The 109607-nt window shown below is 68.0% G+C and carries 115 protein-coding genes and 1 tRNA gene (2 of these 116 only partly in view); 59 read left to right on the plus strand and 57 right to left on the minus strand.

The window, feature by feature from the left end:
* The 5 genes in view from NJQ98_RS03440 to NJQ98_RS03460 are tightly spaced (at most 34 nt apart) and all read right to left on the minus strand, a layout consistent with a single transcriptional unit that may run on beyond the window.
* On the minus strand, positions 1–161 hold the 5' portion of the coding sequence (locus tag NJQ98_RS03440; protein WP_262175697.1) for a DUF7283 family protein. The gene continues 301 nt to the left of window position 1, outside the view; the window shows 161 of its 462 coding nt (coding positions 1–161); its start codon is at positions 159–161; its stop codon lies off the left edge, out of view.
* Positions 162–195: 34 nt separating this feature from the next.
* Positions 196–1899 carry a type II secretion system F family protein gene (locus NJQ98_RS03445; protein WP_262175698.1) on the minus strand — a complete coding sequence of 568 codons (1704 nt, stop codon included), beginning with the start codon at positions 1897–1899 and terminating at the stop codon, positions 196–198.
* Positions 1896–3728, minus strand: a complete 1833-nt coding sequence (locus NJQ98_RS03450) for an ATPase, T2SS/T4P/T4SS family (RefSeq protein ID WP_262175701.1) — start codon at positions 3726–3728, stop codon at positions 1896–1898. The genes NJQ98_RS03445 and NJQ98_RS03450 overlap by 4 nt, the downstream gene beginning before the upstream one ends.
* On the minus strand, positions 3721–4185 hold the full coding sequence (locus tag NJQ98_RS03455; RefSeq protein WP_262175704.1) for a DUF7311 family protein: 465 nt from the start codon (positions 4183–4185) through the stop codon (positions 3721–3723). The genes NJQ98_RS03450 and NJQ98_RS03455 overlap by 8 nt, the downstream gene beginning before the upstream one ends.
* Positions 4182–4700, minus strand: a complete 519-nt coding sequence (locus NJQ98_RS03460; protein ID WP_262175705.1) for a DUF7310 family coiled-coil domain-containing protein — start codon at positions 4698–4700, stop codon at positions 4182–4184. The genes NJQ98_RS03455 and NJQ98_RS03460 overlap by 4 nt, the downstream gene beginning before the upstream one ends.
* A 75-nt stretch (positions 4701–4775) precedes the next feature.
* Between NJQ98_RS03460 and NJQ98_RS03465 the strand changes: the two genes are divergently transcribed.
* From NJQ98_RS03465 to rad50, 3 genes are all read left to right on the plus strand, one after another.
* Positions 4776–5102: a DUF7966 family protein gene (locus NJQ98_RS03465; RefSeq protein ID WP_262175708.1), complete on the plus strand. Its 327-nt coding sequence runs from the start codon at positions 4776–4778 to the stop codon at positions 5100–5102.
* A 61-nt stretch (positions 5103–5163) separates the two neighbouring features.
* A complete protein-coding gene (gene mre11 / locus NJQ98_RS03470) occupies positions 5164–6444 on the plus strand; it encodes a DNA double-strand break repair protein Mre11 (protein ID WP_262175710.1) in 1281 nt (426 codons plus the stop codon).
* Between the two features lie 10 nt (positions 6445–6454).
* Positions 6455–9136, plus strand: a complete 2682-nt coding sequence (rad50, locus tag NJQ98_RS03475) for a DNA double-strand break repair ATPase Rad50 (RefSeq protein ID WP_262175713.1) — start codon at positions 6455–6457, stop codon at positions 9134–9136.
* A 320-nt stretch (positions 9137–9456) separates the two neighbouring features.
* Here the strand turns inward: rad50 and NJQ98_RS03480 are convergent, their stop codons facing one another.
* The 4 genes from NJQ98_RS03480 to NJQ98_RS03495 all read right to left on the minus strand — a co-directional run bounded on the left by NJQ98_RS03480 (position 9457) and on the right by NJQ98_RS03495 (position 11320).
* Entirely contained in the window at positions 9457–10047 is a 591-nt protein-coding gene (locus NJQ98_RS03480) for a DUF8121 family protein (RefSeq protein WP_262175715.1), read from the minus strand.
* Between the two features lie 236 nt (positions 10048–10283).
* The gene (locus tag NJQ98_RS03485; RefSeq protein WP_262175718.1) at positions 10284–10706 is read right to left on the minus strand and encodes a DUF7346 family protein; all 423 of its coding nucleotides are present in this window, start codon (positions 10704–10706) and stop codon (positions 10284–10286) included.
* A 24-nt stretch (positions 10707–10730) separates the two neighbouring features.
* A complete protein-coding gene (locus NJQ98_RS03490) occupies positions 10731–11096 on the minus strand; it encodes a DUF7322 domain-containing protein (RefSeq protein WP_262175720.1) in 366 nt (121 codons plus the stop codon).
* Positions 11097–11128: 32 nt separating this feature from the next.
* A complete protein-coding gene (locus NJQ98_RS03495) occupies positions 11129–11320 on the minus strand; it encodes a DUF7331 family protein (protein ID WP_262175722.1) in 192 nt (63 codons plus the stop codon).
* A gap of 123 nt (positions 11321–11443) precedes the next feature.
* Between NJQ98_RS03495 and NJQ98_RS03500 the strand changes: the two genes are divergently transcribed.
* The 10 genes from NJQ98_RS03500 to NJQ98_RS03545 all read left to right on the plus strand — a co-directional run bounded on the left by NJQ98_RS03500 (position 11444) and on the right by NJQ98_RS03545 (position 21743).
* On the plus strand, positions 11444–14248 hold the full coding sequence (locus NJQ98_RS03500; RefSeq protein WP_262175724.1) for a DNA-directed DNA polymerase: 2805 nt from the start codon (positions 11444–11446) through the stop codon (positions 14246–14248).
* 123 nt (positions 14249–14371) lie between these two features.
* Complete coding sequence (locus NJQ98_RS03505; RefSeq protein WP_262175728.1) at positions 14372–15298, plus strand: ABC transporter ATP-binding protein; 927 nt, start codon at positions 14372–14374, stop codon at positions 15296–15298.
* Positions 15299–15333: 35 nt separating this feature from the next.
* Complete coding sequence (gene sufB / locus NJQ98_RS03510) at positions 15334–16764, plus strand: Fe-S cluster assembly protein SufB (RefSeq protein WP_262175731.1); 1431 nt, start codon at positions 15334–15336, stop codon at positions 16762–16764.
* Between the two features lie 2 nt (positions 16765–16766).
* Positions 16767–17978, plus strand: a complete 1212-nt coding sequence (sufD, locus tag NJQ98_RS03515; RefSeq protein WP_262175735.1) for a Fe-S cluster assembly protein SufD — start codon at positions 16767–16769, stop codon at positions 17976–17978.
* Positions 17979–18316: 338 nt separating this feature from the next.
* Positions 18317–19126: a DUF7847 domain-containing protein gene (locus NJQ98_RS03520; protein WP_262175738.1), complete on the plus strand. Its 810-nt coding sequence runs from the start codon at positions 18317–18319 to the stop codon at positions 19124–19126.
* Positions 19127–19195: 69 nt separating this feature from the next.
* The gene (locus NJQ98_RS03525; RefSeq protein WP_262175743.1) at positions 19196–19648 is read left to right on the plus strand and encodes an ArsR/SmtB family transcription factor; all 453 of its coding nucleotides are present in this window, start codon (positions 19196–19198) and stop codon (positions 19646–19648) included.
* Positions 19645–20535, plus strand: a complete 891-nt coding sequence (locus NJQ98_RS03530; protein WP_262175747.1) for a hypothetical protein — start codon at positions 19645–19647, stop codon at positions 20533–20535. Before NJQ98_RS03525 ends, NJQ98_RS03530 begins: the two co-directional genes overlap by 4 nt.
* 171 nt (positions 20536–20706) lie before the next feature.
* Positions 20707–21189, plus strand: coding sequence for a ferritin-like domain-containing protein (locus NJQ98_RS03535; protein ID WP_262175751.1), 483 nt, complete (start codon positions 20707–20709; stop codon positions 21187–21189).
* Positions 21186–21620, plus strand: coding sequence for a metal-dependent transcriptional regulator (locus tag NJQ98_RS03540; RefSeq protein WP_262175755.1), 435 nt, complete (start codon positions 21186–21188; stop codon positions 21618–21620). Before NJQ98_RS03535 ends, NJQ98_RS03540 begins: the two co-directional genes overlap by 4 nt.
* Positions 21621–21670: 50 nt before the next feature.
* Positions 21671–21743 (plus strand) — tRNA-Gln (locus NJQ98_RS03545).
* A gap of 126 nt (positions 21744–21869) precedes the next feature.
* Here the strand turns inward: NJQ98_RS03545 and NJQ98_RS03550 are convergent.
* Positions 21870–22598, minus strand: a complete 729-nt coding sequence (locus tag NJQ98_RS03550) for a GNAT family N-acetyltransferase (protein WP_262175758.1) — start codon at positions 22596–22598, stop codon at positions 21870–21872.
* 431 nt (positions 22599–23029) lie between these two features.
* On the opposite strand from NJQ98_RS03550, the gene NJQ98_RS03555 reads away from it, so the two are divergent.
* Positions 23030–23746, plus strand: coding sequence for an HD domain-containing protein (locus tag NJQ98_RS03555; RefSeq protein ID WP_262175762.1), 717 nt, complete (start codon positions 23030–23032; stop codon positions 23744–23746).
* Here NJQ98_RS03555 and NJQ98_RS03560 read toward each other — a convergent pair.
* The 3 genes from NJQ98_RS03560 to NJQ98_RS03570 all read right to left on the minus strand — a co-directional run bounded on the left by NJQ98_RS03560 (position 23743) and on the right by NJQ98_RS03570 (position 27444).
* Positions 23743–24459 carry a LysE family translocator gene (locus tag NJQ98_RS03560; RefSeq protein WP_262175763.1) on the minus strand — a complete coding sequence of 239 codons (717 nt, stop codon included), beginning with the start codon at positions 24457–24459 and terminating at the stop codon, positions 23743–23745. The two genes, NJQ98_RS03555 and NJQ98_RS03560, sit on opposite strands and share 4 nt — an antisense overlap.
* A gap of 39 nt (positions 24460–24498) precedes the next feature.
* The gene (locus tag NJQ98_RS03565) at positions 24499–25389 is read right to left on the minus strand and encodes a coiled-coil protein (protein WP_262175765.1); all 891 of its coding nucleotides are present in this window, start codon (positions 25387–25389) and stop codon (positions 24499–24501) included.
* Between the two features lie 246 nt (positions 25390–25635).
* Positions 25636–27444 carry a glycoside hydrolase family 2 protein gene (locus tag NJQ98_RS03570; protein WP_262175766.1) on the minus strand — a complete coding sequence of 603 codons (1809 nt, stop codon included), beginning with the start codon at positions 27442–27444 and terminating at the stop codon, positions 25636–25638.
* Positions 27445–27587: 143 nt separating this feature from the next.
* Here NJQ98_RS03570 and NJQ98_RS03575 point away from each other — a divergent pair, with 143 nt between their 5' ends.
* From NJQ98_RS03575 to NJQ98_RS03585, 3 genes are read left to right on the plus strand one after another with little or no spacing between them, the layout of a single operon-like run.
* Complete coding sequence (locus NJQ98_RS03575; protein ID WP_262175768.1) at positions 27588–27755, plus strand: hypothetical protein; 168 nt, start codon at positions 27588–27590, stop codon at positions 27753–27755.
* Positions 27756–27780: 25 nt separating this feature from the next.
* Positions 27781–28203 carry a DUF371 domain-containing protein gene (locus NJQ98_RS03580; protein ID WP_262175769.1) on the plus strand — a complete coding sequence of 141 codons (423 nt, stop codon included), beginning with the start codon at positions 27781–27783 and terminating at the stop codon, positions 28201–28203.
* Positions 28204–28237: 34 nt separating this feature from the next.
* The gene (locus NJQ98_RS03585; protein ID WP_262175772.1) at positions 28238–29044 is read left to right on the plus strand and encodes an endonuclease III domain-containing protein; all 807 of its coding nucleotides are present in this window, start codon (positions 28238–28240) and stop codon (positions 29042–29044) included.
* A gap of 1 nt (position 29045) precedes the next feature.
* On the opposite strand, the gene NJQ98_RS03590 is transcribed toward NJQ98_RS03585, so the two are convergent.
* The 3 genes from NJQ98_RS03590 to NJQ98_RS03600 form a co-directional block, all read right to left on the minus strand.
* Positions 29046–30077, minus strand: coding sequence for an aldo/keto reductase (locus NJQ98_RS03590; RefSeq protein WP_262175774.1), 1032 nt, complete (start codon positions 30075–30077; stop codon positions 29046–29048).
* A gap of 166 nt (positions 30078–30243) precedes the next feature.
* A complete protein-coding gene (locus NJQ98_RS03595; RefSeq protein ID WP_262175776.1) occupies positions 30244–30660 on the minus strand; it encodes a disulfide bond formation protein B in 417 nt (138 codons plus the stop codon).
* Between the two features lie 234 nt (positions 30661–30894).
* Entirely contained in the window at positions 30895–32799 is a 1905-nt protein-coding gene (locus NJQ98_RS03600; RefSeq protein ID WP_262175777.1) for a beta-CASP ribonuclease aCPSF1, read from the minus strand.
* A 197-nt stretch (positions 32800–32996) separates the two neighbouring features.
* Between NJQ98_RS03600 and NJQ98_RS03605 the strand changes: the two genes are divergently transcribed.
* Positions 32997–33476, plus strand: coding sequence for a DUF7984 family protein (locus tag NJQ98_RS03605; RefSeq protein ID WP_262175780.1), 480 nt, complete (start codon positions 32997–32999; stop codon positions 33474–33476).
* Here NJQ98_RS03605 and NJQ98_RS03610 read toward each other — a convergent pair.
* Positions 33473–34519 carry a twin-arginine translocation signal domain-containing protein gene (locus NJQ98_RS03610; protein WP_262175782.1) on the minus strand — a complete coding sequence of 349 codons (1047 nt, stop codon included), beginning with the start codon at positions 34517–34519 and terminating at the stop codon, positions 33473–33475. The two genes, NJQ98_RS03605 and NJQ98_RS03610, sit on opposite strands and share 4 nt — an antisense overlap.
* Positions 34520–34730: 211 nt before the next feature.
* On the opposite strand from NJQ98_RS03610, the gene NJQ98_RS03615 reads away from it, so the two are divergent.
* Complete coding sequence (locus NJQ98_RS03615) at positions 34731–34988, plus strand: HalOD1 output domain-containing protein (RefSeq protein ID WP_262175785.1); 258 nt, start codon at positions 34731–34733, stop codon at positions 34986–34988.
* A gap of 152 nt (positions 34989–35140) precedes the next feature.
* Here NJQ98_RS03615 and NJQ98_RS03620 read toward each other — a convergent pair whose 3' ends face one another.
* The 3 genes from NJQ98_RS03620 to NJQ98_RS03630 all read right to left on the minus strand — a co-directional run bounded on the left by NJQ98_RS03620 (position 35141) and on the right by NJQ98_RS03630 (position 37394).
* On the minus strand, positions 35141–36409 hold the full coding sequence (locus tag NJQ98_RS03620) for a DUF7405 family protein (protein WP_262175787.1): 1269 nt from the start codon (positions 36407–36409) through the stop codon (positions 35141–35143).
* Positions 36410–36549: 140 nt separating this feature from the next.
* Positions 36550–37062, minus strand: a complete 513-nt coding sequence (locus NJQ98_RS03625) for a winged helix-turn-helix transcriptional regulator (RefSeq protein ID WP_262175788.1) — start codon at positions 37060–37062, stop codon at positions 36550–36552.
* Positions 37059–37394 carry a DUF7471 family protein gene (locus NJQ98_RS03630; RefSeq protein WP_262175790.1) on the minus strand — a complete coding sequence of 112 codons (336 nt, stop codon included), beginning with the start codon at positions 37392–37394 and terminating at the stop codon, positions 37059–37061. Before NJQ98_RS03630 ends, NJQ98_RS03625 begins: the two co-directional genes overlap by 4 nt.
* A gap of 78 nt (positions 37395–37472) precedes the next feature.
* On the opposite strand from NJQ98_RS03630, the gene NJQ98_RS03635 reads away from it, so the two are divergent.
* Together NJQ98_RS03635 and proS are read left to right on the plus strand one after the other, a co-directional pair.
* The gene (locus NJQ98_RS03635; protein ID WP_262175791.1) at positions 37473–38198 is read left to right on the plus strand and encodes an ATP-grasp domain-containing protein; all 726 of its coding nucleotides are present in this window, start codon (positions 37473–37475) and stop codon (positions 38196–38198) included.
* Positions 38199–38246: 48 nt separating this feature from the next.
* Positions 38247–39701: a proline--tRNA ligase gene (proS, locus tag NJQ98_RS03640; protein ID WP_262175792.1), complete on the plus strand. Its 1455-nt coding sequence runs from the start codon at positions 38247–38249 to the stop codon at positions 39699–39701.
* A 52-nt stretch (positions 39702–39753) separates the two neighbouring features.
* Here the strand turns inward: proS and NJQ98_RS03645 are convergent, their stop codons facing one another.
* Positions 39754–39927: a hypothetical protein gene (locus NJQ98_RS03645; RefSeq protein ID WP_262175793.1), complete on the minus strand. Its 174-nt coding sequence runs from the start codon at positions 39925–39927 to the stop codon at positions 39754–39756.
* A gap of 314 nt (positions 39928–40241) precedes the next feature.
* Between NJQ98_RS03645 and NJQ98_RS03650 the strand changes: the two genes are divergently transcribed.
* Together NJQ98_RS03650 and gltB are read left to right on the plus strand one after the other, a co-directional pair.
* Positions 40242–40658 carry a CBS domain-containing protein gene (locus tag NJQ98_RS03650; protein ID WP_262175794.1) on the plus strand — a complete coding sequence of 139 codons (417 nt, stop codon included), beginning with the start codon at positions 40242–40244 and terminating at the stop codon, positions 40656–40658.
* A 184-nt stretch (positions 40659–40842) separates the two neighbouring features.
* The gene (gltB, locus tag NJQ98_RS03655; RefSeq protein WP_262175796.1) at positions 40843–45396 is read left to right on the plus strand and encodes a glutamate synthase large subunit; all 4554 of its coding nucleotides are present in this window, start codon (positions 40843–40845) and stop codon (positions 45394–45396) included.
* Positions 45397–45446: 50 nt separating this feature from the next.
* Here the strand turns inward: gltB and NJQ98_RS03660 are convergent, their stop codons facing one another.
* Positions 45447–46535 carry a DUF7973 family transport facilitator gene (locus NJQ98_RS03660; protein WP_262175798.1) on the minus strand — a complete coding sequence of 363 codons (1089 nt, stop codon included), beginning with the start codon at positions 46533–46535 and terminating at the stop codon, positions 45447–45449.
* 353 nt (positions 46536–46888) lie between these two features.
* Here NJQ98_RS03660 and NJQ98_RS03665 point away from each other — a divergent pair, with 353 nt between their 5' ends.
* The gene (locus tag NJQ98_RS03665; protein ID WP_262175800.1) at positions 46889–47947 is read left to right on the plus strand and encodes an NAD(P)-dependent glycerol-1-phosphate dehydrogenase; all 1059 of its coding nucleotides are present in this window, start codon (positions 46889–46891) and stop codon (positions 47945–47947) included.
* A 124-nt stretch (positions 47948–48071) separates the two neighbouring features.
* Here the strand turns inward: NJQ98_RS03665 and NJQ98_RS03670 are convergent, their stop codons facing one another.
* Both NJQ98_RS03670 and NJQ98_RS03675 read right to left on the minus strand, forming a co-directional pair.
* A complete protein-coding gene (locus NJQ98_RS03670) occupies positions 48072–48557 on the minus strand; it encodes an NUDIX hydrolase (RefSeq protein ID WP_262175801.1) in 486 nt (161 codons plus the stop codon).
* Positions 48558–48639: 82 nt separating this feature from the next.
* Complete coding sequence (locus NJQ98_RS03675) at positions 48640–50385, minus strand: S9 family peptidase (protein WP_262178726.1); 1746 nt, start codon at positions 50383–50385, stop codon at positions 48640–48642.
* Between the two features lie 229 nt (positions 50386–50614).
* On the opposite strand from NJQ98_RS03675, the gene NJQ98_RS03680 reads away from it, so the two are divergent.
* Entirely contained in the window at positions 50615–51664 is a 1050-nt protein-coding gene (locus NJQ98_RS03680; RefSeq protein ID WP_262175804.1) for a glycosyltransferase, read from the plus strand.
* Positions 51665–51803: 139 nt separating this feature from the next.
* Here the strand turns inward: NJQ98_RS03680 and NJQ98_RS03685 are convergent, their stop codons facing one another.
* A complete protein-coding gene (locus NJQ98_RS03685) occupies positions 51804–52013 on the minus strand; it encodes a hypothetical protein (RefSeq protein ID WP_277540443.1) in 210 nt (69 codons plus the stop codon).
* Positions 52014–52124: 111 nt separating this feature from the next.
* Positions 52125–52301 carry a hypothetical protein gene (locus NJQ98_RS03690; RefSeq protein WP_262175809.1) on the minus strand — a complete coding sequence of 59 codons (177 nt, stop codon included), beginning with the start codon at positions 52299–52301 and terminating at the stop codon, positions 52125–52127.
* Positions 52302–52402: 101 nt separating this feature from the next.
* On the opposite strand from NJQ98_RS03690, the gene NJQ98_RS03695 reads away from it, so the two are divergent.
* Together NJQ98_RS03695 and NJQ98_RS03700 are read left to right on the plus strand one after the other, a co-directional pair.
* Positions 52403–54241: a DEAD/DEAH box helicase gene (locus NJQ98_RS03695; RefSeq protein ID WP_262175810.1), complete on the plus strand. Its 1839-nt coding sequence runs from the start codon at positions 52403–52405 to the stop codon at positions 54239–54241.
* Between the two features lie 94 nt (positions 54242–54335).
* Positions 54336–54509, plus strand: coding sequence for a hypothetical protein (locus tag NJQ98_RS03700; RefSeq protein ID WP_262175811.1), 174 nt, complete (start codon positions 54336–54338; stop codon positions 54507–54509).
* Here the strand turns inward: NJQ98_RS03700 and folP are convergent.
* The 8 genes from folP to purH all read right to left on the minus strand — a co-directional run bounded on the left by folP (position 54502) and on the right by purH (position 62722).
* Positions 54502–56958, minus strand: coding sequence for a dihydropteroate synthase (folP, locus tag NJQ98_RS03705; protein WP_262175812.1), 2457 nt, complete (start codon positions 56956–56958; stop codon positions 54502–54504). The two genes, NJQ98_RS03700 and folP, sit on opposite strands and share 8 nt — an antisense overlap.
* A 93-nt stretch (positions 56959–57051) precedes the next feature.
* Positions 57052–57288, minus strand: coding sequence for a hypothetical protein (locus tag NJQ98_RS03710; protein WP_262175814.1), 237 nt, complete (start codon positions 57286–57288; stop codon positions 57052–57054).
* Between the two features lie 42 nt (positions 57289–57330).
* Positions 57331–58041: a hypothetical protein gene (locus NJQ98_RS03715; protein ID WP_262175816.1), complete on the minus strand. Its 711-nt coding sequence runs from the start codon at positions 58039–58041 to the stop codon at positions 57331–57333.
* A gap of 46 nt (positions 58042–58087) precedes the next feature.
* The gene (locus NJQ98_RS03720; protein WP_262175818.1) at positions 58088–58609 is read right to left on the minus strand and encodes a YmfQ family protein; all 522 of its coding nucleotides are present in this window, start codon (positions 58607–58609) and stop codon (positions 58088–58090) included.
* Positions 58610–58648: 39 nt separating this feature from the next.
* Positions 58649–58786 (minus strand): hypothetical protein, encoded by a 138-nt coding sequence (locus NJQ98_RS03725; protein ID WP_262175819.1) that lies wholly within the window; start codon positions 58784–58786, stop codon positions 58649–58651.
* 79 nt (positions 58787–58865) lie between these two features.
* Entirely contained in the window at positions 58866–60134 is a 1269-nt protein-coding gene (locus NJQ98_RS03730; RefSeq protein WP_262175821.1) for a metallophosphoesterase, read from the minus strand.
* Positions 60135–60352: 218 nt separating this feature from the next.
* On the minus strand, positions 60353–60928 hold the full coding sequence (locus NJQ98_RS03735) for an HdeD family acid-resistance protein (protein ID WP_262175822.1): 576 nt from the start codon (positions 60926–60928) through the stop codon (positions 60353–60355).
* Positions 60929–61141: 213 nt separating this feature from the next.
* Positions 61142–62722 carry a bifunctional phosphoribosylaminoimidazolecarboxamide formyltransferase/IMP cyclohydrolase gene (gene purH / locus NJQ98_RS03740; protein WP_262175824.1) on the minus strand — a complete coding sequence of 527 codons (1581 nt, stop codon included), beginning with the start codon at positions 62720–62722 and terminating at the stop codon, positions 61142–61144.
* Positions 62723–62878: 156 nt separating this feature from the next.
* Here purH and NJQ98_RS03745 point away from each other — a divergent pair, with 156 nt between their 5' ends.
* Entirely contained in the window at positions 62879–63238 is a 360-nt protein-coding gene (locus tag NJQ98_RS03745) for a DsrE family protein (protein WP_262175825.1), read from the plus strand.
* Positions 63239–63280: 42 nt separating this feature from the next.
* Complete coding sequence (purB, locus tag NJQ98_RS03750; protein ID WP_262175827.1) at positions 63281–64672, plus strand: adenylosuccinate lyase; 1392 nt, start codon at positions 63281–63283, stop codon at positions 64670–64672.
* Between the two features lie 13 nt (positions 64673–64685).
* Here the strand turns inward: purB and NJQ98_RS03755 are convergent, their stop codons facing one another.
* Entirely contained in the window at positions 64686–64910 is a 225-nt protein-coding gene (locus NJQ98_RS03755) for a HalOD1 output domain-containing protein (RefSeq protein ID WP_262175829.1), read from the minus strand.
* 136 nt (positions 64911–65046) lie between these two features.
* On the opposite strand from NJQ98_RS03755, the gene NJQ98_RS03760 reads away from it, so the two are divergent.
* Positions 65047–65667 carry a phosphoribosyltransferase gene (locus NJQ98_RS03760; protein WP_262175830.1) on the plus strand — a complete coding sequence of 207 codons (621 nt, stop codon included), beginning with the start codon at positions 65047–65049 and terminating at the stop codon, positions 65665–65667.
* On the opposite strand, the gene NJQ98_RS03765 is transcribed toward NJQ98_RS03760, so the two are convergent.
* Together NJQ98_RS03765 and lysA are read right to left on the minus strand one after the other, a co-directional pair.
* Positions 65659–66813 (minus strand): M20 family metallopeptidase, encoded by a 1155-nt coding sequence (locus tag NJQ98_RS03765; RefSeq protein WP_262175831.1) that lies wholly within the window; start codon positions 66811–66813, stop codon positions 65659–65661. The two genes, NJQ98_RS03760 and NJQ98_RS03765, sit on opposite strands and share 9 nt — an antisense overlap.
* A complete protein-coding gene (gene lysA, locus NJQ98_RS03770) occupies positions 66810–68045 on the minus strand; it encodes a diaminopimelate decarboxylase (RefSeq protein ID WP_262175833.1) in 1236 nt (411 codons plus the stop codon). Before lysA ends, NJQ98_RS03765 begins: the two co-directional genes overlap by 4 nt.
* 135 nt (positions 68046–68180) lie before the next feature.
* Between lysA and NJQ98_RS03775 the strand changes: the two genes are divergently transcribed.
* Entirely contained in the window at positions 68181–69530 is a 1350-nt protein-coding gene (locus NJQ98_RS03775; RefSeq protein WP_262175834.1) for a protein kinase family protein, read from the plus strand.
* A 78-nt stretch (positions 69531–69608) separates the two neighbouring features.
* Here the strand turns inward: NJQ98_RS03775 and NJQ98_RS03780 are convergent, their stop codons facing one another.
* The 3 genes from NJQ98_RS03780 to dapA all read right to left on the minus strand — a co-directional run bounded on the left by NJQ98_RS03780 (position 69609) and on the right by dapA (position 72436).
* Positions 69609–70448, minus strand: a complete 840-nt coding sequence (locus tag NJQ98_RS03780) for a 2,3,4,5-tetrahydropyridine-2,6-dicarboxylate N-succinyltransferase (RefSeq protein ID WP_262175835.1) — start codon at positions 70446–70448, stop codon at positions 69609–69611.
* A 312-nt stretch (positions 70449–70760) separates the two neighbouring features.
* On the minus strand, positions 70761–71513 hold the full coding sequence (gene dapB, locus NJQ98_RS03785; RefSeq protein ID WP_262175836.1) for a 4-hydroxy-tetrahydrodipicolinate reductase: 753 nt from the start codon (positions 71511–71513) through the stop codon (positions 70761–70763).
* On the minus strand, positions 71510–72436 hold the full coding sequence (dapA, locus tag NJQ98_RS03790) for a 4-hydroxy-tetrahydrodipicolinate synthase (RefSeq protein WP_262175837.1): 927 nt from the start codon (positions 72434–72436) through the stop codon (positions 71510–71512). Before dapA ends, dapB begins: the two co-directional genes overlap by 4 nt.
* A 264-nt stretch (positions 72437–72700) precedes the next feature.
* Between dapA and NJQ98_RS03795 the strand changes: the two genes are divergently transcribed.
* Positions 72701–73198, plus strand: coding sequence for a LabA-like NYN domain-containing protein (locus NJQ98_RS03795; RefSeq protein WP_262175839.1), 498 nt, complete (start codon positions 72701–72703; stop codon positions 73196–73198).
* Between the two features lie 20 nt (positions 73199–73218).
* On the opposite strand, the gene NJQ98_RS03800 is transcribed toward NJQ98_RS03795, so the two are convergent.
* Entirely contained in the window at positions 73219–73413 is a 195-nt protein-coding gene (locus NJQ98_RS03800; protein ID WP_262175841.1) for a hypothetical protein, read from the minus strand.
* Between the two features lie 147 nt (positions 73414–73560).
* On the opposite strand from NJQ98_RS03800, the gene NJQ98_RS03805 reads away from it, so the two are divergent.
* Positions 73561–74028, plus strand: a complete 468-nt coding sequence (locus NJQ98_RS03805) for a PUA domain-containing protein (protein WP_262175843.1) — start codon at positions 73561–73563, stop codon at positions 74026–74028.
* A gap of 73 nt (positions 74029–74101) precedes the next feature.
* Here NJQ98_RS03805 and NJQ98_RS03810 read toward each other — a convergent pair whose 3' ends face one another.
* Positions 74102–74494, minus strand: a complete 393-nt coding sequence (locus NJQ98_RS03810) for an ArsR/SmtB family transcription factor (RefSeq protein ID WP_262175845.1) — start codon at positions 74492–74494, stop codon at positions 74102–74104.
* A gap of 98 nt (positions 74495–74592) precedes the next feature.
* On the opposite strand from NJQ98_RS03810, the gene NJQ98_RS03815 reads away from it, so the two are divergent.
* The 5 genes from NJQ98_RS03815 (at position 74593) to NJQ98_RS03835 (ending at position 77136) form a co-directional block, all read left to right on the plus strand.
* Positions 74593–75186 carry a DUF7509 family protein gene (locus tag NJQ98_RS03815; protein ID WP_262175846.1) on the plus strand — a complete coding sequence of 198 codons (594 nt, stop codon included), beginning with the start codon at positions 74593–74595 and terminating at the stop codon, positions 75184–75186.
* A 47-nt stretch (positions 75187–75233) separates the two neighbouring features.
* Entirely contained in the window at positions 75234–75623 is a 390-nt protein-coding gene (locus NJQ98_RS03820; RefSeq protein WP_262175847.1) for a nascent polypeptide-associated complex protein, read from the plus strand.
* Position 75624: 1 nt separating this feature from the next.
* Positions 75625–76344: a methyltransferase domain-containing protein gene (locus NJQ98_RS03825; protein ID WP_262175850.1), complete on the plus strand. Its 720-nt coding sequence runs from the start codon at positions 75625–75627 to the stop codon at positions 76342–76344.
* A 187-nt stretch (positions 76345–76531) separates the two neighbouring features.
* Complete coding sequence (locus tag NJQ98_RS03830; protein WP_220586734.1) at positions 76532–76735, plus strand: hypothetical protein; 204 nt, start codon at positions 76532–76534, stop codon at positions 76733–76735.
* Positions 76732–77136, plus strand: coding sequence for a hypothetical protein (locus NJQ98_RS03835; protein ID WP_262175853.1), 405 nt, complete (start codon positions 76732–76734; stop codon positions 77134–77136). Before NJQ98_RS03830 ends, NJQ98_RS03835 begins: the two co-directional genes overlap by 4 nt.
* On the opposite strand, the gene NJQ98_RS03840 is transcribed toward NJQ98_RS03835, so the two are convergent.
* From NJQ98_RS03840 to NJQ98_RS03850, 3 genes are all read right to left on the minus strand, one after another.
* On the minus strand, positions 77117–77728 hold the full coding sequence (locus tag NJQ98_RS03840; protein WP_262175855.1) for a DUF6517 family protein: 612 nt from the start codon (positions 77726–77728) through the stop codon (positions 77117–77119). The two genes, NJQ98_RS03835 and NJQ98_RS03840, sit on opposite strands and share 20 nt — an antisense overlap.
* Before the next feature lie 4 nt (positions 77729–77732).
* Positions 77733–78056 carry a transcription factor S gene (locus NJQ98_RS03845; RefSeq protein ID WP_262175857.1) on the minus strand — a complete coding sequence of 108 codons (324 nt, stop codon included), beginning with the start codon at positions 78054–78056 and terminating at the stop codon, positions 77733–77735.
* A gap of 107 nt (positions 78057–78163) precedes the next feature.
* The gene (locus NJQ98_RS03850; protein ID WP_262175859.1) at positions 78164–79171 is read right to left on the minus strand and encodes a cell division protein CdpA domain-containing protein; all 1008 of its coding nucleotides are present in this window, start codon (positions 79169–79171) and stop codon (positions 78164–78166) included.
* 122 nt (positions 79172–79293) lie between these two features.
* Between NJQ98_RS03850 and NJQ98_RS03855 the strand changes: the two genes are divergently transcribed.
* Positions 79294–79581: a DUF5789 family protein gene (locus NJQ98_RS03855; protein ID WP_262175860.1), complete on the plus strand. Its 288-nt coding sequence runs from the start codon at positions 79294–79296 to the stop codon at positions 79579–79581.
* Here NJQ98_RS03855 and NJQ98_RS03860 read toward each other — a convergent pair whose 3' ends face one another.
* The gene (locus NJQ98_RS03860) at positions 79582–79755 is read right to left on the minus strand and encodes a hypothetical protein (protein WP_262175861.1); all 174 of its coding nucleotides are present in this window, start codon (positions 79753–79755) and stop codon (positions 79582–79584) included.
* A gap of 124 nt (positions 79756–79879) precedes the next feature.
* Positions 79880–81175 carry a DNA repair protein NreA gene (gene nreA / locus NJQ98_RS03865; RefSeq protein WP_262175863.1) on the minus strand — a complete coding sequence of 432 codons (1296 nt, stop codon included), beginning with the start codon at positions 81173–81175 and terminating at the stop codon, positions 79880–79882.
* 497 nt (positions 81176–81672) lie between these two features.
* Here nreA and rnhA point away from each other — a divergent pair, with 497 nt between their 5' ends.
* Complete coding sequence (gene rnhA, locus NJQ98_RS03870; RefSeq protein ID WP_262175864.1) at positions 81673–82269, plus strand: ribonuclease HI; 597 nt, start codon at positions 81673–81675, stop codon at positions 82267–82269.
* Positions 82262–82804 (plus strand): DUF7108 family protein, encoded by a 543-nt coding sequence (locus tag NJQ98_RS03875; protein WP_262175866.1) that lies wholly within the window; start codon positions 82262–82264, stop codon positions 82802–82804. Before rnhA ends, NJQ98_RS03875 begins: the two co-directional genes overlap by 8 nt.
* 7 nt (positions 82805–82811) lie before the next feature.
* Here the strand turns inward: NJQ98_RS03875 and NJQ98_RS03880 are convergent, their stop codons facing one another.
* Complete coding sequence (locus NJQ98_RS03880; RefSeq protein ID WP_262175868.1) at positions 82812–83171, minus strand: PadR family transcriptional regulator; 360 nt, start codon at positions 83169–83171, stop codon at positions 82812–82814.
* 289 nt (positions 83172–83460) lie between these two features.
* On the opposite strand from NJQ98_RS03880, the gene NJQ98_RS03885 reads away from it, so the two are divergent.
* The 3 genes from NJQ98_RS03885 to NJQ98_RS03895 all read left to right on the plus strand — a co-directional run bounded on the left by NJQ98_RS03885 (position 83461) and on the right by NJQ98_RS03895 (position 85759).
* On the plus strand, positions 83461–83994 hold the full coding sequence (locus tag NJQ98_RS03885) for an inorganic diphosphatase (protein ID WP_262175870.1): 534 nt from the start codon (positions 83461–83463) through the stop codon (positions 83992–83994).
* Between the two features lie 147 nt (positions 83995–84141).
* Positions 84142–84267 carry a hypothetical protein gene (locus NJQ98_RS03890; protein ID WP_262175871.1) on the plus strand — a complete coding sequence of 42 codons (126 nt, stop codon included), beginning with the start codon at positions 84142–84144 and terminating at the stop codon, positions 84265–84267.
* A 148-nt stretch (positions 84268–84415) separates the two neighbouring features.
* Positions 84416–85759 carry an alkaline phosphatase family protein gene (locus NJQ98_RS03895; RefSeq protein ID WP_262175872.1) on the plus strand — a complete coding sequence of 448 codons (1344 nt, stop codon included), beginning with the start codon at positions 84416–84418 and terminating at the stop codon, positions 85757–85759.
* 379 nt (positions 85760–86138) lie between these two features.
* Here the strand turns inward: NJQ98_RS03895 and NJQ98_RS03900 are convergent, their stop codons facing one another.
* Both NJQ98_RS03900 and NJQ98_RS03905 read right to left on the minus strand, forming a co-directional pair.
* A complete protein-coding gene (locus tag NJQ98_RS03900; RefSeq protein WP_262175874.1) occupies positions 86139–87212 on the minus strand; it encodes a tubulin/FtsZ family protein in 1074 nt (357 codons plus the stop codon).
* A gap of 92 nt (positions 87213–87304) precedes the next feature.
* The gene (locus NJQ98_RS03905; RefSeq protein ID WP_262175877.1) at positions 87305–87574 is read right to left on the minus strand and encodes a MarR family transcriptional regulator; all 270 of its coding nucleotides are present in this window, start codon (positions 87572–87574) and stop codon (positions 87305–87307) included.
* Positions 87575–87704: 130 nt separating this feature from the next.
* Here NJQ98_RS03905 and NJQ98_RS03910 point away from each other — a divergent pair, with 130 nt between their 5' ends.
* Positions 87705–88217, plus strand: coding sequence for a type II toxin-antitoxin system RatA family toxin (locus tag NJQ98_RS03910; RefSeq protein ID WP_262175879.1), 513 nt, complete (start codon positions 87705–87707; stop codon positions 88215–88217).
* Here NJQ98_RS03910 and NJQ98_RS03915 read toward each other — a convergent pair whose 3' ends face one another.
* Positions 88218–88946, minus strand: coding sequence for a halocyanin domain-containing protein (locus tag NJQ98_RS03915; protein ID WP_262175881.1), 729 nt, complete (start codon positions 88944–88946; stop codon positions 88218–88220).
* Positions 88947–89097: 151 nt separating this feature from the next.
* Between NJQ98_RS03915 and NJQ98_RS03920 the strand changes: the two genes are divergently transcribed.
* From NJQ98_RS03920 to NJQ98_RS03930, 3 genes are all read left to right on the plus strand, one after another.
* Entirely contained in the window at positions 89098–89889 is a 792-nt protein-coding gene (locus tag NJQ98_RS03920; RefSeq protein ID WP_262178727.1) for an aldo/keto reductase, read from the plus strand.
* A 172-nt stretch (positions 89890–90061) separates the two neighbouring features.
* On the plus strand, positions 90062–90802 hold the full coding sequence (locus NJQ98_RS03925; RefSeq protein ID WP_262175883.1) for a hypothetical protein: 741 nt from the start codon (positions 90062–90064) through the stop codon (positions 90800–90802).
* A 39-nt stretch (positions 90803–90841) separates the two neighbouring features.
* Positions 90842–91027 (plus strand): DUF7333 family protein, encoded by a 186-nt coding sequence (locus NJQ98_RS03930; RefSeq protein ID WP_220586753.1) that lies wholly within the window; start codon positions 90842–90844, stop codon positions 91025–91027.
* Here NJQ98_RS03930 and NJQ98_RS03935 read toward each other — a convergent pair.
* Positions 91019–91774, minus strand: coding sequence for a hypothetical protein (locus tag NJQ98_RS03935; RefSeq protein WP_262175887.1), 756 nt, complete (start codon positions 91772–91774; stop codon positions 91019–91021). The two genes, NJQ98_RS03930 and NJQ98_RS03935, sit on opposite strands and share 9 nt — an antisense overlap.
* A gap of 39 nt (positions 91775–91813) precedes the next feature.
* A complete protein-coding gene (gene dnaJ / locus NJQ98_RS03940; RefSeq protein ID WP_262175889.1) occupies positions 91814–92962 on the minus strand; it encodes a molecular chaperone DnaJ in 1149 nt (382 codons plus the stop codon).
* 169 nt (positions 92963–93131) lie between these two features.
* Between dnaJ and NJQ98_RS03945 the strand changes: the two genes are divergently transcribed.
* Entirely contained in the window at positions 93132–93644 is a 513-nt protein-coding gene (locus NJQ98_RS03945; protein ID WP_262175890.1) for a hypothetical protein, read from the plus strand.
* A 98-nt stretch (positions 93645–93742) separates the two neighbouring features.
* Here the strand turns inward: NJQ98_RS03945 and dnaK are convergent, their stop codons facing one another.
* Together dnaK and NJQ98_RS03955 are read right to left on the minus strand one after the other, a co-directional pair.
* A complete protein-coding gene (dnaK, locus tag NJQ98_RS03950; RefSeq protein WP_262175892.1) occupies positions 93743–95656 on the minus strand; it encodes a molecular chaperone DnaK in 1914 nt (637 codons plus the stop codon).
* 169 nt (positions 95657–95825) lie between these two features.
* Entirely contained in the window at positions 95826–96488 is a 663-nt protein-coding gene (locus tag NJQ98_RS03955) for a nucleotide exchange factor GrpE (RefSeq protein WP_262175893.1), read from the minus strand.
* Positions 96489–96878: 390 nt separating this feature from the next.
* Between NJQ98_RS03955 and NJQ98_RS03960 the strand changes: the two genes are divergently transcribed.
* From NJQ98_RS03960 to NJQ98_RS03985, 6 genes are all read left to right on the plus strand, one after another.
* Positions 96879–98213 carry a DEAD/DEAH box helicase gene (locus NJQ98_RS03960; RefSeq protein ID WP_262178729.1) on the plus strand — a complete coding sequence of 445 codons (1335 nt, stop codon included), beginning with the start codon at positions 96879–96881 and terminating at the stop codon, positions 98211–98213.
* A 177-nt stretch (positions 98214–98390) separates the two neighbouring features.
* Complete coding sequence (locus NJQ98_RS03965) at positions 98391–100865, plus strand: GAF domain-containing protein (protein ID WP_262175896.1); 2475 nt, start codon at positions 98391–98393, stop codon at positions 100863–100865.
* 117 nt (positions 100866–100982) lie between these two features.
* Positions 100983–102134: a DUF7344 domain-containing protein gene (locus NJQ98_RS03970; RefSeq protein ID WP_262175898.1), complete on the plus strand. Its 1152-nt coding sequence runs from the start codon at positions 100983–100985 to the stop codon at positions 102132–102134.
* A 186-nt stretch (positions 102135–102320) separates the two neighbouring features.
* Positions 102321–102737, plus strand: a complete 417-nt coding sequence (locus NJQ98_RS03975; protein ID WP_262175900.1) for a hypothetical protein — start codon at positions 102321–102323, stop codon at positions 102735–102737.
* A gap of 69 nt (positions 102738–102806) precedes the next feature.
* Complete coding sequence (locus NJQ98_RS03980; RefSeq protein ID WP_262175903.1) at positions 102807–104351, plus strand: DUF790 family protein; 1545 nt, start codon at positions 102807–102809, stop codon at positions 104349–104351.
* 95 nt (positions 104352–104446) lie between these two features.
* The gene (locus tag NJQ98_RS03985) at positions 104447–104656 is read left to right on the plus strand and encodes a dodecin family protein (RefSeq protein ID WP_262175905.1); all 210 of its coding nucleotides are present in this window, start codon (positions 104447–104449) and stop codon (positions 104654–104656) included.
* A 10-nt stretch (positions 104657–104666) separates the two neighbouring features.
* Here the strand turns inward: NJQ98_RS03985 and NJQ98_RS03990 are convergent, their stop codons facing one another.
* Both NJQ98_RS03990 and NJQ98_RS03995 read right to left on the minus strand, forming a co-directional pair.
* On the minus strand, positions 104667–105170 hold the full coding sequence (locus NJQ98_RS03990) for a DUF7122 family protein (RefSeq protein ID WP_262175908.1): 504 nt from the start codon (positions 105168–105170) through the stop codon (positions 104667–104669).
* Positions 105167–106075 (minus strand): RsmB/NOP family class I SAM-dependent RNA methyltransferase, encoded by a 909-nt coding sequence (locus NJQ98_RS03995; RefSeq protein ID WP_262175912.1) that lies wholly within the window; start codon positions 106073–106075, stop codon positions 105167–105169. Before NJQ98_RS03995 ends, NJQ98_RS03990 begins: the two co-directional genes overlap by 4 nt.
* Positions 106076–106514: 439 nt before the next feature.
* On the opposite strand from NJQ98_RS03995, the gene NJQ98_RS04000 reads away from it, so the two are divergent.
* The 4 genes from NJQ98_RS04000 to NJQ98_RS04015 all read left to right on the plus strand — a co-directional run.
* Positions 106515–107249, plus strand: a complete 735-nt coding sequence (locus tag NJQ98_RS04000) for a proteasome assembly chaperone family protein (protein ID WP_262175914.1) — start codon at positions 106515–106517, stop codon at positions 107247–107249.
* Positions 107249–108247: a signal peptide peptidase SppA gene (sppA, locus tag NJQ98_RS04005; RefSeq protein ID WP_262175917.1), complete on the plus strand. Its 999-nt coding sequence runs from the start codon at positions 107249–107251 to the stop codon at positions 108245–108247. The genes NJQ98_RS04000 and sppA overlap by 1 nt, the downstream gene beginning before the upstream one ends.
* A 75-nt stretch (positions 108248–108322) precedes the next feature.
* Positions 108323–109447, plus strand: a complete 1125-nt coding sequence (locus tag NJQ98_RS04010; protein WP_262175919.1) for a DUF373 family protein — start codon at positions 108323–108325, stop codon at positions 109445–109447.
* A gap of 63 nt (positions 109448–109510) precedes the next feature.
* Positions 109511–109607 carry the start of a diphthine--ammonia ligase gene (locus tag NJQ98_RS04015; RefSeq protein WP_262175922.1) on the plus strand. The gene runs 617 nt beyond the window's last position, so 97 of the gene's 714 nt are visible here — the first part of the coding sequence; the start codon lies at positions 109511–109513; its stop codon lies beyond the right edge, outside the window.

Genomic DNA, 109607 nt, shown 5'->3' on the forward strand with positions numbered 1-109607 from the left:
GACCCCGGCGGACCAGTCGCGACTTCGTCTATCGTCGTCGCGGCGGCCCCACCGTCGGGCGGCGCCGACGTGGGTAGCTGCGTGACGACGCCGAGGACGGCCACGCTCACCGCCCCGACGGCCACCCAGACGTACGCCGTGTCGACGCTAGTTTCGAACATGGGCCGGGGTGGTCCCGGCTTCGGATATAAAAGCTCACACGAGGAATCCGGTCGCCACGGCCGAGACACAGTAGACCGTCGTCGCCAGACATAGCGTCAGTCCGGCCCGGTAGCCCGAAAGCGCGCGGTCGAGTCCGCGGTCGAGCCCGGTCGAGAGCGCCGTCAGCACGACCGCGAGCACGAGACAGTACCAGCCGATAACGGGTCCAAGCGACGCCGTCGACACCGACCTGATGGGGCCCCCGCTCCGCATGGCCGCCGACATAGCGACGGTCGCACCGCCGACGAGCGGGCCGAAGAACGCGGCGGTGTTCGATAGCGTCCCGGTGACCTGCGAGAGCTGCCGTCTGGTCTCCCGTTCCACCTCGGCCAGCTCGTCCAGGTGGTCGCCCATCGTTGCGATGGTCCCGCCGGCCGGCGGGCCGATGTCGGCGGCCGCACCGAGTAGGACCGCGGCGCGACGGAGCCGTGGACTCGGCAACGTCGACAGCGTTCCGTGTTCACCCCGGAAGGCCGTCTCGATGTCGACGCCCAGCCGACGCTGGCGCTCGACGGTCTCTGTCAGCACGCCGGCGAGCGGTTCCGACGTGGCCTCGACCGCGGCGTCGAACGCCGCTTCGACGGACTCGCCGCGCTCGACCCGTCGCCCGATCGCCGAGAGTGCGGCCGGCAACCCCGCTTCGACGGCCTCGATGTGGGTCCGGACCTCGGCGACTGGCCGATAGTAGACGACGAGCGCAGCCCCGGTTCCCAGCCCCAGGGCCGCGACCGGCGGTGCCCACGCCGGGAGGAGGGCGCGCCCGGCAAGCCACGCGCCGAACGCGATGGCCGTCCCGATTCCGACCGCTTCGGGGGCCCCGGTCGAGATATCCGGGTGGTCCCGCGGCACGGCCGCCGGCGGGAAGGCGATGGGGCGACCCGCGAGTAGCCAGGCGCTCGCGACGACGAGCCCGGCCGGGAGGACGATTCCGTAGGCCGCGGCGAGCAGCGGGAGCGAGACGGGTACGCCGGCCGCACCGACCGCGGGAAGCAGCGCGACCATCGCGAGGGGCAACAGCACGCCGAAGGCGTACAGCGCCGTCGCCGGCGCCCGCAGCTCGGCGGCGAACGACGCCATCTCGTCACGGGTCCCGTGGAGGATTCCGCGGCGGGCGCCGTCGAGAAGTTCCGTTCGCTCTTCGGCCGTCACGACCGCTGCCCGCTCGATTCGCGTCAGCGACCGCTCCAGCGCGGGGAACTCGCCGCCCCACTCGCGGCCGAAGCTGTCCAGGCCGCTCCGCGGAGTCCGACTCGCTCGCCGCCGGTGACTGTCGAGGCTCTCCCCGAGCAGTCCGTCGCTCGCGCTCGCGGCGAAGGCCGCCGCTCGCTCGGCGCTGGGCCACAGGTGCATCCCCAGCACGAGCGTCGCCACGACCGACGGCGCGGCGCCAAGCGCACGGATTCGACGGCCCTGTGCCGCCAGGCCGACGCCGTAGCGACCGCCCAGCGCGACGCCGATAGCGGCGACGGCGCTGCCGGTCCCGACGACGACCGCGACCGGCCCCGAACCGACAGCGAGGGCGGTGATACCAGCCAGCCAGACGACGACGGCCAGCGTGTAGCTCCCCGCGAGGACCGCCTCTGGGGGCACTGACAGCCCGAGCAGCCGACAGGCTCGCCCGTATCCCTCGGGCACTGTGACGAGTTGCCTGAGTCGCCCCCCGGCTCCAGTCCCGTCGTTCCCGTCTACCCCGCTCATGAGTTGGCGCTCTCTATCCCCAGGTCCGGCTGCCCGAACGCCTCGGTTCTGTTGCGGATGGCCTCGCGGATGCCGGCATAGGACTCGCCGGCGTGTGACAGCGACTCGACGAGGTGGCTGGCCCCGCGGTCGATGCGTCCGGTCGCCGTCGCCCGCGCCCCGTCGCGCTCGAACAGCGGTTCGAAGCCGACGCCGTCCTCGTAGCTCCGGACCTCCTCGACTGCCGCGATGCCGCGCCCGCCGTCCGCCGTCGGCGGGTCGAGCGTCACGACGAGGTCCGTCGCGGCGAACGCGCTCTCGGGCACCCCGAGGTCGGAGACGAGTCGCTCCCGAACACTCTCGCCGCCGGTACCGTGGATAGTGCCCAGCACCGCGCTGTCGCCCCCGCCGACGCGCATCGCCTCGTAGAGGACGCCGGCCTCCTGGCCCCGTACTTCTCCGACGACCAGGGCGCCGTCACCGAGGCGGAGTGCAGTCCGAAGTGCCGCCGTCGCGTCCACCGAGGGGCCGTCACCGCTTGCGGTCCGAAGCGGCTGTACGTCCCGACCGGCCGACTGCAGGGCCGAGACCGGCAGTTCGGCGGTGTCCTCGATGACGACCGTGCGGACGGTCGGTGGCAACTCCCAGAGCAGGGCCCCGAGCGTCGTCGTCTTCCCGGCGCCGCGCGGCCCGGCGACGAGACAGGCCGCCCCGCGCTCGACGGCCACGGAGAGGAGGCCGGCGACCCGCGGGGGGACACTCCCGTTCTCGACGAGGTCACCGAGCCGAAAGGTCTCCTCGTCGTGGCCCCGGAACGCGAAGCCGATACCGTCGCTAACTGGCTCGGTGACACCGGCCACCCGAACCCGGCGGCCGGCGACCGTCGTCGTCGCGTCCAGCGTCGGACTCGCCCGGGAGAACGCCCGGCCGCTCGCTCGGCGGAAGGTGGAAGCCAGGCTGCGGGCGCCCCGCTCGGTGAGCCGGACGTTCGTCCGGAGCGTCTCGCCGTCGGCGCGAACCCGAAGCCGGGTCTCCTCGACCGGAGCCGTCGCGAAGACGTCGGAGACGCGCGGGTCGGCGAAGACGTCTTCGAGGATACCGAGTCCCTCGGTGTGCTTCCGGAGCACGCCGGCCACTCGGGTCGCCGTGTGGCCGTCGTCGACGACGGCCTGGGCGGCTGTCTCCGGCGTCAGCGTCTCCTCGCCGGTCGTCGCCAGCCGCGCGGCGGCGTCGGAAAGCGCCGCCGTCGTCGCCGCGTCGAACTCGTGCTCCTGCGGGCGGACGTGGTAGCTGTCCGGCCCGTCCGCCGGCGTCTCGTACCGTCGGACGGTCGCACCGGTTTCGACGGTCCGTCGGTCTCTGAGCGTCGCCGTCGGCGGCGGGCTGGCGGCGATGCGGGCGTCGCTGACCGCCGGACCGACGTACGGGTCGAGCACTCGCTCGGCTGTGACCCCCTCCGCGGCGACCGCGAACCCGGTCCCGGCCGCCAGGTCCGCGACGTGGCCCGCCCGGCCGGTCGCCTCGGTCGCGGCGGCCAGTGGCTCCCGTCGAGCGCGCTCGGCCAGGCGCTCGTCGGTGGCCGCCACTCGCGTCGCGAACCGTCCGGCCGCGACCAGCAGCGCCGCGTCGGCGTCGAGATAGGCCCGCTCGACGCCGTTTGCTGCCGTGACGACGCTGTCGATGTCCCCTCCGCCCAGCGCCGAGACGACGGTCGCCCGGCAGTCGGGGGACTCGCCCAGCCGCCCGTCACCGGGACAGTCGTCGGCGTCGACGGTCAGTGTCCCCCGGTCGAACGCCGTCTCACAGCGGCAGTCCGGTTCGGGGTCGCTGTCGGCGAACCACTCACGCATCGTACTCACCGCCCAGCCGAGCTACCTGCAAGACCGTCTCTCCGGCACGCGACCGCAGTTCGAACACGAGCCGGTGGGTACCCGGTTCGCGGATGGTCAGTGCCCCGCCGCCGGCCGCGCGGACGGGCACACCGGCGAGGCGAGCGTGGCTCGTCGCCCCGTCGCCGACTCGCCACGAGGCCACTGCGACCCCGTCGCGGCTGCTAAACCGGAGCCGCGTGACGGCGGCGCTGGTCAGTGACCGCTCGGGCAGCCGCAGTTCGGACACGTGCCGGGCGCCAGGGCCCGTCGTCGGGTCGTCCGTCTCGACCATCGCCCCGAGTTCGTCCGCCAGCGCCCCGAGCTGGCGGTCCATGGCGCTGTCGGCCCTGTCGGCGCCGGCGTCGGCTATCGCCGGCGTGACGGCGGCAAGCAGTGCAGTGGTCAGGGCCACCGCCAGGACGACGCGGAGTATCACAGCAGGGACCGTATCTGTTCGAGCACGCCGCCGTCTCCCCCGCCGGTTCCCGGCGTCCCCGACTCTCCGCTCTTTTCGCCGCCGTCCCGCGTTTCGAGTCCGTCCAGGCGCCGTTCCCCGGTTTTGACGCCGCCGCTGTGATGGTCCTCTTGTGCGTGCTCGCTCGGGTCCCGGGTAGTACTCGACCCGACGGGTTCGCCGTCCCCCGGCCGCCACTCCTCGGTGGTCGCGTCGAGGCGGCGCTCAAGCCGTTCGGTGGCCGCAAGCGCCGCGTCGGCTCGCCCCTCGACCCGCTCGTTGACCGAACGGACGTTGCCGACGTACCCCCTGAGCGCCTGTGTGGCGGCGTCGAGTTCATCCGCGCGGTCGTTCAGTTCGTCGACCCGGTCCTCGAGGGCGTCGACGCGTTCGGTCAGCTCCGCGAGGTCGTCCACGGCCGGGAATCCGTGGTCGCCGTCGGTGACGGCCCGTTCGACCGTGCTGACCCGCTCTTCGAGTGTCTCCACGTCGGTCATATCCGGGGCTGGTCCCGCTACTGTACTTCAACCCTTGGCCGAAGGTTCTTGTGAGATGCCGGGCCCATCGCCTCTGTGACCGGAAGCGAACGGGCGAAGGCGGCGCTGGCAGCGCTGGCCGACGGTGAGACGCGCAGCGCGGCCCCAGCAGTTGGAGACGCCGAAACGGACGACGAACACCGAGCACCGGCCGACTACCGGTCGGTCATCGAGCGGGCGACGGCAGCCACCGAGGACGTCGACGCGGCCGCCGCGTTCGTCGAATCAGTGGGGCTGGAGCGGCTGGAACGGGCAGTCGAACGGGCCGAACGCGGGGTCAGCGGGCTGGCCGACGACGGCCGCGAGGCGCTCGCGGCCTTCGAGCGCTTTCGGGTCGCGGCCGCGGGACCGGTAGCGGAGTGACTCGCCACTTTCACCGCGGTGGCGACACGGCTTTAGGAGCGGCTGGCATACGCCCGCACAGATGACACGGGTGATACACACCGGCGATACCCACATCGGGTACCAGCAGTACCACGTGCCCGAGCGCCGGCAGGACTTCCTCGCGGCGTTTCGGGCCGTCGTCCGGGACGCCATCGACGACGACGTGGCCGCGGTGGTTCACGCCGGGGACCTGTTTCACGACCGTCGGCCGACGCTGTCGGACATCATGGGAACGCTCGATGTCCTGGAAGAGCTCGCTGCGGCGGACATACCGTTTCTGGCCGTCGTGGGCAACCACGAGGCCAAACGCGACGCCCAGTGGCTCGACCTCTACGCCTCGCTTGGGCTGGCGACCCGCCTTGGCGACGAGCCGACCGTCGTGGGCGATACGGCCTTCTACGGGCTCGACTTCGTTCCCCGGTCGAAGCGCGACGACCTGGACTACGACTTCGCCCCCCACGAGGCCGACCACGCGGCGCTCGTGACCCACGGCCTCTTCCAGCCCTTCGATTACGGCGACTGGGAGGCGAGCGAGGTGCTGGGCGAGTCCTCCGTCGACTTCGACGCCCTGCTGCTGGGGGACAACCACAAGCCCGGCAAGCAGGCGGTCGAAGACGCGTGGGTCACCTACTGCGGGTCCACCGAACGGGCAAGCGCCAGCGAGCGCGAGGACCGCGGCTACAACATCGTCACCTTCGACGACGACGTACAGATCACGCGCCGGGGCCTCGACACCCGCGAGTTCGTCTTCGTCGACGTGGAGCTGGGCCCCGAGGAGGGCCTCGACCGCGTCCGCAGTCAGGTCGGTCAGTACGACCTGGACGACGCCGTCGTCATCGTCGGTATCGACGGCGACGGCGAGCCCGTCACCCCGGCCAGCATCGAGGAGTTCGCCCTCGACCGGGGAGCGCTCGTCGCTCGGGTCACCGACCACCGGGAGCTCGCGGCCGACGAGCGGGAGACGAGCGTGAGTTTCGCCGACCCCGACGACGCCGTCGCTGAGCGGGTTCGGGAACTCGGGCTGAGCGGGGCCGCCCGCGACATCGACGAGACGGTGCGGGCCTCGAAAGTCGCCGACGCGAACGTCGCCGAGACGGTTGAAGACCGGGTCAGAGCGCTGGTCGAGGACGACCCCGACGCGCTGGACGGTCCCGGGTCGGACGACGGCGACGCTGCGATGGACGACGAAACGACCGCGGCCGAAGGGTCCACCGCCGAGACCGACGGCGGCGACACCAGCGACGCATCGTCAGACACCGATTCGACCGCCGAGGGCGCCGGGGCCGACGGCGAGGACCAGTCCCTGGAGGAGTTCCTGTGAGGTGTCTCTGATGCGGTTCCAGCGAATCTCGATGGAGTCGTTCAAGTGTTACGACGACGCCGACCTCCCCCTCGACCCGGGCGTCACCGTCATCCACGGGCTCAACGGCAGCGGGAAGTCCTCGCTGCTCGAAGCCTGTTTCTTCGCACTCTACGGCTCGACGGCCATCGACGGGACCCTGGAAGACGTGGTCACCATCGGCGCCGACGACTGTACGGTCGAGCTGTGGTTCGCCCACGCGGGCGGGGAGTACCACCTGACGAGGCGGGTGCGAAACACCGGGGAGCGCGCGACGACCGCCAAGTGCGTCCTCGAGACGCCGGAGGGCACCTTCGAGGGGGCGCGGGCGGTCCGACGCCGGGTCACCGAGCTGCTGCGGATGGACAGCGAGGCGTTCCTCAACTGCGCGTACGTCCGACAGGGCGAGGTGAACAAGCTCATCAACGCCTCGGCCAGCGAGCGCCAGGACATGCTGGACGACCTCCTGCAACTGGGCAAGCTAGAGGAGTACCGCGAGCGAGCGAGCGACGCCCGCGTGGGGGTCAAGCGCGTGCGCGAGGACAAGCGAAGCCGCCTCGACCAGCTCGACGACCAGATTACGGCGAAAGAGGAGAAAGACCTCCACGAGCGGCTGAACGCGCTGGAGACGACGCTCTCCGAGACGACTGCCGAAATCGAGCGCATCGAGGACCAGCGCGAGACCGCCGCCGAGACGCTGGAGCGGGCCCAGTCGACACTCGAGGAGTACGAGGAGCGCCGCGAGCAGCTCGCGGAGCTGACCGACGATATCGAGACGCTGGCGGACCAGATTACGGAGACAGAACGGGAGCGCGAGGAGCTGAAAGAACGCATCTCGGCGCTGAAGAGCGACCGGGAAGAACTGGCGACGGAACTGGAAGAGACCGTCGCCGAGACCGACCTCGACGACGCCGACCCGGGCCGGGTCGACGCCCGCCTCGGCGACCTGGAGGACCGCTCTGAGGAGCTCCGCTCGCGCATCGAGAGCCAGAAGGTCGAGGCACAGAAACACAGCAGCGAGGCCGACTCGCTCCGGTCGGAGGCCGAGGACCTCGACGCCCGCGCGGAAGCGAAGCGGGAGGAAGCGGCCGAACTCGAATCGGAGCTGGAAACCGCCAGGGAGACGGTCGCCGAGCGCCGCGAGAAGCTCGCCGAGATAGACGAGCAGGTCGAGGCGCTCGAAGCGCGGTTCGCGGGCGCCGATACCGACCGTGAGGCCGCTCCGGACCACCGCGACTCGGTCGCCGAGGACCTCGATACGGCCCGCCAGCGGGTGACGGAACTGGAGACCAAACTGGCAAGCGAGCGCGAGTCGCTTTCAGAGGCGGAGGCGCTGCTGGAAGCGGGCAAATGTCCCGAGTGCGGCCAGGACGTGGCCGAGTCGCCCCACGTCGAATCCATCGAGGACGACCGCGAACACGTCACAGAGCTGGAGAGCGACCTGGACGCGGCCCGCGAGCGAGTCGAGAGCCTGGAGAGCGACCTGGAGCGGGCCGAGTCGCTGGCCGAGGCCGCCGACCGGCTCGACTCGCTGGAATCGAACCGCGCGAACGTCGTCCAGCTCATCGAGGAGAAGGAGTCCGGTCTGGCGGCCGACGAGGCCCGAATCGAGACGCTGCGGGAGGACGCCGATGCGCTCGACGCGGAGGCCGAGACGAAACGCGAAGCCGCGAGCGAGGCCGAGGAGCTGGCGGCCCAGGCCCGCTCGACCATCGGCGAGTGCAACCAGGAGCACCAGCGGGTCAAGCAGTCCATCCAGCGGCTCGAACGGGTCGCGGAGCTGCTCGACGCTATCGACGACCGCGACAGCGACATCGAGCAGCTACGCGAGAAGCGGGCCCAGCAGGCCGAGATGAACGACCAGCGCCGCGAGCGGCTGGCGGAGAAACGCGACCGAAAGGGGGACCTCGCCGAGCAGGTCGACGAGGACCGCATCGAGGCGGCACGCGACGACAAATCACGGGCCGCCGATTACATCGAGCAGGCCGACGCGAAGCTCGACGAACTCCGCGCCGAGCGCGACGAGACGCAGTCGGCCATCGGCGGGGTGAGGACCGAAATAGAGACCTTAGAGGAGCTGCGGACACAGCGCGACCAGCTCGCCGAGACCGTCTCGAAACTCGACGCGCTGTACGAGGAGAGCGAACAGCTCCAGGAGATGTACGGGAGCCTGCGCGCCGAGCTCCGCCAGCGCAACGTCGAGACGCTCGAACGGATGTTGAACGAGACGTTCTCGCTGGTGTACCAGAACGACTCCTACTCCCACATCGAACTCGACGGGGAGTACCAGCTGACGGTGTACCAGAAGGACGGCGACCCGTTGGAGCCCGACCAGCTCTCGGGCGGTGAACGCGCACTGTTCAATCTCAGCCTCCGCTGTGCCATCTACCGGCTGCTGGCGGAGGGCATCGAGGGGGCGGCCCCGATGCCGCCGCTCATCCTCGACGAGCCGACGGTGTTCCTCGATTCGGGCCACGTCACGCAGCTGCTCGACCTCATCGCCTACATGCGCGACGAGGTGGGCGTCGCCCAGATTCTCGTCGTCAGCCACGACGAGGAGCTCGTCGGCGCGGCCGACGACCTCGTCCGGGTTGAGAAGTCGGCGACCTCGAACCGCTCGCACGTCTCGCGGGTCGAGCGCATCGAGGAGACGGTCGCCGAACTCGCGGATTGATTCGGGCCCTCGTGGAACCCTTAACGAATCGTTTTCGCGCTATCAGGGCGAATAAACTGGTCTAGGTATCTGCGAATTGACCGCCGAGCTCACCCCCAGTTTCCGATGCTGTTCGGAGCACTCTGCGAGATACAGGGCGCGGGCCTGTCACCGCTTGGCTACCCGTATCATCCGCATTCAATAAACCGCCGTCCGTCAGCAACGATTGCGTTCGGTGGGTGCGATTTCACTCGGCAGTTTCCACGTCGCAAGTGAGGGCGGTACCTGACCAACACTTCGGTCTGAAAATACGATTCCGACGAACCGGGCGTTTCAGCGGTTCATTGGCTCCCTTCGCTCTCGGTATCCAACTCGAATTCGAGCTGTCCCTCGAGGATGTGTGTTCGGTCGGGCAGCCCCGGCTGAACGAGCTCGACGGTGCTTTCGACGACGAGCCGTCGGGCCGACTCCGGCCATTGAACGACCGGAAAATCGATAAATACCGTCTCGTCGGCGAGCTCACCGAATCGGTGGACTTCGACGACTGCGGCTCTCCCGTCCCGGAGTAGTGACACGGACGGGTGGGGTTTCTCGTCTCCCATGAACGGGCCTTGGAGCGAAAGCTGTGGCGGAGTGCCGTCACCGTCCAGTGCCACGAACCGCTGTGTGAGCGATTTCAGTTCGGTGCCCTCAGCGTGTGAAATCCACGTGTGGAAATGTTCCGGTAAGGGGGCAAGCTTGGGGTCGACACCCACGACGGCGAGTTCGTTGCTGTCGTGCTGGAATTCGAGATACTTTTCGTCGTCTCGAGGGTTGTCGCTGGTATTTACAGCCGGGTCCCCGTGTTCGGTTCGCGGTTCAACGATACTACAGCCCGCAGTGACGGTGGTGGCAGCGGTCAGGGCGGACGCAAGGAGGGCGCGCCGACGCATACGTACTGGCTCCTCTGATAGTATTAATAATGTTTTGAAACTATCTCTGTCTCGGACCTGCCCCTTCTTTTTGAGGAGTGAACGACTGATTGTGCACTGAACGGGCGCCTATCTCTTGTGCGGGAGTCTTAACGGCTGTTCGACACTTCTCCGTCTCTCGTGGTACATCACTCAGCTGTACTGCTCGATTCACCCGCCGAGCAGGGGAACGCGAACGTTTCTACGACGACCTCGGCTTAGTCCGTGAGAAACTCGACGGCGTCGCCGGCCGCCGCCGTGGTGTCGTAGCCGCGCTGGCCGAACACGTCCGCTTCGTCGACGAGCCCGGCGGCACGGAACTCCCCCAGCAGGCCGTGGAGGTCGCTCTCACAGAGGTCGTAGCTGTCGAGGAGGTCGTGTACCGACAGCGGGCCCCGCCGGTCGAGTTCGACCAGCAGGCCCAGCGCCCGGTCGTCGTGGGCGGCCGTGAGGACCGTCCGAACGGCCTCTGGAACGGCGCTCGCGGCGGTTCCGAGCGGCGACTCGCCGTCGACCGGCGCCAGGTCGTCGTTGGCGACGTGTTTCTCCGCACCGGTCTCGGGGTCACGGACCAGGCTCGACTCGCTCGACTGTTTGAGAAGTACGTAGCGGGTCCCCGATTCGTCGCGAACGGTGCGCATACCCGCCGTTACCGGCGGGCGCGGTTAGCCGTTGTGGTCGGGTTCGTCGCCTTCGGCGGCCGATTCGTCGTCGTCCCGTTCGCGCACGAACTGCCTGTACCGGAAGTAGCCGTAGGCAAAGAGGATGGCGCCGGCGGCCGTCAACTGGAGCCCGAAGTCGACGTTCCCCCGGAAGTAGGCGAACATCGGCCCCAGGGCAAGCGCCAGGAGGGCGACGTTGAACACGACGACGAGCTTCCAGAACAGCGAGGTCACCTCGCTGTTGCCCGAGCCGGCGGGCGACTCCGGAACGTCGGGGCCGAGGCTCGACGGATCGAACTCGTCCGGCTCGTGGGGGCTCTTCTCCGAGAGCACACCGCCGTCGTCCCGCTCGTCTGGTCCGTCGAGCACGCATCGGACTCCGAGCGGGACAGGTATAAGTCTCAGGCCCTGTCGTCGAGCGCCACCGTGGTATCGGTCTGCATCCAGGCGAGCGGATTCTGGGCGTCGTAGAACACCGTTCCCTCCTCTGTCTCGTAGGTCTCGGTGGTCTGCACTGCGTCGGGGAGCGCGGGGTCCGACCGGAGCTCGTTCGCCCTGTCCGACTCGCCGTCGGGAGATGCACCGTGCGACATATGGGTCACCTGTGGGTATGCCAGTCTTTACCATATACTTTCCGCCCGTGACAAACATTTACCAGCGCCGCTCGGAGAGCGCCGACCGCCGACGTTTTTATGTACGCTCTCGAAGGGCGGACAATGAGTGAGGAGAGTCAGAGCGCCCTCGGCGACTTCGGTCGGGACGAGGGCGACGACGGCCGGCCGACGGCGGAGGCCGCGGCCATCGCGGGCAACGACGACGGGGACGCGAGTGTCGTCGACATCGACGAGCGCCAGTTCCCGCCGGTCGAGGAGACGGTCGAGTTCGTGGTCACGCAGATCGACTACACCGTCGAGGGCCGGGGCGACGAGGAGTTCCCCGTCGTCCACGTCTTCGGCCGGACCGAGGACAACGACCCCGTCCACGCGCGGGTGTACGAGTTCAGGCCCTACTTCTACGCGCCGACCGGTAGCGTCTCCGAGGACCGCCTCCGCCAGTACGACAGCATCACCGGCTGGGAGGACGTCGACGCCGAGGGCGAGCCCTACGAATCGATTCGGGGCGAGCGCCTGACCAAGATATTCGGCCGGACGCCCCGCGACGTCGGGCAGATGCGCGATGATTTCGACCACTACGAGGCGGACATCCTCTTTCCCAACCGCCTGCTCATCGACAAGGACATCACGTCCGGGGTACGGGTGCCGGCCCGCGAACTCGACGACGGCAGCCTGAAAGTCCACCACGAGGAGATAACCCCGGTCGAGGCCAGTGCCGACCCGCGGGTCAACACCTTCGACATCGAGGTCGACGACCGCCACGGCTTCCCGGAGGACGGCGAACAGACTATCGTCTGTCTCACCTCTCACGACTCCTACACCGACGAGTACGTCGTCTGGCTCTACGAGTCCCCCGACGGCATCGAGGGGCCGGAGGCGCTGGCCGCCTACGACCCCATCCGGGAGGACGCCGACTTCGAGGCCGACGTGCGCATCTTCGAGGAGGAGGCGGCGATGCTCGACGCCTTCATCTCCTACATCGAGGACACCGACCCCGACGTGCTGACCGGGTGGAACTTCGACGACTTCGACGCGCCCTATTTCCTGGACCGCGTCGAGGAACTCCAGAGCTACGACCACGACTACGACCTGGACATCGACCGCCTCTCCCGTGTGGACGAGGTGTGGCGCAGCGACTGGCAGGGCCCCGACATCAAGGGCCGCGTCGTCTTCGACCTGCTGTACGCCTACAAGCGCACGCAGTTCACCGAACTGGAGTCCTACCGGCTGGACGCCGTCGGCGAGCAGGAACTGGGCGTCGGCAAGGAGCGCTACACCGGCGACATCGGCGACCTCTGGGAGCAAGAGCCCGAGCGCCTGCTGGAGTACAACCTCCGGGACGTCGAACTCTGTGTCGAACTGGACCGCGAGCAGGACATCATCGACTTCTGGGACGAGGTCCGCACGTTCGTCGGGTGTAAACTGGAGGACGCCACCACGCCCGGCGACGCCGTCGACATGTACGTCCTGCACAAGCTCTACGGCGAGTACGCCCTCCCCTCGAAGGGCCAACAGGAGAGCGAGGACTACGAGGGCGGGGCCGTCTTCGACCCCATCACCGGGGTCCGAGAGAACGTCACCGTGCTGGACCTGAAGTCGCTGTACCCGATGTGCATGGTGACGACCAACGCCTCCCCGGAGACGAAGGTCGACCCCGAGCGCTACGACGGCGAGACCTACCGCGCGCCCAACGGGACCCACTTCCGGAAGGAGCCCGACGGCGTCATCCGGGCGATGGTCGACGAACTCCTGACCGAGCGCGAGGAGAAGAAGGAACTGCGCAACAGCCACGACCCGGCGGACCCGGAGTACGAGCGTTTCGACCGCCAGCAGGCGGCGGTGAAGGTCATCATGAACTCGCTGTACGGCGTGCTCGGGTGGGACCGCTTTCGCCTCTACGACAAGGAGATGGGCGCGGCCGTCACCGCCACGGGCCGGGAGGTCATCGACTACACCGACGAAGTAGTCGAAGACGAGGGATACAGCGTCGTGTACGGCGACACCGACTCCGTCATGCTCCAGCTGGGCGACATCGGGGCCGAGGACCTGGCGGGCGATATCGAGGTCACCGACGAGATGCGCGAGAAACACCCCGAGATGGGCGCGGACGAGCTCGAACTCGTCGCGGCGACCATCCAGAAGGGGTTCGAACTGGAGGACACCATCAACGCCTCCTACGACGAGTTCGCCAGCGAGCGGCTGAACGCGACCGACCACCGCTTCGAAATCGAGTTCGAGAAGCTCTACCGGCGGTTCTTCCAGGCGGGCAAGAAGAAGCGATACGCCGGCCACATCGTCTGGAAGGAGGGCAAACACGTCGACGACATCGACATCACCGGCTTCGAGTACCAGCGCTCGGACATCGCGCCCATCACCAAACGCGTCCAGAAGGAGGTCATCGACCGCATCGTCCACGGGGAGGACGCGGACTCCATCAAGACGTACGTCGGCGAGGTCATCGAGGACTACCAGGCGGGCAACGTCGACTACGACGACGTGGGCATTCCCGGCGGTATCGGCAAGAAGCTGGACAACTACGACACCGACACCGCGCAGGTGCGGGGCGCGAAGTACGCGAACCTCCTGCTTGGCACCAACTTCCAGAGCGGGTCGAAACCGAAGCGGCTCTATCTCGACCGCGTCCACGCGGACTTCTGGGACCGGGTCGAGGCCGAACACGGCCTGGACGCCTCCACCGACCCGCTGTACGGCGAGTTCCGCCGGGACCCCGACGTCATCTGCTTCGAGTACGCCGACCAGATTCCCGAGGAGTTCGAGGTCGACTGGGACAAGATGCTCGACAAGACGCTCAAGGGGCCTATCGCACGGATTCTGGAGGCGCTGGACATCTCCTGGGACGAGGTCAAATCGGGCCAGGAACAGACCGGGCTCGGCAGCTTCATGTGACGCCGCGGCGTCGCCGGGTTTTCCGCCTGAGAAATATTGTTTCCGTATACCAAAATCGAGTTCGTCCCAATGCGAAAGCTTGATGGGTGAAACGGACCTTCTTTCGGTTGACCTAAGACTACTATGGCAGTACTCGAAATCAACAATCTACAGGCGGAAGTCGCAGAAGAGGGCGGTGAGACAATCCTTCGCGGTGTGGACCTCGAAGTCGAGTCCGGCGAGATTCACGCGCTGATGGGTCCCAACGGCTCCGGCAAGTCCACGACGGCGAAGGTCATCGCCGGCCACCCGGCCTACGAGGTCACCGGTGGCGAGGTCCTCATCCACCTCGAGGACGACGAGTTCGGCGAGGACTTCGAGATTCCCGAGGACCTCCGCACGTGGAACCTGCTCGACCTTGAACCCAACGAGCGCGCCGCCCTGGGCGTGTTCCTCGGGTTCCAGTACCCCGCCGAAATCGAGGGCGTGACCATGGTCAACTTCCTCCGGACGGCGCTCAACGCCAAGCTCGAGGAGCGCGAGGAGCTGTTCGAGGACGACGAGGAAGAAGAGGCCGAGAGCGAGGACACCAACGAGGACGCCGCCGGCTACGACACCTCCCCGATGGAGGGTGATGTCGAAGAGGGCGAAGTCGGCGTCGCCGAGTTCCAGGAGATACTCCAGGAGAAGATGGAGCAACTGGACATGGACGAGAAGTTCGCCTCCCGCTATCTCAACGCCGGTTTCTCCGGCGGCGAGAAGAAGCAAAACGAGGTCCTCCAGGCCGCCATCCTCGAGCCTTCTATCGCCGTGCTCGACGAGATCGACTCCGGGCTGGACATCGACCGACTGCAGGACGTCTCCGAGGGCATCAACGCGCTGCGCGACGAGCAGGGCGCCGGTATCCTCCAGATTACCCACTACCAGCGAATCCTCGACTACGTCGAACCCGACCACGTCCACGTGATGCTCGACGGCCAGATCGCCCAGAGCGGCGGTCCGGAACTCGCAGAGAAGCTCGAAGACGAGGGGTACGACTGGGTCCGCGAGGAAGCCTACGAGGCCGCATAACACCCATACGTCCGCGCCACTAACCCATACATATCATGAGTTCAGACCAAGACCACCTACAAGAGACCGACACCGAAGCCCGCTTCGAGTTCAAGAAGGAGGAGAACTCCGCCTTCGAGACCGAAAAAGGCCTCACCGAGGAGACAGTGCGAGTCATCTCGGAAGACAAGGACGAACCCGAATGGATGCTCCAGCGCCGCCTGCGCGCGTTGGAACAGTTCCAGGAGATGCCGATGCCGACGGGCTGGCCCGCAGCGCCGGACCTCTCGGAGGTCGACATCGCCGACATCGTCCCCTACATCCGCCCCGACATCGAGACACGCGGCGGCGCGGAGAACTGGGAAGACCTCCCCGACGAGATTCAGGACACCTTCGACAAACTGGGCATCCCGGAAGCCGAGAAGAACGCCCTCTCGGGCGTGGGCGCCCAGTACGAGTCGGAGATTGTCTACCAGAACATGCAGGAGCAGTGGGAGGAGAAAGGCGTCATCTTCTGTGACATGGACAAGGCCGTCCAGGAGCACGAAGAGCTCGTCAAAGAGCACTTCATGACGAAGTGTGTCCCCCCGAGCGACAACAAGTTCGCCGCCCTCCACGGGGCCGTCTGGTCCGGTGGCTCCTTCGTCTACATCCCGGAGGACACCACGGTCAACATGCCCGTGCAGGCGTACTTCCGCATGAACAGCGAGGGGATGGGCCAGTTCGAGCACACGCTCATCATCGCCGAGGACAACTCCGAAGTCCACTACATCGAGGGCTGTTCCGCCCCGAAGTACTCCGCGTTCAACCTCCACAGCGGCGGCGTGGAAGTGTTCGTCGGCGAGAACGCCCACGTTCAGTACTCGACGGTACAGAACTGGTCGAAGAACACCTACAACCTCAACACCAAGCGCGCCATCTGCGAGGCAGAGGGGACGATGGAGTGGGTCTCGGGCTCGATGGGCTCGAAGGCCACGATGCTGTACCCGTCGACGGTCCTCAAGGGGCCGGGCGCGACGGACAACCACATCACCATCGCCATGGCCGGCGAGGGGCAGGACATCGACACCGGCGCGAAGGTCTACCACAACGCGCCCGACACGAAGTCCACCATCGAATCCAAGTCCATCAGCAAGGACGGCGGCCGCACGAACTACCGCGGGCTCGTCCACATCGCCGACGGCGCCGAGGACTCCTCGACCGCAGTCGAGTGTGACGCGCTGATGTTCGACAACGAGTCGACCTCCGACACGATGCCGTACATGGAGATTCAGGAGTCGAAAGTCGACGTTGCCCACGAGGCCACCGTCGGCAAGATCGGCGACGAGGACGTCTTCTATCTGCAGTCCCGCGGACTGGACGACGACGACGCGAAGCAGATGATCGTCGCCGGCTTCATCGAGCCGATCACGGAGGAGCTGCCCATCGAGTACGCCGTCGAACTGAACCGCCTCATCGAACTGGAGATGGAGGGGTCGCTCGGATAACCATGAGCACGCAGGTACACGCAACACTCAGCGAAGACGCAGTCGAACAGATATCCGAGGACCTCGGCGAGCCCGAGTGGCTGCTGGAGACCCGGAGGGAGGCCCTCGCGGCCCTCGACGGGCTGGAGATGCCGGACGTCATCCAGACGCCGGGCCGCAAGTGGACGAACCTCGACGCGCTCGACTACGAGTCCCTCGTCGACCCCCTGGAGTACGCCCAGGACAAGGACCGCATCGACGCCGAGGGCGTCGACGTGCTCTCCTGGAGCGACGCGCTCGACGAGCACGGCGACCTCATCGAGGACCACTTCGGCTCCGTCGTCGACCCACAGCGGGACTACCTCACCGCGCTGTCGACCGCGCTGTTCTCGGCCGGCACAGTGGTGTACGTCCCCGAGGGCGTCGACGCCGAGGACGTGAAGATTCGGACCACGATGAACAGCCGGTCGCTGTTCAACTACACGCTCGTCATCGCCGAGGACTCGGCATCCGTCACTATCCTGGAGCGCCAGACGACCGGGACGGACGTCGACGGCGACCAGTACTACTCCGGCGTCGTCGAGGCCGTCGCGGGCGAGAACGCCTACGTCCAGTACGGGACGCTCCAGAACCTCTCCGACGAGTCGTACAACTACCAGGTCAAGCGGGGCCACGCCGACACCTACGGCACCGTTGACTGGATAGAGGGCAACATGGGCTCGCGCCTGACGAAGTCGAGCGTCGAGACCCGACTGCTGGGGGACTCCTCGGAGTCGAAAATCGTCGGGGCCTTCTTCGGCCACGACGACCAGCACGTCGACATCGCGGCCCGCGTGTGGCACGAGGCCGAGCACACCGTCGCCGACCTCGTCACCCGGGGCGTGCTCGACGACGAGGCCCGCTCGGTGTACGAGGGCGTCCAGGACGTCGGCCGAGAGGCGTGGGACACCAGCTCCTACCAGCGCGAGAACACGCTGATGCTCTCGGACGACTCCGAGGCCGACGCCTCCCCGAAGCTCATCATCAACAACCACGACACCGAGGCCTCCCACTCCGCGACGGTGGGTCAGGTCGACGCCGAGGAGATGTTCTACATGACCTCCCGCGGTGTCGACCCCGAGAAGGCCAAGAACATGCTCGTCGAGGGCTTCTTCGTCCCCGTCATGGAGGAAGTCGCCGTCGACGAGCTCCGCGAGGACCTCGACCAGCTCATCTACGAGCGGCTGCGTGAATAGCCCGACGGGCTATGAACGCAAGCACGTGAGAGCGCCGCTCTCACGGCGTCTTCGGGAGTGACGTAGTCACGACCGAAGGCTCACCAGGGCTTGCTCTGCTGGCGTCTGCGCGAATGAAGTGAGCGCGGGCTCGCGGGAGCTTTGCTCCCGCGGCGTCTGCGTGCGTAACGAGGCCGCGTAGCGACCTCGATTTTCGAGCGGTGTAACCGCGAGTGTGACGGGAAGGACGGCTCGCCGGAGCTGTCTCCGACGGCTCCGTCACCGCCGCGTTTCTGATGTATCAAAACGCGTTTTGATTCTCCGGCCGCCTCAATAGGGGAGCGTTCGAAGCGTCTCGTATGGCCGTGTTCGAGTCATTTCGCGACGGTTGGACTGCGCTCAGAACGACTCCCGGGCTGTTACTCGCCGGCGGACTGCTGGTCGCGCTCTCGCTCGTGGGCGCACTGGACCTGGGGACCGCCGAACCGGGCGCGGACCTGGCGGTGGCCCTCGCCCTCCCGTTCGCACTCGGGGGCTTCCTCGCGACGGCAGTCACGGCGGTTCGGGGCGGCGAGTGCTCGCTGCGCTCGTTCCTCCGGGCCGGCGCGGCGAACTACCTCCGGCTCGTCGGTGCGGCGGTGCTGTTCGTCCTCGGCGTCGGGCTGGTGATGGCCGCCTCTACGGCGGTCGGCTTCGTCCCGGTCGTCCTGGTCGCGGTCGCTGGCTTCACCGAGGTCGCAGCGCTGAGCGCGGGGCTGGGGGCCGCGGTGAGCTTCGTGGCCACGCTGGTCGCACTCGCCGCGGCGCCCCTGTTCCTGCAGTTCTCCGCTCCCGCCATCGTCGCCGAAGACCGGGGCGTGGTGGATGCGTTCCGGCGAAGCGGCGGGCTCGTTCGCCGGAACCTCGGCAGCACCGTCGGCTTCACGCTGCTGTGGGCGCTGGCCGTCGAGTTCGTCCCCACGCTCGGGCCGCTGCTCGACTCGGGGGGCGTCGGCCTCCCAGTCGCTTTCCCGGCCACCGTCGCCGTCGTGGGCATCGTTTCGGTGGTGGGGCTGACGTACTGCTACACGGTGTACGTGGCCTACTTCCTCCGACTGACGGGCACGCTGCCGGTGCGAGACCGAGGGCCGGGACGTGTCGACCCCGACTCGCCTGTCGGCACACAGTAACGTTTTGTCGATGGGCCGACACAGCGGTGATACCGGCGACCTGCCGACGGATATCGACGCTACCTACATATGGGACGACTTCTGCCGACAGAGACGGACGCATCGGTCGAACGGAGCGAGGAGCCGTCGGTGCTGTGTATCGACGACGAGGAGACCAGCGAGGTGTTCGCGGCGCTGGGCTCGGAGACGGCGCAGGCGGTCTTTCGCCTGTTGAACGAGGAGCCGGCGACGCCCGCGACTGTCGCCGAGCGCCTGGAGATGTCGGTCCAGAACGTCCACTACCACCTCGGAAACCTGTCGGAGGCCGGCCTCATCGAGGTGGTCGACACCTGCTACTCGGAGAAGGGCCGCGAGATGGACGTGTTCGTCGTCGCCGAGGACCCGACGCTGGTCTTTCTGGGGACGAGCGACGACCGGACGGCGATGAAACGCGCCTTCGAGTCGTTCGCGTCGTTCGCCGGCCTCTCCCCGCTGCTTGCGACACTCGGGGAAGTGAGCTCGTGGGTGTTCGGCGACGAATGACCGGCGGCGACGGGCGGGGTCCGTCCGGAACTGGCGGGCTCCCGATTCGGCGGGACGCGGAGACCGACGGCTGTAGCTGTCTGGACTGCCGGAACGTCGACGCGGCGACGACCCGGCGGAGCCTGTTCGATACAGTCCGGTGGGGCTGGCGGCTCTGCCGAGCGTATCCGTCGGTTCTCGTCCTCGGCGCGGCCCTCGTCACGATGGGCACGCTCGTCGACACTGTCGGCGTCCGGGTTCTCCCGACGCCGGTCGTGTCGCTGCTCTCGCTCGTAGTCACTGTCGGGTTCTTCGTGGGGCTCAGAGCGTACGTGGCGACGCTCGCCGCGCGGGAACTCACCGGGAGCACGCTGTCACCGTGGCCGTGGTGCCGGCGGGCCATCGGCCGGGCGCTCCTGCTGGTCGCGGTGCTTCTGGGACTCGTGTTCGCGCTCTCGATGCTCTCGACGGTGGTCACCACCGTTCTGTTCGGGGTCCTGCTCCTCGCCGACGTACAGTCTGCCCTCCCGAGCCTCGGACAGCCCGCCTTCTTCGCGGTGATTGCGACGAGTGTCGTCGTGCTGGTGGCCCCCCTGCTGTTGATGGTGTTCAAGTGCTGGTTCGCGTTGGAGGCGTGCCTCATCGGACGGTACGGGCCAATCGACGCCGTCCGCGTGAGCTGGGGGATGACGACGGCCTACCGCAGGAAGCTACTCAGGCTCGTCGCCGCGGTCGTCGTCACTCTCGGGATTAGCTACGTCGACGGCGTCACACCGTCGCTCTCCGGTGACCCCGGCACGCTGCTTACGGGTCTCCAGACGGCGCTGGGAGCGCTCGGCCAACTGAGCGCGGTGCTGTGGTTCGCCGTCACCGCCCATCTCTACGTGCAGAGTATCGTCGACAGCTGAGACGGGGGCTCGTCGTACAGTGCTGGGGCCGGGAGTCGGTGCCAGCCGGACCGTCGCGATAGCGTTCCGGGCGAACCGCGGTCGACAGGCGGGCCCGGACAGGGAACCGCTTAAGTTCCGTCCTCCCCGACGATTGCCTATGATTGTATCGTGTCGCCCGGAGGTGGGCCGGTGAGTCTGACACAGCCGCTCGCTTCGGACCACCAGCTCGCCCGCCTGCTCCAGATAGGTATCGTCCTGGAGGAGGTCATCGAAGCGAGAGCCACCAAACACGTGGCAGCGACCCGCATCGACGACGACGCACAGCTTCACGCCCTGCTCGACGAGGCGTCGGCGGAGTCGGCCGAGCACCGTCGCCGCCTGGAGGCGCTCGTCGAGGAACTGGACGCGGAGACCGTCCCCTTCGAGGAGATACAGACGCTCGTCGAGGCGCAGTACGAGGCCGACGAGGACTTCGACGGCGTACTGTACGACCAGCTCTGCAACGAGGAGACGGCCTACAAGTTCTACGACGACCTCATCGGCGCCATCGAGGCGTCGGAGACCGACTTCAGTATCGACCGCGAGCAGCTACTCGACGTCCTGACGACTATCCGCGAGGAAGAGGCCGACGGCGTCGAGGACGTGACTGAACTCATGGAGGCACGACAATGAACACGCAGGCGCAGTATCTGAAGGCGATATATCTCACCCAGCAACAGGCCGACGGGCCCGCGTCGACCGGCGACGTGGCGAACCTCCTCGACGTGAGCCCCGCCAGCGCCAACGAGATGATAGGCAAACTCGAAGACCGAGGCCTGCTGGACCACGAGAAGTACAAGGGCGTCGACCTCACTGACGAGGGCATCACACAGGCCCGAGACGCCCTACAGAACTACTGTATCATCGAGCGCTTCCTCATCGAGGTCCTGGAAGTCGAGGAGTTCCGGGCCGAAGCCAAGGCGCTGGAGGGGGTCATCGACGAGACCGTCGCCGAACGGCTCGACACCATCATCGACCGCGAACCGCAGTGTCCCGACTGTTTCAACGCCGAGGACGACGTCTGCGGGCTCGTCGACGTCGAAGCCGAAGTGAGCAGCGACTGACTCTCGAAGCGTTCAAGTGCGCTCCAGCGGTTTGTAGATTCGCGGCTCGGAGTCCCGTGGTGTAGTGGCCAATCATATGGGCCTTTGGAGCCCATGACGGCGGTTCGAATCCGCCCGGGACTATTCTGCGACGAACGTACGTGAAGAGCGAATAGCCCGAGACTATTGGAAAATCACAATATCTCTATCCTGGAATTTCACCCTTCTAACCGATAATTCTCACTGCTAGCGGAGATAAGACAGCTTAATCTACATATACGCCGCGTCCCACCGAACCGGTTTCCGAACGTTCCCACACGACTCACACTCGATGCGCCCCATCGAATCCATGGCGAGAGCGAGCGTGTTGCAGTTGCTACAGAAGTACCCGTAGCGGTCGTCGCCCTCGCGTTCGCTGAAGACCACGTGGAAGGTGGCCTTGGAGCCGCGTTCGTGGTTGTCGTGGTCGACGTAGACCGTGCGGCTGTCGGGGGCCTCGATGGCTTCACGGCCCCACCGCTCGGACTCGGCGTAGATGTTCTCGACGTAGCTCTCCCCGTCGATTTCGACGGTGTCGGTGCCGACCTGGTGGAACCCCCGCTGTCCGTAGAACTCGTTCCCGCCGGTGTTCTCGGCCAGCACCCGTCCGCGGAGGTTCATCACGTCGAGTTGCTCCAGCGCCCCGCGGGTCGCCTCGAACAGGTCGGTGGCGATGCCCTCGCCGCGGCGGGTGGGGTCGACGTGGAGCCACAGCAGTGTGGCCGTGTTGGCCGTGGCGACGAGACTCTCCGAGAAGGCGACCACCTGACCCGCGTCGTCGGCGACGAGCAACACGTGGTCGGGGTCGGAAAGCATCGTCGCTAGTCGGTCCTCGTCGTACCACTCCTCGATAGCGCTGGTGATTGCCTGCGGTCCCAGCGAGTACGATGCCCCAAGCGACCGGCGCGCGACGTCCCGGATGGCGGGACCGTCGGCCGGTCTGGCGCGGCGGAACTCCATACGTCCCTGTCATCACGAACGGACATAAACCCACAGTCCAGTTGACCGGTCGGTCCGACGAAACTATCGGGCCTGAGTTATTTCGAAGAAACACTTATACTCCTGGACGCATGAGCTACAATTACACATGGAGGTTGATTATCACACACAGATGGAGAGGATAACTGTCTGAACTAGGGAGTCGTGTCTCGCCGGCCGATGCCTGCCGGCTGCCCGCCGAGATGGCCCCTTAGCGTCCCACGCGCCGCCGGACCGGTTCCGGTCCCCGCTCGCGATGGGCGCTCGCTCAACCATACCGCCACTCTCGGCACCGCTGTTTTCCGCCAGTCAGTATGTATTCGTGACCGCTGAGGGTGTCGTAACGCTAAAGAGTCGAACGGACCTTCGTATTTGTAAGATGAATACCGGAACCTATCGCCGGAGGTGTCGCTGTGGGCGTCGAGATTAGGGAGTCACCAGTCTCGGACGAGACCTTCGACGCGATGCGGGAGTTCGTCCACGACTACCTGGCTGCCAGTGTCGAGAACGAGGAGGAGGGCGGCCGGATGCGCTGGTACCCCTGGCACTCCGCGGAGTATCGGTTCAACCACATCCTCAACGTCGTCGACATCTCGACGACTATCGCCGAGCGCGAGGGGGCAAACGTCGACGTCACCCGTGTGGCGGCTCTGTTCCACGACATCGCGAAGCTAGAGGCCGAACAGGACGTCCACGCCGAAGCCGGCGCCCGCATCGCTCGGGAGTATCTCGAAGCCCACGGTGACTACCCCGAGTCGTTCGTCGACCAGGTGTGCCGGTCGGTCGAGGAACACTCCTACCAGGGGGACCTCTCGGACCTCTCCCTGGAGACGCAGTGTCTCATCGAGGCGGACATCCTCGACAAGGTCGGTGCCAACGGAACGGCGCTGATGTTGCTGCGGATGGGCTACGAATCACGGACGCACATGGACGCCGCGGAGATGGTCGACCGCGTCATCGAGCGCGGCGAGGACGCCAGCGAGCGCGTCGAGAGCGACACCGCCGAGTCGCTCGTCCACCAGCGGCTCAAACGAACCCGGTGGTTCCAGGAGTGGCTGGAGATGGAGGTCGCCGAGATGGAGGCCGAAGAGAGCCTCGACGACGTCGCGACCGGGATGGGCGACTCCTAGCCGACCACCGCTTGCCGGAGAAAGAGCAGGCCGGAGACGGCCAGGATGGCGGCGCTGGCCCACGCGACCGTCGGCGCTAACCGTTCGACGCGCCGCCGCGCCGCGACGATAGCCGCCGGAAACGCCATTATCCACACCGCGATACCGCCGAACAGCCCCGCGAGCAGGGCCGGATGGCCGGTCCGAACCACGAACAGCCCCGCCAGTTCGCTCCCGACGCCGGGGACCTGCGAGAGGACGTCGACCGTCCCGGGCCGGAGGAGGCCGACACCGACCGTGAGCCAGAACACCACCTGGTAGGGGTTGGTGAGCGCCAGCACCAGCGCCTTCCGGAAGCCGCGGCTCTCGTCGGCGTCGGTCGGCGCGTCGCCGTCAACCGACGACAGGGCGGTCGCGTCCTCGACTGCGCCGTAGGCGAACCAGCACATCAGGAGCCCGCCGGCGCCCACCATGAGCCGCTGGAGGCCGGGCGTCTCGGTGACGACCGCCGCGACGCCGAAAAGCGAGAGCGCCAGGAAACACAGGTCCGCGACCATCGCACCGAGGCCCGCAAACAGCCCCGCGCGCCACCCGCGGAGCGCGCTCTCCTCGGCGATGACGGCGTTCATCGGGCCCGGCGGCGCGGCCAGCGCGAGACCGAAGACGACGCCGCCCAGCACTGTCGGGAGGAGGTCGAGCGGTCCCGTAGACTGGAAGAGCGGAGAGGGATGCATCTATGGGGTGTGAAAAACGGAGAGAGAAAGAACCGCCGATTACAGCTTGCCGGCCTTCTGCAGCTTCATCAGGTCCTCGGTGTCGAGGGTCTCGCCTTCCTTGAACTTCTGGTAGATTTCCTCGGCCTCCTCGCGGGCGGCCTCCTGTTTCTCCTCGCGCTGGCTGCGCTCTTCCTGCTCCTCTTTCTTGTCGAGTTCGCGCAGGCGCTTCTGGACGCGGACGAAGTCCTCGTGGTGCTGGTCGGCCGCTTCCTGGGCCTCGACGAACTCCTCGTGTTTCTCGTCGGCCTCGTCACGGATCTCGTCGGCCTCCCGGTAGGCCTCGATCATCTCGTTGTGGTGTTTCTGGGCCTCGTCGGCCAGCTCCGTGACCTTCTGGTGGTGTTTGGACGCCTCGGAGCGGACCTCTTCGGCCTCCTCCTTGAGCCCTTCGAGGTCGCCGCTCTGGTCGAGCTTCTCCTTCTTGCTCTGGAGCTTCTCGCGCTTGTCCTCGATTTTCTCGATGAGCTCTTTCTCGTCCTCGGAGGAGAGCACCTCGGTCTGCTGTTTGAATTCGAGGTCCTCTATCTCCTCGGTGAGCTCGTCGACGGACTTGCCCTCGTCGAGTTCGAGGTCGTTCTTGACCTTGTCGACCTTGTCGAACAGCTCGTTGGCCTCGGCGTTGAGCTCGTTTCGCTGGTCCTTGTGCTCCTGGACCTGCTCGTTGAGCTCGTCGCGCTTCTCGCGGTGTTCCTGGGCCTCGTCGACCTTCTCGCGAGTCTTCGCGTTCAGGTCGTCGCGGGCGCTGGCCCGCTCGGAGGCCATCTGGTTGAGCTCGTTGCGCCGGTCGCGGAGCTGCCCGGCGAGTTTGATGAGCTCGCCCTTCGATTTGTTCTCTAGGTCCTCTTCTGTTACTGCAACGTTCTTTGATTCGTCTATCGAGTCTGCCATTGTTGAAACCTCTATGCCATCACCGCTCTCGGACAGGCGAGGATATCGCTATGGAGGGGCTGGCACCAATAACAAGGGTTCCCTCTCATGTTGGGCGCGGAGCGATACTGCCTGAACGCGAAAGCGTTCTGGTACCAACATCTACCGGCGGACAGGGTTTAAATATTGCGGTACAACGAATACCGTGGCGCCCCCTCACACACCCGTCTACGGGCACGTGGCGGAATAACACGGATTCGAGTTCAGTTATATATCCTCGCCGATGCGGTACTCGTTTTTCACCGCCCGGCCCTCGACGGCGGCGGCCAGCGTCAGCTCGTCGCCGGCCGCGAGTGTCACCGCCCCGACCGTGGCTCGACCAAAGCCCTCGACGGCTCGCTCCTCCTGGTGGCGCTGCCCGTTGTGGTCCCACTCGACGGTGATGGTCGCCCCCGAGGGCCGGTCGTGGCAGACGACGATGTCGCTCCGGCCCGGCGTCGGGTCCGAGAGGAACACCTGGGTGGGTTGGTAGCTGTCGGTCAGCGTCCCGTAGGCCGCCTTTTCGGTCCCGTCCTCGGCGACCACGCCCGTCCCGCCGTCCCCGGCGTCCCGGAGACTGTCCAGCACGACGACCTCGCTCCCGCGCCGTCGAAGCCCCTCGCCGACGGCCTGGACGACTTGGGCCTGGCGCGCCTGTGAGTCGGGCGCGTCGGGCCCGGGGTCGTCAGTCGAGTCACCACCTCCGGCTGTACCGGCGCCGAAGCCCGCGACCACGTCGCCGACGCCGTAGTGGTCACAGAGCCACGCCAGGTCGCCGACCGACCCGTAGCGCCAGCCGGGATACAGCGTGACCGCGTCGGGGTCGATACCCGGCGGGCCGACGACCGGGACGGCCGGCACGCCCTCGACCCGCTCGGCCACCGCCTCGGCGGGCGCCTCGTTGTAGCTGGCCCGCCAGGCCCGGTAGCGATAGCGGAGCCGGTCGAGCGTGCCCGACCCCAGCCCGTCGGCGTATGGGGCAACGGGTTCGTCGTGTACCGCGACGCAGGCCAGGCTGGGGTGGTGGCCGACGGCGGTGGTGACCGACTCGGCCAGCTCGCGGCCCCGGTCCATGTCGAAGCCGCCGGGCCCCGTGAGCGGGAGGTCCTGCCAGAGGAGCACGCCGAGTTCGTCACAGGCCTCGGCGACCGCCGGCGGGACGCCCTGCGCTCGCACGCGGACGAGGTTCGCGTTCGCCGCGACGGCCCGCTCGACGTCGTCAACGGTCGGGTCGAGCAGCGTCACGCCGCGGGCGCGGACCCGTTCGCCGTTGACGGAGAGCCCGTCGTCGTAGCCCACCGAGCGCAGTCCCGTCGTCAGCGAGCGCTCGGCGTCGCCGAGCTTCGCCCGAATCACGTACCGGGGCTGGCTCCCGCGGTCGTGGGGCCACCACAGCGACGGGTCGCGCACGTCGATAGTGTGGGGCACGACGGTCGAGCCCGGCCCGCTCTCGACGCGGGCGCGGTCCATCATCCCGCCGCCCCGGGCCTGTCCCGCGGGGCGGACGGAGAACGTGAGCCGCTCGTCGACGGGCTCGCTCGTGACCACGTCGGCGGTGACATCGACCGCCGCTCCCGCCTCGGTCCGTCGCGGTCGTGCCTCTATCGCGTGGACGTAGGGGTCCGGATACGTCTCCAGCGACGCGTCCCACCAGATGCCGGGGACACACCGCTCCGGCGGGAGCCGGTCGGTGTCGTGGAGGCCGCCAAAGCGGTCCTCCGGGGCCCGACACTCGACTATGAGCCGGTACTCCTCGGCCTCGGGCAGTCGGACCCGAAGCGGCGTGACGTAGCTGTCGGACTCGGCGAGCAGCTCGCCGTTACACCAGACCCGCGTGTGGGCGTACGCCCCCTCGAGGACGAGCACCGCGTGCTCGTCTGCCCCCGTCCGCGGGTCCGCAACGGTGGTCTCGTAGGCGACGGCGTCGGCGCCGGCGAACTGCGCCGGCCGGCCCGGGACCGCCACCGCCTCCCAGGTCTCGGGGGACGGCTTCCCGTCGTCCGGCCGCACTGCCGCGCCACGCCACGAAAGCGACATATCTTGTGGCCCGTCCCCCGGGCGCATATCCTTTACCCCCACCCGGCGCCGACACAGCGCGGGGACCGGCCCGCCGGCTGTTACTTTCACTTTCACTCCGGGGATGGCTTGGATTAAGGTGGTATCGACCCCTATCCCGTCGTATGATTCAGGACCTCCGCGGGGCGAACGCCTGCGACGCCGACGGCTGCGACCGGGCGTTGACCGAGCCACAGCTCGTGTTCGAGACCGACGCCGGCCGGCGGGAGGCCTACGAGTGTCCCTGTGGCGCGGTGACGATAACCGTCGCCCGGCCGGAGTCGTCCCGTTGAAATACGGCCGCCGGAAACCAGCGGTATGGAACGCGACGTAGTCATCACCGCAGAGGGCCACGAGAACGTCACGGCCGAACACGCCAGCACGCTGGAGGTCACCAGCGACGACTTCCTGACGCCCGCCGGCGACTGCATCCTCGGCGTCGAGGCCGACACCGTCCCCGCCGACCTCGACGACGAGTTCACCGAGGCCTGCCGGTCGGCCGACGCGACAATCACGGCGACACTCGACGCCGGCGGGCACCGGGCCGTCGTCGAGGGGTCGGGCCATCCCGACCTCTCCTTCGAGAACGAGCGGAGCCACGTCCTGCGGACCAGCGACTACGTCGACGACCGGACGGTTATGGTCGGCGCCGACGCCGCCGCCGGCGACGTCGACCGCGACCTCGTGGCGGCGCTCGCGGACGGCGCCGACCTGACGCTGACGCTTTCCGTCGAGCAGTGAGTGTATTTTTGCCCGTCGCGTCCCATCCGCCCGTATGACCGACCGGGAGCCGACGAAAAACATCAGCGGCGGCGACGCTGGCGGGGGGAACGAGGCCCGGTTCGACCCGGCCACCGCGGGGACGCGGGCCGAGGCCGTCGTCGACCGCCTCGGGGAGCTGTACTGGACCAAGACCTACGGCGGCCGGGACGCCTTCGAGTGTCTCGTCCGGACGATACTCAGCCAGAACACCTCCGACACGGCCAGTCAGCCGGCCCACGACGCGCTGGTGGACCGGTACAGCGGCGACAGCGCCGACCTCGTCGACGCCCTCGCCGAGGCCGACCAGCAGACCCTCGCCGAGACCATCCAGTCGGCGGGGCTGTACAACCAGAAGTCCGAGCGAATCATCGCTATCGCCGGGGTGGTACGCGAGGAGTTCGGCGGCGAGGCGGGGTTCGACGAGTTCGTCCGGGACGAGGACGCCGACATCGTCCGGGACCGTCTCCTGGAGATGAACGGCGTCGGCCCCAAGACGGCGGACTGTGTGCTCCTCTTTGCCGGCGGCCGCGGCGGCGTCTTCCCGGTGGACACGCACGTCCACCGCATCGCCCGCCGGATGGGGCTGGCCCCCGCCGACGCCGACCACGAGACGGTCCGGGAGTACATCGAGCGGGACGTGCCCGGCGAGAAGTGTGGCTTCGGCCACACGGCGATGATACAGTTCGGCCGCGAGTACTGCAAGGCCCGTAAGCCGGCCTGTCTGGACGACCCCGAGGCCTGCCCGCTGGCCGACCGCTGTGACCAGGTCGGCGTCTATCCAGCCAGCGGCGAGGTCGTCGACCCGTCGGCGGCGGACTGAGTCACTCCCGGTGGCCCCACCGCTCGCCGTCGTCGGCGTAGCGGGCGGAGACGATGCGGTTGAACTGGTCGTCCGACAGCGAGATGTCGGCCGCCCCGACGTTCTCGTCTAGCTGGTCGACGGTGCGGGCCCCGACGATGGGGATACAGGTGATGTCGGGCTGTTCGATGAGCCAGCGCAGGGCGACCTGCGGCGTCGTCGCGTCGAGTTCGTCGGCCACGTCGCGGAGCTCGTCCAGGACGTGCCAGCCGCGTTCGGAGAGGTAGAAGTCCTCGAAGCGGTCCGACAGGGAGCCGCGCGCGCCCTCGGGCCCCTCGAACTTCGTCGGGTCGTCGTCGTCGGTGCGCTCGTACTTGCCGGTGAGAAAGCCGCCAGCAAGCGGCGAATACGGACAGACGGCCATGTCCTGGTCGGCGGCGACGTCGAGGTAGTCCTTGATGTCGTCGCGGTAGCCGGCGTGGAACAGGGGCTGGGTCACCTCGAAGCGAGCCAGGTCCTCCACGTCGCTCTTCCAGAGGGCCTTCGTCAGCTGCCAGGCGGCCATCGTCGACGCGCCGAGATAGTGGACCTTCCCCTCGCGGACGAGGTCGTTCAGCGTCCGCAGCGTCTCGACGATGTCGCTCTCCTCGTCCCAGCGGTGGATGTAGTACAGGTCGAGATAGTCCGTGTCCAGCCGGTCGAGGGTCCCCTCTATCTGGGCGCGGATGTGCTTGCGACCGAGCCCGGAGTCGTTCGGGCCGGGCTCGCCCCAGCCGTCGAAGGGGAAGTACACCTTCGAGGCGATGACGACGTCCTCGCGGTCGCGGTCGTCGAGCCACTCGCCGATGTAGCGCTCGGACTTGCCGTTCGGCGTCCCGTAGACGTTCGCCGTGTCGAAGAAGTTGATGCCCCGCTCCCAGGCCGCGTCCAGCAGCTCGTGGGCCTGCTCACGGTCGGTCTCGACGACGCCGCCGGTCTCCCGGCCGAAGCGCCACGTCCCGTAACAGAGCTGTGACACCGTCGTCCCGGTCGAACCGAGTCGTGTGTACTCCATAGCGGCGCACAGTCGGCCGACGGTGAAAAATAGTGGTGTAGCCGCAATCGAGTCCCCCACTGTCCCCGGTGGGCGCGGCCGGCGCTTCGCGTCCCATACTGGTAGCTGTGCGTTCGCACCGATAGTCGCGGTGGCGAATTCCGTCAGTCTGTTACAGCCGCCGGTATCAGTCCCACCGCCACGCCAGCAGGACGGCCCCGCTCACGAGGAGGAAGGCGATGAGTGAGAGGTTCGGCACCGTCAGCCCCGCGATTCGGTACTGCACCCGCGCACAGCTGACGGCACCCACGCCACAGGCCACCTGCGTCGCCTGTAGCCAGGAGTGATACGCCGCAATCGCCGTACCGAGCGCTGTCAGGGGAAGCGCCGTCCACGCGACGGCCGCCCGCCGCTCGACGGCTGCGACGCCCAGCACGACCACCAGCGGGTACATCAGGATTCGCTGGTACCAGCAGAGCCGACAGGGCTCCAGCCCGAGCCCCAGCGACAGGAAGAGGCTCCCCGCCGTCGCGACGAGCGCGACCAGCGTCGCCGCGCCCAGCAGCGTCCGCGTGTCTGTTTCCCGCAGTTCCCGTCTGTCCATCGTCTGACGTGGCTTGCCCTACCGGAAAAAGCGTTCCGCCTGGCGCGATGGCCGTGCCAGCGCTCCGTCGCTGGCAGACGGGGGAGGGCAGGCATGCGCATACCGCGAGCGGAGCGAGCGGTTGCACCGGAATCGAGCGAAGCGAGGTTCCGGCCTTTTTAGCGTAGAGTTTTGCGCCGAGAGGTTCCCGCAGGCCGCTTCGGCGGCCGAGGAAACCCGAAGCGGAAAACGGTACTATATGAAACGGAACGTCTCCAGGTTCTCGGGGGTGAACGTCCGGAGGTTGTAGTCGTGATACAGCGACGAGGAGAGGTCCTGCGTGGCCGACCGGTCGCCGTCGACACAGAGGACCTTCTCCGGACGCGGGTGCATCGTCTTCACGAAGTTCTCAAGGCCCTGCCGGTCGGCGTGGCCCGAGAAGCCGTCGATGGTATCGACCCGTAGCTCCAGGGGAACCGTCTCGCCGTCGAGGGTGACCGAGTCGGTGCCGCCCTGGATGCGGTTGCCGAGCGTCCCGCGGGCCTGCTTTTCGACGAACACGAGCGCGTTGTCGGGGTCGGGAGCCAGCGCTTCGAGCCAGGTTCGGACCGGCCCGGGCGTACACGTGCCGGGCGTCGAGAGGACGACGCTGGCCTCGTCGCGCTCGGCCAGCTCGCGCCGCTTCTCGTCGTCCCCGACCGGCGTGAACTGGTCGGCCAGGAACGGGTTCTCGTCGTCGGCCTGGAGCCGGCTCGCCATGTCGTCCCGGAGGAACTCGGGGTAGCTGGTGTGGACGGCCGTGGCCTCCCATATCATCTCGTCGAGGTAGACCGGCATCTCGGGGACCTCGCCCGACGACATGAGCGCTTCGAGGACGACCAGCAGCTCCTGGGGCCGGCCGACGGCGTCGGTCGGTATCAGCACGGTCGCGTCGTTCTCCGCGGCGCTTTGCAGGCGCTCGGTGAGCTTGCGCTCGGAGTCGTCCCGGTCGGTCTGGTAGTCGTTCCGGCCGCCGTAGGTCGACTCCAGGACCAGCGTCTCGACCCGGGGGAACTCGTTCACCGCGCCGTCGAGCAGCCGGCTGCTGTCGTAGCGGATGTCGCCGGAGAAGGCGACGTTGTACAGTCCGTCGCCGATGTGGAAGTGGACGACCGAACTGCCCAGCACGTGGCCGGCGTTGTGCAGCGTCAGCTTCACGTCGGGCGCGATGTCGGTCACGTCGCCGTACTCCAGCGGGATACAGTGTTTGACCGCCTCGCGGACCATCCCGGCGCCGTAGGGCTGTCGCTGCCCCGTCCGCGTCGCCGAATCGATGTAGTCGAGCGTCAACAGCCCCAGCAGGTCCCGCGTGGGTTCGGTGCAGTAGATGGGGCCGTCGTACCCGTTCTCGTACAGCAGCGGGACCAGCGCGGCGTGGTCCAGGTGGGCGTGTGTCAGCACCACGGCGTCGAGCGAGGTCGCCCCGGACCCGATGGCCTCGGGAACGTCCAAGTACGGCCGCTCGGCCCGTTCGCCGGGTTTGTCGCCGCAGTCGACGAGGATGCGCGTGTCCGCTGTCGAGATGATGTAGGCCGCCCGTCCGACCTCCTTGCAGCCGCCCAGGGTGGTGACGCGGACCCACTCCTCGCTCGACATGGGGTCGCGGTGAATCTGGCGACCGACGCGCTCCAGGATATCGCGGCGGTCGTCCCGCTCCTGTGTCAGGAACGTGCGGACGTTGGCGACCGCCGGCGAGTCGATGGACGGCGTCCGTTCCACCTCCGGCGTCCAGCCGGTGGCTTTGGTTATCTCCCGTAGCGTCTCGCCGCGCCGGCCGATGACCTGCCCCGGCTTCTTGGCGCGGATGACGACCTCGCCGGTGTCGGCGAGAAACTGGATGTCGCTCACCGAGGCGTCCTCGGGGACGAGGTCGCGTATCTCCGCCTCCGCCGCCTCCGGCGGCGTCAGCACGTCCGGGTCAGGCCGGACGGTGATGCGCTTCCGGAGTTTGGAGGCCAGCCGCCGGACGAGGTCGCTGTCGGCGGCGAACTCCTTCGGGTCGCGGGTGTAGATGACCAGCTCCGGCCCCTCGTAGGTCACATCGGAGACCGTAATGCCTCTCGGAACCTCTTCGTCTATCGTTTCGCGGACGTCTTCGAGTTGCTTGTCTACCGTGCTCATAGTGTAGAACCGACGCCGGCCTGTGTCGGCCGCCGCCGTCGCGGGTCGGCCCGGACCGAAATGCCCCAGTGGCGAGCGCGTCGCCGACGGTACTGCCCGGAAAACCGAACGTGCCAGTAGCTTCCACTGTTGAATTATTAAAGTCTTCGCACTTTCCGCGGCGCCACACCGAAGTTCGCGCCCCGCGATGTCGGGCTATGCGCGTGACACCAGCCGTGGTGGCCGACGAGTACGAGTGGGTCCGCGGGCGGGCCGACGTGGCGGTCCCGCTGGTCAACGAGACGCGGGCCCACCTGGGCGAGCAGTTCGGCGCCGACGTGGCACGCATCGACGGGGCGGACTACCGCGAGGCCGTCGATGCCGTCTTCGCCGACGGGGATAGGGCGGTGAACGTGGCGGCCCTGGTCAGGCTCCTGCGGGACCTCGACGTCGAGGGCGATTATCCGGGCTTTGTGGTGGACGAGCTCCTGGGTCGTGAGCTGGCCGCGATGCTCGCCGGCGACCAGCCGTTGCGACTGCTCGCGGAGGCGACGTTCCACGTCGCGGACGTGCGAACGCACGGGGACCCCGGCGACGCCGCCGGCGCGGACGACCTCGACGCGGCGATAGCGGCGGGTATCCAGACCCGGCTGCCGGGGTGGCCCTGGACGGAGGGTGAGAGCCCGTTTTCCGTCTAGAACTCGATGGTCGGCGTCCCCAGGAACGCCGTCTCGTACCCCTCGTGGCGGGAGACCTGCGACGGGCCGACGGTCTCGACGGTGACGGAGGGGTCGCCGGTCGCCTCGACTACGGCGCCGTAGTGGTAGCCGATGTCGGGGTGGACCGCGGCCGAGAGGCTGTCGTCGTAGGCGGTCTCGCCGCCGATGTCGACCGCCCCGTCGATGCTCATCATCGGCAGCGGGACGCGGTTGTACGGCGTGCGGACCGAGACGGCCAGGTACGACTGCCCCGAGTCGAGGAACGGGGCCTCCGAGAGCCACGTCGCCGCGTACACCTCGTCGCTGCCCTTCCCGGTGCCCAGTAGCTCCCCGGGCAGGTCGTCGGGGGCGGGGACCTGCGAGGTAGGCATCATCTCCATCTTCATCAGGTCGAGCGCGGCGCGGCTACCCTGCTGGTCGGGGTATTCGGTAAAGGCGATGTCGTCCCGCGCCGAGCGGGAGAACTCGAAGTTGGTGGTCATCTCGCCGGCGTCCCCGAACCGGTCGGCGAACCCGCCCAGCCGGCGCTCGGTCATCCCGTCGACGCGGACGGTCATCTCGTAGACGCCCTCGCCGTCCAGCTGGTAGTTGTCGCCGTAGTGGAATCCCATGTTCTGTGAGACCATCGGCCAGGGCTGCTTGTCGGCGACCGTCTCGCCGTCCGAGCTGACCGTGATGGAGACGCCCGACTGAATCGGAAGCACCGTCATCGTGTCGGGGTCCCACACGGACGCCATCAGGTGGACGCTGTCGTCGTCCTGAATCGTGACTTGCTCTGCGGTCGTGCCGGTCACCGTCCAGAACCGGTGCGGGTAGGAGTAGGTCAGCCCGACCTTGTAGTCGCCGGCGTCGCCCACGCCTATCATCTTCATTCCCTCCTTGTGGGTGGGGTAGTACGTCGCGTCGGGCCGGTTCTCGACCAGCGGCGGCGACCGAGTCGACTGGTTCTCGACGGAGCCACAGCCGGCGAGTATCGATGCCCCTGCCACCCCAGCGCTCGCGAGGAAACGACGGCGGTTCATACCCGGCCTAGCGGTCGTTACTCAAAGACGGTTCTGGTACGGCTGGCGAACAGTCCGGTCGGCTGTGCGGACCAGTCGTTTCGGCCAGTCGGCCCTCTCTCGTCAGTGCTGTGGCCCCGATGACGGGGGACCCCGAAACAAAACAATAAGCGATTGGATATATCATCTGCAACCGATTTATTTATTGGCAATCAGGGGGGTGAGCGTAACAATGGACCACACGAGACACCCAGACACGCCGATGACTGTCGCAGTCGCTGAAGCGGTGAGTTCCTTCGAGAACTGTGACCCGACCGCCCTGCCGCCGCTACACGACACCCTAGACGCCGACGCGCTGGACACGCTTTTCGAGACCGGCGGCGACCGCAGTTGCACCGTCTTCTTTGCCTTCAGTGACTCGTACGTCACCATCGAGAACGGCGAGCGGATTGTCGTTGAAGCGGCCGAAACCAGTCAGGTGTCATCGTAACCGGTCCGGCAGCGCTCCCCTCCGCCGCTACAGTAGCGATGTACCTACAGATTGGCCCGGAAGGCGACGGGACAGCACACGGCGAGACCGGGCCGACCGACGGCGTGACCGAGACGCGGACCGCCACGCCGTCCGCGATGCAGAGGGCCGCCTCAGGCGGGTTCGGCCGGTGGCAGCGCCCGCAGGTCGCGAGGGGGTAGCAGGTAGTTCCCGCGGCGCTCGACACGCATGTACTGGAGAATGCCGTTGTTGACCCGTTGGCCGACCGAGGACCCGTCGGCCACGTCGGTACCGTTCATCATCGACTTCGTGGCGACGAAGTCGGCGATAGAGCGCTGTAGGGAGAGGAAGTGGACCCCCGCCTGACCGCCGTTGGTCGAGTCGAAGTCCCGCCGGAGGATGACCGGCGTGTCGCTGTCGTCCCGGGCCCGGGCGGCCTTCTGCGCGTGGCCGGCGACGCCCTCGGTCCGGCTGTTCTCGACCACGTCCTCGGCACACTCGCCGACGCCGCTGTCGGTACCGAGGTTCTCGCCGACGCCGTCGACTTTCCCCTCGTCGGCGTGGGCGGGACAGAACATCTTCGAGACGCGCTGGTCCCGGGAGTCCTGCTCGTACCACTGCTGGAGCTGTAGCCGGATGTGCGAGAGGTGCTGGGTCGACCCGCCGGCGAAGGGGCCCGACTCGATTGTGACGCTGTCCTCGCTGGCCTGGTTCTCCTTGAACCCGGACTTGAAGCCCATGAACAGCGGGGCGTCCTCGGGCACCGGCTCCGAATCGGGGATGCCGTCGGCGTCCTGGTTCTCGGCGGGGAGACCGGCCCCCACGAAGCCGGTGCGCCGGTCGGCCTGGGTGAAGACGCCGTCGAAGGAGGCCGCCATCTCGGTGTCGTTGACTGTGGACTGTTCGCCCTTCAGCGCCTCTTCGGCCGCGAGGACGACCTGTTCGTAGTCGCTGGCCAGATGCAACAGAGCGTCGGGCGTGTCGAACTCGGGGTCCTCGAAGGGGGCCAGCGCCGCCGGCTCGGGGAGGTCGACGCCGGCCGGGCCGCTCCCGAACCGTTCGAAGTACGCCGGGCTGTAGCCGAGCGTGAACTGGAGCCCCTCGGCCTGCCAGGCGTAGGCCCGCTCCAGGGAGCGGAGGGCGTCTGCGATCTGCGTCCGGTCGGCGTCGGTCGGTGTCCCGTCGCGCTCGTAATCGAGCAGGAGCAGGACGTGGTGACGCCCCAGCCGCTCGTTGCCCGCGTCGTCCGTCGGCAACCCCTGGTTCCAGGCGTGCTGTCGAGCCGGAAGCTCGGCGGGGTCGGTCCCCTCGGGGACGTCGGGCGACCCGAACCGGTCGAGACAGGCGGAAAGCGCCGACGCCCCGCCGATGGCGACGGCGCTTTTGGCGAAGTCGCGTCTGGAGATACCACGGTCACTCATCGGCCCGGCCTAGGGACTCACCGCATTACTCGGTTCTGGTACGCTGGACGAACGCGTTCCGCACACTGCTGGCTGTACCATTACGGCCGGTTTCGGAACCCGGGGCGCCGAATATCTCCACGGACGTACAGCCGGCGGTATCAGTCCCGATTCGGGGGCTCCAGCAAGCTATCGACCAGCCGCTCGAATCGGTCGGTCAGTCGCTCGGCGAGGCCCGGTTCCACCGTCCGGAGCAGCGCCACCGTTTCGTCGGGCCGGGACAGCGAGAGCGTGACCCGGTTCCCCTCCCGGTCCTTCCGGACGATGTCGCCCGCCACCAGCCCGTCGAGGTGGTGTTCCAGCGTGGACCGGGCGATACCGACCCGGTCGGCGACGGCGTCGGGTCGCGCCCCGTTGGAATCGTATAGCGCCACGACGACGTCGCGGGCGGTCTCCCGCCGGAGCATCGCCAGCGCCGTCCGCTCCCACCCGTCGTACCCCGGCGGGTAGTAGTGGGTCCGGCCGTTGACCCGCTCCTCCGTGACGTCCTCCAGGCGGGCGAGGTGGTACTGGACTTGCCCCGTCGCCAGCTCCAGCCCGCGCGTCAGCGCCCGGAAGTGGACGCCCGGCTTCCGCTCTATGTACCGCCTAATCCGCGCCCGCGTCTCGCTCACCGTTCCACCTCCCGCCGTCGGCCGGTCCGGCGGGCGTCGTACACCGCTCCGAGGACCAGCAGGACGACGACGGCGTCGGCCCCGTGTTCCAGCGTGTGATGGGCGGCGGGGCCGACGGCGCCGACCATCGCCAGCCCGCCCAGTACCGGCTGTGCGACGAGCGCCGCGAGGGCGAGCGTGACGAGCAGGTACGCCCGCGACCCCCGCCGACGGTAGGCCGTCAGGCCGGCCAGACAGAGCGCCGCCGTGGTCAGTGCAGACACCGCGAGCACGGCCGTGAAGTCGACGTGGAGCGCCCCCCAGTGTCCGCCGACGTGACCCGGCACAATCATGGTCGTGTTTCGGGCCCAATCCACCTGACTCGTTCGGTTCGTGGGGAGTTTTTTACGCCCGCCCTTCGAGCGACGGGTATGGACAGTATCGGGTTCGTCTGCGACCCGGACCACCCGCTGTTTCGCCCCGTGGCCGAGCGGTTGGCCGCCCGGGGGTTCGAGGTCGAGTTCCACCGACCGTCCGACTCGGTCGCGCCCGCCGACGTCGACGGGCTGTCGGCCCTCGTCGGCGGCACGGTCCACCCGGTCGCCCTCGCCGCGCTCCGGTACGCGGACGCCAACGGCGTCCAGACGTGGAACGGCTTCGGCGCGACGGTGGCGCTTTCGGCCCGGCTGGTCGCGCTCTCGGCGCTCGAAGCCGCCGGCTGTCGGGTCCCCGAGGTCAGGTTCGACGACCCCGGCGAGGGGTACGAGCCCGGCCGGTGGTACGCCTGGGAGGGGCCGACCACGCTCGACGCCCCCGCGCCGTTCCACGTCGAGGCGGTCGGCGCGGAGCCGGTTGAGCACCGCTACTACGCGGTCGACGACGGCCGGGAAACCCACATGCGCGCCGTCGAGCTCCGGGCCGAACTGGTCGACGACGAGTCCGTCCTCCGGCGGACCGACGTCGACGTGTCGCTGGCCGCGTCGGTCCGGGAGCTGCTGGAGCAGTTCGACGCCCGTGCCGTCGCCGTCGATTTCACCAGGGGCGAGGGCGGCGAGTTCTACGCGGTGCGCGCGACGCCGATGCCGACCTTCACCGGCGCCGGCATGGACCGTCGGGTGGCCGACTCCGTGGCGTCGCTGACGACCATCGGGGCCTGACACGGCCCCTTCGGGGAGTTTATGTGCGCCCTGGGCCACCCTCCGATAATGAGCGGCGAGCAGGATCTCGGTATCACGGAAAGCAAGGAGCATTCACCCGGCGAGTGGTACGCCGAGGTCGTCCAGAAGGCCGGCCTCGCGGACTACGCCCCGATGGGCGGGTTCATCGTCACGAAACCGCGCGGCTACGCGGTCTGGGAGCGCATCCAGAACCACCTCGACGGCTGGTTCAAGGACACCGGTGTCCAGAACAGCTACTTCCCGATGTTCATCCCAGAGAGCTTCCTCGAACGGGAGAAGGACATCGTCGAAGGGTTCGACCCCGAGGTCGCCTGGGTCACCCACGGCGGCCACGAGGAACTGGAGGAGCGGCTGGCGGTTCGCCCGACGAGCGAGTCCATCATCGCGCCCTTCATGGCCGACTGGACCCGCTCGCACCGTGACCTCCCCCTCAGACTGAACCAGTGGTGTTCGGTCGTCCGGTGGGAGGCCACCGAGACCAAGCCGTTCTTCCGCACCAAGGAGTTCCTCTGGCAGGAGGGCCACACCGCCCACACCGACCAGGAGGGCGCGTGGGACGAGACGATGACCCGCCTCGAACAGTACAAGCGGCTCTACGAGGAGGTCATGGCGGTACCGGTCATGGAGGGGCGCAAGCCGCCCCACGACAAGTTCCCGGGCGCACACACCACCACCACGGTCGAGGCGCTGATGCCCGACGGCAAGACCGTCCAGGGCGGCACCTCTCACTATCTCGGTACGTCGTTCGCCGAGGCCTTCGACATCACCTACGCCGACGAGAACGAGGAGGACAACGTCGCCCACACGACCTCCTGGGGACTGTCCTGGCGCGCGATGGGCGCGCTCATCATGACCCACTCCGACGACCAGGGGCTCGTCCTGCCCCCCGCCGTCGCGCCGACCCAGGTCGTCATCGTCCCCATCTGGCAGGAGGACACGAAAGACGAGGTCCAGGAGTACGCCGCCGACCTCGCCGTCGACCTCGAAGATTCGGGTGTGCGGGTCGAACTCGACGACCGGGACCACTACAACCCCGGCTTCAAGTACAACGAACACGAGCTCAACGGCGTTCCCCTTCGTATCGAGGTCGGGCCTCACGAGGTCGAGGACGACGAGGCGACGCTGGTCCACCGGCCCGACGGCGAGAGCGAGACCGTCGGCCGGGAGGGCATCGGCGACACCGTCTCCGACCACCTGGACACCGTCCACGCCAAGCTCTACGCCAGCGCCGAGGAGACCCTCGAAGGCGAAATCCGGGAGGCCGACTCCCGGGAGGAGATTCTGGGCACCATCGGCCAGCACGGCGGCTACGTGAAGTGTGGTTGGTGTGGCGACGAGGATTGCGAAGACCCCATCAAGGACGCCATCGCCGCCGAAATCGTGATGGTTCCCCTGGACCGGGACGAGGAACCCGTTCACGACGAGTGTGCCATCTGCGGCGACGACGCCGAAGAGACTGCCTACTTCGCGAAGAGCTACTGAGAGCGGACCGCTGCCCGGCCGGAGCGGTTCCCCGCACCGGCGAACGGGCCTCTCACGACGTGATTTCTTCCCAGGCCGCATCGAGGACCGACGTGACCTCGTCGTCATCGAAGGGGTCCCCTTCGCCGGGGTCACTGCTATCCGTCTCCGCGTCGGACCCGAGGCTGTCGTCGGACCGTCTGTCGGTCGGCGCTTGGGAGCGTTTTCCGGAGAGTGCCGTGTCCATGTGCGGAACTAGGGCCGCCACCCATCTATAGCGACACCAGCGGTTTCCGGTTCTGAAAGAGCCTCACGAAGGATGGGATGGGGCTGAGGGAGCGTGTGACTTTCTCCGTGCCCCCATGGGCGACTCTCTCCTCGGGGGATATAAATCGGCGTCAGACTCGGGGCTGACAACCGGCAGACAGCGGCCAGTTCCATCCCACAAATGACAGGTTTCGGACCGGTTCCCCGGGCGCGCTGTCGGGGCGGGCCGTTCCGGCCACCGGACAGCCGCCGCATAACAACAGGCTTTTGCACACCTGCATGTGAACAATGACCATGGACGACGTATTTGTCGGTAGCCTGATGACTTCGCCCGTCACGACCGTCCCGGCCGACACGCCGGCGAAAGCGGCGGCCGCACTGATGCTCGAAGAGGGGATTAGCTCCGTCGTCGTCACGGACGACGACAACCAGCCGGTGGGGATTCTCACCTCCACGGACTTCGTCGCTATCGCCGCCGCAGAACGGGCCGCGGGGGCCTTCTCGGTCGCCGACCACATGACGACCGACGTGGTGACGACGACGGCCCAGGCGTCCATCGTCGACGTCGCGGACCTCCTCATCGAACACGGTATCCATCACGTCCCCGTCGTCGACGAGACGGAAGGCGTCGTGGGCATGGTGACGACGACGGACCTGACGGCCTATCTCGCGGGGGCAGTGGACGCCGAGTCCACCCGCGCGTGGACCTGAATCCACGGTTGACAGCGGCAAATATGACGGCGACCGATAGCCGGCGGTCCCCGCGCTCGCCCCCGCAAACCGCTATACAGCGCGGTTGATTATGGACAATATAAATCCCCTAATGGGGGGATTAGGAACACTAGTCCCTTGATGAACATCCTCTTATGGGAGTCGCCACTAGAGACGCGCACACATGGTTGAGCGACACATCAGTAACCAGTCTGCGGGCGAGGCCGGGCTTGCAGACCCGACTGACGAACGGTCGAACTGCGGCGTCGGCGTCGTGATGGACTTGGACGGTGAGAGCGACAACAGCACCGTCGCCGACGGGCTCGAACTCCTGGAGAACCTCGAACACCGCGGCACCACCGGCGCCGAGAAGGGCACCGGCGACGGCGCGGGCATCATGCTCCAAATCCCCCACGAGTTCTTCGCCGATGAGATGGATGCGGACCTCCCCGAACCGGGGGCGTATGCGGTCGGGACGCTCTTTCTACCACAGGACGACGAGGCCGCGACGGACCTGAAGGCCCTCGTCGAGACGGAACTGGCCGGCGAGGGGCTGGACGTGCTGGGCTGGCGAACGGTCCCCACCGACAACAGCGACCTGGGTGCGACGGCGCTGGAGTCCGAGCCCGAAATCGTCCAGTTCGTCGTCACCGCCGAGGACGACGCGACCGGCGAGGAACTCGACAACCGGCTCTACGTCGGCCGGCGCACCCTCGAAAACACCGTCGAGGCGGAGGAACCGGCGGGCCACGACCGCTTCTACGTCGTCTCGCTCGCCACCGATACCGTCGTCTACAAGGGCCTGCTCAAGGCCGAGCAACTGCTCGACTACTACCCGGACCTCTCCGACGACCGCTTCGAGTCCACTTTCGCGATGGTCCACGCCCGCTTCTCGACGAACACGCTCGGGGCGTGGCACCTCGCACACCCATACCGCCGAATCATTCACAACGGCGAGTTCAACACCATCCAGGGCAACATCAACTGGATGCGCGCCCGCGAGACGGACCTCGCGAGCGACACCTTCGAGGGTGACATCGACCGCGTCAAGCCCATCATCGACGACCCCTCCCAGTCCGACACCGCGAGCGTCGACAACGCCCTGGAACTGCTCCTGCAGGGCGGTCGCGACCTTCCCCACGCCCTGCGAATGCTCATCCCCGAGGCCTGGCGCGGCGAGATGAACGACGTCTCCGGCGACCGCCGGGACTTCTATGACTACCACGCCTCGCTGGTCGAGCCGTGGGACGGCCCCGCTCTCGTGGCCGCGACCGACGGCGAGCGCATCGGCGCGGTGCTCGACCGCAACGGTCTGCGCCCGTGCCGGTACGACATCCTGGAGGACAACACGCTCGTCATGTCCTCGGAGGCCGGCGCACTGGAGAGCGACCCGAGCGACATAGCCGAGCGCGGCCGGCTCCAGCCGGGCCAGTGTTTCCTGGCCGACCCCGAGGAGGGCCGCGTCATCCCCGACGCCGAAGTGTTCGAAGACATCGCCGACGACAAGTACGGCGAGTGGGTCGAGGCCGAACAGCTCCACCTCGACGACGTGGCCCCGCGTGAGGACAACACCCCACAGGACGCTGTCGGCGGCCTGCGCAGCCAGCAGGCGATGTACGGCTACACCTACGACGAGGTCGACCACCTCATCGAACCGATGGCCGAGAAGGGGAAAGACCCGGTCGGCTCCATGGGCGACGACACGCCGCTGTCGGTGCTGTCGCAGTTCAACCGCCCGCTGTTTACCTACTTCAAGCAGCTGTTCGCACAGGTCACCAACCCGCCGCTGGACTACATCCGCGAGGAACTCGTCACCTCGCTGGAGTCGCGGCTGGGCTTCCAGCGCAACCTGCTCGAAGAGAGCCAGGCCCACGCCCGACAGCTGGTGCTTGACTCCCCCATCCTCACCGACGAGGAGACCGACTCGATCAAGAACTTAGACGAGAACGGCATGTCGACGAAGGTCGTCGACATCACCTACGAGAGGGGGACCGACCTCCGCGAGGCCGTCGAGGACGTACGAGCGGAGGCCGACGCCGCCGCCCAGGAACACGACATCATCGTCCTCTCGGACCGCGCGGCCGGCGAGGACCGCGTCCCGATTCCCTCCCTGCTCGCGGTCGGTGGCATCCACCACCACCTCGTGCGCAACGGGCTTCGCAACCACGTCGGGCTCGTCGTCGAGTCCGGCGACCCCCGCGCCGTCCACCACTTCGCGACGCTCATCGGCTACGGCGCCGGCGCGGTCAACCCCTACCTCTCCTACCAGACAATCGAGGACCTCGTGGCCGGGCCCGACGGCGCGGACCTGGACAAGGCCATCGACGCGTACATCACGGCCGTCGAGGACGGCCTGCTGAAGACGATGGCCAAGATGGGCATCTCCACGGTGGAGTCCTACCAGGGCGCCCAGATATTCGAGGCCGTCGGGCTCTCCTCCGACTTCATCGCGGAGTACTTCGAGGGGACCACGTGCCGGACCGAGGGTATCGGCCTCGAGGAAATCGAGGAGGACCTCCTCCAGCGCCACGACGTGGCCTGGAGCGAGGAGGAGCCGGACATGCCCCGTCAGGGCGAGTACGAGTTCCGCTCGAACGGTATCCACCACCAGTGGAACCCCAACACGGTCGGCAAGATACAGCAGGCCGTCCGCATGGGCGACTACTCCATCTACAAGGAGTTCGCGGAGCTCATCAACGACCAGAACGAGCAGCTCCAGACGCTTCGCGGGCTCCTTGAGACTGACTCCGACCGCGAGCCCGTCGACATCGAGGATGTCGAACCCATCGAGGACATCGTCGACCGCTTCGAGACGGCCGCGATGTCGCTTGGCTCGCTCTCCCCGGAGATGCACGAGAACAACGCCATCGCGATGAACCGGCTCGGCACCAACGCCAACACCGGCGAGGGCGGCGAGCCCCCGGAGCGGTTCGGTACCGAGAAGGAGTGCAAGACCAAGCAGGTCGCCTCCGGCCGCTTCGGCGTCACCTCAGAGTACCTCTCGGAGGCCGAGGAGATCCAGATCAAGATGGCCCAGGGCTCGAAGCCCGGCGAGGGCGGCCATCTGCCCGGCAAGAAGGTCAACGAGATGATCGCCCACGTCCGGTACGCGACCCCCGGCGTCGGCCTCATCTCCCCGCCGCCGCTGCACGACATCTACTCCATCGAGGACCTCAAACAGCTCATCCACGACCTGAAGGCGGCGAACCCGGAGGCCGACATCAACGTCAAGCTGGTCGCCGAGGACGGCATCGGGACCGTCGCGGCCGGCGTCGCCAAGGCCAACGCCGACGTGGTCCACATCTCGGGCCACGACGGCGGCACGGGCGCCTCGCCCAAGACCTCCATCAAGAACGCCGGGCTCCCCTGGGAGCTTGGCGTCGCGGAGGCCAACCAGATGCTCCGGGCCACGGGGCTGCGCTCGCGCATCGAGGTCCACTCCGACGGCGGGATGAAGACCGGCCGCGACGTGGCCGTCGCCGCCCTGCTTGGCTCCGAGGGGTACGCCTTCGGGACCGCCTCGATGGTCACTTCGGGCTGTGTGATGGCCCGCCAGTGCCACGAGAACACCTGCCCCGTCGGCGTCGCCACGCAGAACGAGAACCTCCGGAGCCGGTTCCCGGGCGAGCCCGAGCACGTCATCAACTACATGACCTTCGTCGCCCAGGAGCTGAGGGAGATAATGGCCGAGCTGGGCTTCGAGACGGTCGACGAGATGATAGGCAAGGCCAGCGTCCTCGAACAGCGCGACGACGTGAAACAGGCCAAAGCGAAGAAGCTCGACCTCTCGTCGGTCATCGCGGAGCCGGCCGGCGACGACGGCCGCTACAAGCAGCGCGAGCAGGACCACGAGGTCGACGAGCAACTCGACTGGGAGCTCATCGACGCGGCCGAGGACGCCATCGAGAACGGCGACCCGGTCGCTATCGACACCGAGATAACCAACGTCGACCGCGCGGTCGGCGCGACGCTGTCGAACCGCATCTGTCGGGAACACGGCGGTGAGGGACTGCCCGACGACACCGTCCGGGTGGACTTCGACGGCACCGCCGGCCAGTCCTTCGGCGCCTTCCTCGCACGCGGCGTGACGATGGCGCTGACCGGTACCGGCAACGACTACGTCGGCAAGGGGCTCTCGGGCGGGAAGCTCATCGTCAACACGCCAAACGAGGCGCCTTACGACGCCGCAGACAACATCGTCATCGGCAACGTCGCGCTGTACGGCGCGACCCAGGGCGAGGCCTACGTCAACGGCCAGGCCGGCGAGCGCTTCGGCGTCCGCAACTCCGGCGTCAAGGGCGTCGTCGAGGGCGTCGGCGACCACGGCTGTGAGTACATGACCGGCGGCGCCATCGTCGTACTGGGCGAGACGGGCAAGAACTTCGCGGCCGGGATGTCCGGCGGCGTTGCCTACGTCTACGACCCCGACGGCACGTTCGCCGAGAAGGCGAACACCGGGATGGTCTCCATCCGGGACTCGCTCGAAGCGAAGGACCGCGGGATGATAACCCGCCTCGTCGAGAACCACGCCGCCTACACCGACTCCGACCGGGCGAAGGCGCTGCTGGAGAACTGGGACGAGGAGCTGTCGAACTTCACGATGGTGATGCCCGACGCCTACGCCGAGGTCATCAGCGACCGCGAGCGCGACGACGTGCGCAACGAGCCGCCCGCGGCGGCCACGCCGACGACCGACGACGGGACCGAGGCGGACTTCGCGGCCTCCTCGGACGACTAGTCGGCCCCGTCGACTTCTCCGCGGTTACCCACCGGAAACGCCGGGAGCCGTCAGACCGGCACGGGCACCCAGCCGCTGTCCGGGAAGACGCCGATAATCGCCAGGACGGCGATAGTGAAGGTCGTCACGACGATAGCGGCCGCGGGCGGGTCCCAGTGGGTGTCGCTGTGGGCGTAGAAGACCCGCTGGTGTACCTCGCCGGCCAGCGCGCCGTAGACGCCGAAGACGGTGCCGACGGCCAGCGCGACCAGAGCGTCCGGGCCCGACCCCAGTATCAGCGCCGCGGTACTCGCCGGCAGCGTGATGTGGTGGGTCACCGGTATCTTCTCGACGCCCAGGTTCAGGAACAGCAGCGAGGCCGCGCTGATGCCGAAGCCGAGGAAGAAGCTCTCGGTCACCAGGGCGATGTACGCCCCCAGGATTCCCGCGGCCAGCCCCAGCACCGCGACGCCGGACCACTTGTACTGGTGGGGGAGCCACGGCTCGACGGCGAGGCGGTCCGCCTCGACCCCGCCGTCGGCCGCCACGTCACCGCCCGCCGCCGTTCGCGTATCCCCGCGGGCGAAGGGGCTCATGTCGAGCAGGCCGTCGCCGCGGGCCTCGCCGACGAGCGGGTAGCCGAAGGCGAGCCGGTGGGCCACAGCCGAGAGCGTGACGCCCATGGCGATGGGGTCCCAGGGGAGCGCCAGCCCGCCGGACAGCTGGCGGATGAACATCCCGAGGACCCCGAAGACGCCGCCGACAAGGAGAATGTCCGGCTCCGTGCCGAACGCATAGAGGATGTTCTTCCCCTCGTGGTAGTCGAACCCCGTGTCCATCTTCCCGTTCTTCGCGGCGTAGGCGGTCGCCGCCGCCCCGCCGGCGAAGGCGATGTGGGGGCCAAAGACCGGGCCGAACGCGACCAGTCCGGTGACGTTCGGGGCCACGTCGCCGGTGGCGATACCGGCCACCTCGCCCAGCTGCGCCGTCAGGATGTTGATGGCCTCCCCGGCGATGACCATGAACCCGGTGAAGATGAAGGCCGGGAGCGCCCCGAGGGCCGCGCCGAACATCCCGCCGGCGAAGGAGGCGACGAGGAGGACGAGAAACGCCGTGACGCTGACGTCCAGCACCGGCACCTGCAACACGGGCGCTAGCACCGCGGGTCACCTCCCGGTACCGCCGGGGCCGACTGGCTCGGCGGTGTCCGTGAACCACTCGCCCTGCCGCCGGAGTCGTGGTGGTCGGATAGCGGTTCGCCAGCGGCCGTCCGCGTGTGTTTGCCAGCCATGGTTTCGGTCGGGGGTGCGGTCGTTCGTTCCGTCTCGGCCACACGGCGCCGTGGGGCACAGCGGTGGGTCGTCACAGCCGACGCTGCCGCTACGTCAATGACTGACACGATTAATCCACATAACTCTTATCAGCAATAGTGAATTTGTTGCTTACCAATACATTTTCCCGGGCCGCCGGCGGAGGACAAACCGTTTTCCCATCCCGGTGAGGAAGTGGCTGTATGTTCGACAAATCGACGTGGATACGTCTCCCGCGAAACGTCGTGGTGGGCCACGGCGTCCTCTCTCAGACGCTGGACGCCGTCGAGGAGCTCCACCTCACCGGGCGGCCGCTCGTCGTCTCCAGCCCGACACCGTACGAGGTCGCCGGAAAACGGGTCATAGAGCAGTTCGCGGCGGCCGGGTACGACCCGGCCGAAATCGTCATCGAAGAGGCGAGTTTCGACGCCGTCCAGGAGGTGATCAGCCACGCCGAGGACGTCGACCCCGGCTTCCTCATCGGCGTCGGCGGCGGGAAGGCAATCGACATCGCGAAGATGGCGGCCGACCACATCGGTCGCGGGTTCATCTCGATTCCCACGGCGGCCAGCCACGACGGCATCGTCTCGGGACGGGGGTCGGTTCCGGAGGAGGACACCCGCCACAGCGTCGCCGCGGAACCGCCGCTGGCCGTGGTCGCGGACACGGAGGTCCTCGCGGAGGCCCCCTGGCGGCTGACGACGGCCGGCTGTGCCGACATCATCTCGAACTACACCGCCGTCCGGGACTGGGAGCTCGCTCACCGGCTGAAAAACGTCCCCTACTCGGAGTACGCCGGCGCGCTCTCCCAGATGACCGCCGAGATGCTCGTCGAGAACGCCGACTCCATCAAGCGCAACCTGGAGGAGTCTTCGTGGATTGTCGTGAAAGCGCTCGTCTCCTCGGGCGTGGCGATGTCCATCGCCGGCTCCTCCCGGCCGGCGAGCGGCGCGGAGCACCTCTTTTCCCACCAGCTCGACCGCATCGCGCCGGGCGCGGCGCTGCACGGCCACCAGGTCGGCGTCGGCGCCGTCATGACCGAGTACCTCCACACCGGCCCCCAGGGGCGCTGGCGCGACGTGCGCGACGCGCTGGCGGCCATCGGCGCGCCGACGACAGCGGCCGACCTGGATATCGACCGCGACACCGTCATCGAGGCGCTGACGACGGCCCACGAGATTCGGGACCGCTACACCATCCTGGGCGACGGGATGAGCGAAGAAGCCGCAATCGAGGCGGCGACAGTCACGGGCGTCGTGTAGCGAGATCGACCGGAAAGAGACCTCGAAAGCGACGCGGTGACCGAAGGGAACCGCAGAGCAGTAGCACGCTCGCTCCGCGACCCGAAGGCAAGTGAAACGAACCGGCGAGAAGCGGCGGCCTCGCCTACACCAGCTCGCTGACGGCGTCGGCCTCGGCGTCCCACCGGAGCGACTCCCCGGTCGGCACGTCCGCTTCGGTGACTTCGGCGGTGAAGACGACACACAGCCGATAGACGGTGTCGGCGTCCTCGTCGTCGCTGTTTCGGATTCCGTGGATGTTGGCCGTGGTGGCGTCGGTCACGGTACAGTCCACGTCGGCCGTCTCGGAGACGATGCGCTGTACCGCTCCCGAGAGGGGTTCGTCGACTCTGGTCTGACCTCGGGGGACCAGCCACTCGCCGTCGCCCTCCTGTAGCAGTACCGCGCCGTCCTCGTCACGCACCACCGCCCGGACGTCCAGTTGGCCGTCACGGGAGTTCTCGATGGCCCGCTGGTAGCGGCGTGGCCCCACCTCGAAGGTCGTCTGTGTGACCTCCAGCGTTCCAAACTGCTCTTCGAGTCGCGTCAACCGCTCCTCGACGCGGGACCGGGAGCGGCTGGCTACGTCCATGGAGGGGCAGTCAAAGCCGACCAGTATAAAGCCGCCCAATCGTTTTCAACGGCTGAAAGCACCCTCTGTCGACGGTAGGCGGTCAGACGTGGTCGTCGAGGAAATCGACGACCCGGGTGTAGGCTTCGATACGGTTCTCGCGCTTGCTGATGCCGTGGCCCTCGTCCTCGAAGACGAGCGTCTCGACGGGGACGCCGTGGTCGGCGACCTCCGCAGCGATCTGTTCGGCCTCGCCGACCGGGACCCGCGGGTCGTTCGCGCCGTGGAGGACGAAAAGCGGGGCCTCGATGCGGTCTGCCTTGTTGATGGGCGAGATGGATTCGAGGAAGTCGCGGTCCTCCGACAGCGAGCCGTACTCGGCCTCCCGGAGCTCCCGCCGCCACTCGCCGGTGTTCTCGAGGAACGTGACGAAGTTCGCGATGCCGACCACGTCGACGCCGGCAGCCCACAGCGACGGGTACTCCGCGAGCGCCGCCAGCACCATGAACCCGCCGTAGGACCCGCCCATGGCGACGATGCGGTCGGGGTCCACGGCGGGGTGGTCGTGGAGCCAGTCGACGCCCGCGCGGACGTCTTTCACCGAGTCCATCCGCTTTTCCACGTCGTCGAGGTGGGTGTAGGCCTTCCCGTAGCCGGTCGACCCGCGGACGTTCGGCTCGAAGACGGCGTAACCCCGCGAGAGGAAGTACTGGGTTAGCCCGGCGAAGGAGGGCCGCCGCTGGCTCTCGGGGCCGCCGTGGATGTCGACGACGACCGGCGTGTCGCCGTCCCCGTCGGCCCCCGCCGGCAGCGAGAACAGGGCCGGAATCGCCCGGCCGTCGAAGCTCTCGAAGCGGACGACCTCGGGTTCGACGAACGTCTCCTGTGGGATTCCGGCCGTCGAGGCGTGGGTCCAGCGCTCGGCCGTACCCGTCGCCGTCTCGACGACGAAGACGTTCGTGTTGACGGTGCGGCCGGTGACGCTGACGGCGAAGCGGTCGGCGTCAGGCCCCCACGACACGCCGCCGGCCAGCCCGCCGGGGAGGTCCGGCGTCGGGAACTCCGAGACGGTCGTCGGCCCCGCCAGTTCGCCGACGTTGAGTTCGTTGTACCCCTCGATGTTCCGGGAGTAGGCGAGCCGGCCGCTCTCGCGGTCGACCGAGACGCCGTCGATGTTCCACCCGCCGCCCTCGCGGACGACGTCGAGGTCGCCCGAGAGCGAGAGCCGCGCGAGCTCCAGCGTGTCGCTCTCGGCGTCGGTGACCAGATACAGCGCCTCGCTGTCGGGGCCCCAGGAGAGGCTCGAATACCGGACCGACCCCTCGTGTGGCGTCAGGTGGGTGCGTTCGCCCGACTCGACGTCGAGGACGTAGACGTCCTGGTCGAAACTGGAGTGGGCCTCGCTGATGGCGACCTTGGTCCCGTCCGGCGAGAAGCCGCTGACGGTGAACCAGCCGTCGCCCTCGAACACCAGCCGCGCGTCCTCGCCGGTGGCGTCGCGGTCCTGGACGTACACGTCGAACACCGACTCGTCGCGACGGTTCGAGGCGAACGCGAAGCGGTCACCGTCCGGTCCCCAGCCGCCCCACCGGTGTTTCGCGTCGGGCATCGCCGTCAGCTCCGTGACCGCGCCGCTTTCGTCGTCGAGGCGGTACAGCTGGGTGCGCTCGTTGCCCCCCTCGTCCATCCCGAAGACGAGTTCGGACCGCGTCGGGGAGTAGTCGACGAAGCCGACCGGCTCGTCGTAGAAGGTCCGCTGTTCGGGCCACGCGCCGGGCTCGTCGAGCGTCCAGACCTGTTCCACGCCGGTCGTGTTCAGCAGGAAGGCCAGACGGCCGTCGGGCCCCATCGAGGCCCCGTAGGCGCTCCGGACGTTGAGATACCGTTCGAGGTCGTACACGCACGTCCGGTGTAGTCGCTCGGGCAAAACGTTTGCTGGGCGATGCCGCGGGCTCTCGGTCGTCATCCCAGGGGCGATGCGTTCAACTGTCCGGCCCGTTCCTGTCCGTCCGAATCGGCTCGGACGGCGGTCACTGATATGGGGTGGGTTTTTGAGCGGCCCCGTTCTCGACTCCGGTATGCGCGTCGCGGTCGTCGTCATGGAGACGAGCCACCACCGGGATACCGAGGGACGGCGCCACATCGAGCGCCTCGCCGCGACATTGAACGAGGCCGGCCACGAGGTGTCCGTCTTCTGTGCCCAGTGGTGGGGCGGCAACGCGAGCCGGTTCGAGCCCGACGAGGTGACCTACCGCGGGGTCACCGTCGAGCCCGCGGAGACGTCGTTCTGCACGCGGCTGCCGGCGCTTTTGGCGAAGTACCGCCCCGACGTGGTTCACGCCTTCCCGACGCCGTCGTCGGTGTTGCGGGCGGCCAACGCCGGTGCCAAACTCGCCCGGGCGCAGCTGGTCGTCGAGTGGTTCGGCGACCACGAGGAGTCCGTGTCGGCCCGGGCGATAGGGACCGCCAATCAGTTTGTCACGCCGTCCGAACTCGTCCAGACGGAGCTCTGGGAGGCCGGCGCCGACAGCGACCTGACGACCGTCATCCCGGAGAGCATCGACATGGACCTCGTCCGGGACGTGGAGCCGGCCGAGGAGGTCGACGTGGTGTACGCCCATCCGCTGGACGACAGCGCCAACATCGAATCGCTGTTCCTGGGGCTGGCCGAACTCCGACAGAAGGGGTGGTCGGCGACGGTCATCGGCGACGGGCCCGAGCGCGACACCTACGAGCGGGCGGCCGCCGACCTCCGCATCGACGACCGGGTCGACTTCGTCGGCTCGTGTGACCGCGAGCGGCGGCTGGCCATCTACAAGGGCGCCCAGGTGTTCGTCCAGACGGCGTGGCGCGAGTACTTCGCGACGGAGCTGCTGTGGGCGCTGGCGTGTGGCTGTATCGCCGTCGTGGAGTATCAGGCCGAGTCCAGCGCCCACGAGCTCGTCGAACACCGCGACCGGGCCTTCCGCGTGACGACGCCCCAGGAGATAGCCGACAGCATCGTCGCCTCGGCCGACATGGACCGCCGGACCGTCGACGAATCGCTGGCCGAATACGACCACGCCGCGGTCGTCGAGCAGTACGAGGCGCTGTACGAGCGGTTAGTCGACGAGTACGGCCTGTTCTAGCTCGCGCCGATGGGGCCACGGCCCGCTATGTATCCGTCGTGCCGACGAGAAGCGTCTGAATCGGTCGGTAGAGCGGCGCAAAGCCTATCGTATGGGCGTCACCCATCCGGCTCCGACCGACGGCTCCTCCGAGAGCCGTTCAAAAATACGCCCGTCTGACCACAGACAGCAGCCAGAGTACCGGCGCGAGAGCGAGTATCAAGCCGAAGACTCCTCGCACGTAGTTCCCCTCCACGAGCCCCCGCGCCAACCCCCGTCCGAGGTGAAACGCGACCAGGACAAGGACGACCAAGGCCACGTTGCGGAGCGAGAACCCCATCCCTCCCGTATCGGAATCAGGTTGGGACATTTCGAACTACTCCGCCCGGCCCCAGTATAAGCGTTCTTCCGCTGTCCCAGGCTCCCATCCGCTGTTGCTCGGTCGGAGGACTCGTCCGTCTGTACTGGCTACGACGTTCTCTCACTGGAAATACAGATAGAGGACCGAGAACGCGATGCCGGCCAGGCCGGCCTGCAGCACCGCCTCGAACAGCCCGCCGTCGAAGAGGAGCAGCTGTATCGCCCCCCAGATGACGACCCACGCGACGACGTTCACGGTCGTGAAGACCCAGGGGTTCTCCCAGTTCAGTTCGGGCACGGCGACCCGTTGTCCCGCCGCCGTGAAATCTCTACGGGTCGACCGTCCGGCGGCACGGCCAGACGAAACCCGTTTTGGGCTGTGGCGCCCAGTCGGGAGTAGTGACTTCCGAACCCGAGGACAGCGAGGCCCGCCTCGAACTCGACGCGGTGTACGACGCCATCGACGGCGTGGGTCGCCCCCATCTGACGGCGACCGAGCTCTCCCGCAAGACGGACCTGACGCCCGACGAAGCGCGCGACGCCCTGGCGACACTGGCCGACGAGGGCGAGATACAGCGACAGGACGTGACCGAGACCGAGTCGGTCTGGTACCCGACCGACGTGGCCGAGGTGACCGACCGCGAGCGCGTCATCCTCTTCCCGGACCGCCGCGAGGTCGTCGTCGAACACCCGGACCAGTTCACCCGCGCACAGCTCTCGCAGTTCGCCCGCCTGCGGGACTCGAACCGTTCCGGCGGCTACGTCTACGAGCTACGCGAGGCCGACATCTGGGCCGCCCCCCACGAGACCCTCGATGCGCTGCTCTCGACGATGCGGGACGTCCTGGGGGAACGCTCGACCCACCTGGAGGAGTGGGTGACCAGCCAGTGGGAACGCGCCCGGAAGTTCCGCCTGTACACCCACGAGGACGGCTACGTGGTGCTGGAAGCCGAGAGCGACGACCTGATGGGCAACGTCGCCCGCCCGAAGCTTGACGACGACCTGCTGCGGGCCCCCATCTCCGACTCGGAGTCGTGGGTCGACGCCGACGCCACCGCTCAGGTCAAGCGGACGCTGTACGAGGCCGGCTATCCGGTCCGTGACGACCGGGAGCTGGCGACCGGCGAACCCCTGGAGATGGAGCTTCGACTCCGTCTGCGGGACTACCAGGCCGACTGGGTCGAGCGGTTCACCGAACAGGGCTCGGGCGTGTTCGTCGGACCGCCCGGGTCGGGCAAGACCGTCGCGGCGATGGGCGCGATGGCCGCCGTCGGCGGGGAGACGCTGATACTGGTGCCGTCGAGGGAGCTTGCCACCCAGTGGCGCGACGAACTGGTCCGCCACACGACGCTAACCGACGACGACATCGGCGAGTACCACGGCGGCGAGAAGGAGATTCGCCCGGTCACCATCGCGACCTACCGCACCGCCGGGATGGACCGCCACCGGAAGCTGTTCGACCAGCGCAAGTGGGGGCTCGTGGTGTTCGACGAGGTCCACCACGTCCCGGCGCCCATCTACCGCCGGAGCGCGAACCTCCAGACCAAACACCGGCTCGGGCTCACGGCGACGCCGACCCGCGAGAGCGACGACGAGGAGGAGATATTCACCCTCGTCGGGCCGCCCATCGGCACCGACTGGGGGAAGCTCTTCGACGAGGGGTACGTCGCCGAGCCGGAGGTCGAGATTCGGCTGGTCCCGTGGGGAAGCGAGGACGAGCGCACGGAGTACGCCGCCACGTCGGGCCACGACCGCCGGCAGGCCGCGGCGGGTAACACCGGGAAAATCGACGAGATACGCTACACGCTCGCCCAGCACCCGGAGGCGAAGGCGCTCGTCTTCGTGGAGTATCTGGACGACGGCGAGGCCATCAGCGAGGCCATCGGCGCGCCCTTCATCAGCGGCGAGACGCGCCACGCCGAGCGCGAGCGGCTGTTCGAGGCCTTCCGCCGGGGCGAGCAGGACACCCTGGTCGTCTCCCGCGTGGGCGACGAGGGCATCGACCTGCCCGACGCCGAACTCGCCGTCGTGGCCTCTGGACTGGGCGGCTCCCGCCGACAGGGCGCCCAGCGGGCCGGCCGGACGATGCGCCCCGCCGGCGACGCCCGGATGGTCGTGCTGGCGACCCGCGGGACGACCGAGGAGGACTTCGTCCGCCGGCAGATGCGCCACCTGGCTTCGAAGGGCATCCAGGTCACCGAACAGGACGCACACGCCGTAGAGCCCGAAACCGAGTGACCGCGTTACGAAGCGTCGGGAAATGATACGCCGCTGGGCGCTACCCGACCGTATCTGGCCGCTCAGTTTACCCTGCCACCCGCCTACTTACAGTATGGACTCCGCGATGACCTGCCCCGACTGTGGCCTGCAGCTACGCGTCGGCGACGACCTCGCGACCGGTCGCCGCGTCCACCGGCTCGCAGTCCGCGACGACGGCATCGAACTGACGGGGACCGTCGTCCTGCGCCACTGCGTCGGCTGTGACCGCGTCGTCGGGGTCAGCTGAACCGGTCGGGGTTGTCGGCCGCCTGAGCCACCCTGACCGCGGCCGCGTTCTCGGCCACGTCGTGGACCCGTACCACGTCGGCGCCCCGCTCCGTGGCGATTGCCGTCCCCGCGACCGTCGCTTCGAGGCAGTCACCGGGCTGTTCGCCGACGAGGCCGAACAGGGACTTATGCGAGTGGCCGACCAGAATCGGACAGCCAAGCGCCCGGAACTCCTCGATTCGGTCGAGCAGCTCGAAGCTCTCCGCGGGCGATTTCCCGAAGCCGATGCCGGGGTCGACGAGAATCTGCTCGCGGTCCAGCCCCGCTTTCTCGGCCAGCAGGACCCGCTCGGTCAGCTCGTCGATGACGTCTTCCACCACGTCGTCGTAGTGGATGTCGCTGTCGGGGTCGACGGGCGTGTTGATGGAGTGCATCACGACGACGGGCACGTCGTACTCGGCGGCGACCAGCCGCATCTCCGGGTCCTCCAGGCCCGACACGTCGTTGAGGATGTCCGCGCCCGCGTCGAGAGCCGCGCGTGCCACCTCGGCCTTCCGCGTGTCGACTGAGATGGCCACGTCCACGTCCGAGAGGGCCTCGATGACCGGAACCACGCGGTCGATTTCCGTCCCGACCGGGACGGGGTCGGCCCCCGGTCTGGTCGACTCGCCGCCGATGTCGAGGATGTCCGCGCCGTCTTCGACCATCTCCCTGGCGCGGGCCACGGCGTCCTCGGCGGCGTCGTACTCCCCGCCGTCGTGGAACGAGTCGGGCGTGACGTTGAGGATACCCATCACCGCGGTGCCGTCGCTCCAGGGGTAGTCGGCCTCGGTTGGCGGCTGCTGGATGTCCAGGGCCTCGCGGAGCTCGTCGGAGAAGGTCGAGAGGCCGTACGGTTGGCCGTCGAGCTTCTTTGCGAGCCGTTTGAACTGTGCCATCGTCCCCATCAACACACAGTCGACGCGCTCCTCGTCCTGGTCGTTCAGGCCGGAGACGGCACACTCGCCGCCAAGCGACAGCAGCTCCTCCTTGAGATAGCTCGCCTGACGGGGCTGGACGCGGGTCTGGAGGACCCGGTGGACGGCCTTCCCGCGCATCCGCCACGCGCCGGCTTCGGTGACGTGGGCGCCCTCGATGGTCGCCTTCGCCTCGGAAATCGAGTCGACCGCCTTGGGTACCATCGACCGCGACCAGCGGGTGCGGGCCTCGCGGACGGCGTAGAGCGACCCGGTCACGAGGACGGCGTCGTCCGGCTCGGCGGCGTCCAGTGCCATCCCCAGCGCACCGGCAACGTCGGAGCGGGTCTGGACCTCGGCGTCGGTCGCCTCGTCCAGCGCCTCGGCCAGTACGTCGGGCGCCTCCGCCCGGTCGACATTGGGCCGGCAGGCGATTACGTGGTCGGCCCCGCGCAGTTCGGCCGCGATGGCCGAGTGGTCCTTGTCGACCATCGCGCCCAGGACGACGTGGAGGTCGTCGTAGTCGAACGAGTCGAGCGTCGCCATCGTCCGTTCGAGCCCGCCGGGGTTGTGCGCGCCGTCGAGGACGGTGAGCGGCGACTCGCCCATCACCTCGAAGCGGCCCGGCCAGTGGGCGTTTCGCAGGCCGCGTTCGATGTCGGCCCGGGAGACGTCGGTCCCGAGCGCGTCGGCGACCTGTCGGGCCAGCGTCGCCGCGATGCCCGCGTTGTGGGCCTGGTGGTCGCCAAGCAGCGGGAGGCGGGTGTCGACGGCCCAGTCGTGGCCCTCGATGTCGACGGCCGCCTCCAGCCCCTCGCGGCCGCCGTAGCCGACCCGTACGTCGGGGTCGCCGTCGCTCCCGTCGCCGACGGTGACGACGTCGCCGGCCTGCTCGCGCACCGCGGCGAGCGCGTCGCCCGTCGCGCCGGTCACCAGCGGCCGGTCGGCGGGCGCGACGTGGGCCTTGTCGGTGGCTATCTCCTCGACCGTGTCGCCGAGGATATGCGTGTGTTCCAGCGTGACGCTGGTCACCGCGCTGGCGACGGGGTCGACGACGCTGGTGGCGTCGTACTTCCCGCCGATGCCGACCTCCAGGACGGCGACGTCGACGTCCCGACGGTCGAACTCCCAGAAGGCGAAGGCGGTCAGCGTCTCGAAGAAGGTCGGGGACTCGCCGACGGCTCCCTCGTCCGTGATGTACTCGTGAGCGGCCTCGACGAACTCGACGACGGCGGCCTCCGGGACCTTCCGGCCGTTGACCTGGATGCGCTCGCGGACGTCGTCGAGGTGTGGCGAGGTGTAGAGGCCGACGTCGAGCCCGGCCTCCCGGAGCGTCCGCTCGACCATCCGGGCGGTCGACCCCTTGCCGTTGGAGCCGGCTATCTGCACACAGCTGGGTCCCGTCTGTGGGTCCCCCAGTTCCGAAAGCAGCGCCTGCGTGGCGTCGGTGCCGGCCCGGGAGTCGAACCGGCGCAACTCGAAGAGGAAGTTCGCGGCCTCGTGGAACTCCATGCGCGCAGTTCCGTAGCCGCCCGCTTTAGGCTGTCGGACCGTCGACTGCGCGACCCGCTCAGCCCGACCGGACCCAGTCCGGTTCGCTCACGGTCACGTCGCCGAGGGACAGCACGGTGAACGACCACTCGCACTCGTTCCCGGCGGGAGCCCCATCGATTCCGGCGTCGCCGCCGACTGCGGTGAGGGCGTCGCTGAGGAAACCGGTGTTTCGGCCTCCGACGCCGTCGGCGGGCTGTCGGCGTTACAGCCCGCAAGCGCTGTGATTCCGGCCGCCCCGAGCGAAGCGAGCAGCGCGCGGCGGGTAACTGCTTGAAAACTCCGGCTCATACACCGTCGTGACGGCTGACCGCTAATAGTGTTGGGGGGTCTTCAGGCCTCGTCGCCGGTCTGGAGCCACTGCACGACGGCGCCGCTCGCGGCGAGGAAAGCGAGCCCCAGCAGCGGCGCGGCGTCGACCGACTCGGCCGGCCGCGCGCCGTCGCTCGTCTCCGCCGACTCCTGTATCGCCGGCTCGTCTGTGGTCTCTGGCTCGCTCGCCGGTTCCGCGTCTCTGGTCTCCCACTCCACGTCTGTTCGGTCGCCTTCGGCTCGGCCGCGTGGCTCCGCTTTCTCGTCCGGTTGGGCTATCGACGGCGAGGGCGTCGCCGGGTCGGGGTCCGTGTCGGCCACCCGCGACTCCGGCCCGCTGGTCGACGGCGCGGGCGTCGCAGTCGGTGCCGTCTCGTCGGTGTCAACCTCCGCCGGCGGCGGCGTCTCCGACTCGTCGCCGCTCCGCCGGCGATACACCCAGATACCGACCGTGGCGATACCGAGTGCGACCATCGAGACGCCCAGCCCGAGCAGCCCGTACGTCTTCACGACCGAGGCGTCCCCCTCGCCGACGATGTCGGTCCCGGGGGACGGGATTCTGTCCCGGAGCCCCTCGTCCTCGTCGCTCCCGCCCGGTGCCGTCGGCGGCCCAGGTTCGTCGTCCGCTTTGGCCCCCTCGTCGGCCCCGACCGCCACGCCCGGGACCGCGCCGAGCACGCGCGCGACCCGCGGCGAGTCGACATCGGCCCGGTAGAGTGTGAACTTGCTCATACCTGTCGTGACGCACGGGCGAAACAAAAACCCGCAGGCTGTCCGTTCAGCGTTCCCGCTCGCGCTCGACCTCGCGGTCGGGCGTTGCGGCCGCGTCCGGTTCGCCGCGCGCCGTCTGTCGGTTTCCCCGCTCGTCGAGCAGCGAGTCGAGCCGCGCCTCGAACTCCCGCTCGGAGAGCTCGCCGTCGACGTACCGTTCCGTGAGCCGTGCCCGCCGGTCCTCGACCGTCGGTTCGAGGCGGTCGGCCAGCCCGAGCCGCCGGAGCGGGGGGACGGCGGCTTCCAGGCCGGACAGGACGCTCGCGGCGCGTCGGTTCCGGGGCACCGAGGGTAGCGAGGCGCGGCTGGCGAGCGTCGAGAGGAGCCCGGTGGCAAAGATAAGCGTCAGCCCGCCACACAGCAAGGTAGCGAGCAAGAAGGCGCCGACCGTCAGCAGCAGGGACCCACCGGTCACCAACACGGAGGCCGTCGCGAGGACGCCGATAACGGCGACGCCGACGGTCGAGAGCCCGGACAGGACCGTCCCGGCAAACAGCAGCCAGTGGCGGTTCTCGGCGAGCCAGGTCACAGCGGCTCTAGCGGATGTCACCGCAAATGACTTTGGACATCACTCGCGGTCCTCCCTCTTGGGGACGTAGGCCCGGTCGTCCCCGGCGACCAGCTTGCGGGGGCGGGCCGTGATTTCCCCGCTCTCCGAGTGGTTATCGGGCGGTCGACGGCGTTCTCCGCGAGCGGAATCATCCATGCCAAAAAAGGTAGCTCTATTGACGTGATGTTTTCGAGATACTGCGGTGGACGGCGAGGTGAACACACGACGCCGGCGGTCACCGCTCGATGACGGTCTCGTCGGGAATCTCGGCCGTTCGGTCGGGCCGTTTCGAGAGCAGTCGCTCCAGCGCCGATAGCTCCGTCGGATTCGCTTTCGCCACCTCGTCGTACTGGATGACGACGCCGTCTTCCGACGCGGTGATACGGAAGTAGCTCAGTCTGAACGATGGGTGAAACACCGGCGGCAGGATGCCGACCCAGGTGGCCGCGGGTGTGAACCGCTTGAGCCACGTCCCCGTGTTGACGAGCGCCCGGCCGTCGATACGGCGCAGTGAGACCCGATGGGTGTGGCCGTAGACGAACGCGGCCACGTCCGGGTTGGCCGCGAACACCGACCGAGCGCGTTCGACGTAGGGGTCTCGCTCCGCCGGCTCCCCGAACAGGCCGAACCGAGTGAGCGTCGTTCGCACGTCGCGGACGTAGACGTACAGCGGAATCGAGACGAGGACCAGCAGCGTGACGACCGTGAGGTTGACCGCGATGACCGCATCGAGGATGGAGCCGACGACGCCGAGGCCCACGATGGCGCTGTGGACGGCCTCGAGCGGTGTCGACCAGAGTCCGGTCAGGTCGAGCAACACCAGCAACAGGTAGCCGATACTCACGTTGAACATGAGCAAGAACGGGAGCGAGGCATAGCGCAAGAGCGGGTTCATCTCCCGATAGAAGTAGTTGGAGACGAGCCACTCGGGAATCCGTTCCATCGGCGTCACCGACTGGATGTCCTTGAGCCAGTTGTACCGGCCGCGCCCTGACAGCTGGCCGGCTTTGCTCGTGAAGTGACGGTTGACGAAGTAGCCAAGCGGGTTCGCGTAGGGGTTCCCGTAGTCCGGAATTCGATTGTTCCTGTCTTCCTGCATGCCGTGTTCGATCCAGATGTCGCGGTCGCCGACAGACCGGGTGATGGCGATGTTCTGTTCGAGCGCGACGTTCCACTCGGCCAGCCGGTCTACGTAGTCGTCGTAGGCCGCCAGCTCGTAGTCGTGGTTCCCCGGGATGACAGTTATCTGTATCTCTTTGCCGGTCGCTCGGAACTGCTCGAACAGCTCCGGGTAGCGCTCCAGTAGCGCGTCGAACTTCGCCATCCCCTCAAGTTCCGTGAACTCCCAGAGGCCGAAGGTGTCGCCGTTGATGATGAGTTCGGCGTCCTCGTCGGTCGCTTCTAGCCGTTCGAGAAAGCCGATGAGCTCCGCCTCGAACTGGACCTCACGCAACTGCTCGTCGCCGCCGATGTGCAGGTCGCTGATGAAGTAGTACGTCGTCATCGAGCTGTCCGTTGGGTCTGGAACGTCCCGGCTCTCGGCAATAGGCGTACTTATCGGAACGGTTCCAACTCTGTACCGTGTCTGTGCCGCCGATGTGGCCCGACAGCCGACCGCTGAGGTGCCGGGCCACCGCAGACGCCGCGCTCTCGCTTTGGGCGTTACTAACTGGCCGGTTCCAGGTCTGACAGGCGCCGACGGCAGGATAAAAACGGGGAGGACTAGCCCATCGTCTCCGCAGGCGTCTCGGCACCGGTGGCCGCCTGCTCGGCCCGGCCGTGCATCGCCATCGAGACGCCCGTGACCAGCAGGTTGATGCCGAAGAGGACACCGACGGCCCACAGCGCCGAGGCCGGGAAGCCGACCAACAGCATTCCCGCAAGCAGCAGCGAGACGGCGCCACTGGCGGCGAGCCAGAGGGCGCTTCCCTGACCGGTGATTGCCCAGACGAGCTGGACCACGCCCTCGACCGCGAAGAACGCGATGACCAGGACGGTCAGCGTCGTCAGCCCGAGCACGGGGTTGGCAAGTATCGAGATACCGACAATCCCGTAGATGATGCCGAGTGCGACCTGCCAGACGGCGTTCGACACAGTGCCCGCCGAGAACGCGGCGGCGACGTGGACGAGTGCGCCGACGACCAGAGCCGCACCGAGCAACACCGAAAGCGCGAGCCCGGTGATAAATGGCGTAAACAGCGCCAGCAGCCCGAGCAGTGCCAGGAGGATACCGCCTACGACGCCCCCTCGTTGTAACTGTTCCTGCATCGATTCGGTGGATGATGAGTCTGTCGCCATTGAGACCACTACCCATAGTGTGGGGGTCCTGACACGAAAAGCGTAGTCTCGTCTTGTGTGTTGAATGGTACCAGCCCACAACTAACCTGGCGGCCGGTACTGTCCGCTTGTGTCCATCTGAGCACCACTGCGGCCGAAACGAATCTGCAGGCCGGCACTAATCGTGCGGGAACCACGGTCAGAGCAAGCTCTGACGTGCTTCAGACACTCCTTTCAGTCGTGTCTGAACGACCGCTGGCCGGTCATGACCATCGTCATGCCGTGTTCGTCTGCGGCCTCGATGACGCTCTCGTCGTTTTTCGACCCGCCGGGCTGGATGACGGCTTCGATGCCGGCTTCCGCGGCCTCCTCGATGCCGTCCGGGAACGGGAAGAACGCGTCGGAGGCCATCACGGCGCCCTCGGCGTCCTTGCCTTCGGCGTGTTCGTCTGCCTTCATCGCGGCCAGCCGGACGGCGTCGACCCGCGAGACCTGTCCCATGCCGATGCCCACGGTCTCGGTGCCTTTCGCGAAGAGGATGCCGTTCGACTTGACGTGTTTGAGCGTGTGCCAGGCAAAGAGCATCGACTCGATCTGCTCGTCGGTGGGCTGGCGCTCGGTGACCACTTCGAGGTCCTCGGGGGTGAGATGCTGGGTGTCGCGTTCCTGGACGAGTCGCCCCCCGACGAGGGGCTTCTCGGTCAGGGTGTCCGTCACCTCGAAGTTGTCGTTGACGTCCAGCACGCGCAGGTTCTCCTTCTCGAAGAGGACGTCCAAGGCGGCGTCGGTGTAGCCCGGCGCGACGACGACCTCCTTGAACGAGTCGATAATCTGCTCGGCGGTGGCGGTGTCACACTCCCGGTTGAGGGCGACGATACCGCCGAACGCGCTCATCGGGTCCGTCGAGAGCGCCTTCCCGTAGGCCTCGGCCACGGAGTCTCCGGTCGCACAGCCGGCGGGGTTCGTGTGTTTGATGACGGCGGCGGCCGGCTCGTCGAACTCCTTGATGAGATTCAGGGCCCCGTCGGCGTCGTTGTAGTTGTTGTACGACAGGGCCTTCGCGCCCTCGTTTAACTGGTCGGCGTGGACGACGCTGGCCTCCGAGACGGTGGTGTCGGCGTACAGCGCGGCGTCCTGGTGGGGGTTCTCCCCGTACCGGAGGGCCGCGGCGCGGTCGTCCGAGACCAGCCGGCGAGCCGGGAACTCGCCGCCGTCGTCGCCCTCGACGGCGACGGTGCCGGCGTCCCAGTCCACGTCGACGCGGTCCTCGGCGAACCACTTGACGACTCTGGGGTAGGCCGTGAACTCGCCCTCGTAGAGGACGCGCTCTTTCAGGTCGTCGACCTCGTCGCCCTCGACGACGGGGATGGGTTCCTGGGTGACGATTGGGCCGCCGTCGACCGTCTCGTCGACGACGTGGACGGTACAGCCCGTCACCTTGACGCCCGCCTCCAGCACCTGCTCGTGGGTGTCCATCCCCGGGAAGTTCGGGAGCAGCGACGGGTGTACGTTCAGTGTCGTTGGCGCCCCGTCGAGGAAGGTCTCGCTCAGGACGCGCATGTAGCCATCGAGGGTCACGAGGTCGAAGTCGTAGTCCGCGAGCGCGTCGAGCACCCGCTCCTCATGGGCCTCGCGCGATTCGTCCTCGCCGCGTTCGACGACTTCGGTCGGGATGCCACGCTCCGCTGCGGCCTCCAGAACGGGCGCGTCGGCGTCGTTCGTCAGGACGACGGCGAACTCGGCGCCGCCCGGCGCGCGGTCCGCGATGTTCAAGAGGTTCCGCCCACGGTTGCTGGCCATACCGGCGAGTTTCATACCTACCTCCGGGCGGCCGGCGCGCAAAGTAGTTGCGGAACGCGTAGGTCGCACTCGGGGCCTGCTGTCCCACCGGACAGTCGGCTCAGGCCGAGTACGGCCGCTTGCCCCGCCTGGCGGCCGGGGGTTTATTTCGGTCCGTGCGCACTGACTGGCATGGGTAGTCACTGTTCGATTCTGGTACACATCTCCAGCGACGACATCGGCGACTGGCGGATGGCCCTGCGGAACCTCGTGAACCTCGTCAACGACGACTCCATCGAGACGCCCCCGGAGCTGATGGAGGTCGTCGTCAACGGCCCCGGGGTCCGCTTTCTCCTCGAGACCAGCCCCGAGGCCGCCGAAGTGACGCGGATGGCCAAGTCCGGGGTCGAAATCTCCGCCTGTACGAACTCGCTGGACCGGTTCGGCCACGCCGCACAGGACCTCGCGACGGGCGTGACGACGGTGCAGTCCGGCGTCGCCGAGGTCGTCCGGGTCCAGCAGCGGGGCGACACGTATCTGAAGCTCCCGTAGCGAGTCGACACGCTTTTTCGAGTCTCCGGCGGAGAGTCCGGTATGACCGACAGAGGCCCCCTCGCAGCCGTTTCGCCCCTCGACGGGCGCTACACCCGTTACACCGAACCGCTCGTCCCGTACGCCAGCGAGCGGGCGCTCATGCGCGCCCGCGTCGAGGTCGAGGTGGAGTATCTCATCGCGCTGGCCGACCTCGAAGCCACGCCGCTGTCGATATCCGACGGCCAGCGAGCCGATCTCCGCGCGCTTTACGAGGCGTTCGACGACGAAGACGCGACCATCGTCAAGCAGTTAGAGACCGAGGGGTACGGCGAGTATTCGGCCACGAACCACGACGTCAAGGCCATCGAGTACTTCATCCGCCTCGGCATGCCCGAGGGGCTCGACGCCGACCACTGGATTCACTTCGGGCTGACCAGCGAGGACGTGAACAACCTCGCTCACCGGCTGCTGGTCAAGCCCGCCGCCGAGGACGTACTCGTCCCGGAACTCCGCGACATCCGCGACACGCTCGTCGAGATGGCCCACGAGTACGCTGACCTGCCGATGCTCGCCCGGACCCACGGCCAGCCCGCGACCCCCACCACCTTCGGCAAGGAGATGGCCGTCTACGCCTCGCGGCTCGGGCGGGCCGTCACCCGCATCGAGCGGGCCGCGGACGACCTCTCGGGGAAACTCGCCGGCGCGTCGGGCACCTACGCGGCTCACCACGCCGCCTACCCGGACGTGGACTGGCCCGCCGTCGCCAGCGACTTCGTCGACTCGCTGGGCCTGGCCCACGAGCCGCTGACCACGCAGGTCAACCCCTGTGACGACCTCGCCGCGCTCTTCGACGCGGTTCGGGGTGCCAACAACGTCCTGCTGGACATGGACCGGGACATGTGGCTCTACGTCTCCGACCGCTATCTCGGACAGCAGTCCGTCGAGGGCGAGACCGGCTCCTCGACGATGCCCCACAAGGTCAACCCGATAGACTTCGAGAACAGCGAGGGGAACCTCTCGAAAGCGAACTCGGACCTCGTCTTCCTGGGCGATTACGTCACCAACTCCCGCCTCCAGCGGGACCTCTCGGACTCGACGGTCAAGCGCAACATCGGCGCCGCCTTCGCGTACTCCCTTATCGCCTACGGCAAGTGTCAGAACGGGCTGGCGAAGGTCGTGCCGAACGAGCAGGTCATGCGCGAGGAGCTTGACGGGACGCCCGAGATCATCGGGGAGGCGGTCCAGACTATCCTCCGCCGCGAGGGTCACGACGACGCCTACGAGCAGGTGAAGAAGGCGACACGGGGCAAGGCGGTGACCATCGAGGACTTCCGGGAGCTGTTTGCCGACCTCGACGTCAGCGAGGACGTGCGAGCGGAGCTAGAGGCGCTGACGCCGGCGGGCTACACCGGACTCGCGGCCGATCTGGCGGCGGGCGCCGACGGGGCGTAGCCGGGCGCGGCGGTCACGTGACCAGGGGTTCGAGCGCGACGTCGCCGTCGCTGCTGACCGTCACCACGTACTCCTTGTACTCGAAGGTGACGTGGCCTCGGGTGTCACGGAAGAGCCGCTCTAATGCCTCTGTGTCGACGGACTCGGACAGCGGCGGCTCGACGTCCGTCGGGTCGACGCCCTCGGCGCGAGCCACCGCCGAGACGACCGCATGTGTCACTGTGCCTTCGTCTGCCATGGTAAAAGGTGGACTGTCACGTTTGAATACTTGATGGCCGTCCCGCTCACTCCCGCCGGAGGGGTTCGCTGCTCCAGTCCGGCCAGCCGGACGGGCGGCCGCGGGGATTAAGTCCGACTCGTCCCTAGCATCAGATATGTTCACGGACCGCACGGACGCCGGTGAACAGCTGGCCGCGGAGGTCCGTCAGTCGGCGTTCGCTGTCGATGTCGTCCTCGGTATCCCGCGCGGCGGGCTTCCCGTCGCCCGCCCCGTGGCGGACGCGCTCGACGTGCCCCTGGACGTGGTGGTCGCGAGCAAGGTCGGCGCGCCCGACAACCCCGAGCTGGCGGTCGCCGCCGTCGCCGACGACGGGACGGTCTGGTACAACGACTCGCTGGTCGGGAAGCTCGACCTGCCGGCGGGGTATCTGGACGACGAGACCGACCGCGAACGGCGGGCCGCCCGGGAGAAGTTCGACCGCTACCGCGAGGGCCGCCCGCCCCTTTCCCTCGACGGCAAGCGCGTCTGTCTCGTCGACGACGGGCTCGCCACGGGCGCGACGATGTTCGCCTGCGTCGAGCGGGTCCGAGCGGCCGGCGCCGAAAGCGTCGCCGCCGCGGTCCCGGTCGGCTCGCCCCGGACCGCCGACGAACTGGAGCCGCGGGTCGACGACCTCGTGGTGCTGGAGCGGCCCCGGTCGTTCAGGGCCGTCGGGCAGTTCTTCCGGGACTTCTCGCAGGTGACCGACGAGGAAGCGATGGCGCTCCTAGACTAGACGCTCGACGGTCTCGCGGACCGCGCGGGCGGCCGCCCGGACCTCGGAGAGACGGACGTACTCCCGCTTGGAGTGGGCGACGGAGCCGACATCGTCGGACAGCACTCCGGGGCCGAAGACGACTGTCGGACCGTGCTCGGCGAAGTAGGAGGCCTCCGTCGCGGCCTCGAACGGCCGGACGGTCCCGCCGCTGGCCTCACGCAACGTCGTGACGAGGTCGGCCTCGGGGTCCGTGGCGAAGGCGTCGGGAAACGGGGTGTCCGGTCGGATAAGCGCCACGTCAAGCGACATCGAGTCGGGGAGCCACTCCGAGAGGTGGGCCTCCAGCGCCGCGGGGAACTCGTCGCTGGTCTCCGGGGGCACCGAGCGCCGGTCGAACGTGATGGTACACTCGGCGGGTATCTGGTTTGTCGCCTCGCCGCCCTCGACCATCGACGGCGTCAGGATGGGGCGACCCAGCGTGTCGTGGGTCGCCGGGCCTTCCGTCTCGTCGTAGCTTTCGATGGCTTGCAGAACCGGTGCGGCCGCCCGGATTGCGTTGGCCCCACTCTCGGGGTCCGCCGCGTGACCGCTCTCGCCGTGGATGGTGACGGTGCCCTCGAACTGGCCCTTCGCCGCGGTACAGACGTCCAGCCCCGTGGGCTCGCCGACGATGTAACCGTCCGCATCGAGCGTCTCGGCGAGGTGTGCGCCCCCCGTCTGGGTCGTCTCCTCGTCGATTGAGACGGCCAGCGTCACCGCCCCGTCGGCGGGCTCGACGGTGAGGAAGGCCTCGACGAGCGCAGCGAGTGGCCCCTTGGCGTCGCAGGCCCCGCGGCCACAGACGACGTCGCCGGTGAGACCGCCCCCCGTCCCGTCGACGCGCTCGTCCCCGGGCGGCTCCTCCCGGCGCTCGTAGGGGAGATGGGGCGGCACGGTGTCGATGTGGGTGTTCAAGACGAGGTAGGTCCCGTCTGCGGCGGCCGCGGCGTCGGGGTCGGCCGCGCCCGCCGTCGCGACGACGTTACCCAGCTCGTCGACGGTCGGGTCGGCGCCGGCGCGGTCCAGCGTCGCCACGAGCAGGTCACGCATCGGGCCCACGTCCTCGGTCGAGTCGGTCTCGACGGCCTCCCGGTGGAACCCTTCGAGGTCGAAGCCGACGCTCATCGCTCCATCCGGGTCACGTCCGCGAGCGTCTCGCGCTCCCGGACGACCCGCGTCTCGCCGCCCTCGATGGCGACCTCCGCGGGCCGGGGCTGGGAGTGGAACTGGTTCGCGAGCTCGTAGCCGTAGGCGCCGGCGTTGCCGATGGCGAGCAGGTCCGTCCGCTCCGGGCGGGCGATGGGTCGGTCGGTACAGAACACGTCGGCGCTGGTACAGCACGGGCCGCCGACAGAGACGGGTTCCGCCTCCCGCTTGGGCGCCGAAACGTTCCGAATCGGGTGGTACGACCCGAACATCGCCGGCCGGATGAGCGTCGCCAGCGAGGCGTCGACGCCGACGACGGTCGCGGCGGGCGCCTCCTTGACGGTGTTGACCGCCGTGAGGATGAGCTCGGCGTCGGCGACGACGTAGCGACCCGGTTCGAGCTTGATTTGGGCGTCGAGGTCGCCGACCGCGTCGCGCACTTTCTCGCCGACGACCTGCATGTCAAGCGGTTCCTCGTCCTCGCGGTAGGGCACGCCGAAGCCGCCGCCGAAGTCGACGAACGAAAGCGGCGTGACCTCGCGTTCGACCCGTCGGCCCATGTCGGCGACCTTCCCGATGGCGCGGCAGTGGTCGTCCAGGTCGTCGTGGAGGACGCCGCTGCCGGCGTGGGCGTGGATGCCGACGAGGTCGAACCGGTCGGCCACGTCCGCGGCGACCTCTGGCACCTGCTCGTAGGGGATGCCGAACTTGGCGTCCTTGCCCGTCGCCACCTTCTCGTGGTGACCGGTGCCGATACCGGGGTTGATGCGGATTGCGACGCGGCCGTCGTAGCCGCGCTCTTCGAGGCGGTCGAAGGTGTCGCGGGCGCCGCCGGTGATAGTGAGGCCGGGGTTCTCCGCGGCCAGTTCGACCGCGTAGTCGAGGTCCGCGTCCGGCGGGTTCACCGCGGTGTACTGGAGCGTGTTCGGGTCCGCGCCGGCCTCGATGGCCCGCTGTAGTTCGCCCGCGGCGGCACACTCGATGTCCGCGCCGGTCTCCAGAAGTTTCGAGAGGACGGCGTGGCCGGTGTGGGCCTTCGCGGCGTACATCACGTGGGCGTCGGGGAAGGCTGACGCGAACCGCTCGTAGTTCTCGGCGACGCGGTCGAGGTCGACGACGTACAGCGGCGTTCCGTGGTCTGCCGCGAGCCGACCGAGACGGTCGTGGTCCCAGTCCGCGAGGCGGCGGACCGGCGGCGAGTCCTGACTCATTGCTTGACACACGGCCTCGCCCGGTAACAAGGGTTGCGCTCCGGGGTTGCCGTCTCCGGCCGCTGTCCGCACCCAAACCTATTTTTGCTCCAACAGTCGACTCTCTAACGAGACCGACGGACACCAGGAAGTATCATGCAACAGGAGGTTCCACGACGGCCGCCGCTGGAGATAATCAAGCAGGGGAGCCTCTGGATTGTCGAGGACTACCGCAAGGGGTCGCGAACGGGCGAGACCCACGCCACTCACGACTCCCAGCTCTCGGCCATGCGCTACGCGAAATCGAAGATGGAGGCCGACCGCCACCCGTGTCTCGTCCGCTGGGACTCCCCGCGCAGCGTCGGCGGGCTCTACTGGAACCCGCTGTTCGAGATACTCACGGTCAGGCGCGACGAGCTGGTCGACGGCTGGGCCGTCGTCCCCGAGGCCGGGACCTGTGCGATGACCGTCGCGCCGGAGCGCGAGGCGGCCACCGACCGCGCCAAGAAGCTCCAGCGCCTCTACGATTTCAAGCACCTCCGGGCCTACGACGGCCGCGGCGAGGAGTACGAGGAGCGCGACCACCGGTTTCTCCGCAACGACATTACCCGCTCGGGCGTGCGGTTCGACCCCGACGCTGTCGCCGAGCCCGATGAGCCGGACGAACCCGAGCCCGAACCCCGGACGACCCCGTCCGACGAGCCGGCCGGTCCCTCGGACGTGGGAACGGTCGGTCCGGCCAGTCCCGGCCAGCTCGGGGCCTCAGTCCCCGACGTGACCCAGGTGGAGTTCACCGACACCGACGGCGCCGTCCACCGCTACTCGACGCCGTGGCACGGCGGCACCGAGGCTCAGATACTCACCGTCTCGCGGAAGTACGCGACCGACGAGGGCGTCCCCGAGGCCTTCGCCGAGCCGTTCGAACGCTGGCAGGCGGCCGACGGCGCGCCCAACGTCGCCACGGTACACGAGTCCGGTACCGACCCGGCCTCCTGGGTCGCCTACCGCGTCGGCGCCCACTCGCTCGCCGGCATCGGTACGGAGCTGCCGGCCCGCTCCCGGGTGGAGGTGCTCGGCGACATCGCCGACGCGACCGCCGCCGTGGGCGGGCAGTCGACGCCGCTCTGCGGGCTCGTCCCGGCGAACGTCCACCTGCTGGAAGCGGACGGCGACCGGCGGGCGACGGTCGCCAACTGGGGCATCGAGTGGGCCGTCCGCGAGGCGGTCGGGCTCGCCCACGACGGCCCGTTCCTCGCGCCCGAACAGCGCGGGGGACGCCTGACCGCGACGACCGACGTCTACCAGCTCGGCGCGCTCGCCTTCTGGCTCTGCTGTGAGCAGCGCCCGCCGGAGTCGCCGTCGCCCGACCCCGGGGCGATTCCGCGGCCGATACAGGGCGTCTCCTCGCGGGTCAAACCCCATCTCGCCCGGGCGCTCGCGGCCGACCCCGACGAGCGATTCGACTCCGCCGGGGCGTTCTATCGGGCGCTAGTGGAAGCGGTGTAGCGAGGAATCTCACCGCTCGCGGTTCCCTGCGGTCACCGCTGTGCGTTATCGAGGCGTTTCGCTCCGCTCAACGCCTCGCTAGTCCCGCAGCGCGTCTTCCCGCTCCGTCGCTTCGAGCGTCTCCTCTTCGACGTCAGTCGCCACCACGGCGGGCTTGTAGGCGCCGCCGGGGATGAGGTCGTGGTCGCCGACGGAGGAGTCGACGAACCGCTGGAAGGCCCGTCGCTCGGGCGGCAGTTCGCCGTAGATGACTTCCTCCTCGACGAGGTCGTAGACGGGGATGCGCGGCGTCAGCAGCGTGTTCTCGCCGACGATGGAGCCCTCGCCGACGACGAAGCCGCTCGTGACCCGACAGCCCGCACCCAGGGCGACGTCGTCCTCGACGATGACCGGGGCGCTCTCGACCGGTTCGAGGACGCCGCCGATGAGCGTGTTCGCGCCGAGCTTGACGTTCTCGCCGATCTGGGCACAGGAGCCGACCGTGTCACAGGAGTCGATGAGCGTGCCGTCGCCGACGTGGGCGCCGATATTGACGAAGGAGGGCGACATCATGATGCAGTCCTCGCCCAGGTAGGCACCGCGGCGGATGGTCGTCCCGTCGGGCGTGTTGCGGGTCCCTCGGTCCCCGAGGTCGGCGGTGTCACGCAGCGGGAGCACGTCGTGGTAAGTGACGCCGCCGTGTTCGCGTTCGCGGGTCTTCCGGAAAGAGAAGTTCAGCAGGATGCCCTGTTTCACCCACTCGTTTGCCTCCCACTCGCCGTCGACCTTCTCGGCGGCCCGCACCTCGCCAGTCTCCAGGGCGGCGAGGAACTCGTCGAGCGTGTCGAGCTGTGCCGGCTCGACGTCCTCGACGGTGGTGCCCTGTTCGTACGCTGTCCAGAGGTCCTCGATGTTGTGCTGCAGGTCTTGTCCGGGCATACGCCGGCGTACCCGCTCCGAACGTATAGCGACACTGGATTCCGTCCGGAGCGGACGCTACGCGGGGTCGGTCAACGGGGAACAGTCGGCTCGTTGTGAGTCGATACAGCGGGGACAGTCAGTCGTCGCTTCGTATGTAGCCACAGTCGCCGCAGTGGGTGGCTGTCGGTGTCGGTTCGAACTCGCCCGCGCAGTGCGGGCATCTGGATGCGGGCCTTTGTTGCAGTGTTACCATATACCACGGTTTCGGCGCGACCGGCATAAGGGTATCCGTTAAATACAGAATTTCATATAAGGTGAGTAATACGATTCTCAGGCGTCGACGACTTCGCCGAAGTCGTACCGGCCGGCCTCGCGGTCCGCGAGCCACGCCGCGGCGTCGAGGGCCCCGGCGGCGAAGACGGCCCGGTCCTCCGCGTGATGGGAGAGCGACAGCACCTCGTCGTTGCCCGCGAGGATGAGCTCGTGTTCGCCGCGGATGTCGCCCGCCCGGCGGGCGAAGACGCCGATTTCGTCGTCCTTCCGGGGCGCGTGGCCCTCGCGGCCGTAGACCGGCTCGACGTCGCGCTCTTCCTGAACCACGTTCAACAGGCTCTTCGCCGTGCCGGAGGGCGCGTCGACTTTCCCGTTGTGGTGGCTCTCCATGAGTTCGAGGTCGTAGTCGTCCAGCGCGCGGACGGCCTCCCGAACCGTGCGCTGGAGCACCTGGATGCCCCGCGAGAAGTTCGTCGCCTTCAACAGCGGAATCGAGTCGCTGGCGCCGTCAAGCGCGGCCAGGCCGCCCTCGTCGAACCCCGTGGTCCCGACGACGAGGCCGACGCCGGTCTCGACGCAGGCCTCGGCCAGCGCCAGCGTCGCCTCGGGGACGGCGAAGTCGACGACCACGTCGACCTCGTGTTCGGTCAACACATCGGCAATCCCCTCGGCAACGACCGGGACGCCGGCTATCTCGTCCGGTTCCGTCCCGAAGCCGACGACCGCCGTCACGCCGTCGCGGCCGGCCGCCGTCTCGATGACTGTCCGCCCCATCCGGCCCGCGGCGCCGTTGACAGCGACCCGTGTCATCGCTCTATCTCCGCGTAGGCGTCCTCTAAGTCCTCCGTTTCGAGGGTGGCCAGCACGTCACGCAGGTCGTCGAGGTACTCGTCATCGAGCCGCGAGAGCGGCGAGCGCAGGCGGGCCGGGCCGTACCCGCGAATCCGCATGGCTTCCTTGACCGGGATGGGGTTGGTCTCGACGAACAGCTGACGGAAGAGCGGCCCCAGTTCGTGATGGATGGCCCGCGCTCGCTCGTAGTCCTCGGCCAGCGCCGCGCCGATCATCGCACAGGTCCGCTCGGGCTCGACGTTCGCCGCGACGGAGATACAGCCCGCCCCCCCGATCGAGATCATCGGGACGGTCATCCCGTCGTCGCCCGACAGCATCGCGAACTCCTCGTCGCGCGTGCGCTCGATTATCTCCGAAATCTGGTTCATGTCGCCGCTCGCGGCCTTGTACGCCTGGATGTTCTCGTGACTCGCCAGTTCGACGGCGGTGTCGGGCTCGATGTTCTGGCCCGTCCGCGAGGGGACGTTGTAGACGATCTGCGGGCAGTCGACGGCGTCGGCGATGGTCCGGAAGTGCTCTACCAGCCCGCGCTGTTCGGGCTTGTTGTAGTACGGCGAGATGAGAAGCAGCGCGTCCGCGCCGGCGTCGGCGGCCCGCCGGGAGAGCGAGAGGGCCTCGCGGGTGTTGTTGGAGCCGGTGCCGGCGATGACGGGGACGTCGTCGACGGCGTCGATGACCGCCTCGACGACCTCGATGTGTTCGTCGTGGGTCATCGTCGCCGACTCGCCGGTGGAGCCGGCCGGAACGAGCCCGTCGACGCCGGCGGCTTCGAGCCGCCGGGCGTCTTCGCGGAGTGTCTCGAAGTCGATACTGCGCTCGTCGTCGTCGTGGAACGGCGTACACATCGCGGGGTAGACGCCGTGGAAGTCGATTGCTGTCATTGCTGAGTGGTGTGGTGTCGCTGTGGGATTAGTCGTCCGATTGTCCACCGTCAGAAAGACGACCCGCGACGGGTGTGCCACGCCCGCCGCGAGTCAGAAGCTATGGCTTGCGCTTGCGTTTGGGGACGACGCCGTCGCCACTGGATACCGCCCGGTCCGGGAGCCAGCGCCGTCGCATACCAATAGCGCCGTCCGTGAGCGACTTATCCTTTTTGCTCCCGCCAAGCCCGAAAACCTATCCGCGCTCGGGTGACAAATCAGCGTATGACTGTCTCACATTCGGGACAACGCGTGGCCATTCTGGCCGACGCCCAGAATCTCTATCACACGGCCCGGAGTCTCTACTCGCGCAACATCGACTACTCGGAACTGCTCGATGCGGCCGTCGACGGCCGCGAACTCACCCGCGCTATCGCCTACGTTATCCGCGCCGACTCACCGGAGGAGGAGACCTTCTTCGAGGCGCTGACCGACATCGGCTTCGAGACCCGCATCAAGGACATCAAGACGTTCCAGGACGGCTCCCAGAAGGCCGACTGGGACGTGGGGATGAGCCTCGACGCGGTCACGCTGGCGAAACACAACGACGCCATCGTCCTCTGTACCGGCGACGGCGACTTCGCCCGCGTCTGTCGGTACGTCCGTCACGAGGGGTGTCGAATCGAGGCGATGGGATTCGAGGAGTCCTCCTCGGAGGACCTCAAGTCCGCCGTCGACGGCTTCGTCGACCTCAGTAGCGACCCCGACAAATACCTGCTGTAGCCGGATAGACTGCCCTGCGTTCAGACCGCCCGACCGTCCCCGGAGGTGCCGACCAGCAACGCGCCGGCGGCGAGCCCCAGCGCCGCGGCGCCGCCCATGACGCCGGCGATGGTCGTCGAGATGCCGATATCGAACGGGCCCGACGCGAGAATCAGCACCGAGCTGACGACCAGCAACGCGACGCCCGCATACACTTTCCGCTTGTCTGTAGCCATTGTGCGTGATTCTAACGGAGCATCGGGTATAAATTTCCCCAAACGCGGCCACCAGTGCGTTCGGAAGTGACACACACCGAGGTTCGGGGGCTCTGTGCCCGCCCCGGGACCGAAAACGGGTTATCCACACGGCCGCCACGACAGGCAATGAGCGACAGCGAGTTCCGCGGCCTCCGTCGGGGGGCCGACTACCAGTTCGGCCGCGGCGCCGGCGCGGCGCTGTTCCCGACCGAGTCCGCCGTCGAAATCACCCACACCAGTTCGGGACGGCCCCGCCAGGTCCACGCCGACGACGGCCGCGTCGCCACCTACGCCACCGACGGGCGGTTCGTCCTCGGGCTGGCCGGCGGTCGTCGCCTGCTGGACTCGTTCGCCGCTCCCGCCCACCGCGTCGTCGTGGGCGACGAGAGCGAGCCGTTCGTCCGCGAGGGCCGCAACGCCTTCGCGAAGTTCGTGCAACGGGCGGACCCGGACATCCGGCCCGGCGACGAGACGCTCGTCGTCCACGAGGACGGCGACCTGCTCGCGGTCGGGCGCGCGGAGCTGCCCGGCGAGGGGATGGCCGACTTCGAGACCGGGATGGCCGTGAAAGTTCGGCAGGGCGCCGATAGCTGAGCGCCGCTGTGTGACGGGCGGGGCCGTCGTACCACGAGGGCCGGGACGACGGCGTGTCGGTGACCGAAAGCGGCTACGCGTAGGCGTCCGCGAACGTCTGCTCGCGCCGGAGCAGTTCCTCGACGCCGTGGTCGAGCAGCGCCTCACCGAGCGCCGTCGCTCGGTAGTACGAGTACAGCCCCTCGCTCGTCGGCTCGTTGCGCTTGCGGTTCTCGACGAGGCCCACGTCGACCAGCGTATCGAGGTGGTGGTGGAGCGTGTTCCCGGGCAGGTCAAGCGCCTCCCGTAGCTCCTTTGCGCTCATCGACCCGTCGCGCTTGAGCCGGTAGAGGACCCGAAACCGGGTCTCGTTGCCGACGGCCCGCTGCATCGCCATGTACTCCTCGAAGGTGAGGACGCTCCGCTCCGGGAGGAGGTCCGACGGCTCCGCGGGTCCGGTCTTCTCGTCGTGCGTGCTGGTCCCCATTGTAGTCGTACCTAGTCCGCCACGCGGCATAACAGTTGCTGAGTCAGCCGATGCTGAGTATCGCCGTGTTTTATATACTTTCCGGGTGTGGTGCCGGTATGCGCACCCGCATCAAGTCCTCGCTCGGGTCCGTTCCCTACGGCGATTTCCTCGTCTACCTGATGGGGCCGTACACCACGTTCGACGTGGCCGACCTCGTGCCCGACGGCGTCGACCCCGCCGACGTCTCGCTCCCCGCGGCGTCGGCCGACGGGGACGACCTCGACGCGATGATGGGGACGCTGCGCTCGATACAGGGGTCGCTGCGAACCGACCCCGGCGTCAACGCCTTCCTCGCGGTAGACCCCGGGATACCCCTCGACGAGATGGACGCCGCGAGCCAGAGCATCGCCTTCGCCCGCGCGAGCAACGCGACGCTCTTTGTCGTCCCCGCGATGGGTGACAAGCTGGGGGTCGGGATGGAAGTGGGGTCGGTACTGGAGGAGCTGGACGACGAGGGCCGCGAGCGGGTCATGTTCGCCCACGAGGATGCCGTCTCCAGTGCGATGATACGGGCGATTAGTCAGCGCTGGGACGCTCGCGTCGTCAGCTACGGGGACGAGACCGAACTGCTGGACGAAATCAGGCAGTTCGTCGCCGACCTGATGAACCGCGAGCTGTACGGCGACCTCCCCAGGAAGACCACCGAGTGAGCCGACGGGTCGGTGGGCTTTTTATTCCAGAACGCGGACCCTCGGACATGTTCGGCGGAGGCGGCGGGATGAACCCGCGCAAGATGAAACAGATGATGGAACAGATGGGTATCGATATGGAGGATATCGATGCCGAGGAAGTGATTATCCGGACCCCCGACGAGGAGCTCGTCTTCACGGACGCGGAGGTCCAGCTCATGGAGGCCCAGGGCCAGAAGACCTACCAGGTCGTCGGCGACCCGGAGAGCCGCGAGCGCGGCGATGGCACACCGGCTGTCGAGGCCGAGTCCTCGGGCGACTCGGACGCGGACAGCGGGGTCGACGAGGACGACGTCGAGCTCGTCGCGATGCGGACCGGTGTCGACGAGGACACCGCCCGCGAGGCCCTGGTTGCAAACGACGGCGACCTGGCGGACGCGGTCGACGAACTGGAGTAGCGTGTACCTGTTCGTCCACGAGGACCGCGAGTACCTGCTCGAACCCGGCGAGCGCTTCGAGTCCGACCTCGGTATTCTGGAGGTGCCAGCGGAGGTCGAACCCGGCGACGTGGTCGAGACACATCTGGGCACCGCGTTCACCGTCCGCCGGCTGCGCGGGCCTGACCTCTTTACCCATCTGGAACGGACCGGCGCGCCGATGATGCCACGGGACGTGGGGCTGGTCGCCGGCAAGACCGGTGTCGCCGCCGGCGACCGGGTTCTGGACGCGGGCACCGGAACCGGCATCCTCAGCGCCTACATGGGCCGGATGGGCGCCGACGTGGTGACCTACGAGATAGACCCCGACTTCGCCGACGTCGCCCGCGACAACATGGCGATAGCGGGCGTCGAAGACAGCGTCGAGGTCCGCACCGGCGACGTGACCGACGACCTGGACGAGCTATCGGGCTTTGACGTGGTGACGCTGGACACCGAGGACGCCCCGGTCGTCGTCGAGCGGACGCCGACGCTGCTCACACGCGGGGGGTCGCTCGCGGTGTACTCGCCGTTTGTCGAGAACACCCGGGAGGTCGTCGCCACGGCCCGTGAGGTCGGACTCGACGGTATCGAGACGCTCGACACCATCCAGCGGGAGATGGATTTCGACGACCGCGGCTCCCGACCCTCGACCGGCGGCGTCGGCCACACCGGGTATCTGACGTTCGCAAGGCGGCCGTAGCGAGGCTTTCGGCCGCTTCGCTCCCGAAAGACTCGAAAGCGACGCGGTGACCGGCGGGAATCGCGGAGCCGTAGCGACTGCCCCTCGACACGAGCCGCCCCGAGGGCGGCAATCGCTCGACAGGCCAGCCAGCGCCGGCTTCCGCGGGGCGTGGTTTCAAGCCCCAGTGACACCTACACCCCCGTGTATGAGTGACGCTCCCGACGAGACGACGACGTGGCCCGAGCTCGCCATCGGGTTGTACGACCGATTGACCGGCCGGAACGCGGAGATAACGTACGAGTTCGAGGACATGGAGGTCGACGTCCCGAGCACCACGGGCGAGGACCCCGAGTACGCCTACTGGCGCATCGACGGCACGCTCACCGTCAAGGCCCGCGAGAAGGAGTGACGTCGACATCGACGCGACCACCGGAGCGACCGCCCGAGAGCCTCGCCGAGCTGCTGGACGCCCTCGAAGGGCGGCCCGCCCTGTCGGTCGAGGCCGACCTGGACGTCGAGCTGGACGGCCACCGGGCGACCGTCGTGGGGTACGACGACCTCGTGGCCCTCGACCTGCCGTCCGTCCCCGCGCTCGTCTCGCTGGCCCGGGACCGGCCGGTCGCCGTGACGGACGCGGCGGCGCTGCTCTCCACGGTCGGCCTGACCGCCGAGCTCCGGGTCCGCGGGGTCCCGGTCGCCCGCATCGGCGACGCGGCCGTCCCCAGCGGGCTCGCCCGCCGGCTCGGACTGGGGCCGGTCGAGCTGGTCCCCGAGAGCCCCCTGCTCGCGCTCACTCGACGGCGCGGATGAGGTCGAGCAGCTCATCGCGGTAGTCCTGTGGCGCCCGGTCGAGCGGCGCGTCTGGGTCTTCGAGGTCGAGTAACTCGGCTATCGGTCGGGCCGGGTAGGCGCCCGCGGCGATGCGGAACCCGTCGGCGTGCCAGACGCCGACCCAGCCGGTGACCGGCAGCGTCGACGCCACGCCGTCGAGGGGCAACTCGGCCGCGTAGCTCCGCAGATTGAGCCTGTCGCCGCTGTCGGTCCGTACCCGTTCCCTGCGCCCCCGCGAGACGTTCTCGAAGCCCCGGTCCCGGAGTTCGCTCGCGAAGGCCGACCCCGCTTCCGAGCGTATCGTCGGCAGCACCATCATCGGGCCGATACCGGGCGCCAGCGGCGGCCGGAAAGAGAGCGCCGTCGCGAAGAAAAAGCGCCACTGCCGGTCCAGTCCCGCCGCCGACTCGACTGCCTCGCGCGTCCGCGCGTCGTCGTAGAGCGCCGTCGCGCCGGTGACTTTGGCCCGCTGGAGCTCGAAGACGGTCTCGACTCGCTCGTCGGTCAGCTCCCAGCCGCCGTCGGCCAGCCGCCCTTCGGGGACGGCCGGGAGGGCGGCGTCGGGCGCCACGGCTCTAGTGGTCGTCCTCGCGCCACTTGTGCTCGCACTCGGTACAGGTGAAAAAGCGGGTCTCGGACTCGTCGGCGGCGCGAATCTGTTTCATCTCGTAGAACGCCCGGTCGTTGCCACACTCCGGACAGCGTGCGCCCGTCGTCGGCCCCATGTCCTCGACGTCGACTTCGGAGGTGTCGACGACCTCGGAGGACTCCTGGCCCTGTGTCGTGACCGCCTTCTTGTCGGCCTCGGCGTCGCGCGCCTTCTCGTAGCCACAGCTGCCACAGATCCACATATCGTCCTCTGTCTTCATCATCGAACCGCAGTCGTCGCAGAATTCCATTGGTGTCCCAGGCTAGGCCGCCCGTCTGTGTTAAACGCCGGGGTTCCCGCGCGCCGCGTCGGTCGGGGCAGTACGACCCCTGTACGCGGCCACGGAGCAACCGGGTGTCACGGGCCCTTGTCTACCCAGGCGGGGCAGGCGTCCATGTCGTCGAGGGGCTCCTCGTGGAACGAGCAGTACGGGGCGACGTCCTCGCCGTCCATCACGTACTGGAAGTGCCGGCAGTTGCCGCAGTAGCTGTCGGGTTCGCCGCGGTGGACCGCCGTCTCGGTGATGGGGTCCCGACCGGTTGCGGTCGTGGTCCCGCCGTCGGTGGTGGGGGCGGCCTCCGGGCCGGCGTTGGCAAGCTCCGGGTCGAGTTCGCGTTCGGTCGGGCCGGAGGTAGCACTGGAAGGAGACCGCTGAGTGCCGGCGTCGGGCTGTCGGGAGTCGGCTCGCTGGGAGCCGGTGGCGGACTGCTCCCGGAGCTCGCTCCCGTCGGCGCCGCCTTGGCTCGCCCCGCCGTCGCTGGTGGCCGCCGCCTGGCGGTTGGTCTGGGTCTCGACGTCGCCGTCCGGCTCGCGCCCGAAGAACCCGATTCCCCCCAGGCCGGGAATCGAGCGCGACTCCTCGACGAGCTTGATGGTCCCCTCCTCGGTGACCGCCATCCGGGCGGTACCGCCGGGGTCGTTGCGGGTCTTGAACGTCGCCAGGGCGGCGAACAGACACCAGAACGTCGTCAGCACCCCGGTGAAGTAGACGGTGCTGGTAGCCAGGGCGAGCAGCGGGGCGTCGGCCATCCAGCTGTAGGGGTAGAGCTGCTGGAACGCGAGCACCCCGACCACTGCGACGCTGGCGCCGCCGACCGCGGTCAACCGGGTCCGACGCCCGGCCGGGAGCACGGCGAAGATGCCGAGCACGACCGCCGGCAGCCCGACGCCGGCGACGATACCGGCGACCTCCCGGGCCGCGTAGTCCCCCAGTCCCAGCGTCGCCCCGAGGCCGGTGGTCGCCAGCGCGATGGCGCCGACGAGCCCCGCGGCCCCCGCCAGGAACAACCCGCTCCCGACGAGCTGCTGGCGCCGCGTCGCCACGCGGCCGACCTCCCCCTCGTATACGTCCGTCAAACTGGTCATACAGGCCCTAGCGCGGCGTTCCTCAAAACTACCCGTCAGACAGGCGCAAGACGGGTGCGGGCGGGCGAACGGACGGCCGGCGTTCCGAAAGCACTAATCGGACCCGCGGGTACAGTGGTGATATGAGCGACGAGGACAGCGAGGAAGAGGCGGAACCGGCCGTCGAACTCGGCGAGGGGCCCGACGTCGAGGGCGCCCCGCTCTCGCGGGTGACCGCACGGCTCACGTGGGGTATCGAACACAGCACCGTCGTCGACCGGGAGGGCGACACGACGATACGGACGCCGGAGGGGCCACAGGAGCTGGCGTCGGTGCTGGAGTCGGTCGACGAGACGTACTTCCCGGACCGACAGGAGTTCGAGGCCGCGGTGCGGGAGGTCATCGGCACCGGCCCGGTCCCGACGGAGTAACTACCGCATCGACTCCAGGGCGGTGACCGTATCGGAGATGAGCCACGCCTGGTCGTTCTCGGGCGATTCGATGCTGAGCGCACAGAACGAGTCCGCCCCGTCGTCGACGGTTATGTGGTAGGCCTCGCTCTCTAGCTCGGCACTGCTGGGACCATCTGGTGGCTGTGAGGGCACGTCCGACCCTCGCAGGTTCGACGGTGTAAACCCGTCGATTCGGTAGATAGCAGCCCTGTAACGCTGTATTAAAGGTAAAACTCCGAGACGGCGACGGGGTCCTGGCTCGCTGTCCCGGGCCGGTTCAGAAGTCCGAGAGCTGTGACTGCAGGCCGGCGACGAGTTCGGACTTGCGCCGGAGCGCGCCCATCGGGACGGGCAACTGGTCGGCCACCGCGTCCAGGGTCTCGCCGAACGTCTGCCCCACGCCCGGCTCCCCGTCGAAGGCGTTGCGGACGCCTTCGCGGACCTGCCACACGCCAACGGGCGCCCAGTACTCGTCGGTGATCTCCCGGAGCACGAGACACTTCGCCTGGCGGCCCCGGTCCCGGAGGTGCTCCAGCGCGCCCAGGCGGGCGGCGTAGTAGGCCCCGGCGGTCTCCTCGACGTAGCCGGTCCGGCCCTCGTACCCCTCGTAGGCGCTGGACATGTAGTAGCCCGTCCCGGGTCGGGGGTTCCAGACGCTCTGTGGCGCTTTCATCTCGACGAGCTCGAACTCCCAGCGGCCCGGCGAGAGGAGGACCCAGTAGCGGTTGCCCATGTACTCGTTGTACCAGAGTTCGGGCTTGTCGATGGTGTCGCTGTTCCTGAGCGTGCCGCGGAGGTACTGCCCGACCGTGTCGTCGACCGCGGTAATCGACCACCGCGTGGGCACCAGCGACCGCTCGCTGGCCTGGCCCAGCGCTCCCGCCGACAGGATGGTGTTGATGTCGTAGACGTCGAACCCCCGCCGGTAGAGATAGGTCATCGCGCCCTGGGCCTGCCAGTCGTCGTCTTCGAGCGTCTTCTCGACGGCTCTGGGGACGTGGGGGTTCTCGGCGAGGTCCGCGCCCGTCGCCGTCGCGCGCGGCCCGGTCGGAGTCCCCACGTCGTCGAAGGAGAGGTCGATGTCGGGCTTGCCATCGAGGCCCACTTCCACGTCGACCGGGTGGTCGGCGATGGCGACCTCGCGCTGGACGCCGACAAACCCCTCCCACACGTCGTAGGCGGTGCCGGTGTCCCGGCCCCGACGGCCGCCGGACTGCACGGCGTCGACGGCGGTCGTCCGCGTCGAGTTCAGCATGCCCGTCCGGCGCTGGAGCACGTCCTCGATACCCAGCCCCTCGCTGTACCAGTCGCCGCTGGTGGCGTACCCCTCGGCGGCGGCGTCGCGGTCGACCGGCGAGAGCAACCCCGTCGAGACGTTCGGGTAGCCCGACCGGCCGACGAAGATTTCGGGGGCCGTCGAGCCAAACAGCGCGTCGCCCTGCAGGGCCTCGTCGAACTGTCGCTCGACGTCTTCGAGGTGGTCGGTGATGGCGTAGGACTTCTCCTCGGCGAGGCGGCGCTTCTCCGCGGCCTCGTCGCGCTCGTACCCCTCGATGAACTCGTCGAGTCGCATCTACTCCCGAGTTCGCCCCTGTTCTGTATGAACCTGTCCCTGCTCGCGCTGGCAGTGTTTAGTTACGTGGTGGGGACGGCAAACAGCCAGAAAGCCCCCGCGTTCTCAGCTCCCGCGGCTCGCTGTCGTCCGAAAGGCGCTGCGCACCTTTCGTGATCACGAGAGAGCGAAGCTCTCTCGAACGACGAGTGGGTGCTTGCGTCACCGGGATTCGCTGAGAACGCGGCCCCTTTCAGTCCCACCCGAAGCCGGTTGACCAGCCGCCATGGGTGGGACTGAAAGGGGCGGCTGGCTCCGGGAAGGCGGCCGACGCAAGGACCGCAACGCAGTGAGGACCGCAGCAAGGCCCCCGACTGGAGCCAGCCGGGGCTTTCTGGCTCTCTGAGCCTTTGCTTGCTAAGGGAAACACGACCTTCGCGCTCGGACGCGGGACTCGGCATCAAACGGCCGGAAGCCGACCACAACCCCTTTAGCGTCTGCCCGGTCTCCCTCGAACAATGCCCGTTATCGAGTGCGACCCCGACGCCGCCCGCGAGACACTCGCCGAGTCCGGCGTCGATATCACGGACGGCAACACCGACCACGAGCGCTGGCGCGCGACCTATGGCGGCGCGACGGCGGTCGCCTACGACGACAAGGTGGTCGTTCAGGGCGGCGACACCGCGCAACTGGAAGCCCTGTTGCGCGGTGACAGCGGCGGGCGCGTCCACGTCTACTTCGACGGCGCCTGCCGGGGCAACCCCGGGCCCTCGTCGGTCGGCTACGTGCTGGTCGAGGACGGCGGTATCGTCACCGAGGGCGGCGAGACCATCGGCCGCGCGACGAACAATCAGGCCGAGTACGCCGCCCTCATCAGGGCCCTGGAGGTCGCCGCCGACTACGGCTTCGACGAGCCCCACATCCGGGGCGACTCCGAACTCATCGTCAAGCAGGTCCGCGGGGAGTGGGACACGAACGACCCCGAACTCCGCGAGCGGCGCGTGCGCGTCCGGGAACTGCTCATGGGCTTTGACGACTGGCAGATAGAACACGTTCCGCGGGAGATAAACGACCGCGCCGACGAACTGGCAAACGACGCACTGGACGATGCCTGACCTCCCAGCCGATACGCGAGACGAGGTGGAACGACTCACGCGACTGGCCCGACAGGCCGTCGACGAGGGCGCGGCGGCCGCCTACCGCGACCAGCGAGCGGCGCTGCTCGACGACTACGACTACGACGCGCGCATCCGCGAGGAGGACACCGGCGACGTGCTCGTCTGTTACCCCTCGGAGTGGGTCGAGGACGGCGTCATCCAGCCCGACCGCGTCGAGGACACGGACCGCGGCGTCGAGATTCGCCTCTCGGGACCGGGGGACCCGGACGAGTGGGACGAGGTCGAAGAGCGAAACCGGGCCGTCGTCGAGGCGGTCCGGGACGACCACGGCGAGACCCACGCGGCGACGGTGCGCGCGCTGGCGGACTTCATGGGGAACCATTATGCAAAGCCTATCGCCGAAGCCACGCCCGACGAGCTGGCCGAGTTCCGGGAGGAGTACTTCCAGCGGAACGTCTGGCCGACCGAGGAACAGCGCGAACTGCTGGATGACTCTGTTCAGTTAGCGATCGAAAAAGCCGAACGCGCGTAGGGGGAGCTTACGCCTGGCCGTCGACCAGGTCGTGGAGCTCGTCGGCGCGGTCGCCGCCGGTGACGAACTTCGAGAACTCCCAGCCGAGCTGGTCCAGTACCGCTTCCTTACCTTCTTCGGTCAGGGAGTACTGGTTCGTTCGCTTGTCGAGTTCGCTCTTCTCGACGAGGTCCATCTCGACGAGGTCGTCGAGGTTGGGGTAAAGCCGACCGTGGTTGACCTCGTCACTGTAGTAAGACTCCAGTTCTCGCTTGATAGCCAGACCGTACCGTGGCTCTTCGGCGAGTATTACGAGGATGTTCTGTTGAAACGCGGTTAGGTCTTTTGCGATACCAGGGCTGCTCGCTACGGATTGTGCCTCTGACATGGTTAGTTAGATGTCATCAAGCTATTTAACACTTGTTAACTCCGGCGTATGTTCGGGTAATATCAGCCGAGAGTAGTCGATATATCGGAAATCAATAATTGTCGAGAAACAGGGTATTCGACTGTTTCGACGGCCCAGTGGCGGTGGCAAGAGCGGACAAGTAGTCGCTTCTTAACGCGCCTATATCAACTACGTTGGGTTCCGCGACAGGCCAACAAGTAGTTTACGTCATGTCGACAGCGGGGCCATTACGAAAATCCTTTTTGACCCCCCGACGCAGACGCGGATGATGACGAACCTCTGGGAAGACCTCGAAACCGGACCGAACCCGCCCGAAGAGATCTACGCCGTCGTCGAGTGTCTCAAAGGTGAGCGCAACAAGTACGAGTACGACAAGGACATCCCCGGAGTCGTGCTGGACCGGGTGCTGCACTCGAACGTCCACTACCCCTCCGACTACGGCTTCATCCCGCAGTCGTACTACGACGACGAGGACCCCTTCGACGTGCTCGTCCTCGTCGAGGACCAGACGTTCCCCGGCTGTGTCGTCGAGGCCCGACCGGTCGCCCTGATGAAGATGGACGACGACGGCGAGCAGGACGACAAGGTCATCGCCGTCCCGACCGAGGACCCCCGCTACGACCACATCGAGGACCTGGAGGACATCCCACAGCAGACCCTCGACGAGATAGACGAGTTCTTCTCGACCTACAAGAACCTGGAGGAGGGCAAGGAAGTCGAGACGCTGGGCTGGGAGGACAAGCAGGCCGCGATGGACGCCATCGAACACGCACAGGACCTCTACGACGAGCACTTCAACTGAGACGGGTCCCGCGGCGGGACAGTCCGGTCCCGTCGGCGGTCGCCGACCGCGCCCGCGGTATTTTCGCCGGTAATATCGGCACGTATTGCCGATTATGTATGAGCATGGGTAATCTTTTCAGCCGTCGGACCGATGGTACAGATACACATGGCGACCGACCAGTCAGCCCCGCCGACGGACGACTTCGACCTCGACGCCGACACCGAGCGGCCAGCACCGCCCGGTATCGCACATCTCACAGTCGTGCCGGCGAACGCCGACCGGTCGGACTGACCGCGCGGACCGGTCGCCCCGGCGCCCCGAGCCAGCCGGTTCGAACCCGCGTCCCGTCCTCCGGGAGCGATACCCCAGAGAGCTTGCCGCTTTCCCTGACGCGACTGCGAAAAGAAGCTTCTTGGTCCCGACCTGTCTAACGACTTCCATGGGACTATTCGACCGTCTGAAAGGCGACGACGCGCCGCGCGTGGCCTTCTTCGGCATCGACGGGGTGCCGTACAGCCTCATCGACGAGCATCCGGACGTGTTTCCGAACCTCACCGAGCTCAAGGAGTCGGGCGCGGCCGGCCCCATCGACAGCATCGTGCCGCCGGAGTCGAGCGCCTGCTGGCCGGCCCTGACGACCGGCGTCAACCCCGGCGAGACCGGCGTCTACGGCTTCCAGGACCGCGAGGTCGGCTCCTACGACACCTACGTCCCCATGGGTCGGGACGTCCAGGCCACCCGGCTCTGGGACCGCATCACTGACGCTGGCCGGGACGCCACCGTGCTGAACGTCCCCGTCACTTTCCCGCCACAGCGCAACGTCCAGCGGATGGTCTCGGGCTTCCTCTCGCCCGGCGTCGACAAGGCCGCCTATCCGGACGACCTGCGTGATTACCTCCAGGCCAACGACTACCGCATCGACGTCAACGCCAAACTGGGCCACGACGACGACAAGACGGAGTTCGTCGAGGACGCACACCGGACGCTGGAGAAGCGCTACGAAGCGTTCTCCCACTACGTCGAACAGGACGACTGGGACCTCTTTTTCGGCGTCTTCATGACCACCGACCGGGTGAACCACTTCCTGTTCAAACACTACGAGCAGGACGGCGAGTACCAGGAGGAGTTCTTCGACTTCTACCGCAAGGTCGACGAGTACCTCGGCAAGCTGCGTGAGCAGCTCGACGACGACGTGACGATGGTCGTCGCCTCCGACCACGGCTTCACCACCCTCGACTACGAGGTCCACTTCAACGAGTGGCTCGAACAGGAGGGGTGGCTGGACTTTGCCGACGAGGACCACTCCGAACTCGGCGACATCAGCGAGGACACCAAGGCCTACTCGCTCATTCCGGGGCGGTTCTACATCAACCTCGACGGCCGCGAACCCAACGGCGGCGTCAGCGAGGACGAGTACGAATCCGTGCGCGATGACCTCAAGGAGAAACTCGAAGCGCTGGAGGGCCCCAACGGCAACCCGGTCGCCGACCGCGTCGTCACCCGCGAGGACGCCTTCCGGGGCGACCACAGCGACATCGCCCCGGACCTCGTCGTCGTCCCGAACCACGGCTTCGACCTCAAAGCCGGCTTCAAGGGCAGCGAGGAGGTCTTCGACGTCGGCCCGCGCAACGGGATGCACTCTTTCGACAACGCCACGCTGCTCGTCGACGACGCGGACGCCCGCATCACGGACGCCGACCTCTACGACATCGCGCCCACGATTCTGGACCTGATGGACCACGACTACGACCGGACCGAGTTCGACGGCTCCAGTCTCGTCTGAAGTAGTACCTTTTTACTGCGGGGGGTCGCCGTCGGCGACCCCCGCTTGCAAAAATCTACGCTAAAAAGGCCGGAATCGCGGACTCACGGCTTCGCCGTTCGTCAACGCGGTCGCAAGCGACCGCGCTTGCGGCGATTCCGGTGAAACCGCTCGCCGATGGCGAGCGGTATGCTCCAGTAGAACGTCCTGCCCTTCCCCGGGTCGCGGCACGAAGGCCGCGCCCGGCCCTTTCAGAGCATACCGCACGGAGCGGAGCGAAGCGCGGTTTCACTTCACGCGAACGGAGTGAGCGTGAAGGAAGTTTTTAGCGTAGATTTTTGCAAGGGGGTTCCCGCAGGCCGACGCAGTCGGCCGAGGAAACCCCCGCGGCAAAAAGGTACTACATCAGGGAGTCGAGGTCGTCGCTGACGTACTCCTCGGGGTCGGTATCGTGTCCCTGTGATTCGGCGGCGAGTCTGGCCTTCTCCATGAACTGGTTTATCTTGTCGGAGCGCTCGACGCCCGAGAGGACCACCAGCGCGGCGATTTTGTCGGAGCCCAGCGGGAAATCGCCCCCGCGGACCTCCATGCTCCCCGTCTCGTCCTCGACCCAGCGGCGGGCGCGCTCGACGCCCTTCCGTGAGAGCCGTTCGGGGTCGCCCGCGATGACCAGCAGCGCGGACTCGGCGTCGGTGGCGTTGGGGAGGCTCATACTGGTCAGGAGGGCGTTGCGGGTGACGCTGGTGATGGTGTTGACGTTCGCCTCGGCGTCCTCGCCGGCCTCGGCGCTGGCGTAGCCGACGGCGGAGATGCCCCCGCCCCGCAGGGTGTTGATTATCTCGGAGGAGTCGACGACGCTCTCGCCGACGCCCTCGACGGCCTCGCCGGAGGCGAGCAACAGGCCGATACGCTGGGCGATGGCGTCGTTGATGCGGTCGTACCCCTCGGCGACGCTGTCGCCGGAGCCGCGCCAGGCGTCGTTGTCCACGGCCAGCAGGGAGTCGGCCTCCCGGACCGCGGTCTTCAGCGACCGGCCGGCGTTGGCCTGGTAGAGCCCGCCCTCGTCGTCGCCGGGGAGGATTCCGAGCATGTAGACCGGCATCTCGTAGATGCGCTTGAGTTCGCGGACGAGCATGGGGGCGCCGCCGGAGCCGGTGCCGCCGCCCAGCCCGGCGACCACGACGACGGCTTCGGCCTCGGTGGTGATGCGCCCGTCCATGTTGTCGAGGACCTCGGTGGCGTTCTCCTGCATTATCTGGGCGCCGAGTTCGTTGTCGCCGCCGACGCCGTGGCCTTTCACGCGGTCCTGGCCGATGAGGGCGGTATCGACGTCGAGGTTCTGGAGGTCGGCCCTCGCGGTGTTGACAGCCAGCGCACCGCGGACGGCGTTGAACCCCATATCGTAGTCGAACTCCGCGAGGGACTGGGTTACTTTCCCCCCGGCTTGACCGACACCTATCAGGACGACTTTCATACGGAACCTCTAAGCCGGAGAACTAATCAACGTTGCCCCGATTGCGAGGGCTCAGCGGCGCGAGCGGGGTGTCAGTTTGCGGTCGGACCGGGCTATTCGAGGGTGAGCGTGTAGATGCGCTTGCGGGCGTCGGAAAAGGAGAACCGGGAGCTGACGACCTCGACGTCCTCCAGGCGGGTCAGCGCGTATCGGACGGTCCGCGGCGGCAACAGCGTCTCCTCGGCGAGCTGGCTCTGTGTGAGGCTGTCGTTGTACTCCAGGACCTTCGCGACGAGCTTCGCGCTCGGCGGCAGGTCGGCGACGGCGTCCCACCCCGTGTCCTCTTCCTCGGTCTCGGCATGCTGGACGTCGGATGCGCTCATATACAACACCGTACCGGATACAGGGTAATAATATTTCTTGTTCTGTCTAATGCACAGTAGGCATCTTCCGGCAAACTCTCGGCCTCCTCGGGGCCGAAAGCTTACAGTGGGAACCGACCCCTTGGTTCGTGTGGACGAAATCGAGGCCCGCACGGTCGTCTACGCGCCGCCCGAGGAGCTGTACGACTTTCTCCTCGATTTCCCGGGATACGCGCGCTACTCGGAGTATCTCGACCGGGTGCACCAGGACGGGGACGGGGCGGTCGGGACGAGATACGCGCTGGAGTTCTCCTGGTGGAAACTCTCGTATACGGCCCGCTCGGCCGTGACCGGCGTCGACCCGCCCGGACGCATCGACTGGCGCATCGTCAAGGACATCGACGCCGAGGGGTACTGGGGGATAACGCCGACCGAGCCGCCCGAAGGCGTCGAGGCGGCAACCGAGGTCGTCCTCCACATCGAGTACGACGCCGAGTCCGCGTCGGCGAGCGCCGTCGACCTGCCGAGACTCGTCTCTATGGGCTGGGTCATCGAGAAGGTCAAACCGCTCGTTCGAAAGGAAGCGACCAGAATCGTCAGACGCGTCGTCGACGACATCGAGGGCGAGCCCCGCGACGCCGACGTCGAGATTCGGACCGGGTAGCTACTGGTCGCCGGGCGTCTCGTAGTCGCCGCCGTAGCGCATGAAGACGTACGCCATCCCGAGCGTCGCGGCCATGACGACGGAGGTGGCGACGCCAAGCATCTTCGCGCCCCCGGGGACGCCCAGCGGACCGCTCTCGCTCCCGCCGCCACCGGTACTCTTGGTCGGGTAGTCCGTGCCGACGACGACCGACCCCTTCATCTGGAGCCCCTCGTGGGGGACACAGACGTAGTTGTAGACGCCGTCCTCCTCGAAGGTGTGCTCGTAGTTGACTCCGGCATCGCCGACGGCATCGCCGGAGTCCAGCGGGCCGTCGTTAGCCGAAACCACGTTGTGGCTCCCGTTGCCGGTCCACTCCCACTGGACCGTCGCCCCGTTGTCGACGTGGATGGCCGCCGGGCCGAACCCGTAGGGGCCGCCGTTGGCCTCCACGCCGACTTCGACCGTCGCAGAGTCCTGCCCACGGGCGTCCGTCACGCTCCCGTCGAAGTTCCCGACCTGGTCGAGGTAGCCGCCGAAGTCCGGCGGCCCGGCCTCGCCGCCGCCACCGCCACCACCGCCGCCGTCGGTACCGGCTTCAGTGCCGGCCTCGGTGCCGGTCGCTGTCCCACTCTCGGTCGCTGTCCCCTCCTGTGCGGCTGCGGTGCCGGTGGCGGCCGCGACGGCCGTCGCTCCCGTCGCCGTCCGCATAAAGGCCCGACGAGACACGTCCGTACTACCGTCTGTCATAGGCTGTCGTTTGAACCCGCCCGTGGTCAATATGTCGGTTTCCAGTCGGTGGTTTGGACCGATTCCCGGCCCCTTTTCAGCCGCGAACCCGTTAGTAACGGTGATGTCACAACAGACGCCATCAGCCGATAGCGTCGCTCGCGCCAGCGGTATGCCCATGCTCGGGCTCGGAACCTGGCAAAACGACGACCCAAGCGAGTGTACCGACAGCGTCGAGACCGCCCTGGAGATGGGGTATCGACACATCGACACCGCCCAGGCCTACGGCAACGAGGACGCCGTCGGCGACGGGTTGGCTGCCGCCGACGTGGACCGCGCGGATATCTTCCTCGCGACGAAGGTCTGGAACGCGAACCTCGCGGCCGAAGACGTCCACGAGACGGCCGAGCAGAGCCTGGACGACCTCGGCGTCGACGCCGTCGACCTGCTGTACGTCCACTGGCCGGCCGGCGCCTACGACGCCGAGGAGACCCTGGCCGCCTTCGACGAGCTCTACGACCAGGGCAAGATAGAGAACGTCGGCGTCTCGAACTTCGAACCCCACCACGTCGAGGAGGCCATGGAGATTCTCGACGCGCCGCTGTTTGCCAACCAGGTCGAACTCCACCCGTTCCTCCAGCAGGAGGAGCTGCGCGCCCACGCCGAGGAGCACGACTACGAACTCGTCGCCTACTCGCCGCTGGCCCGCGGCGACGTCTTCGAGAGCGACGTGCTGACCGACATCGCCGACGACCACGACGCGAGCGCCGCCCAGGTCAGCCTGGCGTGGCTCAACGAGAAGGGCGTCACGGCCATCCCGAAGGCGACCGGCCGCGACCACATCGCGGACAACTGGCGGAGCCTCGACCTCGAACTCAGCGACGCCGAAATCGAGCGCATCGACGACATCGACCGCGAGGACCGCAAGGTCGACCCGGACTTCGGTCCCGACGCCTGGGACTGATACCGTAGCGTATCGCCGACTCCGGCGTCTGCGACGGGCGGCAAATCGTGACGTGCACCGGCCTGTGGCGGGGCGGCCGGGAAGACTATCTATCGCAGTCGGCCGCTTTTCTGTGCTGTCTCTTTCGACGGGGCCTGAAAGCTTTACCACGGGGAGGGGTAAACTGGCACGTATGTCAGTCGGGAGCAACGGGGTACTCGCCGGTCTTCGAATCGACCTCCGGCGGTTACACGAGACGTGGATGGAGCTCGTCTACCCCCGCCAGCGGGGCGCGGGCGACACGGTGTTGGGCACCTGGCAGCCGGACAGCCAGCTCGGCAGAATCGGGTATCGCGTCTGGTCGGCGCTCGGGGTGCCGGTCATCGCGCTGGTGTACCCGCTGGTGCTTCTGGGCGCGTTCGTCCGGTTCCAGACCCGCCGTATCGGCCGCACCGCGGCCAGCCTCGGCCTGCTCGGCGTCGTCGCCCTCTCGCTCGTGGTCTGGGGCGGGCTCGCCGCGCTGGCCCGGTTTCAGCTCGACCTCATCGCCGGTGGCTTCCTGGCCATCGCCCTCGCCGGCGGCGTCGCGACCGTCTCGGCCGCGCTGGCCGTCGGGACGAAGTCGGCCGGCGGCCGGGTCACGACGGTCCTCCTCGCCTACCCATTCGCCGTGACGGCCATCTTCCTCCCGCCGGTCGTGGCCGCGCTGTTCTCGAAGACGCTGGCCGCCGTCGTACTCCCGAACAGCACCGCGCTGGCCCAGTGGCTGCTCGACAACGCCCTGGCCCCCGTCGGCCTCGCCGAGACGTTCTCCCGGACGTTCGAACTGGAGGGTCTCGGCTACGTCATCATGTGGCTCGCCATCTCCTTTCCCATCGGCTGGGCGCTCGGGACGCTGGTGTCGCTTGCTGACCTCGTTCGCCCCACCGAGTAAAGTAACGGCTATGGGTCTCCGAGCCTAATCCGCGCCCGTATGGAACTAGACGCGCTGAAGACGGCCGTGGCCTTCCTCGTCCTGTTCGGCGTCCTCGCGGTCGGGACGCTGATGAGCCCGATGACGACCAGCACGGTGATGATGGTACTCGGCGGCCTGCTCGTGTTCGGCGTCGTGACGCTGCTGCTTGGCGTCAAACACGGCGAGTACCGCGCCTCACACTGAGACCTCCCCCGGTCGAATAACCGTTTTCTCCGGCACGTCGCCCTCGTCGCCGGCGACGGCCACGTCGCTCGCCGCGTCGTCGCCAAAGCGAACCGTCGCGCCCACTCGAAGCGGCGCGAGTATCCCAGTGACGACGGTCCCCGCCGAGGTGACCGGCGCCCGGACGGCGACGGTCGTCTCCGCGTCGATACCGTACTCCTCGACCACTCGTTCGCCCGCCGCGAGTAGCTCGCCGTGGCTGTAGGTCCCATCGGCGTCTCGCAGGGCGGGGTCGTCCGGCGTGCGCTCGCCCGGCGGCTGGAGCGGGTTCTCGCTCCACAGCTCGCGCTCGAACCCCGCGACCGTCGGGTCGTCGCTCGGACCGCCGTAGGAAAGGGCCTTCGTCCCCGGCGCCAGCTCGTAGCGGTCGAGCCACGCCGCCGGCGCGACCAGCGCCGTCGCGTCGACCTCGACGCCGGGTGCGATGTCCGCGACCGCACCGTCCAGCGTCGCCGCCAGCACCGCTAGCAGCCCGTCCGGACAGTCCCGGAGATAGCCCGGTTCGTCCCCCTCGACCGGGTTCTTCGGCCCGACGACGACGGCGACTTCCATCCCCTCGCGGACCCCGTAGTGGCGCATGAGGTTCCCGCCCTTCCAGACGTTCGTACAGAAGTCCCGGTAGCTGTACGGCGCCGACCGCTCCGGCGTCGAGAAGAACACTCCGTCGCGCTCACGACCCGCCGCGACCAGGTCACTCAGCGTGTGCATGTCGGACCTTGGCAGTGACCGGACAAAAGAGAGCCGAAATCAGAGGGAGTTCTTGAGCTTCTCGAAGAACCCTTCCTCGACCTCGACCTCCTCGCCGCCGGCCTCGGCGAAGGCTTCGAGGGCCTCCTTCTGCTCGCTGTTGAGGCTATCGGGGGTCACGACCTGCACCTGCACGTAGAGGTCGCCGCTGCCGCGTCGGCGCAGGCGGGGCATCCCCTTGTCCTCCAGCCGGAACACCTCGCCGCTCTGGGTGCCGCTCGGCACGTCGACTTCCACGTCGCCGTCGAGGGTGGGGACGGTGATGGTGTCGCCGAAGACCGCCTGCGGGAACGAGATAGCGTGGTCGTACTTGAGGTCGTCGCCCTCGCGCTCGAAGTCGGGGTGGTCCCGCACGGACACCTGGATGAGGAGGTCGCCGTTGGGGCCGCCGTTCTCGCCGGGGGCGCCCTCCCGCTCCATCCGCAGCGTCTGTCCGTCGGCGATGCCCGACGGGATGTCGACTTCCAGCGTCGCCTCGTTACGGACGGTGCCGTCGCCCCGGCAGGTCGAGCAGGTCTCGTCGTACAGCGTCCCCTCGCCCTCACAGCGTCGACAGGTCGCGGTCTGTTGGACCCGCCCCATCGGGGTCTGCTGGACACGCGTCGTCTGGCCCTGGCCGTTACACTCCGGACAGGTCTCCGAGTCGGCGTCGGGCGGGTGGCCCTTGCCGTCGCAGTCGTCGCAGGTCTCCGGGCGCGTGACGGTTATCTGCTTTTCGGCGCCGTTGTAGGCCTCTTCGAGGTCGATGGTCAGGCGCGTCTGGAGGTCCTGGCCCTGCCGGCGCCGCGAGCCGCCGCGACCGCCGCGGCCACCGCCGCCGAAGAACTGGTCGAAGATGTCCTGCATGTCGAAGCCGCCGGCACCGCCGACGCCCCCGGCGCCGCCCATGCCGCCGCCACCGCCGCCGGCGCCGCCGCGCTTCTCGGCCTGCTCGAAGCGGTCGTGACCCATCTGGTCGTACATCTGCCGTTTCTCCTCGTCGGTCAGGACCTCCTTTGCCTTCTTCGCCTTCTTGAACTTCTCCTCGGCGTTCGGGTCGTCGCTGACGTCCGGGTGGTACTCCCGGGCCTTCTGCCGGTAGGCCTCCTGTATCTCGTCCTCGGAGGCGTCCCGGGAGACACCCAGTATCTCGTAGAAATCCTGGCTCATTGGTTGTGTGACTGGTACTGGCTTGCGCTACTTGAAAAGAACGGGTCGGGGATACGGCCCCCTCGGCCGACCGTCCACAGACGATGTCCGCCACCGCACACGACGCTCGGCACGGACGGCGTCGCGCCGACCGGGGCGCTTATTTTGCCCCCGGGCGACAGTCCGCACAATGAGTGCCAGGCCGGAGGCCCGCGGCGCGGTGACCGTAGAGCGCATCGCCGTCTGGGGAGCCGCGGCCCTGGTCGTCGCCGCGCTGGCCGCTCTCGTCGTCGGACCGGGCGTCGACTTCCGGACCGCGGCGCCGACCGCCGACTTCGAGGGGAGCTACGACAACGCGACGGGGACGGCGACGGTGACCCACGCCGGCGGCGACCGCCTGTCCGACGGGACCACGCAGTCCGTCGCCGTGGTAGTCACCGACGCCGACACCGACGCGAGGACGCGGCTCCTGTGGGCCAACGAGTCGACGCTCCCGGTCGCCGAGGGCGACAGCTTCGCCGTCGACGACCCGCGCGTCGACGCCGACGGCGACGGTGACTACCTCGACGCCGACGGCTCCGTCGGCTTCTACCTCGAACCCGGTGACACCGTCGCGGTGGTCTGGACCGGGCGGCTGACCGGCGCGCCCGGGACCCGGACCGAGACGCTCGAGACGGTCACTATCGGGAACGCGACGGGCTGAGCGTCGTCTAGAACGCAGAATCCCGCCGTCTTGCGACCGGTCACCGGTACGCGTAGAAAGTCCCCGCCCTGTTTTCGAGCCGATGAAAGCGACTCGGCTTACTCCTCGTCGTCTTCGTCGACGTCTTCGAAGTCGGCGTCGACGTACTCCTCGCCCTGGCCGGCCGCGCCGCCTGCGGCGCCACCGGGACCGGCACCGCCGGGTCCGGCCGCACCGCCCGCGGCGCCTGCGGCACCGGCGCCCGCTGCGCCGCCTGCGGCCTGCTGGGCCTGGCCGTCGTACATCTGCTTGCCGATTTCCTGGAGCGCTTCACTGAGCTCCTCGGTGACGTCCTCGTAGTCCTCGCGGCCGGCGTCCTCGTCCGCGAGGGTCTCCTCGACGTCCTCGACCTTGGCTTCGATGTCCTCGATGATGTCGGCGTCGAGGTCCTCCTCGTTCTCCTCGATGAGGGTCTCGGCGCGGCGGACGGCGGCCTCGGCCTCGTTGCGGGCCTCGATTTCCTTGCGGCGTTCCTCGTCCTCCTCGGCGTGTTCCTCGGCCTCCTCCTGCATCTGCTCTATCTGCTCGTCGGAGAGGCCGGCGCCGCCCTCGATGGTGATGTCCTCCTTGTTGCCCGAGCCCTTGTCCTCGGCTTCGACGTTGACGATGCCGTTCTCGTCGATGTTGAAGGAGACCTCAATCTGGGGCGTGCCGGCGGGGGCCGGCGGGATACCGGAGAGCGCGAAGGCGCCGAGCAGTTCGTTCTCCTCGGCGATCTCCCGTTCGCCCTGGAAGACGCGGATCTGGACCTGCGTCTGGTTGGCCTGTGCGGTCGTGAATATCTTCGATTCCTCGGTCGGAATCGTGGTGTTCTTGTCGATGAGTCGTTCGAAGAGGCCGCCCTTGACCTCGACGCCGAGCGACAGCGGCGTCACATCGAGCAGGACGATGTCGTCGACGTCACCCGAGAGCACGCCGCCCTGGATGGCCGCGCCCAGCCCGACGGCCTCGTCGGGGTTGACGTTCTTTTTGGGCTCCTGGCCGGTCATCTCCTCGACCTTGTCCTGGACCTGGGGCATCCGCGTCGAGCCGCCGACGAGGATGACCTCGTCGATGTCGCTCTTGTCGTAGCCGGCGTCAGAGAGCGCCTGCTCCGTCGGGCCCACCGTCCGGTCGATGAGGTCCTCGGTGAGACTCTCGAACTTCGCACGCGTAATCTTCTGTTCGAGGTCCAGCGGACCGTCGTCGGTCGTCGCGATAAAGGGGAGGTTGATGCGTGTCTCCTTGCGCGAGGAGAGCTCCACCTTCGCTTCCTCGGCGGCCTCGGTCAGCCGCTGGAGGGCCTGGCGGTCATCGCGCAGGTCGACGCCGTGTTCGCTCTCGAACTCGTCGGCGAGATAGTCGATGATAGCGTGGTCCCAGTCGTCGCCCCCGAGGTCGTTGTCCCCGTTCGTGGCGACGACCTCGTAGACGCCCCCGCCCAGGTCGAGGATGGAGACGTCGAAGGTACCGCCACCGAGGTCGTAGACGAGAACCGTCTGGTCGGACTCGTCGTCGAGCCCGTAGGCCATCGCGGCCGCGGTGGGCTCGTTGACGATGCGCTCGACCTCGAAGCCGGCGATCTCGCCGGCGTCCTTGGTCGCCTGGCGCTGTCGGTCGTTGAAGTAGGCGGGGACCGTGATGACGGCCTTCTCGATCTCGTCGCCGAGGTACTCCTCGGCGTCCCGTTTGATCTTCTGGAGGATCATCGCCGAGACCTGCTCGGGCGTGTACTCCTCGCCGTCCAGCGTCACCGAGTAGTCGTCCTCGCCCATGTGACGCTTGATGGACTGAATGGTCTGTTCGGGGTTCTTTACGGCCTGATTCTTCGCGGGCTTGCCGACGAGGCGCTCCCCGTCGTCGAAGGCGACGACGGAGGGGGTCGTCCGCTCGCCTTCCGCGTTGACGATGATTTCGGGGTCGCCACCTTCCATGACCGCGAACGCGCTGTTCGTGGTCCCGAGGTCGATACCCAGAATCTTGTTGCTCGCCATCTTACCCAGTTGTACCGGACTCGGCCGGTTAAAAGTTGCTAGATGCGACGACTGCCAAACCGCTGGCAGTGGCCGCCTGCTTGCGGTTTTCTCGATTCTGCGGGGCTCTAACCGGTGCCGTTATTATGCACCGCAATCCGACCGCTCCGGGAGCGGCCACGCCGCGTGGCTATTCGTCTTTACTGACCGTGACTTGCGCCTCTCGCAGCACCTTGTCGGCCATCTCGTAGCCGGGGCGGTGAACGTCCGCGATAGCGCCCGGTTCCTCCTCACTCTCGACGTTGGCGAGCACCTGGTGCTGGGTCGGGTCCACGTCCTCGCCCGGCTCGGGGTCGATGACCTCGACGTTTTCGGCCTGCAACACGTCGTCGAGTTGGCGCAGCGTCGACTCGACGCCGCTGCGAATCTCGGTGTCCTCGTCCTGTTCCAGCGCGCGTTCGAGATTGTCCCGCACGTCCAGAATCCGGCTCACGAGGTCCTCCGTTGCCCGCTGTTTCTCCTCCTCGCGGCGCTTTTTCATCCGCTTCTTGTAGTTCTGGAACTCCGCCTGCTTGCGCTTGAGCTTCTCTTCGAGCTCCTCGGCCTCGCTCTCCAGCTCCTCGATTTCGGCCTCCAGGGAGTCGTTCTGGCTCCGCAGCGCCGCGAGCTCGCGGGCGATTTCCTCGGGGTCGGACTCGGCGACCCGCTCGACGAGGTCCGCGCCGGCCTCGCCCGCGGCGGCGTCGAGGTCTATCTCGTCGGTGTCGACGCCCTCGGGCGCGTCCTCGATGTCGACGTCGGCATCCCCGTCGTCGGATGTCGTCGCCTCGTCGGCTGCGTCCTGCTCACTCATACCCGTAGGGAGTGGTCACGCGAATAAAAGGATTCAGAAAACGGGCTAGGAACTACTGACTGGATTCGCCGCGCCGCGAACGAACAGAGCTACCCTACGAATGCGCGAACCGAAGACAGCCAGAAAGCCCCGAGCGGCTACGGTCCCGCGCCTCGCTGCGCGCGTTCGCTTCGCTCACGTGCTTGCGTCGTCGGGGTTCCCGTAGCCGCTCGCCCCTTTCAGTCCACCCGTAGCCGGTTGGTCAACCGCATGGGCGGGACTTTCTGGCTGGTCGCAGAGTAGCTGGTGGACACTGCTGGCGCGTTCCGCACGGTCGCAGTCTCGATTATCCCCACGACTGCGTTTGCTAGCCGCGAAACCGTTATCGGGGGGCTCACCGAACCCCTGACCGTGCTGGAGCTGACCTTCGAGGAGGGGACCATCCGAATCACGGGTGACGTGCCGGCGGACCTGCCCGGCGTCGAGCGCGACGACCGCTCCAAGAGCGCCCGCGCGCCGGCCTTTCGGTACGCCGACCTCCTCGACGCGCTGACCGAGCGCGGGCGCGACTACGACGACCAGGTGCTGGACACCGCGCCGGTCGACCTCTCGACGACGTACGAGCTCCGCGAGTACCAGCAGGACGCGCTCGATAGCTGGCGGGCGGCCGGCGACCGGGGCTGTCTGGAGCTACCCACGGGGAGCGGGAAGACGGTCATCGGCATCGCGGCGATGGTGGCTCTGGGCGTCCCGGCGCTGGTCGTGGTCCCGACCATCGACTTACTGGAGCAGTGGCAGCGGGAGCTGGAGACCGAGTTTCAGCGCCCCGTCGGCCGGCTGGGCGGGGGCGAACAGCGCGTCGAGCGCGTCACGGTCGCGACCTACGACTCGGCGTATCTCCGGGCCGACGAACTGGGAGACCGCTTCGGGCTGGTCGTTTTCGACGAGGTCCACCACCTCGGCGGCGAGGGCTACCGCGACATCGCCCGATTGCTGGCCGCGCCGGCGCGGCTGGGCCTCACCGCGACGTTCGAGCGACCCGACGGCGCCCACGAGGTCATCGAGGACCTCGTCGGCCCGCTGGCCCAGCGTGTCGACGTGGACGAACTGGCCGGCGAGCATCTGGCCGACTACGACATCAAGCACGTCGCGGTCGCCCTGACCGACGCCGAGCGCGAGCGATACGAACAGCACCAGGGGACCTTTACCGACTACCTGAAACAGTCGAACATTCAGCTCCGGTCGGGGAGTGACTACCAGGAACTCGTGAAACGGTCGGGCACCGACCCGCAGGCCCGCGAGGCCCTGCTCGCCAAGCAGCGCGCCCGCGAGGTGATGATGAATGCCCAGCGGAAGGTCGACAGGCTGGCCGACATTCTGGACCACCATCGCGGGGACCGCGTCATCGTCTTCACGGCCTACACGGACCTCGTCTACCGGCTCTCCGAGCGGTTCCTGATACCCGCTATCACCCACGAGACGGGCGCGAGCGAACGGCGCGAGATTCTAGAGCGGTTCCGGGACGGCACCTACTCCCGGGTCGTGACGGCGAACGTATTGGACGAGGGCGTCGATGTCCCCGACGCTAACGTAGCCGTCGTCCTCTCCGGCAGCGGCTCCGAGCGGGAGTTCACCCAGCGACTGGGCCGGATTCTGCGGCCGAAGGCCGACGGGTCGCGGGCGCTGCTGTACGAACTCGTCACCGAGGAGACCGCCGAGGAGCGGGTGGCACGACGGCGGCGGTAGCGACGTCCGTGCTTCGAACCGACTGCTGGTCCAGTGCATCGAATTGGTACGCTCGTCAGTGTCAACCGGTGGCCAACGGACACCTCGCGCTCTTACGCGTCCGGTACGTATCGACTGTTCACTCACTCACCGATGGACACCCAGCGTGACGGTTCTGCGGAGGTCGAGCGGTCGGATGTGGAGTCCACGCCGGAACTCGCCCGGCTCGCCGAGCGGGCGGAGATAGGTATCGTCGGTATCGCGCGGACGGGCGAGCTCACGGAAGTAAACGCCGGTTTCACCGCACTCACCGGCTACGAGCGGACGGCGATAACGGGCGCATCGGGCGATGAGGTGTTCCCGGGGGGCGACGTGGCGTCGCTCGTCGCGGAGCTCCTCGACCGCACAGCGGCGGGCGAGCCGGCCGTCGTGTCCGGGGTCGTCCCGCTCGCGAGGGAATCGGCCGGGGTCGTCCCCTGCGAACTCCGACTCAGACCCCTCGGCGCCGACGACGAGGGGTTCGTGGGTGTGGTTAGACGTGTCACGGGTCACGGTGACGTGACCCAATCAGTGGCGGTCGCCCCGTGGGCCCAGTCGTTTTTCTCGCTCGCTGAAGCCATCCCCGACGGCGTCATCGTCCTCGATACGGAGAGCAACGTCACCTACGCGAACCCCGCGGTCGAGACTATCCTGGGCCACCGGCCGGAGTCACTGGTCGGTGGCAGCAAACTTGACATCATCCCGCCCCGGCTCCGGGAGTCACATCTGGCCGCCATCGACCGCTACCTCGAGACCGGCGAGCGCAACATCGACTGGTCGTACGTCGAACTCCCCGGGCAACACGCCGACGGTCACGAGGTGCCTCTCGGCATCTCGTTCAACGATTTCACGATGGACGGCGAGCGGTACTTCGTCGGCCTGTTCCGGGATATCACACCGCGAAAAACCGCGGAGGCCGAGGCGGTTCGCCGTCTCGACCAGCAGGCGGCCATCGCACGGCTCGGTCGCCACGCCCTCGAAACCACGTCGGAGACCGACCTCCTCTCGGAGGCGGTAACCGTCCTCGCGGAGATGCTCGACACCGACATCGGCACGGTGCTGGAACTCGACGGGGCCTCCGAGGTCCTCACGCTCCGCGCGGCGACCGCCCCCATCGACGAACTCGTCGACAGCGCGCGTATTCCGGCGGCCGCCGGCGAGACGCAGGCCGGGTACACGCTCGATTCCGGCGGGCCGGTCGTCGTCGCGGACACCGAGACCGAAACCCGCTTCGACGTGCCCGAGCGCATGGCCGAACGGGGCGTCCGGAGCGGCCTCAGCGTCACTGTCGGGTCGCCGGAGGACCCCTGGGGCGTCCTCGCCGCTTTCGACACGGAGCCCCGGGAGTTCACTGAGGCCGACACCCACGCCATCGAGAGCGTCGCGAACGTCCTGGCGTCGGCCATCGACCGGTACGAGCGAATCAGGCAGATAGAGGACCAGCGGGGCCAGCTCAACGCTATCACGCAGGTCTACCGCGTGGTACAGGATATCCAGCAGGCGGTCGTCAGCCAGTCGACGCGCGAGGAAATCGAACGGACGGTCTGTGACCGCTTCGTCGAGCTGGACACCTACGAGTTCGCGTGGGTCGGGACCGCCGAGCTGCCCGACCGCACGCTCACGCCCACCACCTACGCCGGCAACGAGGGCGGGTATCTGGACGAGGTGACCGTCCAGTTACGGGACGGTGAACAGAGCCGGCTCGGCGGCGAAGCCATCCGAAGCGGGCGGACACAGATTGTCTCGGACGTGGCAACGGACGACCGGTTCGCGCCGTGGCGCGAGGCCGCCCTGTCGTGTGGCTTTCACTCAGTGGCCGCCGTCCCCCTCACGTACCGACAGACCACGTTCGGCCTTCTCGGGGTGTACGCGGGCGAGCCGAACGCGTTCGTCCCGGGCGTCAGTGACGTGTTCGATACGCTCGGGCAGCTCACCGGTCACGCCATCATGTCGGCGACCCAGCGCCAGGCCCTCCACTCGGACCTCGTGACGGAAGTCGAACTCCAGATAGACGGCATCGGCGACCTGTTCGCGTTCGACGCGCCCTTCAGCGGCCGGCTTCGGTTCGACCGGATGATTCCGGTCAGCGGCGGGCAGTTCCTGATGTACGCGTCGCTGCCGACCGACGACGTCGACACGCTGGCGTCGGCGGACGTGGTCGAGTCGGTCTCCCGGCTCGACGAAGACGGGGGCGAATCACGCGTCGAAATCACGTGGAACGACCCGCCCATCAGCACCCTCGTCTCGGCTTTCGGCGGTCGGATTCGGGGCGGCGTGCTGGACGAGTCGTCCGTGGTGACCACCGTCGAATTCCCCCAGACGGTCGAGGTCAACGCGGTCGTCGAGCAGTTAGAGTCGAGCTACCCGGCGCTGCGTGTCTCCTTACAGCGCCGAGCGACACTCGAACCCGCCGGGACTGACGCCGACGACGCGCTCTCGCCGCTGACCGAGCGCCAGCGGGACGCCCTCGAAGCGGCGTACTTCGGCGGCTACTTCGAGTGGCCCCGCGAACGGAGCGCGGCCGACCTCGCCGACGCGATGGGTATCGCGGACCCGACCTTCCACCAGCACCTCCGGAGCGCCGAACGCCAGGCGTTCAGCCGACTGTTGGACGATACCGGCCAGAAGCGCTAGATTACTCCAAAAGGGCCTACAGAACCGGTAACAGGCCGTATCGTTGCTCCTCGGTAAGTGCGAGCCAAGACACTTAGGCTGTCAGTATAACCACATCTGTCTCCTACAACAGGTACAATGAACGAGAGCTTACCTACCCCCCGACGTGTCCCGGTCGACGACGTGCTCGCGTGTATCACAGACCGCCCCCGCCGGGTCGTGCTGTCCGTCCTGCGGGACCGGACTGCCCCGATTTCGACCGACGAACTGGCGACGACGACAGCCGCCACGCTCGCCGGGAAGTCGCTCGTCGACGTGACTCACGAGGAGCGCGACCGCGTCCGTCTCCGTCTTCACCACGCCCACCTCCCCAAACTCGACGAAGCCGACCTCGTCGAGTGGGACGTAGACGAGGGGGCGGTCGCCGGGGCCGACCACCCCGCGTTAGGCGTCGAGTCTATCCGGCGGATGCTCGACATCGACGCGGACGGGGCCGACGCCGCCCTGGAGGCGATTGAGCCGGTCCGGCGGCGCGTCGCCCTGTCCGTAATCGAGTCCGCGGTCGACATCGACCGCGAGGCGCTCGCCCGGCGAGTCGCGAGCCGGGAACAGGCGATGCAGTCGGCCCCGGACAGCGACGCGGCGGACGTGCTCGCCTCGCTCTCCCACACCCATCTGCCATTGCTCGAACGGGTCGGAATCGTCGAAGTCGACGGCGAGACGGTCAGCTACGTCGGCCACCCGGAACTCGACGCCGACTGGTTCGACATAGGGCCCGCGGTGACGGCCCAGCCCGGGCGGGAGATGCCGGACACCTGGGCCATCGAGGGCCGTGACGACATCGTCTCGCGCGGCCAGTCGCTGTTCGAACGGGCCGACGAGGAGCTGTTCCTGCTCATCACGACGGACGGGCTGCTTGACGAGGGCTGTGTGAGCCGGCTGGCGGACGCGCTCGACCGCGGCGTCGACGTGTATCTAGGCACACAGTCCGCCGGGGTGCGCGACCTCGTCCGCGAGGAACTGCCGGAGGTCGTCATCTGGGAGCCCCAGCTCGACTGGATGAACCTCCCGCCGGAACGGGAGAAGGTCGGCCGGCTGGTGTTGGCCGACCGCGAAGCCGTCCTGCTGGGAACGCTGGGGGAACCGATTTCGGGGGGCTACCGGGAGATGGCGCTCACCGGCGAGGGGCCGGACAACACGCTCGTCACGCTGTTGCGCCAGCTCCTCGGCGACCGGCTCGACCACCTCGACGCCCAGAGCGAGGACTTCCTGAAACAGATTCCCCTGTAGGGGGCGGTGTCAGCAGGGCCGCTCTCCTCCCCGGGGCCCGCACCGAGCGGTGGCGTTCCTGGTTGTGACATCCACGCGTTCGGCGCCCTGACACAGCCGTTGCGTCGAGTAGCGGTGACCCGTTCAGCGGCCGAGCCACAGTCCGGCGCCGCCACAGCTATACAGCGCGGCCCACTAGTCGGCCATATGACAGATTCTGACGACGCGCCGGCGCTCAGCGAGAGCGAACTGGACGCGCTTCACAGCGCCGAGCTGGGCGTCGAGTGGCTCCGACGGGCCCACGGCACGCTCATCGAAGTCCACCACGCGACCGGGCACGCGATGGACCACCTCCACGACGCCGAGGCGACCTTGCGCGAAGCCGGCCACGCGGAACTGGCCGACCAGTTGCGCGACGAACTGTTGCCGCGGGGCGCCATCGAGGACCGCTGGACGTACGACCTCCTGGAGACGTTCGAATCCGGCATCCTCGCGGACGCGACAGACTACGAGCGGCGGGTCCGCGAGGAGCTGGCCGACGGGCAGCGCCACCTCACCGAACGCCGCCAGGAGCGCGAGTGGAAGCGACGAGGAGGCGAGCCGCCCCACGACGACTCGGAGTGAACTGCCGAGCGAAGGCGGGGGTCCCGGCGGCGCGGTCGTTTTTTGTACCGTCGTCCCCCACTCCCGCCCGTGCTGACGAAGGAGCTCCTGCGGGTGTCGCGGGCCGGCGGCGGCTACCACCCGCAGTTCGCCGACGACGGCCACGAGCCCCTCGCCGCCCGGGTACTGGGCGTCTATCAGGGCCACGTCGGGGAGTCCCGCGAGACTCTCGGGGCGGCGCTCACCGACCTGGAGGGGGAGGCCGAGGACTTCAAGCTCGTCCGGGGGTTCGCGAAGCTCGTCGAACGCGAGGCGACCTTCGAGACGCGCGCGCCGGTGCCGCCCGAGCGGGCGCGAAAACGGGCGTTCGAAGCCGCCGAAGCGGTCGGCGTCGTCACCGAGAGCGAACGCGAGGTGGCGCTTTCCCGGGCGGCCGACGGGCTCGGTATCGACGCCGATACGCTCGACGCGTCGCTGTATGCCGACCTAGAGGACCGACAGGTCCTGACTGACGTGGACGCCCGCTGGTCGCCGGCCGAACTCCTCGCGCAGTACAACCTCTCGCTTGCGCAGACGGCCCTGTTCGACGCCACCGAGGTTCGGGTGCGCTCGTCGGACCCGAAGGCCGTCGTCTCGGCGGTCAAGCGGCTCCGGCTCATGTACGAGATTCGAAAGACCCCCGAGGGGCGGGAAGTCGTCATCACCGGCCCCGACGCCATCTTCTCGAACACGCGCCGGTACGGGACCCGCTTCGCCCGCCTGTTGCGGACCGTCGCCGGGACCGGCGAGTGGACGCTCTCGGCGACCATCGACGACCGCGGGACCGAACGGAAGCTCAGGCTCACCGAAGCGGACGTATCGGTCCCCGGCGTCGACCCCGTCACCGACGTGAGCTACGACAGCGGCGTCGAGGCCGACTTCGCCGCCCGCTTCTCGTCTCTGGGGCTGGACTGGGAACTGGTCCGCGAGCCCGACCCTCTCGCAGCCGGCGAACACGTCGTCATCCCGGACTTCGCGTTCGACTGGCGGCCGGGCAGCGACGGCGAGGTCCGCGACACCGCCAGCGGTGCCACCGAGCGCCGAATCTTCTTCGAGGTGATGGGGTTCTGGACGCCCGAGTACGTCCAGAAGAAACTGGACCGGCTGGCCGACGTCGACGACGTGACGATGCTCGTCGCCGTCGACGAGAGCCTCGGCGTGGGCGAGGCAATCGAGGCCCGCGACCACCGCGCGATTCCGTACTCGGGGACCATCCGCGTGAAAGACATCCGCGACGCCTTGCGGCCCTACGAGGACGAACTGGTCGCCGAGTCCGCCGCCGACCTCCCCGAGGCACTCCGGCCCGACGCCGACGCCGTGTCGCTGTCGGCGCTGGCGAGCGAGTACGGCGTCAGCGAGGACGCCATCGAGGACAAGTCCTTCCCCGACCACGAGCGGGTCGGCCGCACCCTGATTCGCCCGGCGGTGCTGGACTCGGTGGCCGACCGAATCGAGCCCGGCATGTCGCTGTCGGCCGTCGAGGCCGTCCTGGACGAGTACGGTATCGACGACGACGGGGCCGTCCTCTCGCGGCTGGGCTACCGCATCGAGTGGGACGGCCTGAGCGGCGGGACGGTCCGGGAGCGGTCGGAGTAATCCCGCTCGCCGTCGGTGATAGGCCGGCGTTACCGAGCGGCGTGGGCGCTAACCGGTCCATAGTTAGGCCGCTGTCGGTCCCCGCTTTGGCTGGTATGAGCGCAGTCAAAATCGTCAAGATTCTGGGTACGTCGACCGAATCCTGGGAGGACGCGGCCCGCGAGGCCGTCGCTGAGGCCGACGAGACCATCGAAGACATCCACGGCGTCGAAGTCGAGAGCTGGACGGCCAGCGTCGATGACGGCGGGATAACGGAGTACAAGGCCACCGTCGAGGTCGCCTTCCGCATCCACCGCGAGCAGTAGCGGCGAGCGGCTACCCGTCTAGCTCCCGCCGCCGACCTTTGGGCACCTGCGAGCGGAGCTCGCCGTAGACGTACAGTCCCACGCCGACGGGCTCGCGGCGCCCGGCGAGGTCGTGGGTGACGACGAGATACCCCCAGTCGCCGTCCCAGTCGAGCTCCTGGTCGTCGCCGGCGACGAAGGTCTCGGCCTCGCTCTCGGAGAGGTGGATGACACACTCGCTCGCGTGCTGGCCGAACCGCTGGACCGCTTCGAGCGTCGGCTTCCAGTGTTCCTGGCGCGTCCGCAGAAAGGTCATCCCCAGGGCCTCGATGTCGACGGGCGACGGCGGCTCGCCCCGGTAACACCAGAGTTTCCCCTTGCCCCGCTCCCAGAACGTGTGGTCCGCGAACGTCTCGGGCGGGACGCCGAAGCGCTCGTCCCAGAACGCCAGCACTTCCTCGCGGGTCGCCCGCTCGGCCTCGTCGCGCTCGGCCTCGGTCGCGGGCAACCGGGTGAACTTCGTGCTGTCGTTCATGCGCCGACCTCCAGCTTCGCACAGAAGAACCCGCCCGTGTCGTTGAAGTGCGGGTAGATGCGCTTTGCCTTCCGGACGCTCGGGTCGAACTCCGAACCCTGCCACTCGGTGACGCCCTCGCGGTGGTCGAGGCCCAGCTCGAACGCGACCAGTTCGCAGTCCTCCTCGGCGAGGACGTGGTCCAGGACGGCCTCGTTCTCCTCGGGGGCGAACGTACACGTCGAGTAGACGACCGTGCCGCCGGCCTTCGTGGCCTGCACCGCGCGTTCGAGGATGTCCTTCTGCACGCCGGAGATGCCCCGGACGTGGGACATCGACCACTCCTCGAAGGCGTCGGGGTTCTTCCGGATGGTCCCCTCACAGGAGCAGGGCACGTCGACCAGCGCGCGGTCGTACTCGGCCCCGCCGAAGGGCTTGAGCGTGTGGTTCCGTGCGTCCTCGTGGGTGACGGCGATGTTCGTCGCGCCCAGGCGCTCGGTGTTGGTCCGCAGCGCCGAGATGCGTCCGAGGTTGGTGTCGGTCGCGACCACCTCGCCGCGGTCGTCCAGCAGCGCGGCCAGCTGGGTCGCCTTGCTTCCCGGCGCGGCGCAGGCGTCCCACACCCGCTCGCCGGGCTCAGGGGCGAGGACGCTCGCCGGCACCGCCGACACCTCCTCCTGCCCGTGAATCCAGCCGTGGAAGTACGGCCAGTTCGCCCCCGGCGAAGAGTCGGGCAGGACGAACAGCTCGTCGTGCCAGTCGACCGGCTCGTAGGCGACGCCGGCCTCGTCCAGGGCCGTCCTGACGTCCTCGACGGTGGCCTTGATGGTGTTGACCCGAATCGCCGAGGGGAGGGGCCGCTCGCAGGCCGCCCGGAACGCCTCGAAGTCGTCGACGATGGGTCGGTACCGCTCCGGTGGTTCCATTGAAACGGGGTTTGCGAGGGGGGCGCTTGTGCGTTTCGAAGCTCGGAACAGACGTGAGCGGTACCAACGGCAACCCGTGCCGTTTGACCCGCCAGAAAGTCCCGACCCGTTCGACTCGGGGGGCTCGCTGCGCGCCTCGCTCGTACCACTCGCTCGGTGCTTACGTCGCCCGCCTTCGCCGAACGGGTCGCCCCTTTCACTCCCGCCCAGCGCTGTTTGGCTAACCGGCTACGGGCGGACTGAAAGGGGCGAGCGGCTACGGGAACCCCGACGAAGTAAGTACCGCAGGCCGGAGGCCGAGGAGCACAACGAGTCGTGGGACCGTAGCCGCTCGGGGCTTTCTGGCGGTACACGTTCGTGGTACTGTTCCCGGCACCAGCGGTGCCTACGTCTGCTAGCAGCCCTGCCTTTGAAGCGGCCAGCCGACCACAATCAGCGTATGGCACACGTAGAGATACACCGCGACGACATCGAACTCGACGCGCCGACGCTCGTCGAGGGGTTGCCCGGGGTCGGCCTCGTCGGCAAGCTGGCGGCCGACCACCTGGTCGAAGAGTACGACATGGTCCACTACGGGACCGCCCGGTGTGACGGGCTGCCCGAAATCGCCGTCTACAGCGAAGGGGACCCGGACGTTCGGGGCCCGGTGCGGCTCTATGCCGACGCCGAGCGGGACCTGCTGGTGCTCAAGAGCGACGCGCCGGTCTCGCCGGAAGCCGCCGAGGCGTTTGCCGGCTGTATCGTCGAGTGGTTCGAGCACGACGACGTGATGCCGGTCTTCCTCAGCGGCATGCCGTCCGAGCGCGAGGAGGCGCCGTCGCTGTACGGCATCGCGACGGGCGACGGGGCGGCGCTGCTCTCCGAGGTCGACGTGGCGACGCCCACCGAATCGGGCGCGATAACCGGACCGACCGGCGCGCTCGTCCACGAGGCCCAGCGGGTGGGACTGACCAGCGTCGGCCTCGTGGTCGAGGCGGACCCGCAGTTCCCGGACCCCGAAGCCGCGGGCGCCTTGCTGGATACCGGCATCGCTCCCCTCGCGGGAATCGAGGTCGACACCGCGACGCTGGCCGAGCAGGCCGAGGAGATACGACAGACGAAGGCCCGGCTGGCCCAGCAGATGCAACAGGGCGGCGAGGAGTCGACGAGCGCGCGCCCGCTGGGGTTCCAGTGATGGTCGACGCCGATTCGCTAGTCCGGCTGGGCCTCGTCCTCCTGGGGACGCTCGTCGCCGTCGTCGCCGGCGCGCTGGTCTTCGTCGTCTTCCCCGCCACGCTCACCGACCTGCTGGGCGTCCTGTTCGTCCTCGTGGCGGCGCTGGCCGGCGCCCGCATCGCGAGCAACGTCGCGGGCTCGCTCGTGCCGAGCCACAACGTCGCGGAGGTCGCCGTCGAGGGGCCGATAACGCGGGACGGCGGCGGTGGCGGTATCGCCAGCCCGCCGACCAGCCCCGGCGCGGACGACATCGTCGAGCAGATAGAGCGCGCCGACGACGACCACGGCGCCGACGCGCTCCTGCTGAAGCTCAACACGCCGGGCGGGCAAATCGTCCCCAGCGAGGACATCCGGCTGGCCGCCGAGTCCTTCGACGGGCCGACGGTCGCCTACGCCACGGACGTCTGTGCCAGCGGCGGCTACGACATCGCCGCCGGCTGTGACGAGCTGTGGGCCCGCGAGGGGTCCATCGTCGGCTCCATCGGCGTCATCGGCTCGCGGGTCAACGCCAAGGAGCTCGCCGACCGGGTAGGGCTGTCCTACGAGCGACTCGCCGCCGGCGAGTACAAGGACGCGGGGACGCCCCTGAAGGAGTTCGAGGAGGACGAACGCGAGTACCTCCAGGGGCTCATCGACGACTACTACGACCAGTTCGTCGAGACCGTCGCCGAGGGCCGGGAGCTGGACGAGGCCGAGGTCCGGGAGACGGAGGCCCGCGTGTTCCTCGGCGCGGAAGCCAACGAGATGGGGCTGGTCGACGACATCGGGACCCGCGAGGACGTCGAGGGCCGCCTCCAGTCCCAGCTGGGCGAGCCGGTCACCGTCGCCGAGTTCGAGCCCCAGCGGGGGCTCCGGTCGAAGCTCCGCGGCGGCGCCCAGGCCGTCGCGTTCTCGCTCGGGGCCGGCCTCACGAGCGCCTTCCAGGGCGACGTCGACGGGCTCTCGTTCCGACAGTAAGCGCGGCCTGTCTGTGCGTGAGAGACACGCACGGGCCGCGAGGGTTTTTTATCTCACGCCCGTTTCTGGAACACTGTGACAACGCTGGTGGTGTGTATCGACCGGGACAGCCCTGTGGCAGACAGGTGTCCGGTCGTGGGGCGGGCGGCCGTCGAGTCGACGATAACGGAGACCGGCGTTATCGACCCCGAGGACAGCCGCATCAACTGCCTGCTGGAGGGGCTGCGCGTGGCCGACGACCTCGAAGCGGAGGGCGACGACACCGTCGTGGCGGTCCTCGGCGGCGGCGGCGACGCCGTCGGGAGCGACCGCGAGATAGCCCGCCAGACCGAGTCGCTGGTCACGCAGTACGACCCGGAGTCGGCGGTCGTCGTCGTCGACAGCGCCGACGACGAGCGGCTGGTCCCCATCATCGAGAGCCGCGTCCGCGTCGACGCCGTCGACCGCGTCGTCGTCCGCCAGGCCCGGGACATCGAGTCCACCTACTACCTGCTCAAACAGTTCCTCGCCGACGAGGAGCTGCGGCGCACGGTGCTCGTCCCCGTCGGCATCGCGCTGCTCGCCTTGCCGCTCCTGCTCCAGTTCGTCGCCCCCACCACCGCGCTCGGCGCCATCGCGGCCGCCCTGGGCGTGTTTCTCATCTACAAGGGGCTTGGCATCGACGACTACCTCGCCCGGCTGCCGGGCCAGATACGCGAGGCGCTGTACTCGGGTCAGGTGTCGCTGGTGACCTACGTCGTCGCCGGGGGGCTCTCCATCGTCGGTATCTTCGCCGGCGCGCTGGAGATATCGCCGCCCGGCTCGACCGGCCCCTTCATCCTCGCGAACCAGTTCCTCTTCGAGTCCGTCCCGTGGCTGACCGCGGCGGCGCTCGCGGCCTCGCTGGGGCGGCTGCTCGACGAGCTCCTCCAGCGGGAGGGCATCCGCAGCGCTTACGTGAACCTCCCCTTCGGCGCGGTTGCGGTCGGCCTTGTGGTCCGTGGCTTCTCGGCGTATTTCCTCGAACGGGCGGGCATGTTCGGCCCTCTCCGGGTCCCCCCGATGGACTTCGGCATCGTCGAGGTCAACGGCTTCGCGATGGACCTCGGGACCCGGCTGGCGACGTTCATCCTCGCCGGCATCCTCGTGGCCGTCGTCGGCGTCCGCGTCGCGGCCTACGTCAGCGAGAACGACATCGAGGCCGACCTCGTCGAGCAGTGACGTCTTCGGGACGCCACGCCGCGAACAGACAGCGATTTACCCGCGGCCCGGCTACCCGCTTCCATGACTGACGGCGTGTGGGTGTCGCTGTTCTCCGGCGGGAAAGACTCCTCGTGGGCGCTGTATCGCGCGCTCGAGAACGACTACCCCGTCGAGCGGC

It is taken from the genome of Haloarcula laminariae (genome assembly GCF_025457605.1).
GTDB classification, from domain to species: Archaea; Halobacteriota; Halobacteria; order Halobacteriales; family Haloarculaceae; genus Haloarcula; species Haloarcula laminariae.

What these genes read in the sequence shown, in the direction of transcription:
- NJQ98_RS03445 (WP_262175698.1), bottom strand. Translation starts at nt 1,899, where the DNA reads ATGAGCGGGGTAGACGGGAACGACGGGACTGGAGCCGGGGGGCGACTC.
- NJQ98_RS03450 (WP_262175701.1), bottom strand. Translation starts at nt 3,728, where the DNA reads ATGCGTGAGTGGTTCGCCGACAGCGACCCCGAACCGGACTGCCGCTGT.
- NJQ98_RS03460 (WP_262175705.1), bottom strand. Translation starts at nt 4,700, where the DNA reads ATGACCGACGTGGAGACACTCGAAGAGCGGGTCAGCACGGTCGAACGG.
- mre11 (WP_262175710.1), top strand. Translation starts at nt 5,164, where the DNA reads ATGACACGGGTGATACACACCGGCGATACCCACATCGGGTACCAGCAG.
- rad50 (WP_262175713.1), top strand. Translation starts at nt 6,455, where the DNA reads ATGCGGTTCCAGCGAATCTCGATGGAGTCGTTCAAGTGTTACGACGAC.
- NJQ98_RS03480 (WP_262175715.1), bottom strand. Translation starts at nt 10,047, where the DNA reads ATGCGTCGGCGCGCCCTCCTTGCGTCCGCCCTGACCGCTGCCACCACC.
- NJQ98_RS03485 (WP_262175718.1), bottom strand. Translation starts at nt 10,706, where the DNA reads ATGCGCACCGTTCGCGACGAATCGGGGACCCGCTACGTACTTCTCAAA.
- NJQ98_RS03495 (WP_262175722.1), bottom strand. Translation starts at nt 11,320, where the DNA reads ATGTCGCACGGTGCATCTCCCGACGGCGAGTCGGACAGGGCGAACGAG.
- NJQ98_RS03500 (WP_262175724.1), top strand. Translation starts at nt 11,444, where the DNA reads ATGAGTGAGGAGAGTCAGAGCGCCCTCGGCGACTTCGGTCGGGACGAG.
- NJQ98_RS03505 (WP_262175728.1), top strand. Translation starts at nt 14,372, where the DNA reads ATGGCAGTACTCGAAATCAACAATCTACAGGCGGAAGTCGCAGAAGAG.
- sufB (WP_262175731.1), top strand. Translation starts at nt 15,334, where the DNA reads ATGAGTTCAGACCAAGACCACCTACAAGAGACCGACACCGAAGCCCGC.
- sufD (WP_262175735.1), top strand. Translation starts at nt 16,767, where the DNA reads ATGAGCACGCAGGTACACGCAACACTCAGCGAAGACGCAGTCGAACAG.
- NJQ98_RS03520 (WP_262175738.1), top strand. Translation starts at nt 18,317, where the DNA reads ATGGCCGTGTTCGAGTCATTTCGCGACGGTTGGACTGCGCTCAGAACG.
- NJQ98_RS03525 (WP_262175743.1), top strand. Translation starts at nt 19,196, where the DNA reads ATGGGACGACTTCTGCCGACAGAGACGGACGCATCGGTCGAACGGAGC.
- NJQ98_RS03530 (WP_262175747.1), top strand. Translation starts at nt 19,645, where the DNA reads ATGACCGGCGGCGACGGGCGGGGTCCGTCCGGAACTGGCGGGCTCCCG.
- NJQ98_RS03540 (WP_262175755.1), top strand. Translation starts at nt 21,186, where the DNA reads ATGAACACGCAGGCGCAGTATCTGAAGGCGATATATCTCACCCAGCAA.
- NJQ98_RS03550 (WP_262175758.1), bottom strand. Translation starts at nt 22,598, where the DNA reads ATGGAGTTCCGCCGCGCCAGACCGGCCGACGGTCCCGCCATCCGGGAC.
- NJQ98_RS03560 (WP_262175763.1), bottom strand. Translation starts at nt 24,459, where the DNA reads ATGCATCCCTCTCCGCTCTTCCAGTCTACGGGACCGCTCGACCTCCTC.
- NJQ98_RS03565 (WP_262175765.1), bottom strand. Translation starts at nt 25,389, where the DNA reads ATGGCAGACTCGATAGACGAATCAAAGAACGTTGCAGTAACAGAAGAG.
- NJQ98_RS03570 (WP_262175766.1), bottom strand. Translation starts at nt 27,444, where the DNA reads ATGTCGCTTTCGTGGCGTGGCGCGGCAGTGCGGCCGGACGACGGGAAG.
- NJQ98_RS03575 (WP_262175768.1), top strand. Translation starts at nt 27,588, where the DNA reads ATGATTCAGGACCTCCGCGGGGCGAACGCCTGCGACGCCGACGGCTGC.
- NJQ98_RS03580 (WP_262175769.1), top strand. Translation starts at nt 27,781, where the DNA reads ATGGAACGCGACGTAGTCATCACCGCAGAGGGCCACGAGAACGTCACG.
- NJQ98_RS03585 (WP_262175772.1), top strand. Translation starts at nt 28,238, where the DNA reads ATGACCGACCGGGAGCCGACGAAAAACATCAGCGGCGGCGACGCTGGC.
- NJQ98_RS03590 (WP_262175774.1), bottom strand. Translation starts at nt 30,077, where the DNA reads ATGGAGTACACACGACTCGGTTCGACCGGGACGACGGTGTCACAGCTC.
- NJQ98_RS03595 (WP_262175776.1), bottom strand. Translation starts at nt 30,660, where the DNA reads ATGGACAGACGGGAACTGCGGGAAACAGACACGCGGACGCTGCTGGGC.
- NJQ98_RS03600 (WP_262175777.1), bottom strand. Translation starts at nt 32,799, where the DNA reads ATGAGCACGGTAGACAAGCAACTCGAAGACGTCCGCGAAACGATAGAC.
- NJQ98_RS03605 (WP_262175780.1), top strand. Translation starts at nt 32,997, where the DNA reads ATGCGCGTGACACCAGCCGTGGTGGCCGACGAGTACGAGTGGGTCCGC.
- NJQ98_RS03610 (WP_262175782.1), bottom strand. Translation starts at nt 34,519, where the DNA reads ATGAACCGCCGTCGTTTCCTCGCGAGCGCTGGGGTGGCAGGGGCATCG.
- NJQ98_RS03615 (WP_262175785.1), top strand. Translation starts at nt 34,731, where the DNA reads ATGGACCACACGAGACACCCAGACACGCCGATGACTGTCGCAGTCGCT.
- NJQ98_RS03620 (WP_262175787.1), bottom strand. Translation starts at nt 36,409, where the DNA reads ATGAGTGACCGTGGTATCTCCAGACGCGACTTCGCCAAAAGCGCCGTC.
- NJQ98_RS03630 (WP_262175790.1), bottom strand. Translation starts at nt 37,394, where the DNA reads ATGATTGTGCCGGGTCACGTCGGCGGACACTGGGGGGCGCTCCACGTC.
- NJQ98_RS03635 (WP_262175791.1), top strand. Translation starts at nt 37,473, where the DNA reads ATGGACAGTATCGGGTTCGTCTGCGACCCGGACCACCCGCTGTTTCGC.
- proS (WP_262175792.1), top strand. Translation starts at nt 38,247, where the DNA reads ATGAGCGGCGAGCAGGATCTCGGTATCACGGAAAGCAAGGAGCATTCA.
- NJQ98_RS03645 (WP_262175793.1), bottom strand. Translation starts at nt 39,927, where the DNA reads ATGGACACGGCACTCTCCGGAAAACGCTCCCAAGCGCCGACCGACAGA.
- NJQ98_RS03650 (WP_262175794.1), top strand. Translation starts at nt 40,242, where the DNA reads ATGGACGACGTATTTGTCGGTAGCCTGATGACTTCGCCCGTCACGACC.
- gltB (WP_262175796.1), top strand. Translation starts at nt 40,843, where the DNA reads ATGGTTGAGCGACACATCAGTAACCAGTCTGCGGGCGAGGCCGGGCTT.
- NJQ98_RS03665 (WP_262175800.1), top strand. Translation starts at nt 46,889, where the DNA reads ATGTTCGACAAATCGACGTGGATACGTCTCCCGCGAAACGTCGTGGTG.
- NJQ98_RS03670 (WP_262175801.1), bottom strand. Translation starts at nt 48,557, where the DNA reads ATGGACGTAGCCAGCCGCTCCCGGTCCCGCGTCGAGGAGCGGTTGACG.
- NJQ98_RS03675 (WP_262178726.1), bottom strand. Translation starts at nt 50,385, where the DNA reads ATGGGGCCCGACGGCCGTCTGGCCTTCCTGCTGAACACGACCGGCGTG.
- NJQ98_RS03680 (WP_262175804.1), top strand. Translation starts at nt 50,615, where the DNA reads ATGCGCGTCGCGGTCGTCGTCATGGAGACGAGCCACCACCGGGATACC.
- NJQ98_RS03685 (WP_277540443.1), bottom strand. Translation starts at nt 52,013, where the DNA reads ATGTCCCAACCTGATTCCGATACGGGAGGGATGGGGTTCTCGCTCCGC.
- NJQ98_RS03700 (WP_262175811.1), top strand. Translation starts at nt 54,336, where the DNA reads ATGGACTCCGCGATGACCTGCCCCGACTGTGGCCTGCAGCTACGCGTC.
- folP (WP_262175812.1), bottom strand. Translation starts at nt 56,958, where the DNA reads ATGGAGTTCCACGAGGCCGCGAACTTCCTCTTCGAGTTGCGCCGGTTC.
- NJQ98_RS03710 (WP_262175814.1), bottom strand. Translation starts at nt 57,288, where the DNA reads ATGAGCCGGAGTTTTCAAGCAGTTACCCGCCGCGCGCTGCTCGCTTCG.
- NJQ98_RS03715 (WP_262175816.1), bottom strand. Translation starts at nt 58,041, where the DNA reads ATGAGCAAGTTCACACTCTACCGGGCCGATGTCGACTCGCCGCGGGTC.
- NJQ98_RS03725 (WP_262175819.1), bottom strand. Translation starts at nt 58,786, where the DNA reads ATGGATGATTCCGCTCGCGGAGAACGCCGTCGACCGCCCGATAACCAC.
- NJQ98_RS03730 (WP_262175821.1), bottom strand. Translation starts at nt 60,134, where the DNA reads ATGACGACGTACTACTTCATCAGCGACCTGCACATCGGCGGCGACGAG.
- NJQ98_RS03735 (WP_262175822.1), bottom strand. Translation starts at nt 60,928, where the DNA reads ATGGCGACAGACTCATCATCCACCGAATCGATGCAGGAACAGTTACAA.
- purH (WP_262175824.1), bottom strand. Translation starts at nt 62,722, where the DNA reads ATGAAACTCGCCGGTATGGCCAGCAACCGTGGGCGGAACCTCTTGAAC.
- NJQ98_RS03745 (WP_262175825.1), top strand. Translation starts at nt 62,879, where the DNA reads ATGGGTAGTCACTGTTCGATTCTGGTACACATCTCCAGCGACGACATC.
- purB (WP_262175827.1), top strand. Translation starts at nt 63,281, where the DNA reads ATGACCGACAGAGGCCCCCTCGCAGCCGTTTCGCCCCTCGACGGGCGC.
- NJQ98_RS03755 (WP_262175829.1), bottom strand. Translation starts at nt 64,910, where the DNA reads ATGGCAGACGAAGGCACAGTGACACATGCGGTCGTCTCGGCGGTGGCT.
- NJQ98_RS03760 (WP_262175830.1), top strand. Translation starts at nt 65,047, where the DNA reads ATGTTCACGGACCGCACGGACGCCGGTGAACAGCTGGCCGCGGAGGTC.
- NJQ98_RS03765 (WP_262175831.1), bottom strand. Translation starts at nt 66,813, where the DNA reads ATGAGCGTCGGCTTCGACCTCGAAGGGTTCCACCGGGAGGCCGTCGAG.
- lysA (WP_262175833.1), bottom strand. Translation starts at nt 68,045, where the DNA reads ATGAGTCAGGACTCGCCGCCGGTCCGCCGCCTCGCGGACTGGGACCAC.
- NJQ98_RS03775 (WP_262175834.1), top strand. Translation starts at nt 68,181, where the DNA reads ATGCAACAGGAGGTTCCACGACGGCCGCCGCTGGAGATAATCAAGCAG.
- NJQ98_RS03780 (WP_262175835.1), bottom strand. Translation starts at nt 70,448, where the DNA reads ATGCCCGGACAAGACCTGCAGCACAACATCGAGGACCTCTGGACAGCG.
- dapB (WP_262175836.1), bottom strand. Translation starts at nt 71,513, where the DNA reads ATGACACGGGTCGCTGTCAACGGCGCCGCGGGCCGGATGGGGCGGACA.
- dapA (WP_262175837.1), bottom strand. Translation starts at nt 72,436, where the DNA reads ATGACAGCAATCGACTTCCACGGCGTCTACCCCGCGATGTGTACGCCG.
- NJQ98_RS03795 (WP_262175839.1), top strand. Translation starts at nt 72,701, where the DNA reads ATGACTGTCTCACATTCGGGACAACGCGTGGCCATTCTGGCCGACGCC.
- NJQ98_RS03800 (WP_262175841.1), bottom strand. Translation starts at nt 73,413, where the DNA reads ATGGCTACAGACAAGCGGAAAGTGTATGCGGGCGTCGCGTTGCTGGTC.
- NJQ98_RS03805 (WP_262175843.1), top strand. Translation starts at nt 73,561, where the DNA reads ATGAGCGACAGCGAGTTCCGCGGCCTCCGTCGGGGGGCCGACTACCAG.
- NJQ98_RS03810 (WP_262175845.1), bottom strand. Translation starts at nt 74,494, where the DNA reads ATGGGGACCAGCACGCACGACGAGAAGACCGGACCCGCGGAGCCGTCG.
- NJQ98_RS03815 (WP_262175846.1), top strand. Translation starts at nt 74,593, where the DNA reads ATGCGCACCCGCATCAAGTCCTCGCTCGGGTCCGTTCCCTACGGCGAT.
- NJQ98_RS03820 (WP_262175847.1), top strand. Translation starts at nt 75,234, where the DNA reads ATGTTCGGCGGAGGCGGCGGGATGAACCCGCGCAAGATGAAACAGATG.
- NJQ98_RS03830 (WP_220586734.1), top strand. Translation starts at nt 76,532, where the DNA reads ATGAGTGACGCTCCCGACGAGACGACGACGTGGCCCGAGCTCGCCATC.
- NJQ98_RS03845 (WP_262175857.1), bottom strand. Translation starts at nt 78,056, where the DNA reads ATGGAATTCTGCGACGACTGCGGTTCGATGATGAAGACAGAGGACGAT.
- NJQ98_RS03850 (WP_262175859.1), bottom strand. Translation starts at nt 79,171, where the DNA reads ATGACCAGTTTGACGGACGTATACGAGGGGGAGGTCGGCCGCGTGGCG.
- NJQ98_RS03855 (WP_262175860.1), top strand. Translation starts at nt 79,294, where the DNA reads ATGAGCGACGAGGACAGCGAGGAAGAGGCGGAACCGGCCGTCGAACTC.
- nreA (WP_262175863.1), bottom strand. Translation starts at nt 81,175, where the DNA reads ATGCGACTCGACGAGTTCATCGAGGGGTACGAGCGCGACGAGGCCGCG.
- rnhA (WP_262175864.1), top strand. Translation starts at nt 81,673, where the DNA reads ATGCCCGTTATCGAGTGCGACCCCGACGCCGCCCGCGAGACACTCGCC.
- NJQ98_RS03875 (WP_262175866.1), top strand. Translation starts at nt 82,262, where the DNA reads ATGCCTGACCTCCCAGCCGATACGCGAGACGAGGTGGAACGACTCACG.
- NJQ98_RS03880 (WP_262175868.1), bottom strand. Translation starts at nt 83,171, where the DNA reads ATGTCAGAGGCACAATCCGTAGCGAGCAGCCCTGGTATCGCAAAAGAC.
- NJQ98_RS03885 (WP_262175870.1), top strand. Translation starts at nt 83,461, where the DNA reads ATGACGAACCTCTGGGAAGACCTCGAAACCGGACCGAACCCGCCCGAA.
- NJQ98_RS03890 (WP_262175871.1), top strand. Translation starts at nt 84,142, where the DNA reads ATGGCGACCGACCAGTCAGCCCCGCCGACGGACGACTTCGACCTCGAC.
- NJQ98_RS03895 (WP_262175872.1), top strand. Translation starts at nt 84,416, where the DNA reads ATGGGACTATTCGACCGTCTGAAAGGCGACGACGCGCCGCGCGTGGCC.
- NJQ98_RS03900 (WP_262175874.1), bottom strand. Translation starts at nt 87,212, where the DNA reads ATGAAAGTCGTCCTGATAGGTGTCGGTCAAGCCGGGGGGAAAGTAACC.
- NJQ98_RS03905 (WP_262175877.1), bottom strand. Translation starts at nt 87,574, where the DNA reads ATGAGCGCATCCGACGTCCAGCATGCCGAGACCGAGGAAGAGGACACG.
- NJQ98_RS03915 (WP_262175881.1), bottom strand. Translation starts at nt 88,946, where the DNA reads ATGACAGACGGTAGTACGGACGTGTCTCGTCGGGCCTTTATGCGGACG.
- NJQ98_RS03920 (WP_262178727.1), top strand. Translation starts at nt 89,098, where the DNA reads ATGCCCATGCTCGGGCTCGGAACCTGGCAAAACGACGACCCAAGCGAG.
- NJQ98_RS03925 (WP_262175883.1), top strand. Translation starts at nt 90,062, where the DNA reads ATGTCAGTCGGGAGCAACGGGGTACTCGCCGGTCTTCGAATCGACCTC.
- NJQ98_RS03930 (WP_220586753.1), top strand. Translation starts at nt 90,842, where the DNA reads ATGGAACTAGACGCGCTGAAGACGGCCGTGGCCTTCCTCGTCCTGTTC.
- NJQ98_RS03935 (WP_262175887.1), bottom strand. Translation starts at nt 91,774, where the DNA reads ATGCACACGCTGAGTGACCTGGTCGCGGCGGGTCGTGAGCGCGACGGA.
- dnaJ (WP_262175889.1), bottom strand. Translation starts at nt 92,962, where the DNA reads ATGAGCCAGGATTTCTACGAGATACTGGGTGTCTCCCGGGACGCCTCC.
- NJQ98_RS03945 (WP_262175890.1), top strand. Translation starts at nt 93,132, where the DNA reads ATGAGTGCCAGGCCGGAGGCCCGCGGCGCGGTGACCGTAGAGCGCATC.
- dnaK (WP_262175892.1), bottom strand. Translation starts at nt 95,656, where the DNA reads ATGGCGAGCAACAAGATTCTGGGTATCGACCTCGGGACCACGAACAGC.
- NJQ98_RS03955 (WP_262175893.1), bottom strand. Translation starts at nt 96,488, where the DNA reads ATGAGTGAGCAGGACGCAGCCGACGAGGCGACGACATCCGACGACGGG.
- NJQ98_RS03970 (WP_262175898.1), top strand. Translation starts at nt 100,983, where the DNA reads ATGAACGAGAGCTTACCTACCCCCCGACGTGTCCCGGTCGACGACGTG.
- NJQ98_RS03975 (WP_262175900.1), top strand. Translation starts at nt 102,321, where the DNA reads ATGACAGATTCTGACGACGCGCCGGCGCTCAGCGAGAGCGAACTGGAC.
- NJQ98_RS03985 (WP_262175905.1), top strand. Translation starts at nt 104,447, where the DNA reads ATGAGCGCAGTCAAAATCGTCAAGATTCTGGGTACGTCGACCGAATCC.
- NJQ98_RS03990 (WP_262175908.1), bottom strand. Translation starts at nt 105,170, where the DNA reads ATGAACGACAGCACGAAGTTCACCCGGTTGCCCGCGACCGAGGCCGAG.
- NJQ98_RS03995 (WP_262175912.1), bottom strand. Translation starts at nt 106,075, where the DNA reads ATGGAACCACCGGAGCGGTACCGACCCATCGTCGACGACTTCGAGGCG.
- NJQ98_RS04000 (WP_262175914.1), top strand. Translation starts at nt 106,515, where the DNA reads ATGGCACACGTAGAGATACACCGCGACGACATCGAACTCGACGCGCCG.
- sppA (WP_262175917.1), top strand. Translation starts at nt 107,249, where the DNA reads ATGGTCGACGCCGATTCGCTAGTCCGGCTGGGCCTCGTCCTCCTGGGG.